Origin of the sequence: Methylobacterium brachiatum (genome assembly GCF_020523825.1) — a bacterium.
In the GTDB taxonomy this organism is placed as follows: Bacteria; Pseudomonadota; Alphaproteobacteria; order Rhizobiales; family Beijerinckiaceae; genus Methylobacterium; species Methylobacterium brachiatum.
Window position 1 is genome coordinate 332026 of record NZ_JAJALK010000005.1, and the last position, 108668, is coordinate 440693.

Genomic DNA, 108668 nt, shown 5'->3' on the forward strand with positions numbered 1-108668 from the left:
GCGACTGTGACGCGGGATCCCCCTCCCCGACGGCATCACGACGTGTCGCGCCCCGTCGCATCTGCGATGCCGGCAGCGCCGCGCTGGACCGTCGGCGGGATCGTGAGATCCGTCGATCTCGGACCTCGTCGGTCGAGATCGCAAGATCGCGCGGACTTCGAGACTTGCACGTCCCCAGCTGCGCTGCGCGCGGCGATGGACCTGGGAAGTCTTCCAACGGCCGCCGGCATGTCTTTCACGACGCGATAGGCGCGGTTGGCGTGCCGAAGCAAAATGATTCGGAGGCGGAGCGATGAACCCCGTAGGGTCTGTGACGTCCAATCCATCCACCGCGCTGACGCTGATGCAGGTCGACACGTCCCTGAGGCCCCGTTCCGGGCAGGAGGATGCGGAGACCGATCCGGCCACGCTGGCAGCCACGACAGCCCTTCAGGTGCTCGATCCGCGCTCCGCTCTGACCCTGTCGACTCAGGCCAGCGATGCGATCCTGTCGGTGCTGCACAAGATTCCGCATCATAAGAGCGTCGGTGGGCCCGCAGGGATCGATGAGAGCCCGATGCTGTCGGACGAAGTTTTCGCACAGACGCTGCAGAACACGCCCACCGCCGACGTCGAGAAGATGTTGGGCTTGGGAGCGTCCCGCTGGGTCTGGCGTCCGGAAGCTCATTTCATGGGCGAGGCTTTTGCCAAGGCTTTGGCAGCGGCCCTTCCGAACGATTACGACAAGATGGATTCCATGAGGCGAGCCATTTTCGATGACCGGTCGGCGCAAATCACGCTCGCCTCCGACGTTCCGGAGGCCAAGCTCGTCGCCGGATACTACGATATGTACGACAGCAAAAACAAATTTATTGGCACAATGAGAAAAACGTCTTGCGATCAAAACTATTTGGACAAGTACAGGACAGACAACCCCGGGATGCTGATCGCCCCGGTCTATTTCGGCAACGACGCCGTCCTCGTCATGTGGCCGAGCTCGTCCAGTCGCACCTGACCTCCTGGTGAAGCTGCGGCGATGACCATCACCTAACGCCTGATCGGCAACCGCGCCACCACGGCGCCGGTCGAGTCCCGCACCACGAGCGTCCAGGCGGTGCCGGGATCGTCGGCGCAGACCGCGTCGGCCATCTCCCGGATGACGCTGCGCGCCTCGGCCAGCGCCTCGGCCAGGTCGGCGGCCTCCACGCCGTCGCGGTCGCGGATCGTCTCCCGGCCGCTCTCGACATCGAAATAGAACCGGATGGGCACCGAGATCCCCCGTGATTGATGCCCTCGGAGGGCCGTCCGTTCCTGGCTGCGCGGCCCGGCTGCGCCCGACTGCAATCATCTGGAGACATAAAGTTTAACAAATATCAAAGCTGATTTCTCTGCACGCGTGGCAATAATGTCTGATTTTTGCTGGAATAGCACAATATAGGTATCGATCATTGCCCATTTGAACGGGGCAGCGCGGTGAAAGGCGGTAATGTACAGGTCCGGGTGACGGCGCGAGACCCGGGGCCGGCCATCCTCCGCAGTGAGAGGGCACGGCCGCCGCCCTACGCCCTTTGAGCGTCGTGCGCCGGGCCCGCTCCGCGGCATGCTCGGCCCGAACCGCCCGGGACGGGCTTTCCGGGGGCCGCGGGCAGGACAGCGATGGCGAATCAGATCGTGGCCGATGCGCGGATGGCCCCCGTGGACGTCTCGTTCCTCATGGCCGCCCACAACGCCGCCCCCTGGATCGAGGCGGCGATCCGCGCGGCCCTCGACCAGACCGGCGTCACGATCGAGATCCTGGTGGTGGACGACGGCTCGGTGGACGGGACCGCCTCCGTGCTGGCGCGGCTGGCGGCGGACGAGCCGCGCATCCGTCGGATCCCCCTCGACGGGGTGCGGGCCGGCGCGCCGCTCGGGCCGTCCGCCGCCCGGAACGCCGCCCTCGGGGCCGCCCGGGGCCGCTGGCTGGCGATCCTCGACGCGGACGACCTGATCGTCCCGGATCGGACCCGGACCCTGCTGGATCTGGCCGCCGCCACCGATGCCGCCGTGATCGCCGACAACCCGATCCCGTTCGCCGGCGGCTTCGACCCGGGCGGCGCCGGCATGCTGGAGCGCGGCCGGGAGCCCTACCTGTTCACGGTCGCGCTCGCGCAATACCTGTCCTGCAACCGGATGCTCACCCCCGGGGTGAAGCTCGGCTATCTCAAGCCGATGCTGCGGGCCGACCTCGTGCGCCGGCACGGCCTGCGCTACGCGGATGAGGTCCGGATCGGCGAGGATTTCCTGTTCTGCCTGGCCGCCCTCGCGGCGGACGCCCGCTTCGTCGTCAGTTCCTATGCCGGCTACGGCTATCGGCGGGGGCCGGCCTCGCTGTCCCATCGGCTGCGGCTCGCCGACATCCAGCGCCTCGACGCCGCCTTCGCGGCCTGGGCCGTGCAGGGCGCGCGCTCCGCCGAGATCCGGCAGGCCGCCCACGCCTATCGCGACAGCCTGGCCACCGCGCAGATCATCGCCCGGGTGATCGAGGCCGCCCAAGGCGGCCGGTGGCTCCGCGGCGCCGGGCTGGCGCTCGCCCGCCCCCGGGCTTGGCGGTTCCTCACCGGCTCGCTGATGGCGGCGGCCGGCAAGCGCCTCGGCAGACGCCTGCGTCCGACGTTGGCGGGCGCGCTTCCGGTCGGACAAGGGTGAGCCCCATGCGCCTGTGCCTCTGCATTTGCACCTGCGAGCGCCCGGCGGGCCTCGCGCAGCTCCTCACGGCGATCGACCGGCAGCGGCTCGGCGGCCGCGCCGACGCCGCGCTGCGGATCCTCGTGGTCGATAACGGCCGCAGCGACGCCGCCATCCCGGTGGTGGAGGCCTACCGGGCCGAGGGCCGCTTCCCGATCACCTACGTGCGGGAGCCGGTCCGGGGCCTGGCGGCGGTGCGCAACCGCAGCCTCGATGCGGCGGCCACGCTCGGCGCCGACTGGATCGCCCTGATCGACGACGACGAGGTTCCGGATCCGGACTGGCTGCGCAGCCTGCTCGACACCGCCCGGCGGACCGGGGTCGCGGCCTGCGTCGGCCCGGTCGTGCCGCTGTTCGAGCGGGTCCCCCCGGCCTGGGCGGTGGCCGGCGGCTTCTTCGCCAAGACCCTGCCGGTCCGCGACGGGCTGGTGACGGATGGCTACACGGCCAACGCCCTCCTCGACCTGCGGGTGGTGCGGGCGCTCGGCCTGTCCTTCGACATGCGCTTCAACACGATGGGCGGCGAGGATACGTTCTTCTTCCGCGCCCTGCTGCTGGCCGGGCACCGGATCGCCTGGGCGCCCGACGCGATCGTGTACGACAGCATCCCGGCGCACCGGATGCGGGTCCGCTGGCTGCTGGCGCGCTGGTACCGCAGCGGCAGCGTCGAGGCCTATCTCGGCCGCCTTCGGCCGGAGACGGTGAGCGGACGGCTCACCAACGCCGCCCGGGGCCTGGCCCGCCTCGGCGGCGGCCTGGCGCGCCTCGCGATCGCCGGGCTGTCGCTCCGGCCCGCCACCCTGATCGGCGGCTTCTACACCCTGTGCCGGGGCGCCGGGCTGCTCGCCGCGGTGCTCGGCCTGAGCTACCGGGAATACCACCCGTCCCGGCATCGGTAGGCGCGGGTCTCCGAAGAGCCCGGCCCTTGGCGGAGCCCCAAGGGCGCCGGCGCGCGCGCCTCCTCCGTCGTCAGTCGCCGCCCTCGTCGGGGATGTTCAGGAGGTTGCCGCAGGCCTTGCAGTGCACGGCGTCCGGCTCGTGGCGCATCAGCCCGCAGGCGTCGCAGGGAAACCGCACCTTGTAGGGGCGGAACACCACCTGGGCGAGGCGGAAGAACAGCGTCACGCCGCAGATCATCACGAAGACCGAGAGCAGGCGGCCCATCGGGCCCGGCAGGGTGATATCGCCGTAGCCCGTCGTCGTCAGCGATGTCACCGTGAAGTACAGGGCGTCGACCGGCGTCTGGATCGCCGGATTGCTGCCGTGCTGCGTGGCGTAGACGATGCCCGTCATCGTGAACACGAACACCACGAGGTTGGTGGCGGCCAGGATCGCGTCCTCGTTGCGACGAAACACGGCGCTGTCCTGGCGCAGCCGCTCGAGCAGGTGGTAGGTGCGCAGCAGGCGCAGCGTCCGCAGGATGCGCAGGAAGCCGACGCCCTCGACGATCACCGGCGCGAGGAACGAGGCGACGGCCACGACGTCCGCCCAGGTGCTCAGGTGCCGGAACTCCCGCAGCGGGGCCCGGCTGATGCCGAGGCGGGCGGCGAAATCGAGCAGGACGCAAACGCCCAGCGCCACGTCGCAGGCGATGATCCAAGAGGTCAGCGGCAGGAACGAGGTGACGATCACGAACGCGACCGTCGCCACGTCGAAGACGAGCAGCCCGTAGCGGAAGCGATGGGCCCGCCGCGTGTCCCCTTCGTACAATTCGCGAAGCGTCGTGGCCGCTCTCGTCATCGCTCGTCGGCTTGGGAGAAGGAAGGTCAGGCGTTCCGCATCGGCCCTTACCAGGCAACGAGACCTTCGGCATCGCCCATCAGCCAGGCCAGCAGCAGGAGGATCAGCATACCGAGGAGCAGCACGCCCGAGAGGGCCATCACGAGATCGGACAGGCGGCCCTCGATGGTGCCGGGACGACGCCTCGGGAATTGACGGCGCATCGTGTTTCACCTGGTTCAGGGGACGGAGACGGATCGGGCCTTCGGCGGCCCGGTCACGCGGCGGCAGCCGGTCTCGGCTCAGCGCTCGGCGCGGAGAGGTGGCGCGAGGCGGAGCACCAGCGCTCCGGCGGCCATGCAGGCGAGCGACCCGAGCAGCACGCCGATCTTGGTCTCGGCCTCCAGCTCCGGCTGCTGCGCGAAGGCGAGCAGGCCGATGAACAGGCTCATCGTGAAGCCGACCCCGCAGAGCAGGGCGATCCCGTAGACCTGCGCCCAGCTCGCATGGCCCGGGCGCTGCGCCCAGCCGAGCCGGACGGTCGCGAGCACGAAGCCGAACACGCCGAGCTGCTTGCCGACGAACAGGCCCAGCGCCACGCCCAGCGTCACCGGGTCGAGCAGCATCGCCGGCCTGACATTGGCGAAGGAGACCCCGGCATTGGCGAACCCGAATACCGGCAGGATCAGGAACGCCGTCCACGGGCTGATGGCGTGTTCGAGGCGGTGCAGCGGCGAGGTCGGATCATCCGGCTTGCCGGCGCTCAGCCGAAGCGGCACCGTCAGGGCGAGCAGGACGCCCGCGATGGTCGCGTGGATCCCCGACAGGAGCACGAACACCCAAAGCACCGCGCCGAGGGTGAGGTACGGCCACAGGCGGCCGATGCCGGCCTTGTTCAGCCCGTAGAGCGCAGCCAGGGTCAGAGCCGCGCCGCCGAGCATCGGCAGCGACAGGTCGGCGGTGTAGAACAGGGCGATGATGAGCACCGCGCCGAGGTCGTCGATGATCGCGAGCGCGGTGAGGAAGACCTTGAGCGACACTGGCACGCGCGAGCCGAGCAGGGCCAGCACGCCGAGGGCAAAGACGATGTCGGTGGCCGCCGGGATGGCCCAGCCCCGCAGGGTCTCGGGCGAATGCCAGTTGACGGCGGCATAGACGAGCGCCGGGACGACCATGCCGCCGAGCGCGGCCACACCCGGCAGGATGCGGTCCGGCCAGGTCCGCAGGCGCCCATCCAGCAGCTCGCGCTTGATCTCCAGGCCGACGAGCAGGAAGAACACGGCCATCAGGCCGTCGTTGACCCAGTGCAGGACCGAGAGCGGGCCGATATGGGCCTTGAGCACGGCGAAGTAGGTGTCGGCCAGAGGCGCGTTGGCAACGACGAGCGCCAGCGCGGCGCTCGCCATGAGCACGAGCCCGCCCCCCGCTCCGCTCGTGAGCAGGTTGCGCAGAGACGACAGCGGACGAAGGCGTGACGGCATGCGCACAGGTCTTCCACCGCTGGCGGCCCGACCAACGCAGAAACCTGCCGATCCGACCTCCGGATCGTACACCCGAGGCGGCCTATCGCATCGATGCGTGATTCCGGCAAGCGATGGCGGCGCGTCCCGCACCGGAGCGCGAAGGCCCGTGAACGACCCAACTCAGCCGCCGGAAGCGCTGTCGCGCGTTCCCCGGAAGCAGACGTTCGTCAATCGTCCGATAAGTTCAGTTCCGGGGGGCGGACGTAAGCGTTAGGCTGAGCAGACCCAGCCTCGGAACGTAAACCCCGCATAGAATAGGCTGACCCCGGTAAAACCGGCCTCACGTAGCAAGGCTTCGTCCTCCTCGGGCGAAAGGATCGGCAAGTGGTCCGCAATCCCGGTCTTGGCACTCTCGGCCTGCACGCGGTCGATACCGGAGGCGGTTGCGAAGGCTGCGTAGCGCGAGAGCCAGAGATCGCGCTCATCCTGCGGGATGCTAAAGTGTGCGACGATGAAGGGCGCACCGGGCCTTAAACGACGCCGGACCTCCTGGAGGGTGCGGGCGCGCTCAGCACGCTCGATGAAGTGGAGTGTCAAAATACAGACCGCTCCATCGAAGGGTCCCTCTGGGGCGTTGTCGATCAGCCCTTCGTGCAAGCGAGTTCGATCCGCGAGGTTGCCGAGGGTCTGGCGCGCGAGTTCGAGCATCGCGGCGGACGGATCGACACCATCGAACGACCATTCGGGTTGGCTCTCCGTGAACACTTTGAGTTCGAGGCCACCGCCTGCGCCGAGGACGAGAACTTTGGCGTTAGCAGGCACACGCTCTGCTAAAAGCAGCATCGCCATGCGCTGCATGTCGGCGTAACCGGGCACCATGCGCGGAGGGTTGTCTGCGTAGCGCGCTACGGCATCAGGGTCCGAGAATGCGTCCATACCCGATGGTATCACATCGAGATCGGGCGAGCCTCCGATAAGGTCGTGATCGGGCAGAGAGGCGATGTCTGCTTCCGTCGATGACTGCCCAAAAGCAGACCGGCGGAAGACCACCCCAAGCGGACGGCACGGCGCCTCCGATGCCCCCTCCCCCGCTACCGCGTCGCGAACTTGAGGCTGAGCGCCGCCTTGGCGACGAGGCCGGGGCTGGCGAGCGCGTCGAGATACTGCCGGTAGCGCTTGTCGAAGACGTTCTGGACGACGAACTCCGCCTTGACCCGGTCGTCGAGGTCGTAGGACGCGAAGAGATCCACCAGCCCGTAGGCCTTCGTGGCCCGGTCCTTCGCGCCCTTGGGCAGGTCGGTGCGCGCATCCACGAGGTTCAGCCGCGTGCCGAGTTCGAGGCGGTCGCCGAGAAAGCGGAAGCCCAGGGTCGTGCTGATCCGGTCCGGCGGCACCGAGAGCAGGCTCTCGCGGGTGGTCCGGTCGCGCCCGTCGGTGTGGGTGGCGGCGAGGGTCACGAAGCCGCCGCCCCAATCGTAGGTGCCCTCCAGCTCGACGCCGGACAGGTCGGCCCGGGCCAGATTGCGGTACTGGTACGAGCGGACCGGGATCACGCAGGGGAAGCGCCCGGGCCGGGCCGCGCAGATCGCGGCCGGGATGCCGGGGATCGCCGGCGCGTAGTAGGTCGGCCCGACGCCCCGCATGTCGATGAAGTTGTCGACCGCGTTGTCGAACACCGCGAGCTTGCCCCGCACCGCGTCCCCCGGGACCAGCATGGAATCGGTGCGCAGGTTGATGCCGCCCTCGACAGTGTGGGCCACCTCGGGCCGCAGCGCCGGGTTCGGCAGGATGCTGAAGGCCGGGAACGGGTGGATGCCCTGCACCAGGGTCTCGGTGATCGAGGGCGCCCGGTAGCCCTCGGCATAGGTGCCGTAGACCTCGAAGCCGGCGACCGGCGAGATCCCGAGGGTGATCTTCGGCGAGATCCGGTCGCCGCCGGCATGGTAGGCGCCGCCATCCAGGGCATAGGTGTCGTAGCGCAGGGCGCCGATCACCCGCAGCCAGGGGGCGTAGCGCATCTCGTCCTGCACGAAGGCCCCGGCCAGCTCGCGCCGCCCCGAGGGCGTGAGGGCCGCGCCGAACCCGCCGGCCCGGTCGCTGGTCCGGACGCGGTTCTCGACGAGGTCGCCGCCGAAGGTCACGGCGTGGAAAAGCGGGCCGGTCTCGAAGCGGGCGGTGTCGTGGGCGTCGAACCCGGAGGTGTCGATCGTGTAGGTCAGCCGGTCGCCCGCCTTCGTGCCGAGGCGGCCGTAGGTGCCCCGGGGCGAATCCGCCAGGAAGACCAGGGCGTTGCGCGTGGTCGTGGTGTAGCCGTTGAGGCTGAGGTCCACGAGCGGCACGTCCGGCCGGGCGAAGCGGTAGCCGAGGCTGTAGGTGTCGGCCTGCACCGCGTTGGCGAAGCGCGCCCCCGCGCCGCTGCTGCCGGCATTGGCGAAGTCGAAGCGCTGGAGCAGAGCCGTGCCACGGATCTCGTGGCCGTCCGCCGGCCGCACCGAGAGCTTGGCCAGCCCGGAGGTGAGCTCGTTGCCGGTGTCGCGCACCAGGGTGCCGAGGCCGTCGCGATAGGGATCGGTGGTCCGGTAGGTGAACTGGCCGAACAGGTCGGCGGCGCTGCCGATCCGGGCGCCCAGTGCCGAGGTGTTCAGGAATTTCTGGCCGTTGGTCCCGAAACCCTGCTTCTGCACGAAGCCGGCGGTCTCGTCGGGGGCGAGGATGTCGTCGATCGCGCGGGTCCGGAAGGCGACGACGCCGCCGATCGCGCCCGAGCCGTAGATCGTCGCGGTCGGGCCCCGGGTGATGTCGACGCCCCCGACCAGCTCGGGATCGAGGTAGAACACCCCGTTGGCGGAATGGCCCGAGGTCTGGAAATCCTGGCGGGCGCCGTCGATCAGCACGTTGACCCGGCCGAAATCCTGCAGTCCGCGGATGTTGATCGCCTGGGCCGGGTTGGTCTGGCTCTCCTGGGTGGTCACGCCGGGCACGTCGCGCAGGATGGTGGAGAGCCGGCTCGGCTGCAGCCGCTGGATCTGATCGTGGGTGACCACGCTGGTGCCGGAGAGGGCATCGATTGCGGCGCCGGCGGTCCTGGTGGCGGTCACCGACACGGTGTCGAGGGCGATCTCGGCCTCGGGCTGCGGGCGCCCGGCCGGCGGCGCGGCGGCCTGCTGCGCCTGGGCGACGGTGAGGCTCAGAAACGAGACGCCGAGCACGAAAAGCGCACGGCGGGAAGCATAGGACATGACGCGATCCGCGGAGGCACAGTCGAACGGGAGCGCTGGCTGGCGGATGGCTGGCTTGCGGCCTGCCCCTTGTGCGTATGCGACAGATCAACGCAAGCGTCTCTGCGACGGCTTGCTTTTCAATGCTTCGAAGCTGCTCCTGCTGAAGCTCACAACACTTCCAGACCGCGCGATCGCGGCTCAGTTTTGTTGCGCGCTGGCAACAGTCCGGTGCGGCAGGATGAACGGCTGATCGGGGCCGGGGATGTGTCCGACCGGCCAGCGCACCCCGAACACCCGGGCGATCAGGTCGTCCCGCAGCACGTCCGCGGGCCGCCCGCTGGCGACCAGCCGGCCGCCTTCGAGGACCAGCAGCGTGTCGGCATAGGCGGCCGCGAGGTTGAGATCGTGCAGGATCGCCACCACGGCGACGCCGGAGGCCGCCAGCGCCGCGGCGGCGTCGAGGAGCGCACCCTGGTGGCGCAGGTCCAGGCTCGCGGTCGGCTCGTCGAGGAACAGCACCTGCCGGTCGGACACCGTGCGGCCGGCCTCCATCTGGCAGAGAACCCGGGCGAACTGCACCCGGGCCTGCTCGCCGCCCGACAGGGTCGGGTAGGCCCGGGCCGCGAGATGGGCGATGTCGGCCCGGTCGAGGGCACGAGCCAGGATCGCGTCGCGGTCGCGGGGCTTGAGGCCCCGGCCGATCCCGTCGAGCCCGATCCGTGCCACGTCGGCGGCGGCGAACGGGAAGGCGAGGCGCGCGGCCTGCGGCAGCACCGCCCGCATCGCGGCAAGCCGCCAGGCCGGGATCGCACCCACCGCCTCGCCCCCGTAGGCGACCTGCCCGCGGGTGGGGCGCAGCTCGCCGCAGAGCAGGCGCAGCAGGGTCGACTTGCCGGCGCCGTTCGGGCCGACGATCACCTGCAGGGAACCGGCGGCCACGTCGAGGGACACGTCGCGCACGAGGTCGCGCCCGGCCACATTGACGGTGAGGTCGCGGGCGGAGAGCAGGGCCGGCTCAGGCATCGGCGGCGACCCGCGCCCGGCCGAGCAGCAACCACAGGAAGACCGGCGCGCCGACCAGCGCGGTGACGATCCCGATCGGCAGCTCGGCCGGCGCCGCGACCAGCCGGGCGACGACGTCGGCGAGCACGAGGAACGCGCCGCCGAGCAGCGCCGAGGCCGGCAGCAGCAGGCGATGCTCCGGGCCGATCGCCAAGCGCAGGGCGTGGGGCACGACCAGGCCGACGAAGCCGATCACCCCGGCACCGGCCACGCTCGCCCCCACGGCGACGGCGACCAGGAAGATGCAGGCGCGCTTCAGCCGCTCCACCGGGATCCCGAGATGGAACGCCTCCGCCTCTCCGAGCACCAGGGCGTTGAGGCCGCGCCCGAGGAACGGCACCGCGACCAGGACCGGGAGGATCAATGGCGCCGAGGCCGCGACCTTGCCCCAGGTGGCGCCGCTGAGGCTGCCCAGCGACCAGAAGGTGAGATCGCGCAATTGCCGGTCGTCGCTCGCATAGGTCAGCAGGCCGGTGAGCGCGCCGCTCAGCGCCCCCAGGGCGATGCCGGCGAGCAGCATCGTCGCCACCGCGGTCCGCCCGGACCGGGTCGCCAGAGCGTAGAGGATCAGGGTCGCGCTCAAGCCGCCCAGGAAGGCGCCGGCCGGCAGGGCGAGATAGGGCAGCGGCCCGGGCAGGCCGGCATAGGCCAGCAGCCGGTCGCCCAGCACGATGATGCAGGCGGCGGCAAAGCCCGCCCCCGACGAGACCCCGACGAGGGCCGGGTCGGCCAGGGGATTGCGGAACAGCCCCTGCATCAGCGCGCCCGAGACCGCGAGCCCGGCGCCGATCATCAGCCCCAGCAGGGTGCGGGGCAGCCGGATATTGAGCACCACCAGGGCGTCGCGCGCCAGCGCCGGATCGGCGCCGCCACCGGTCAGAACCGCCAGGACCCGCTCCGGCGGGATGCGGATCGCCCCGAGGCTGACCGAGAGCAGCGCGACGGCAAGCATCAGCAGGGTGAGCCCCGCCAGCACCCACGGGAGCGCGGCGCGGGGGTTCCGCAGACCCCGGGAATCTCCCGATCGCCCCCTCATCCTGAGGTGCTTTCGCGCAGCGGAAGCCTCGAAGGAGCCCTCCAGATGTCACCGCGATCGCTGGAGGACTCCTCCGAGGCCCAACGATCGTCGATCGCCGGGCACCTCACGACGGGGTCGAGATGGGGGCAACCGTCGTCAAAGAAAAGCTCACTCACCCGGCAGGCCCGGATAGACCGCACGCATCAGCTCGATCGCGGCCTGGGGCGTGCGCGGCCCGAAGCCCAGGAGGTAGAGGCCGTCCATGGCGATCAGGCGGCGCTGCGCGCCGGCCGGGGTCCGGCCCAGGGCGGTGTCGGGGGCGAAGATCGTCTCGGGCCTGGGCGGCTCCGGGCCGTTCTGCATCATCACCACCGCGTCGGGGGCGGCGGCCACGATGGCCTCGTCGGTCATCGGCTTGAACCCGGAGACGCCGGCGGCCGCGTTGGTGATGCCGGCGAGCGCCAGCATGCCGTCCGCGGTGGAGCCGGTGCCGCCCACCACCGTGCGCCCGCCCTGCAGGGACAGGACCACGATCGCCCGGGCCGGCCTCTCGATCCGGGCGCGGCGGGCCGCGACCTCGGCGAAGCGGGCGCGCACCTCGGCGGCGAGGGAATCGGCCTCCGTCTCGAGGCCGGCGAGGCGCCCGATCACGGCGATCTTGTCGAGGACGCCCTCCGGGCTCGGCGGCTCGGCGACGGTCTCGACCCGCAGGCCGGCCTCGCGCAGTTGCGCCAGCACGGCGGGCGGGCCGGCGCCGTCGGCGGCGATCACCAGATCGGGCCCGCAGGCGAGCAGGCCCTCGGCCGAGAGCGCCCGCAGGTAGCCGACATTCGGCTTCTCGCGCAGGGCCTCGGGCGGATAGAGGCTGGTGGTGTCCACCGCCACGATCCGCGGGCCGGCGCCGATCCGGTACAGGATCTCGGTGACGGCGCCCCCCAGGGCGGCGATCCGGGCGGCCTTCGCCGCGGCGGCGGCTCCGCGGGGGGCGAGCGCCACGGCGGCGGCGGCGGCCAGGAGGGAACGGCGCGACCAGGCGGGGGCGATCGTCATTTGGTCAGGATCAGCTTGTCGTTGGCGGTGATGCGGAGCCGGTACCGCTGGCCGGCATGCCGGATGACGATCTCGCGGCGGCCTCGCAGGAGGCTCGCCGACACGATCTCCTCGTCCCGCTCCGAAGCCAAGGCGCGGAGCGCCAGATGCGGATCCCCGCGACCGTCGGCGCGCGCAACCCGGTTCTCATCCCCGTCCAGACCGGACATCTTCAGGAAGCCTCAGATTCGTTCTTTGTAACACTTCGAAATACAAAGACACGTGGCAGAGGCCGAACCATAGGGGCGATCTGCGGCAAATACCAGAGCCGACCCCGTCGGGATAACCTTGCGCAGATCCAGTCTAGTCAGATTGATCTTCGCTGCGCTCCGTCGTCGCCGGGGCGGGGGAAGACTGCACCGCCGGGCATGACGGGCGACGCTGGTCGGTCGATCCGCCGGTCTCGGCCGCGAAAACCGGTCCGGTGTGCCGGGTCCGCGGCGGCCTCAGCCGAACAGGGGCAGGCCGGCGCCGATGATGACGAGCCCGAGCACGATCAGGCTGCCGCCCGCGCTCTCCAGGGCCGCCTGCTGGACCGACCGCTTCGGGGCGATGCCCGCCAGGGTCGCGCCGGTGACGAGGCAGAGGACGCTCAGGATGGTCATGACAGGCGCCTCCAGCGGCCGGACTTCGGACACGCGCAACGGTTTCGGTCCGGATAAGGATGCAGCGCCGGCCTTAACGAACGGTCCACGCGGATTTTGCGGCGCGGGACCGATGGCCCGGTCGTGCCGGCCTCGGGGCATCGGCTTTCGAGCGTAGGCGAAGATACGCGCCCGCGCGCTGCGCGTTTACATGCCATCGGCGCCGCCGATCTCGGCCGCCACCAAGCACAAGTCGGATTTTTCAACAAACCGATACTACAGATTGATGTGCTGGATTGGATTAATTCCAAACTTTTGGGAATCATTTGCGAACGTTGTTTTCAATTCCTAGGATGACGGGACCGTTCCTCCAAACAATCGGACCCATGACTTTGACCGCTCGGACCATCCGCTGCCCGCCCCGCCGGGACCGGGCATCTTGGATGCACCCGATGCGCGGCCTGCTCATGCCGGCGCTGGCGGCCGGATTGTCCGCCGTCGCGATCGGCCGGGCGTTGGCGCAGGACCCGGCCCGCGCGGCCCCGCAGGCCGTGACGCTCGACGAGCTCTCGGTGGAATCCCGCGACGGGGCCGCGCGGGATCCCGGCCTGCCACCGCCGACCGGCACGATCGGCCGGGCGCCGGCCCCGTTCGCCGGCGGCCAGGTCGCGAGCGGCGGGCGCCTCGGGTTCCTGGGCAACCGCAGCGTGTTCGATACGCCGTTCACCCAGTCGAACTACACCGAGGAACTGATCCGCAACCAGCAGGCCCAGACGCTGGCCGACGTCTTCGCGAACAACCCGTCCGTGCGCGACCAGCAGCCGCCCTTCGGCTCGCAACCGAGCAGCTTCATCCGCGGCTTCTTCGTGAACTCCCGGGACTACGCCTTCGACGGCCTCTACGGCATCACGAACACCTACCGGCCCGCGGTCGAGGGGATCGAGCGGGTCGAGATCCTGAGCGGCCCCGGGGCCTTCCTGTACGGCTTCCCGCCCTCCGGCAGCGCCGTGGGCGTGATCAACCTCGTCCCGAAGCGCGCCGCCGCGACACCGCTGACGCGGGTGAGCGCCCAGTATCTCTCCACCGGCCATGCCGGCGGGACCTTCGATGTCGGGCGGCGCTTCGGGGACGGCGACGCGGTCGGCGTCCGGATCAACGGCGCCTACCGGAACGGGGCGACGCCGATCGATCGCCAGAACCTGGGCCTCGGCTTCCTGTCGCTGGGCCTCGACGTCCGCGGCGAGGCCCTCAGGCTCAGCCTCGATGCCGGCTACCAGCACCTCGATCTCGACGCCGAGAGCAACGGCCTCACCGTTCTCCCGGGCGTCCGGATCCCCCGGGCCCCCAGGCTGACCCTGAACGTGCAGCAGCCTTGGGAGCGATCCGACATCGAGCACGGATTCGGGGTGCTGCGCGCGGAATACGACCTCGCCCCGGACGCGACGCTGTTCGGCGCCGTCGGCGGCTCGCTGGCGACCCGCGACTTCTTCCGGACGCAGTCGACGATCACGGACGCCGCCGGCAGGCTGCGGCAACAGATCCGGACCGTATCGGCCGACAACCGGCAATGGACGGGCGAGGTCGGCCTGCGGGCCCGGATCGACACCGGGCCGATCCGGCATTCGGTCGCCGTGGTGGCGACGCACTACGCGATGGACGAGCCGTTCGCCACCGCCCTCGGGCCGCAGCAAGTCCGCTCCGCCCTGTACGCGCCCATTCTCGTCGCCCGGCCATCCCGGCCCGTGCCGCGCCCGAATGTGACGACCCTGTCGGAGCTGGACGGCCTCGCCGTCACCGACACCGCCTCGATCCTCGACGGGCGCGTCGAGCTCATGGCCGGCGGCCGCTTCCAGGCCGTGACGCGCGACCTCGCCCTGCCCGGCGGCGGCTTCTCGTCCCGCTACGACAAGTCGGCCGCGACCCCGATGACGGCGCTGATCGTCAAGCCGTGGGACAGGCTGTCCCTCTATGCCAGCTACGCGGAAGGGTTCGGCTTCGGGCCAAACCCGCCCGGCAGCGCGGTCAATGCCGGCGCGACCTTCCCGCCGGTCCGAACCAGCCAGATCGAGACGGGCGCCAAGCTCGATCTCGACCCCGTCGGGGTGACCCTGGCGTTCTTCGAGATCGCGCAGCCGTCCGGGGTCCTCGATCCCCGAACCTTTGTCTTCAGCCTGAACGGCGAGCAGCACAACCAGGGCATCGACCTGGCCGTGTTCGGCGCGCCCGCGGAGGGCGTCCGGGTGCTGGCGGGCCTGACCCTCATCGACGGGCGGCTGAGCAAGACCGCGGGGCGGGCCTACGACGGCCATGTCGCCCCCGGCGTGCCCGGCCTGCAGGCCAATCTCGGCGGTGAAGTGGACCTTCCGGCCTGGATGCTGCCGGGTGTGACCCTGACGGGCCGGGTGATCTACACGGCGTCCCAGTATTACGATCAGGCCAACACCCAGACGATCCCGGACTGGACCCGCCTCGACCTCGGCATCCGCCACAGCTTCACGGTGAACGGCACGCCGCTGACGGCCCGGTTCAACGTCGAGAATGCGGCCGGGGCCCGCTATTGGGCGTCCACGGGCTACAATGCGCTGAGCTACGGCACGCCGCGGACCTTACTGGCCTCCCTGACGGCGGATTTCTGAAACCCAGCGCGCCCGGCCTAGCTCCGCGGGAAGCGCCGGAGGTCGATCTCGATGGCGATCCGGTCGGCGCCGATCGCGGAGAACCGGATCCCGGCGCTCTCGAAGGTCTGCCGCACCGCCTGCCGGATCCGCGGACGCGGGCTCTCGCCGAACTCCTCCATCCGGCGGACGCTGGAGCCCGAGACCCCCGAGGCCGCCGCGAGGTCCTGGATCGACCAGCCGATGACCGCCCGGGCGCCGCGGATCAGCGGCCCGAGCGCGGCATCCGGCACCGCGTCGCGCGCGTCCTCCGGGACCGCGAGCACGAGGCCGAACCATTCGCGCACGGATCCGTCGGGCTCGGTCTGCGCCGCGCCCCGGCTGCTGAACCGGCGATACGTCCCGTCCGCGCCGCGGATGCGATACTCCGCACGGTAGGGCGTGCCGGTGGTCCGGGCCGCCTGCCAGGCGGCCAGGGCGGACCGGCGGTCGTCGGGATGAAGCGCGTCGAGCCAGCCGAGCCCCGCCATCTCGGCGGCGCTCTGCCCGGTCAGCTGTTCCCAGCCGGCCGCCATCTCGATCTCCCCGGCGGGATGGGCCGACCAGGTCGCGCCGGTGACCGCCCGCAGGACGCCGGTCTGGCGGCCCTGCATCCAGGCCGTGATCTCCCGGGCCTCGCGCGGCGCCGTGGTGTCGAGCAGGACGCCGTCCGTGCGCGCGGGCCGCGCATCGGGTCCGAGCACGACGTCGGTCTTCAGGGCGACCCAGCGGACCGTGTGGTCGGGCCGGATGATCCGGAATTCCCGGTCGACCGCATGGCCGAGCTGGATCAGGTCCCAGAGGTCCGCTTGCCCGGCCTGGTCGTCGGGATGGATCAGCCGGCGGAACAGGCTGCGCAGATCGTCCGCGAGCGGAAGCCCGGTCACCCGATGGAAGCCCTGGGACCCCCAGAGGCGGCGGGTCGCGATATCGAACGACCAGAAGCCGACCCCGCCCCGCTCCTCGACCAGCTTCAGCATCTGATAAGACGAGAGAGGAATTCCCTCTACGATATTATCATTATCGAACGCTGAAATTTGATCATGCTGCATCTAAACGAACTCAAACTGAGCACATGACGATCGGAGCCGGCGCTATAAAGATCTATATCCAATCCGCACTGTTTTCCGTCGGACAGTATTCCATCCCCGGATCTTGTAACGCAGCGGCGGCCGCCTTCGCTAGGTCAAGCTGAGCAGTGCTTCGCTGCGGTGCCGACATGGCGCCGGGCGCCCCATCCGCCGCAGGCCGGGCACGCGGCTTGGCCGACGCCGCCCAGGCTCGCATGGCGCGCCGTCTACTTAAAGTTTTGGATCCCGTCCAGGCCGTCGCCAAGATCCCGAACCGGCCGTCCGGCAAAGTGAACCGATTCTGATCAAGTTCGGTCGATCCGGAAAATTTTACGCTCATGCTGAGCAGATTTCTCTCAGAAAAAAACTTGTGACGTGGCCGCGTTTGTATAAAGATTATGATCTCATTAGTCTATGTCTGTCATAGTATATTCATATGACGTAGTGATCCGCGGTTTTCTATAGCACATCATCTAAGCACATCCCTGACAGGATCGAAAACAAGCTTCTCGACCAACGGTTCATCTGAATACCAACACACCCGCCTCTCCCGAGCGGTGGGACATCCTCTGCACCCGACTGAAGGCGTCGACACATGGCTCTTGCGAAGAAATCCGCCATCCACACCATGCCGGCGGCGACCGCCCCGCGGGAGAGTGTTTCGGCCCCCATGGGCCGGTCGCACCTCGTCGCCGAGGCGGAGAAGCGCAAGGCCCGGACCTTCGCGCGCCAGCAGAAGGCCGCCGAGCGGATCGCCTCGGCCACCGCCGAGCTGTCCAGCGGGATCGCCGAGGCGGCGGCCGCGGCCGAGGAACTGCGCAAGGCCTCCGAGCAGATCGGCGTCGGCGCCGAGGAGGCGGCGGGCGCCGCGCAGGAGACCATGAAGGCGGTGAACCAGGGGGCGGTCCTGATCCAGGCCGCCAAGGAGAACGCCACCACGTCCCTGCGCAAGACCGAGGCCCTGTCCGATCTCGTCGTCCAGACCGCGGCGCAGATCGACACGTCTGTTGCGGCGATCACCAAGGCGTCCGCGCGCCAGGAGGCGTCGGTGAAGCTGGTCGAGGAGCTCGACCGGCAGGCCAGCGCCATCGGCGAGATCGTGAAGGCGGTCGCCCGCATCGCCGACCAGACCAACCTGCTGGCGCTCAACGCCGCCATCGAGGCGGCCCGGGCCGGCCAGCACGGCAAGGGCTTCGCGGTGGTCGCCGACGAGGTCCGCACCCTGGCCGAGACCAGCGAGAAATCCGCCCGCGACATCCAGGCGCTCGTGGCGCAGATCCAGGCCGACGTGAAGGTCGCGGCCGACGGGATCAGCCAGTCGGCGATCTCGGCCCGCTCCCAGGTCGAGACCGGCCGGGCGGTCACCACCCAGCTCGACCGGGTGCGCACCGACATGGCCGAGATCATCGCGGGCTGCGGCGACCTGGCCCGCGCGGCCGACGAATCGGCCACCGCCGCCACCGAGGCGCAGAAGGGCGCCGAGATCATCGCGGCCGCGGCCGAGGAGCAGAGCGCGGCCTGCCAGGAGGCCGGCAAGATGGTCGAGCAGCAGACCACGGCGCTGTCGCAGAGCGAGGACGCCGCCCAGGAGCTGTCCGGCCTCGCCGAGGAGCTGAAGAACAGCACCAATATCGGCAAGAGCGCCGAGGAGGTCGCCTCCGCGGCGGAGGAGCTGTCCAGCGCCGTCGAGGAGATCAACCGCGCCGCCGGCCAGGTCACGATCGCCCTCGACCAGATCACCAAGGGCGCGCAGCAGCAATCGGCCGCGACCCAGCAATCCTCGGCCGCGATCGCGCAGATCGAGCGGCGCGCCCAGGTGACCCAGGATCTGGCGGGCGCCGCCGTGGAGAAGGCGCAGGCGATCGCGGAGATGCTGAACGAGAACAAGGGGCTGGTCGACGCGATGATCGACGGCCTGGAGAAATCCGTCGAGGCGGGCCGCGTGAGCCGCGATCAGGTCGCCGCGCTCGAGCAGGTCAGCCGGCGCATCGACAAGATCGTCGACGCGATCACCACGGTCTCGATCCAGACCAACATGCTGGCGGTCAACGGCTCGGTCGAGGCGGCCCGCGCCGGCGAGTTCGGCAAGGGGTTCGCGGTGGTCTCGACCGATATCCGCAACCTCGCCCGGGATTCCGCCGAGAACGCCGAGCGGATCAAGGACACGGTCAAGACCATCCAGGACACGATCGTGTTCGTGCGCGGCGATATCCAGGAGATCGCCGACGGCGCCGCCAACGAGGTCGAGAAGAGCCTCGCCATCTCCCGGAACTTCGACGCCGTGATCAAGGACATGGACGAGGTGCTGGGCGGCAACCGGGAGATCCTGACCGGCGCCGGCGGCATCGTCCGCATGGTCCAGGAGGTCCAGACGGCCATCGAGCAGGTCGCCGCCGCGGCCCAGCAGGCGGCGCGGACCTCCGCCGAGGCCGGGACCGCCGCCGCCGAGCAGGGCAAGGGCGCCGAGCAGCTCGCCGCCGCGATCGAGGAGATCGCCTCGCTCGCCGACGAGCTCCAGGCCGCCTGAGCCGAACCGCCCGGAGAGCGAAAGACCGACCATGGCAGACGCAGCAGCTCAGGCGGTGCAGGCGCCGGATCCCGGGTTCACGCCCGATCCGGCGGAGGCCGCCGCACGGCTCGACCACGCGGACGACCGCAGCGAGGCCCGTCAGTTCGTGATCTTCCACGTCGAGACGGAGATGTTCGCCGTCGCGCTGGCCGACGTGCAGGAGATCATCCGGATCCCCGAGGTGGTGCGGGTGCCGTTCAGCCCCGCCTCGCTGCTGGGGCTCGCCAACCTGCGGGGCACGGTCCTGCCGGTGCTGAACCTGCGGGACGTGTTCGCCTTCCCGCCGGTGCTGAACGACGACGCCACCCGGGTCGTCGTGCTCGACCAGGGCAATCCGATCGGCCTCGTGGTCGACCGGATGGCCAATGTTGTCACCGTCGATCCCGACCGGATCGAGCCGACCTCGGCGATCGAGGGCAGCGTCGACACCGCGCTCCTGACCGGGATGATCAAGGGCGACGACGGCCGCTCGATGGTGATGATCCTGGACGCGGCCCAGCTGGTGAGCCGCGAGTTCAGCCAGATCGCCGCGAAGGTCCGCCGGGCCGCCGGCCAGGTCCAGGCCGCCGACGCGGATTCCTCCGCCCGGGCCGAGGTCGAGGCCGACGAGGACCAGCTCGTGAGCTTCGAGGTGGCGGGGCAGGAATACGCCTTCCCGATCGAGCGGGTGCAGGAGATCGTGCAGCTGCCCGAGCGCCTGACCCACGTCCCGAACGCGCCGCCCCACGTGCTCGGGGTCATCACCCTGCGCAACCGCCTGCTGCCGCTCGTATCGCTGCGCGAGATGTTCGGCCTCGAGGCCAAGGCATTCACCGAGACCAACAAGGTCGTGGTGGTGTCCCTCGGCGAGGGCGGGACCCTGTCGGTCGGCGTCGTGATGGACAGCGTCAAGGAGGTGCTGCGGGTCAGCCGCAGCCTCGTCGAGCCGATGCCGGCGCTGCTGTCGCAGGACGGCGGCATGGACGAGATCCAGGCGATCTGCCGGCTGCAGGAGGGGCGGCGCCTCGTCTCCGTCCTGTCGGTCGAAAAGATGTTCGACACCAGCGCGCTGCGCAAGCTGGCCGCCACGGAGGACGAGGGCATGCGGGCCGAGGGACGACAGGATGGGGACGAGCGCCAGGACGCCGCCGACGAGGAGCAGTTCGTCGTGTTCCGGCTGATGGGCGAGGAATACGGCGTGCCGATCGAGGCGGTGCAGGAGATCGTCCGCGTCCCGGACGAGCTGACCCGCATCCCCAAGGCGCCGTCCTTCGTGGAGGGGGTGATCAACCTGCGCGGCGTCGTCCTGCCGGTGGTCGACCAGCGCCGCCGCTTCAACCTCGCCGAGGCGGAGCGCAACGACCGGCAGCGGATCATGGTCTTCACCGTCCGCGGCGTCCGGACCGGCTTCATCGTCGACTCGGTCTCCGAGGTGATGCGGATCTCGGCCAAGGCGATCGGCGACGCGCCCAACCTCTCGGACGCGCAGCAGCGCCTGATCCGCCGGGTCGCCAACCTGGAGAGCCAGAAGCGCATGGTGCTGCTGCTCGACACGATGCAGCTCCTCGACACGCAGGAAGCCGCCGCCGTCCGGCTCACGACCCATTGAGCCTGCGCCCCGTCACCCCGTCACCCTGGCGAGACCCCGCATGATCCGCGCCCTCGTGGCCGACGATTCCGCCTTGATGCGCAGGCACCTCACGCAGCTCCTCGAAGCGGCGGGCGGCTTCACGGTCCAGACGGCCCGCAACGGCGTCGAGGTGCTGGAGGCGCTCCAGAGCTTCGATCCGCACGTGATCACCCTCGACGTCAACATGCCGGAGATGGACGGGATCACCTGCCTGTCGCGGATCATGAGCGAGGATCCGCGGCCGGTGGTGATGGTCTCGTCGCTGACCGAGGAGGGCGCCGAGACGACCCTGCAGGCGCTGAGCCTCGGGGCGGTCGATTTCGTCCAGAAGCCCGGCGGCACGATCTCCCTGTCGATCGACCGGATCCACCGCGAGCTGCTGCTGAAGGTCCGCAGCGCCGCGACCACCCGGGTCCGCCGCAGCACCGGCCTGCGCGGGCGCCTGGCCGCCCAGCGCCGCCGTCCCGCCCCGCCGCCGCCGTCGGCCCAGGTCTCCTTCACGGGCGGTCGCCCCGGGCTGGTGCTGGTCGGCGTGTCCACGGGCGGCCCCGGGGTGCTGGAGGACATCCTGCCGCGCCTGCCGGCGGACTTCCCCTGGCCAATCCTGGTCGCCCAGCACATGCCGAGCAGCTTCACCGGGGTCTTCGCCCGGCGGCTGAACGACCTCTGCGCGGTCTCGGTGGTGGAGGTCGCCCGGCAGATGCCGATCGAGCCCGGCACGGTCTACATCGCCAAGGGGGATGCCGACCTCGTCGTGACCCGCCGCGGCATCGGCTATTCCGCGACGCCGCTGCCGCAGAGCGACACGCATATCTGGCATCCGAGCGTCGCCCGCATGGTCGAGAGCGCGCTCGCCCTGCTCCCGGCCAACCGGCTGATCGCCGTGCAGCTCACCGGCATGGGCGACGACGGCGCCGAGGCCATGGCCCGGCTGCGCGCCGGCGGCGGCCTGACCATCGCGCAGGACGAGGAGACGAGCGTCGTCTTCGGGATGCCGCAGGAACTGATCAAGCGCGGCGGGGCCAGCGTGGTCCTGCCGAGCGACGCGATCGCAGAGCAGCTTATCGGGTGGCTCGGTGCCCCGGAGGCCGGGGCTCTGGCCGGGGGACGCCGCCGTGGGACTTAAGAAGCCGACCGCTCCGCCGAAGACCGAGGCCGAGGCGCCGCACGCGGATCTCGCCGGGCTCAAGGCCGCCCTCGCCGCCCCGGAGGCCGGCGAGCGCCGTCGGGCCGCCCGGGAACTCGGCGCGTTCCCGGAGGCCGGGCCGCTGCTCTGCGCGCATCTCGCGCGCGAGCCGGCCGCCAGCGTCCGGGCCGTCATCCTGACGACCCTGATCCGCCTCAAGTCGCCTGCCGTGGTGGAGGGCCTGCTGCCGCTGCTGCGCAGCGAGGACAGCGCCCTGCGCAACGCCGCGATCGAGGCGCTCCAGGAGATGCCCATGGAGGTCGAGCCGCATGTCGCCGACCTGCTGGCCGATCCCGACAGCGACGTCCGCATCCTGGCGGTGAACATGCTGAGCCTGCTGCCGCACCCGAAGGCGCCGGACTGGCTGGCCGAGGTCGTGGCGCGCGAGGCGCATATCAACGTCTGCGCCGCGGCGGTCGACGGCCTGGCCGAGATCGGCAACGAGCGCGCGATCGCGCCGCTCCAGGCCCTGGCCGCGCGCTTCCCCGAAGTGCCGTTCATCCGCTTCGCGGCCGCCGCGGCGATCCGCCGGATCGGAGGGTCGTGATGCAGCCGCCCCGTTCCCTCGGCCAGACCGCCCCGGCGATCCAGGTCACCGAGGAGGAGTACGAGAAGTTCTACGAATATTTCTACCGCCGCACGGGCATCTCGTTCAGCGGCAAGAAGGAGTATTTCGTCGAGAAGCGGCTTCTGGAGCGGATCGCCAAGACCGGGAGCGACAGCTTCAAGTCGTATTTCACCCTGTTGCGCTTCCAGGCCTCGGGCGAGGAGCTGCAGCATCTCGTCAACCTGATGACGGTCAACGAGACCTACTTCTTCCGCGAGGATTACCAGTTCGACGCCCTGGTGCGGGGCATCCTGCCGGAGATCACCCGGACGCGCCGGCCCGGCGGGACGCTGCGGATCTGGTCGATGCCGTGCTCGACCGGCGAGGAGCCGTACTCGATCGCGATCCAGATCCTCGAAAACTGGTCCCGGGCGGACGAGTTCGACATCGAGATCACCGGGTCGGACATCGATTCCCGGGTGCTCGCCGATGCCCGCAAGGGGATCTACGGCAACCGCTCCCTGCAGCGGCTGTCGCCGGAGCTGCGCAAGAAGTATTTCCGGTCGGTCGGCGAGGACCAGTTCGAGATCCACGAGGAGCTGCGCAGCTCCATCGATTTCTCGATCGCCAACCTGTCGGACCCGATCCACATGCATCGCTACCGGGCGATGGACGTGATCTTCTGCCGTAACCTGCTGATCTATTTCGATGATACGTCCCGACGCGCCGCGGTCGAAGCGCTCTACGAATGCCTGACCCCGGGCGGCTTCATCTGCCTGGGCCATTCCGAGAGCATGAGCCGCATGTCGTCGATGTTCCTGCCGCGCAAGTTCGGCGACACGATCGTCTACCAAAGACCGATCGATTAGGATTGAGGCGGGCATGTCCGGCAAACGAATACTCGTCGTCGAAGACGGCATCACGATGCGGATGTTCTATCAGGACGTGCTCGGCCGGGCCGGGTTCGTCGTCGAGGAGGCCGCCAACGGGGTCGAGGGCCTGGAGAAGGCGCTGCTCGGCGGCTTCGACCTGATGATCGTCGACATCAACATGCCCAAGATGGACGGCTACGAGCTGGTGACGCGCATCCGCCGCGAGCCGTCGCTCCAGGCGATCCCCGTGGTCACGATCAGCACCGAGGCCAAGGACGCGGATGCGAGCCGGGCCTACGCGGTCGGGGCCAACTTCTACATCGTCAAGCCGGCCGACCCCGTGCTGCTGGTCGAGACCGCGCGCCTGCTGACGGGTGCGCAGGCATGACCAACCCCCTGCTGGCCCGGTTCATCCCGGAGGCGCGCGAGTTGCTGCAGGTCTCCGCGAGCGGCCTGCTGAAGCTGGAGCGCAACCCGACGGACGAGACCGCGATCAACGAGGTGTTCCGGGCGGTCCACACGATCAAGGGCTCGTCCGGCCTGTTCGACGCGCTGGCCCTGACCCGGCTGGTCCACGCCGCCGAGGATCTCCTCGGGGAGGTCCGGTCCGACGCGCTCCAGATCGATTCCGCCCTGGTCGACATGCTGCTCGACAGCCTCGACCAGGTCGGCCAGTGGATCGACGAGCTGGAGCGGCGCGCGGTCCTGCCGACGGATGCGGACGCGGTCGCGCACCGGATGTCCACGCTCCTGCGCCAGCGGCTGGGCACGCCGGACGACGCCCCCGGCGGGGAGCCGGCCGACGCGCTGCCCGGCACGGATCCGGCGCCGGGTGACGCCGCCGCGACGCTCCCGCCGGCGCTCCTGGCCCGGCTGCCCGCCCCCGCCTGCCTGGACGCGTTCCGGCGCGCCTGCGGGGGCGAGACGGTCCACTTGGTGCTCTACGCGCCGGAGCCGGGCTGCTTCTTCAACGGTACCGATCCTCTGCAGGCGATCCAGCAGGTCCCCGGTGCGCTCGCCCTCGACATCGCGGCGGACCAGCCCTGGGGGCCGCTGGAGGATCTCGACCCCTACCAGTGCAACCTGCACTTCGCCCTGCTGAGCACCGCGCCCCGGCCCGAGATCGAGCAGGCGATGCGCTACGAGCTCGACCGGGTCACCATCGCCCCCGTGCGGGCCCGGGACCTCGTGCGCATCGAAGGCGCGGCCAGCGACGGGCCGATCTGGGACGATTTCCGCGCGGCGGCCTCGGCGTTCCTCGACGCCGGGCACCACGACGATCTGCGCAAGGCCGTGGCGGCCCTGCGCAGCGTCGCCGGGCCGACCCTCTGGCGCCGCCAGGCTCTGGACTGGCTGGAGGTCGCCCTCTCGGCGGGCGAGCCCGATCGGGATCTCGTGGCGGCTCTGGTGGCGGCCGCCGGGACCGGCCGGTTCGATCCGGCCCCGGCCGACCCGTGTCCCGCCGGCGAGGCCCCGGCGCAGCAGCCGGCTTCGCAGGCCGCCGACCCGCGGGAGGACCTCGCCCGCACCGTCCTCACCAGCCAGCAGCGGGCGCTGGAGCGCACGGGCTACGACGCGGAGCGCCTCGCCTCGGTCGGCACCGTGGTGGGCAACGTGCTTCTCAGCCTCGGCCGCGACGCCGAGCGGGGGGCGATCCGGGCGGCGCTCGACGAGGCCCGGGAGACCCGCTCGGTCGCACCGGTGCTGAGCGCCCTGTCCGCCGTGCTGGACGGCGCCCCGCTCCAGCGGGTGGAGGCCGCGCCGGCGCCGGCCGAGGCGCTGCCGCAGGGCTTCGCCGAGGACGCCGCGTCGGTTCCGGTCGCCGGCAAGGAGCCGGAGGGGCGCCTGGCCGCCAAGTCCCTGAAGGTCGATCAGGCGAAGATCGACCTGCTGATGAACCTGATCGGCGAGCTGGTCGTCTCGAAGAACGCCCTGCCGTTCCTCGCCAAGCGCGCGGAGGAGACCTACGCCTCGCGCGAGATGTCCCGCGAGATCAAGGAGCAATACGCGGTCATCGACCGGCTCGCCCAGGAGATGCAGGGCGCGATCATGCAGGTCCGCATGCTGCCGGTGGCCGAGATCTTCGACCGGTTCCCCAGGCTGGTGCGCGACCTCGCGCGCAAGCTCGGCAAGCGGATCGACCTCGTCCTCGAGGGTGAGGACACGGCCGCGGACAAGACCATCATTGAGGCCCTGGGCGACCCGCTGCTGCACATCGTCCGCAACTCCCTGGATCACGGGATCGAGGCGCCGGAGGAGCGCCGGGCGGCCGGCAAGCCCGCCACCGCGCGCCTCCTCCTGAAGGCCCGCCAGGAGGCCGACAGCGTCGTCATCGAGGTCCAGGACAACGGCCGCGGCATCGATCCGGCCCGGATCCGCGCGGCCGCGGTCGCCAAGGGCGTGGTCGGCCAGGAGGAGGCGGACCGCCTCTCCGACCAGGAGGCGATCAACCTGATCTACCGCCCGGGCTTCTCGACGGCGCTGGAAGTCTCGGACCTGTCCGGCCGCGGGGTCGGGATGGATGTGGTGCTGACCACCGTGGAGAAGCTCGGCGGCCAGGTCTCGGTGAGCTCCCGCCTCGGCGAGGGGACGACGACGCGCCTGGCCCTGCCGCTCAGCATGGCGGTCACCCGGATCATGATCGTGGAGACCGCCGGCAGCCTCTACGGCGTGCCGATGGACATGATCGTCGAGACCGTGCGGGTGCCCCGCGAGCGCATCCGCATGATCAAGAAGGCCGAGACCTTCGTGCTGCGCGAGACGATCATCCCGCTGCTGCGGCTGTCGCGGCTGCTGCACCTGCCCGAGCAGCCCCGGGGCGAGGCCGACGCCGCCGTGCTGGTCTGCCACGTCAACGGCCGGCGGGTCGGCCTGATCATCGACAACTTCCGGGAGGGGATGGACGTGATCCTCAAGCCCCTGGAGGGCGTGCTTGCGGGCATCGGCGGCTATGCCGGCACGACCCTCCTGGGGGACGGCCGGGTCCTCCTCGTGCTCGATCTCAGGGAGCTGCTGTGATGGCCATCCGGATCGCCCGAAAGACCATCCACCTCGAAGGGCATTGCACCGTCGAGGAGGCCCTGCCGCTTCTGGAGGCCCTGCGCAGGCCGGGCGCCCACAAGGTCGTGCTGACCAAGTGCCAGGGGCTGCACACCGCCATCCTGCAGGTCCTGGCCGCCGCGCGGCCGGCCACCCTCGCGCCGCCCGCCGACCCGGCGCTGGCCGGGCTCGTCATGCCGTTCCTCGAGGCGTCCCGGCAGGCCGCCCTGCAGCGCTCCGCCCCGCCGGCCTCCGGAGCGGCCGCTTGACCACGATCCTGGCCATCTCGAACCGGAAGGGCGGCAGCGGCAAGTCCACGACCTCGGTCAACCTGGCGGCCGAGTGCGGCGCCCGCGGCCGGCGCACGCTGCTGGTCGACCTGGACACCCAGGGGCATGCCGGCCTCGGCTTCGGCATCGTGCCGGAGCGCGACGCGCCGACCGCCCACCACATCTTCACGAGCCCGGATTTCGACCTGCAGGCGGCGATCCGGCCCACCGCCTTCGCGGGCGTCTCGGTCGCCCCCGCCGACCAGCTGTTCGACGGGATGACGGTCGTGGACCGCAGCGTCTCGGCTCTGCAGCGCTGCCTGCGCGGCCCGGAGATCGCGGCGCGGTTCGACCTCGTGATCGTCGACACGCCGCCCTCGCTGGACATGATCCTGGTCAATGCGCTGGCCGCTGCCGATGGCGTCCTGGTCCCGATGATCCCGCACGCCCTGTCGGCCGAGGGCGTGCGCCAGTTGGCCCGGCTGTTCTTCCGCATCGCCACCACGGTCAACAGCGACCTGACGGTGGTCGGCCTGCTTCCGGTGATGCTCAACGTGCATACCAACCACCACCGCGAGACGATGCAGGACGTCGCCCGGGAATTCGGGATCGAGCGCGTGCTCACCGGCATCCGGACCGACATCCGCCTCGCGGAGGCCTTCGCCGCCCGTAAACCCATCCGGGACTACGCGCCCTCCAGCCGCGGCGCCGCCGATTACGCCCTGCTGACCGACGAGCTCACCGCCGTCTGGCAGGCCGACACGGCCCCCGCATCCCACGCACCGTCCTAGGAGACCCTCTTGGCCACGACGATCATGATTGTCGACGATTCCCCGACCATGCTGATGAGCATCGAGGGCATCCTGAGCAAGGCCGGCCTCGGCGTCGTCAAGGCGGCGAGCGGCGAGGAAGCCGTCACGACGCTGCAGGGCGGCACCAAGCCCAACCTGCTGATCACCGACCTCAACATGGGGGCGATGAACGGCATCGAGCTGATCCGCCGGGTGCGCAAGCTCCCGGGCCTGCAGTTCATCCCGATCCTGATGCTGACCACCGAGTCCCAGCAGGACAAGCGCAACGAGGCGAAATCGGCGGGTGCCACGGGCTGGATCGTCAAGCCGGTGGACCCGGATGCCCTGCTCAAGGTGATCCGCCAGCTGGTCCCCGGAGCCTGATCGTGGCCTGGGCCCCTCCCCCCCTCGCGCTCCGATGGTCCGGACCGCTCTGCGCCGGGCTGTCGGCCCTGGTGCTCGCCGGCGCCGGCACGGTGGCGTTCGGGCCCGTGCCGGGCGTCGCCGCCCTGGCGGTCCTCGGCTTCGCGGCGAACTGGGGGGCGAGCTGGGTCTCGGCGGTGCTGAGCCGCCCGTCGCCGAGCCCGGAGGCGCCGGCGCACCGGGCGCCCGCGGAGGCGCCGCAAGCGGAATCGCGGCAGGACGATCCCGGCGCGCAAGAGGCGACCGGACCGGCGACGGGGCACGCAGCGGTCCCGGCCGAGATTCCGGCCGAGATCCAGGCCACCCTGGCCGACCATCTCGCGGTCTACGACCGCCTGTTCGAGCGCGCCGCCACCGACACGGCCTCGGTCACCACCGAGACCGAGGCCGCCGCCTACGACATCATGACCAGCCTGCGGGAGGTCGACGGCGCCATGAGCGAGCTGCTCGCCTTCCTGGATCTGTCCGGCTCCAACACCCGGGTGGTCGAGATCGTCGACCAGACCGACCAGCAGCTCACCGAGAATCGCCAGCTGATCGGCGACTTCCTGGTCCGCCGCGACGAGGACGTGGTGACCTGCCGGCAGCGCCTCGACGAGCTCGACGTCGCCACCGCCCAGCTCACCCGGGCGACCGACGGCGTGCAGGCCATCGCCCGCCAGACCAACCTGCTCGCCCTGAACGCGACGATCGAGGCGGCCCGGGCCGAGAAGGCCGGCGCGGGCTTCGCCGTGGTGGCGAGGGAGGTCAAGGAGCTCTCGAGCGCCTCCGCGGGGACCGCGACCCGCATCGCCCAGGATCTCGCCAGCCTGCGCGTCTCCATCCGCGAGAATTTCGCCAGCCTGGTGACCGACCGGGTCGAGAGCGAGCGCGGGGAGCTGATGAAGATCGCCTCGGCGATCGCCAGCCTGACGGAGAACATGGAGCGCCTGGTCGCCCACCAGCGGGACACGCTGGTGAAGGTCCAGGAAGAGAGCGCCCGCATCGCCCAGCCGATCGTCCGGCTCATCGGATCGATCCAGTTTCAGGACGTCACGCGCCAGCGCCTGCAGCATCTGGAAGGTATTTTTGCCGCCGCCCGCACGCATCTTCACGCACTGGATCTGTCGAATCCCTTGACGAAATCTTGGCCCGACGCTAGATCATTTGCAGAAATTGCACTTTCCGAGGGACCGTCACCCCCGAGAAGCGCGGCAAAACAAAATAATGATATCGAGTTGTTTTAGAGAATTTTGAAACATCGCATTCTACCAGATGCATCTGCCCTGAACGTCAGGCTTGTGATGCACACTTTCAGAATTCATGACAGGAGGATTGATCTATGGCATCGGTCCTCCTGACGGATGACGTGGCCGTCGTGCGGATGACGGTCCGGCGGTTTCTGGAGCGGGGCCGGCACAGGGTCGAGGAATGCGGGTCCGCCGCCGAGGCGGAGGCCCTGTTGGGCAGCCGCCCGTTCGACATCCTCGTCACCGACCTCTGGATGCCCGGGCGGGACGGGCTGACGCTGATCGGCTGGGTCAAGGCGCACAAGCCCGGCCTGCCGATCATCGCGATCACCGGGGGCGCCCCGCGGGCACCGCAGCTCTTCTCGATGGAGGAGGCCGCGCGCGTCGGGGCCGACCGCGTGCTGATGAAACCGGTCGGCATGCAGGAACTCCTGGCCGCCATCTCCGCCCTCGCCCCATCGGACGCCAAGGAGTGATCGAACATATGCACGGCGTCGGACAGATCCTCCAACAGAACCGGGCGGGCGTCCTCGACGCGTGGCTCGCCAAGCTGCGCGACACCGCGCCGGGGGCGCAGCCGGGCTCGCTCCAGCTGCTCAAGCTCGAGCTGGGCACCCTGGTCGAGAAGCTCACGGCCTATTTCCTCTTGGACGACGGCGACGGCGCCGGGCCCGCCTTCAAGGCCGTGGAGGAGCAGGCCGCCACGATCAGCGCCGCCTGCGTCCGCGACGGGCTGACGCCGATGGAGACCGCCACGCTGATCCTGTCGCTGAAGACGATCGCGGGCGAGATGCTGGATCGCGAGACCAGCGCCAAGGCGACCGAGCTCTACAGGATGCGCACCGCCCTCGACGCGGTGGTGGACCGGCTCGCCCTCATCACCTTCGCGGCCTTCGTCGAGACCCGCGAGGAGATCATCAAGCGCCAGGGCCGGGCGCTGCTGGACCTGGCGACCCCGGCCCTGCCGATCTGGCGCAACATCATCCTGATGCCGCTCGTCGGGATCATCGACACGCAGCGCGCCCGTCAGGTGATGGAGTGGCTGCTGGAGGCGCTCTCCCGGGAGGAGGCGCGGATCGCGATCCTCGACGTGACCGGCGTGCCGCTGATCGACAGCCGCGTCGCCCTGCACCTGACCAAGACCGTCGAGGCCGCGCGCCTGCTCGGCTCCCAGGTGATCGTGACCGGCATCAGCCCGGACGCGGCCCAGACCCTCGTGAAGCTCGACGTGGATCTGTCCAACATGATCACCCGGGGGACGCTGCGGGCGGGCCTGGCCGAGGCCTTCCGGCTTCTCGGCCCGCATGCCAAGGGCGCGCACGAGACGATGCTCTGATGCGCGTTCCCATCCTCCGGCTCGGCCGCGTCCTCCTCACCTCCCTGCCGGCCGACCTGACCGACCAGCAGGTGATGGACCTCCAGATCGACGCCCTGGCGCTGATCCAGGCCGGCAAGGCCGACGGTCTCGTGATCGACATCACGGCGGCCGACGTCGTGGATTCGTACATGGCCCGGATCCTCTCGGAGACGGCCAAGATGGTGAAGATCATGGGGGGCGTCGCGGTCCTGGCCGGCATGCAGCCGGCCGTGGCCCTGACGCTCGTGGAGATGGGCCGGGACATGATCGACATGGAGACCGCCTTCGATCTCGAAGGCGGGGTGGCCAAGGTCGGTCGGATGGTGGCTTCCCGCGGAGGTCGCCATGACGAAGTTCCGACCGCCTGATCGCTCCGAACCGGAGCCGCCGCCGGGCGACGAGACCCGGGCCGTCGTGGACATCCGGGCTCAGGACGACATCCTGCGGGCACGCCAGGCGAGCCGCGGCGCCGCCGCGGCGATCGGCTTCGGCACCGTCGATCAGACCCGCCTGGCCACCGTGGTCTCCGAACTCACCCGCAACGCCCTGATCTATGCCGGCGGCGGCGCGTGCCGGGTGCTGACCCGGCTGACGGCCCGGGAGCGGAGCATCGTGATCGAGGTCGAGGATAGCGGGCCGGGGATCGCCAACGTCGCCGGCGCGCTGACGCGCGGATACTCGACCGGGGGCGGCCTCGGCCTCGGCCTCGCCGCGGTGCACAAGTTGATGGACGACCTGACGATCGAGACCTGTCCGGGCCACACCCTGGTCCGGGCCGGCATGACGAGGCGGCGATGAGCCGGTCGCCGGGCTTCCCGGACCCGGCCGTCCTCGGGCCGGCCATCCCGGGGCCGGACGTCGTAGGGCCGGACGTCGTGGTGCTGCGGGTCACGAGCGAGATCGACGCCGCCGAGGTGCGCCAGGAGGCGCGCCGGCTCGCCCTGCGCCACGGCTTCAGCACCGTGCGGGCGCACGGCCTGGCCACGGCGGTCTCCGAACTCGCCATGAACCTCGTCCTCCACACCACGCGCGGCGGGCTGATCCGCCTGACCGCGCAGGATACGCCCGACGCGTCCGTGATCGAGCTCGTGGCCGAGGATGACGGCCCGGGGATCCCCGATCTCGCCCTCGCCATGGAGGACGGCTTCTCGACCCGCGGCGGCCTGGGCTGCGGCCTCCCGGGGACGCGCCGCCTGGTCGATAGCTTCACGATCACCACCCGGGTCGGGGAAGGGACCCGCATCGTCTGCCAGGTGCGGCGGCCGTGAGCCCGGATCCGGTGATCCCGATCCCCCGGATCGCCGCGGCCACACGGGTCTATCCCGGCGAGACCGCCTGCGGCGACCTGGTGGCCTGGTGGCAGGAGGGGGACGCGACCTTCGCCTGCATCGTCGACGGCCTCGGGCACGGGCCGGACGCCCATCACGCCGCCCGGAGCCTGCTCGCTTTGGTCGAGGGCCAGGTGGGACTCGAGCCGGCCCAGCGGCTCGCCACCGCCGACCGGGCCATGCGCCACACCCGCGGCGCCGCGGCGGCCCTGGTGCGCATCGATCCCGCCGCCAGGACCATCACCACGGCCGCCGTCGGCAACATCCAGGGCGCGCTGTTCGCCGCCCGGACTCTGCGGTTCGACGGCATGCCGGGGATCGTCGGGGCGGGCCTGCGCCCGCTCAAGCCCCTGGTCGTCCCGTTCACCGCCGCCGACATCCTGGTCCTGTGGACCGACGGGCTCCGGCCGGTGGACCTGGAGCCGGATGCGGCGCGCGCCGATCCCGAGCGGCTCGCCGCGGACCTGATGGCCAGCCACGGACGCCAGAGCGACGATTGCGGCGTCCTGTGCGTCGCCTTCCGGGCGTGAGGCCGCATGCGAAACCTCCTGCTGCGCTACACCGACGGCATGGCGCGCTACGTCGCCACCGCGGACGAGGCGCCGCTCCTCGACATCGAGGAACTCGGCCGCCTGGCGATCACCGACGACATCTCCCTCGACGAGATCGCCGGGCTGCATGAGGGTGCGGCGCTGGCCCTGTCGGACCAGGGCGTGCCGATCAACCGGCCGGAGATCATCCGGCGCATGTCGGCCTGCCTGAGCGCCCTGATGGTCTCGGCGGCGGTGGCCTACCGGACCAAGATCGACCTGCTCGAGCAGCATCGGCAGCAGGAGCGCGACCGGACCGAGCGGGACCGCCAGCGCCTGGAGACGCTGGGCCAGTTCGTCGGCTCGGTGGCGCACGAGCTCAACAACCTGCTCCAGCCCGTGCGCGGCATGACCGAGATCATGCTGGCCGATCTCGCCGAGGGACGGCTGCCCGAGCGGGCCGACCTCGAAACCGTGGAGGCCTGCGCGATCCAGGCGGTCGGCGTCATCCAGGGCATCCTGGGCTATGTCCGGCGCGAGACGATCGCGCCCCAGCGCCTGGCCTTCGGGGCCGCGGTCGCGACCGCCTGCACCTTCATCCGGCCGATGCTGCGCGAGCCGTTCGCGGTGGCAATCCGGGACCGGGACACCGAGGTCCTGGCCCTCCAGGGCGAGCTGACCCAGATCCTGCTGAACCTGCTCCAGAACGCCGTGCAGGCCGGGGCGACGCGGATGCGGGTGGAGGTCGACCGGATCGACGGCGATCGGGCGGCCGGCGGGGCGCAGCCGCGAATGCGGCTCCGGGTGATCGATGACGGCCAGGGCATGTCCGCCGCCGTCGCGGCCCGCGCCCTCGACCCGTATTTCACCACCAAGGCGACCGGCCAGGGCACCGGCCTGGGGCTCGCCATCGTCCGCAGCATCGTGGTCGGCTGGTCGGGCGACCTGCAGCTGGACTCGGAGCCCGGGCGCGGAACCACCGTCACCCTGCTGCTGCCGGTCCATGCCGGCTGACGCGATCCGGGCGGGCGCGGTAAGCCCGCGCCGGGATTGCGCTTTCGGGAATCGATCAACAGCCCTCCACCGGAATCCGGACCGGCGGCGCCGGATGGGTTGAACCGGGGCCGCTTCCGCGCTTTGTTCGCCATATGTTCTCACTGGAACGGAATGGCCATGCTCGCACATCCGCACGAACCGCCCCCGGAGATTCGGCTCACCGAGGCGGAGGCGATCGCGCTGGCCTATCACCGCGCCGCGCGGGGCGATGCCTGGAACGCCCTGGTGGCGGCGATCACCGATGCACTCACCGATCTCGACGCGGTGGAGCGGCGCGCGGCGCAGCAGAGCCGGCTGATCTCCCGCGGCTATGCCCGCTGCCGGACCGGGGCGACCTGACGGCGGCGGGCTCGGCTCAGGCCCTTGCGGCGGGTCACAACTTCTGGTAATAATTCCTTTCCTATGACAATAAACCAGACCTCGCCCGCGACGGGAGCCGGCCATGGGCGACATCAACGATGAACGGCGCCGCCTCTCCGCGACGTGGCTCAACACCATCGCGTCCGGCGTCGTCTCGGCCGGGTCCTGCGGCTCGCTGCTAGCCTACAGCTTCGGCCCGCGGCCCGGCATCAGCGGGCTCCAGGTCCTGGTGGTCACGACCTGCGCGCTCGGCCTCGGCGCGACCCTCCACCTCCTCGCCCGGTCGCTCCTGAACAACCGGTGAGGGGCGGACAAGGACCGCGGCCGGCCCGAATTGCGCCGCTGCGACGGCCGGGGGCGGGACAGAGCCGCCGGGAGGCTCTAAGACCGCGCCGAATCTGCCGATCCGGAACCCGCCATGACGCCGGCCGAGCGCGACCGCTTCGAGAAGTGCCTCGCCCTGGCGAATCGGGGCGCCACCGCGGGCGAGCGGGAAGCGGCGCGGGCCGCCGCCGAGCGCATCGCGGCCGGCGCCGGCCTGTCGCTGACGGAAGCCGCCGCGTCCCTGCGCAATCCGCGGTTCTCTGCGGCGGAACCGGAGCCGCCGCGCCGGCCGCCGCCCTCCCCGCGGCGGCCCTTCGCCTGGGCGCAGCCGAAGGAGCCGGTGAAGCCGATCACCGTCGAGGAGCTGCGGCGCCAGAAGGCCGAGACGGAGGCCTGGAAGAAGCGGGCCGCCGCCTCGGCCGAGCTCAAGCGGAAGCGGGAGCGGGCCGAGCAGGAGGCCTACGCCGCCGAGCAGCGCGCCGCCCAGGCCGAGCGCGACCGGGAATGGGCCGCCGCCCAGGCCCGCCGGAAGGTGCCCTGAGGGGCGCCGGTCAGGAGAGCTCGGGCCCGGCCGTGACGGTCTGGCCGGCCAGAGCCGGGGCGTCGTCGCCGTGCCGGCCGACCGCGATCGCGCGCTTGATCGTGGAGCGGGCGGCGTCGATGGCGATGGCCGCCGCCGACAGGGTCCGGCCCTCGGTCGGGCGCTCCAGGGCGTGCCGGGCGATGTCGCCGGCGAGGTCGTCGATCTCGCGGGCGAGCGTCACCAGGCGTGTGGGATCGGGGGAATCCTGCGCCTCCTGTCGGATCGCCAGGAGCCGGTCGGTCGCCTCCTCGATCCGCTCGCGCCGCAGGCGGGACAAGCGCTGCCCGACCCAGGCGAAGGCCGAGCCGATGCCGCCGCCCAGGAAGGCGACGAGGTAGATCCAGGTCTCGTAGCGCTCGACGAAGCTCTGCTGCTCGCGCTCGAAATAATCGACCGCGCCGGGATGGATCGGCAGCCGGGCGCTGGTGGCGCCGGACGTGCTCTCGTAGGCCGGGGCCTGGACGTAGTCGGCGGCGGCGGTGACGTTCGCCAGGCCGCTGCGCAGCTCGAACAGGTGCTGGGTCACGTCCGCCGCCACCGAGCGGGACAGGCTGGCGCGCGCCATCAGCCGGTAGGAGGCGCCCACCGTGTGCACGTCCTCCTCCGGCACCTTGGGGCTGCCCCCGAAGGTCTCGGCCGGCATGCTCACCATCTGGAGGCGCGGCATCCGGGCGACGATGGCGTCGGCATTCTCAACGTCGACGAAGGCGACCTTCCGGCTGCGGCTCGCCGCCTGCACGCTCTCGACGATGCGCTGCGCCGTCGGGGCGGTGGGCGCGATCACCGAGACCACGGCATCGACCTCCTTGCGGGTCAGCGCGGCGGTGAGGTCGGCCTCGGCGACCTCCACGAGGGCGACCTGCCGGGGCGGCAGCGGGCCGCCCTTGTCCTGGCTCGCGAGCGTCAGGCCGTAATGGGCCAGCATCGACCGGATCAGCGTCTCGTCGGCGTCCCGGTGGGCCAGGATGGCGAGGCGCTTGCGGTCGAGATCGGGGAAGCGGGTGATCTCCGAGGCCTCGGGCGAGGCGATGATCATGGCCTGGTCGCGCAGGATGGCGAGGGTCAGGCCGTTATCCGGCAGCGCCACGTCGGGGCGGACCACGGCCAGGTCGGCCCGGCCGTCGCGGAGTGCCTCGGCGCTGTCGCGCACGTCGTCGAAGGGCAGGATCTTGAGCCGGATCTCCTTGTGCCGCTTCGCCAGGGCGTCGGCATAGGCCTGGATCACCGCCGGCTCGGTGCCGTCGCGCGGGGCGACCGCCACCGTCAGGACCGTGGCGCGCGAGGCCCAGTAGGCCCCGGCGGCGGCGAGCCCGAGCCCGATGGCGAGGATCAGGAAGACGATCTCCGGACGCAGGAGAAGCTTGCCGAATCGCCTCATCGGCCCTCTCCCCCACCCGCGCCGGAACCCGCCCGGCCCCTCGCAGAGGCCGGGCGATCGTCGGGCGCCGGTACTAGCTTACCGCTGGATGGTTTCGGAAACCCGATATCCACGTCCCCGCGTCACGCGCGTGATCAGTGGCTGCGGCGGGTGAGCCAGCCGGCCGCGAAGGCCAGGGCGGCGATGCCGAGCAGGGTGCTGGTGCGGTTGGTGTCGGCGTAGCGGACCGCCTGACGGCCGTAGGTCTCGCCCCGGCGGCGGGCCTCGCGGGCGTAGCGGCGGCCGTCGTCGATCAGGTGGTCGGCGCGCTCGGAAGCGGCGTGAGCCAGGTGGCGGCCGTCCTCGGCGAGATCCTCTGCGCGGTCCCGGGCGCGCCCGTAGACGTATTGTGCGCCGCCGGCCACCTGGTTCACGGCGCCGCGGACCTGCCGGCCCGGATCGCCGGTGAGGCCGCCGAGGGTGGTCTGGGCCCGGCCCTTCACGTGGCGGGACGCGCCCCGGATCTGGTCGCGGTTCATGCTGCTCTCCTGGGTGTGGGGTTGGTCGGGGCGGGACCGGTCCTGCCGGCCCCGCCGAACGGAATCAGTTCCGGCCGGTGACCTTGTCGGCCAGGTTCTTGGCGCCGTCCTTGACGTCGCCCACGGTCTTCTGCGCCTCGCCCTTGAGCTCCTGCGCCTTGCCCTCGGCCACGAGCTTGTCGTTGCCGGTGACGTTGCCGGCGGCCTGCTTGACGTTGCCCACGGCCTCGTTGGCCAGGCCCTTGATCTTGTCGGTGGTGCTGCTCATCGAAACATCTCCTTCGGGGTGGCGGAATGGCCGGCTTGTGCCGGTCGAGAGGGGTCCCCGCCGGCGGGCGGGGACCGATCGGGATCAGGCGCGGCGGGTCTCGTAGGCGCCGAGCAGGGTGACGGGCTTGGGGGCGCCGAAGCGGCCGCCCAGGAAGGCGGCGAGCGCGCCGAGGACCAGCGCCAGGGCGGCGTAGAAGGCGCCCTGGGTCGCGGCCGACTTGGTGGCGACGGCGGCGGCCTCGGCCTTCTGCTTGGCGGTGGCGACCGCCTGGTCGTACTGCTTCTCGTAGTCCTGGACCTGCTGGCGAGCCTGCTCGACCGGGATGTTCTGCGCCTTGGCCAGCGCGTCCGCGGCGCGGCTCTCGGCCTGCTGCTTCTGGGCCGGGTCACCGGTGAACAGGGCCTTCACGGCCGCCACGGCGGCGTCGCGGGCGGCCTGCGGGTCCTGGCCGGCGGCCTGCTGGCGGACCGTGCTCTCGATCCCGTCGAGCGGGTTCGTGATCTTGGCGAGCGACGGCGCGGCGGCCTGGGCGGCCGTCTGCACGGTGCCGCCGACGAGCGATCCGGCCCCGCCCAGGGTGGCGGTCACGCCGCTGAAGGCGCCGCCGATGAGGCCGCCGACCGCGGAGGTCAGCAGGTAGAGCACCACCAGGGTGGTCACCGCCCAGGACACGAGGCCGTGCAGGCCGGCCGTCCCCGGCAGCGGCTTGCCGGACAGGCGCCCGGCGATGGCGCCGCCCACCAGCGAGGCGACGATGCCCGAAGCGACGAACCAGATCCCGGCGCCCATGGAGGCCGTCGAGGCGGCCGGGTTGTCGGCGGCATTGGGCCCGAAGGAGGCCAGGCCCACGCCGGCGCCGACCAGGTTCAGGATCACCTGGGTGACCAGGGCGGTGGCGGCACCGGCGAAGATCGCCCCCCAGGAAACCTGGTTGAGCAGGATCGCCCGCGTGTCGGCGGACGCGCCTGCGGCCAGGGGGGACGCGGTGGTTTGGATGGTGGTCACGCTCTTGCTCCGGGTCGTCGGTCGTCTGTGGAAGTGGAAGCCGGGATCAGTCGCGGTTCGCGCTGACCAGGAGGCCGAGGCCGAAGCCGACGAGGCCGGCAACGAGCAGGGAGGCGAGCGGGTACTCGGCGACCTGATGGCTCACCTCGCGGGTGCCCCGGCGCAGGTAATGGCCGCCGCGCTCATAGGCGTCCTCGGCGTAGTCGGCAGCCTCGTCGGCCGCGTGCCGGACCGTGTCCTTGGCCTGGCCGTAGAGGTTCTCGGCCTGCCCGCTGGCCTCGCGGAAGCGGCCCTCGACCGAGTCGCTCCGCGAGCCGGTGAGGTCGCCGACGGCGCCCTGCACCTTGCCGCCGAGGTCCTTGGCGGCGCCCGTGATCCTGTCGATGTCGACCATGTCGTTCTCCGTGGGGTGTGTGTTCGATGGGGATGGTGCCCGGACGGGCCGCCGGCTTGAGACCGGGGTCAGTCGGTGCGGGGTTTGGCCGGCTTGGGGGGCCGGGCCGCCTGTTTCTGCCGCCGGCCCTCGGCCTCGACCCGGGCGTCCCCGGTGAGCTTGCCGATGGCCTCCTTGACCGACGCCTTGAGGCGCTCGGCGGACGGTCTTTTCACGCGCTCGATCACGGGCACCTCGCCGTTCCTGAGAAGACCCTGGATCAGCCATCAGATGTGCGCCGCGCTCGCGCAATCAATGGTACGAAAGGACTATAATTGCCGGATGATTTATCCGATCACGACTGTGTGATCTGCGGCAGATCGGCCGGCAAGCCTCTCCGATATTTGTACGGTTCGGCACTGGACGCTGGCGCCGGACGGCCTGTTCTTTCGCGTTCGCCCCCTGGCGCTTGCACCGCCGCGTCGGCAGCGGGGCAAAAACGGGTTGCGCACAAGCCGGTTCCCTGACCTACGTTATTTTTACTGGTATGCCTGCACCATCGGGGCGGTTGTTATCGACCAGAAGTAGTCTTCGCCGTTTTGAAGCGGTGGTATCGGCGCCCGGGATCCGCCTTCGCCCGCGCGGGCGCAATCGTGGCGGCGGCCGATGGCGGGCGGGAATCACAGGGCCGGGCGGGCCTCGGCCGATGCGCGCGTTCGACAGCCAGCGACACGCAACAGTTTTGCGCCGGGCGGATATTTGCGCGTGCTGACCCGTTGCACGTATCCGCGGAGGGTCGGTCAGTCCCGCCACTGACGGGCAAGGATCAAACCCCATGACAATTCTGATGTCGGTCGCGCTGGCACTCGCGGTGCTCGGCGCGCTGGTGACGCATTCCGCCTACCGGTTCGCGCCGGTCACGAACAAGTTCGCCGGCTGGGACGTCGCCTTCGTGAGCGGCATCAGCGTCACCGCGCTCGGCAGCCTCGGCGCCCTGCTGCTGGTCTTCACCGCCTGAGCTTCGCCCCTCCGCACCGCCGAGCCGATGCATAAGGCCACAGGGGCGGACCTATCCGTCCGGCGGCCTGTTCCTCCCCCGAACCGGTCGCGTTGCGACCGGACCCGGCTCCAAGCCTTCGATTCCCCGCGCCTGCCGGTGCCGAACCGGCATCCCCGTCGGCGGCGAGCGTTCCAGACCCCGCAACGGCGGGTCAACGAGGTTCCAAGATGGCAGAACAACTCTCCGGTCAGGACGGCCGGCAGGGCAAGCGTGGCCGGCCGGCGCTCTACGTGCTGGTCGCCAGCGTCGGGCTCATGGTCGCCGCGCTCGCCGGGCTGATGATGTGGCAGGGCGCGAGCTCGCCCCCGGATTACGCCAGCCAGAGCCAGGCGGCCTCGCGCAAGCAGGTCACCGGCAGCGAGAGCGGCACGGGCGGCGCGACCTCGCCGTCCAACAGCAGCGCGGTCCCGGGGGGCAACCCGGCCTATCCGCAGCCGGCCGCCCGCAGCGCCAATCCGTGACCCGGCACGATCACCGCTGCGCGGCGGAGATCTGCCGCGAGCAGGGCTGGCAGGTCGGAACCTGCCTGGTCGGCGATGCCGGCTACGGCCCGACGGTGATCCAGATCACTGCGCTGGGCGACCGGGTCATGCTCGCCAAGATCCTCAGTCACGGCCGGGTGGCCGTGGCCTATAACGAGGCCCAGGCCTGGTCCCTCTCCCTCCGGGACTGGCGCTCGGTCGGCTGATCCGGCCCCGCCGTGGTACGGATCCGCCCGGGCGCGCTCGCCGGGCGATTCGGCTGGACCACCGGGCGTCGAAGCGCTCCGGGGCGCGTCTTATATCTCCGGGCGCACGGGTGCGGCGGCCTTGTCGGCCGGGCGCCAATCCACGAGGTACGCTATGACATCGCTGCTCGATCAACTCCGCACCATGACCGTGGTGGTTGCCGATACCGGTGACATCGGCGCCATCGAGAAGCTCAAGCCGGTCGATTGCACCACCAATCCCTCGCTGCTGCTGAAGGCGGCCGGCATGGAAGGGCTCGCCCCGATCGTCGACGAGGCCGTGGCCTGGGGCAAGAAGCAGGGCGGCGAGACCGAGGACATCGTCCAGGCGGTGGCCGACCGGCTCGCCGTATCGGTGGGCGCCGAGCTGACCAAGCTCGTGCCCGGCCGGGTCTCCACCGAGGTCGACGCCAACCTGTCGTTCAACACCGACCGGACGGTGGAGAAGGCCCGGGCGATCATCCGCGCCTACGACGAGCGCGGCATTTCGCGCGACCGGGTGCTGATCAAGATCGCCTCCACCTGGGAGGGCATCCAGGCGGCCCGCGTGCTGCAGCGCGAGGGCGTCGACTGCAACCTGACGCTGCTGTTCTCCCTGGTCCAGGCCATGGCCTGCGCGGATGCCGGCGTGTTCCTGATCTCGCCCTTCGTCGGGCGGATCACCGATTGGTACGCCAAGGCCGAGGGCAAGACCTACACGGGCGCCGAGGATCCGGGCGTCCAGTCGGTGCGGGCGATCTACGCCGCCTACAAGGCGCGCGGGATCAATACCGTCGTGATGGGCGCCTCGTTCCGCAACATCGGCCAGATCCAGGCGCTGGCCGGCTGCGACCGCCTGACCATCTCGCCCAAGCTCCTGGAGGAGCTCGCCGCGACGGAGGGCCACCTCCCCCGCGCCCTGTCGCCCGACTCCTACGGCGAGGCGCCCGAGGTGCCGGCCACCGACGAGTTCTCGTTCCGCTGGGAGATGAACGAGAGCGCGATGGCCACGGAGAAGCTCGCCGAGGGCATCCGGCAGTTCGGCAGCGACCTGTGCGCGCTCCACGCGCTCATCCGCGACCGCCTCGCCCGCGGGTGAGTCGCCCCCGGTACGCGGGTCCGGCCCGAAACGCGGGCCGGACCCGCGTGCGGCCGGTGGATCATTCCGGGCGAGCGCCGCGTTTCATCCCCGCCGCATCTGCCGCGGTTCGGAGTGAGCCGTGTACAATCCCTTCTTCTCGTCGATGATGCTGGCGATCGAGGCCCAGCGGGTGATCGAACTGCGCCTGGTCCGGCTCGCCTGGGGCGGCAGCGAGGGGCTGGCCGAGGCGCAATCCATGGTGACCGAGAAGATGCACGCCGCCGGCGAGGCCATGACCACGCTCATGCTGGGTGGCTCGCCCGAGACGGTGATCGCCCGCTACCGCGAGCACGTGGCGTTCAACACCAAGCGCCTGACCGCGGCCTGACGGTCCCGTGCCGTCCGGCGCCGGGTCGACCGGCCGGGGCGGCAAATCCTTGTCGGGATCCATTTTCTCTCGCCGACGCGGTATCGCGGTCGGCGGCGGCCGCCCTCAGCGCGGCCCAGGACGGAACTGAACGCCTACCATGATCGAGCCGAACCAAACCGCCTTCATCGTGAAGGTCGCGCGCCGGGACGAGGACGCCCCGGAGAACCTGCTGACGGTGTTCTACGCGGTCATCGCGGACGATCCCGACAGCGGGGTCCAGATCGTCAAGGAAGCCGTGAAGGACGGGGCCGAGGTCACGCTGACCGAGGTGCGGCTCTCTCAGGCCACCGCCCAGGCGATCGACCTGCGCCCCGGCTACGCGCGCGCGCTCTGACCGGAATTCGGCTTCCACGCCCATCCGTGTTGAGGGGCGAGATCGGATGGGCGTGGAAGGCCAGCGATCGGCTGGTCCGACCAGGCTAGGCCGGCAGGGTTAACGGTTCCTTACCGGCGCCCCGCTCAGGAATGCGGCGCGATCCAGCCCAGGATCGACGCGCAGCGCTCGGCCTGGTCGCGGGTCAGCCCGGAGGCGACCGCCGCGCCGTTGCGATAGACCACGAAGGTGCCGTCATCGGTCGCGCGGATCTTGATCGAGGCCATCAGGCGGCTCCCCCAACGAGCGCCTGAAGCTGGGTCAGCCCGGTGGCGGTGATCTGCCAGGTGGCGAAGCCGTCGCTGACCCCGACCCGCTCCAGATGGCCAATACTCTCGAGAGCCGTGAGTCTGCTGTGATCACCGGGCCAGGATGCGTCCGGATTCCGCTGAATGGAGATCCGATAGTTGTCGGACCCGGCGGCTTTATTGAGCAGGCGGCGCTCGTGATTGACCAGCATTGGCACTCCTAGGCAGTTCCAATCGGGACGCATTACTTACGTACAGGCTGGCCTATATGGTCAAGCTTGGCAACCCCACCGGCCCAAACGCCCCTGTATCGCGCCCGCCCGGCGCCCGGATCAGGACGCCAGCGCCAGGTCCGCGCCGGCGCAGCCCAGCCCGGCCAGGAACAGGCATCCGCCCATCCCTTCGAGGAGGGCCCGGTGCCGGGGCGCCCACAGGGAGGCGGCGGCTAGGCCGGCGCCGGCCACCACACAGAACACGCCCAATCCCATCATGACGGCCTCCGCGTCGCCCTGGCGACGCGGGGACGACGATCGCGACAGCCGGAAGGTTTCCGGGATTCCGGGTTGTCGACAGGCAAATCGGCCGCCGACAGCGGAAGGGCCGGCGTGGCGGCCGGCCCTTCGAAGAATCGGGACGCGTTCGCGGCCGGACCGCGCCGGCGTTACTGGAACATGTCGGGCTGCGTCGCGGCGATGTGGCTGTAGAGCGTCTGGAAGTGCAGCCAGCCGATGTAATCGCTGCCGACATGCTCGCGGCTGTAGCGGGCGGTCTTCTCCGACAGGAGCTGCGGCTTGATGCCGGTCGCCTCGACCAAGAGCTGCTGCTGGCAGGCCCGCTCCAGGGCGATGAACCAGAACGCCGCGTCGTCGATGCTGTGGCGGCTGCAGGTCAGCAGGCCGTGGTTCTGGTGCAGCACGCCGCGGTTGCGGCCGATCTGCTGGGCCACCGAGAGGCCGCTCGCCTTCTCGACCGCGACCGCCCCGGCCGAGGCGCCGATCACCGCGTGGCTGTCGTAGAAGGCGGCCGCGTCCTGGCTGATCATGTCGAGCGGCCGGCCGGTGGCGCACCAGGCGGTGCCGTAGGTCGTGTGCGCGTGGCACATCGCCATGACGTCGGGATACTCGTCGTGCACCGCCGCGTGCAGCACGAAGCCCGCGCGGTTGATCGCGTAGCGCCCCTCGACCACGTCGCCCTTGTGGTCGGCCAGGATCAGGTTCGACATCCGCACCTGCGAGAAGTGCACGCACATCGGGTTGGTCCAGTACAGCTCCGGACGCTCCGGATCGCGGATCGTGAGGTGCCCGGCGAAGCCGTAATCGAAGCCGTGGAGCGCGAAGGCCCGGCAGGCCGCCACGAGGTGCTGCTTGCGGTATTCCCGCGCCTCGGCGTGGCTGGCGAATTCCGGCATCTCCGGGAAGATCAGGCCCGCCTGCTCGGGCTGGTAGATCGAGGTGCGCCTGCGGCCGGCGCTGTCGTTGGGCAGGTCGATGGCGATGTCGCTGCCGTGGGCCTGGTCGTCGAGCATGACGGGTCCTCTCATCGGGCGGGGCGAAGGCCGTCCTCGGCCGTCTTCGCGGTCTGACAGGCACTATCGTGCCGGGCCCCGACATTGACAAACGACGAGTTTTCACCGTTTTCGTGAATTTCATTCACGGATCGCCCGATGCGCCGGATCCCGAGCTTCCCCGCCCTGCGGGCCTTCGAGGCGGCCGCGCGCCTCGGCAGCTTCGCCCGGGCGAGCGAGGAGCTGCACCTGACGCCCTCGGCGGTGAGCCATCAGATCCGTGCGCTGGAGCGCAACCTCGGGCGCGCCCTGTTCCGGCGCGCCAATCGGCAGGCGACGCTCACCGCCGACGGCGAGCGCCTCAGCGCGGGCCTCGCGCAGGCCTTCGACGCGATCGAGGCAGCCTGCGCCGAATTGAGCCCGCCGCCGCCCTCGGCGCTGGCCGTGCATTGCACCCCGAGCTTCGCCGCCAAGTGGCTCGGCCCCCGGCTGCATGATTTCGTGGAGGCGCATCCCGATATCGGCATCCGGCTGTCCAGCAACGCCGACCCGATCGACCTCGGCCGGCACGCGGAGATCGACATCCTCATCGCCTATGGCCGGCCGCCGCGCGGCCCGGGGCTGACGGTCGAGGCCCTGGGCCTGGAGGAGATCGCGGCCCTGTGCGCGCCGGAGCTGGCCCGCTCCCTCGGGCCGATCGAGCCCGCCACGGCCCAGCGCTTCCCCCGGCTGGATTCCTCGTTCAGCCCCGTGCGCTGGCCGGACTGGTTCGCCCGCAACGCGTTCTCCGCCCCGGCCGCGGCCTCCGGGCCGGCCTTCGATCGCGGCTCCCTGGTGATCGCGGCGGCGGTCCAGGGCCTCGGCGTCGCGCTGGAGAGCCTGCGGTTCGCGCAGGACGAACTCCGCACCGGCCAGCTCGTGCGGCTCGGCGACGGCCGGCTCGAGAGCCTGTACCGGGACCTGCACTTCATCTGCTACCGCGAACGCGACCGGGACCTGGAGAAGATCCGCGCCTTCCGCCGATGGCTTCTGGAGCGGGAGCAGGAGAGCCGCGCCGGGGGATAGGCGCCGCCCGTCCGGGGCCGCGCGCCTGCGCCCTCGCATGGGCGCGCACGGCAATGCATGATAATGCCAGGCTCGCACGAGGATGCAACGCGGCGGGTACGGGCCCGAAGGCTCGACCGACCGTGGGACACCGCCGGGAGAGCGCCATGTCGATGTTCGCCAAGCTGCAGCGCCGCGCCAGCGAGGGCCGCCCCGTCCGCGTCGGGCTGATCGGCGCCGGCAAGTTCGGCTCCATGTACCTGTCGCAGGCGCCCCGCACGCCGGGCATCCACCTCACCGCCCTGGCCGACCTCTCGCCCGACCGGGCCCGCCAGGCGCTGCGCCGGGTGGGCTGGGACGAGGCCCGCTTCGCGGCCCCGACCCCGGAGGAGGCCGCCCGGACCGGCGCGACCTGCGTCACCGACGATGCCGACGCCCTGATCGCCAGCCCGTTCGTGGACATCGTGATCGACGCCACCGGCAGCCCCGCCGCCGGCATCCACCACGCCCTCAAGGCCTGCGCGCACGCCAAGCACATCATCATGGTCAACGTCGAGGCCGACGTGCTGGCCGGCCCGCTCCTGGCCCGCCGCGCCGCGGAGGCCGGGGTGATCTACTCCATGGCCTCCGGCGACCAGCCGGCGCTCATCGCCGAGTTGGTCGACTGGGCGCGCACCATCGGCCTGGAGGTGGTCTGCGCCGGCAAGGGCACGAAGTACCTGCCGGCCTATCATGCCTCCACCCCCGACACGGTCTGGGGGCATTACGGCTTCAGCGCCGAGCAGGTCGCGGGCGGCGATTTCAACCCGCAGATGTTCAACTCCTTCCTGGACGGCACCAAGTCGGCCCTGGAGATGGCCGCGGTGGCCAATGCCTGCGACCTGACCCCGCCGCGCGACGGCCTGGCCTTCCCGGCCTGCGGCGTCGACGACCTGCCCACGCTCCTGCGGCCGGTGGCGGATGGCGGCATCCTCACCGAGCGCGGCACCGTCGAGGTGGTGTCCTCCCTGGAGCGGGACGGGCGCCCGGTGTTCCGCGACCTGCGCTGGGGCGTCTTCGCGGTGTTCGCGGCGCCGAGCCGCTACGTGCAGGACTGCTTCGCGCAATACGGGCTCAAGACCGACGCCAGCGGCCGCTACGCCGCCACCTACAAGCCCTACCACCTGATCGGCCTCGAGCTCGGGATCTCGGTCGCCTCCATCGCGGTCCGCGGCGAGGCCACGGGCGCCACCGGCGCCTGGCGCGGCGACGTGGCCGCCACCGCCAAGCGCCCCCTGAAGGCCGGCGAGCGCCTCGACGGCGAGGGCGGCTTCACGGTCTACGGCAAGCTGATGCCGACGACCGATTCCCTCGCGCAGGACGCCCTGCCGATCGGGCTCGCGCACAACCTGGTCCTGACCCACGATGTCCCCGCCGGGCGGGCGGTACGCTGGAGCGACGTGACCTACGATGCCAATCACCCGGCGATCCGCGTCCGCCGCGAGATGGAAGCCCTGTTCCGCGCCGAGCTCGGCCTGGGCTCAGCCGCGCAACGGGTCGCCTGAGCGGCGGATGCGCCCGGCCGTTCGCGTCCGGCCGGGCGTTTCAGAAGGACAGAGGCTCTCGGTGACGTCTCGGTCGGGCACCGTGCTCGATCCGAAGGTTGGCTGATCGCCGTCGGCGGGACAGGGCCATGCCCCGGCATCCACTGAGTTCCATGTGAGAATGGCGCGCCCGAAAGGACTCGAACCTCTGGCCCCCCAGATTCCATGTCGGGCGGGCGGCATGAGCCATCATCCTGCATTCCACTTAGTCGATGGCATGGAAGGATCGTTCGGCCCTTGGCTCTCCGGGCCAGCGTGCTCAACCGCATGGCCACGGCCTCAGATCCCATGGATCCAGAAGACATCTGGCTCACCAGCAAGGTGCTGTCAGCCATGGCTAAGCGCCTCGACGCGCACCGCCCGGAAGCGTTGTGCAAGGTCGGGAAGAGGGCCTGATGGCTGCCTCGACCCGCCACGCCGCGCTCGGCGCCATCCTCGGGGCCCCGCGCTGGCATCCGTGCCGGCCGTCGCCAGCGCTACGCACCGCCGAGCGTTCGACGGCCTCGCCCGAACCGGTCCGGCTGATCGCCAGGCACGATCGCATCGATGCCCTACGCCACGTCGCGTGCGACGCGGACGGCATGGGCTGCAACAGAGGCCTGGTCCAGGCCGCGGGGGCGATCCGCGCGCGCGTGGCGGGCACTACCGTTTCGCGGCTGCCGGACATCCTCCGCCAAGGCTGGATGCCGCGCGAGGCTCGACCCGCTCCCTGAGGCCGAGGAACAGGTGAGAGGGTCGATCAACGGCTACGCCGACCTCGACGATATGTCGGTGGCGCTCGCCATCGCGGTGATGAAGCTGGCGGAGGGCACGCTATGCGCCTGACGGTTGGCAATGCCGGTCGAAGTCGAGGAGTCGCCTATCCGACGAAGATGCGGATGAAGTCCGCGCAGGCGACGGCCAGCAGAAACAGCATTCCCCAGCCTAACTTGCGGATCTGGCGTTCCGCCTCGGAGGCCTTCGCTTCCAGCGCGAGGATACGCAGCCGCAGCCATTGGACCTCCTCGTCGGGGTTCATTCTGAGCTCCATGGCCGGGGTCGCAACTTCCGATGGTAGGCGGCGTGGGCCCGCTGTCCATCCATACCGGCTGTGCCAGTCCATCATCGGACGGTGCGAGCCGACTGCTCATAACGGTCTGGTTGCAGGTTCGAATTCCGCTCCCCCCGCGAGCGCATGCAGATGCCAGGAGGCGCCTGCAAGCACGCTACCGTGACAGGGTGGGGATCACTGGTTCGCGGCCCGTCACGCATCTTGTGCGGGCGGCAGCCGTCGCCAGGCGGTTTCGCTGTTACCCACAGCGTTACCCCGGTGCATTCGGCAGATTTTTAAGATGATCGCTGAGTGATGGCGCGCCCGAAAGGATTCGAACCTCTGACCCCCAGATTCGTAGTCTGGTGCTCTATCCAGCTGAGCTACGGGCGCCTGTCACGGCGGCGGGGGCTTGGCCCGCCGGTGTGAAGGGGCTTCTAGAGGGTCGGATCGGGCTTGGCAAGACCGATTGTGCCGCGCCCGAAACGACCGGCTTCACGGGGCCCGGGCGCTCGCCTGCACGCGCTCCTCGGCGGCGCGGATCGCGTCCGGGGTGCCGACATGGAGCCACTGGCCGTCGAGGCGCATGCCGGAGAGGCGCCCGGCCGCGATCGCCCGGTCGAACAGCAGGTTGAGCGAGAAGGCGCCCTCCGGCGTGTCGGCGAACAGGCCGGGCTGCAGGATCGCCACGCCCGCATAGATGAACGGGGCGACCTCGCGCTCGCCGCGGCGCTCCAGGCGGCCGTCCGCGTCCATCACGAAATCCCCCGCGCCGTCGTAGCCGAGGCTGGTGGCGGTGGGCGCCACCAGCAGCAGGGCGTCCATGCGCGCCGGGTCCCAGGCGTCGATCAGCCGGCGGAGATTGGGGGCCGGGCCTTCGAGCCAGAACGAATCCGAGTTCAGCACCACGAAGGGCGCGTCGCCGAGCAGCGGCAGCGCCTTGCGGATGCCGCCGCCGGTCTCGAGCAGCGCGGCGCGCTCGTCCGAGACCTGGATGGCGGGCCCGCCCGTCCGGCGGGCGAGATGCCCCTCGATCAGGTCGGGCAGGTAGTGGACGTTGACAATGGCGGTCTCGATCCCGGCCTCGGCGGCCCGGTCGAGGGCGTGGTCGAGGAGCGCCTTGCCGGCCACCTCCACCAAGGGTTTCGGCACCGTGGCGGTCACCGGCCGCATGCGCTTGCCCAGGCCCGCGGCCAGCACGAACGCATGGGTGACGGCGGGGGCGGGCTCGCTCATGCGGGGATCCGGATCAGGCGTTGATGATCATGGTTTCAAAAGGTCTGGGACCTTTTGCGGGTGCAGGGCGGAGCCCTGCGAACCTCGGGACGGCGTCCCGAACCCTGCCAAAGGGCCCCGGGCCCTTTGGGATCCCGCTTCTTTCGCGCGTGACTCGATGTCGATAGACATGAGTCCTAGGACTCTGAGTCGGAAGCGACGAGGCCCGGCAGATGCGCCGCGTGCCAGGCCCGCAGCTCGGCCAGCGCCGGATGGGCGAGGTTGCGGGCGAGATAGCCCTCGATCCGCGGCAGGTGGGCGAGATAGCCGGGCTTGCCGTCGCGCCGGTCGAGCCGGGCGAAGATCCCTAAGATCTTGGTGGCCCGCTGGGCGGCCAGCAGGGCGTAGGCGGTGGCGAAGGCGCCGACATCGAAGGCCGGGTCCCGGCTCCGGCGCTCGCGGGCGTAGAGGCCGAGCAGCCGCAGCTCGAACTCCGCGCTGGTATCGACCCGGGCATCCTGCAGCAGCGAGGCGACGTCGTAGGCCGGGTGGCCCATCACGGCGTCCTGGAAATCGATCAGCCCGACCCGCTCCAGCCCGTCGCGCTCGGGCAGCCAGATCAGGTTCGGCGAGTGGTAGTCACGCAGGGTCCAGGTGGCACGGTCGGGGATCGCGTTCTGCAGGGCCGCGCGCCACAGGGCCACGAACTCGGCCCGGGTGTCCGCCGACAGGGTGACGTTCCGGATCGCCGGCGCGTACCATTCGGGCATCAGCTCCGCCTCGAACAGCAGAGCCGCCTCATCGTAGGTCGGCAGGACGTGCTCGATGCCGTCCGCCACCGGCAGCACCGCCGGCAGAGGCGTGGCGTGGAGCTTGGCGAGGAGGCGCACCGCCTCGGTGTAGCGCTCGGGCCGGGGCGCGCCGCCCTCGACCACGGGCTCGCTGCCCAGATCCTCGAGGATCAGCAGGCCCTCGGGCAGGTCTTCGCCGTAGATCCTGGGGGCCGAGAAGCCCAGCGCCCGCAGGCCGCGGTCGAGGGCCACGAAGGCGTGGACGCTCTCGGCCAGGTGCACGATGGCGCTGTAGGGTTTTCCGTCGCGGACCGCCGGGCCGTCGGGCCGGGGCGGGGCGATCATCAGCACGGCGCTGGTGCCGTCGGGCTTGGTCAGGCGCTCGTAGGCGCGGGACGAGGCGTCGCCCTGCATCAGGATGCGCTCGGCGATGTCCCAGCCGCTGCGCTCGAGCAGGCGGCGCACCGCCCGGGCCCGGTCGAGCCGGGCGCGCATGCCGCCGGTGCCGTCGATCCGGGCGAGGCGCGCCTCGGCGCCGAACTCCGCCCGCAGGGACAGGTCGATCGTGAGTACCGGGCCGTCGCGGGGCGGCATCCGGTCCGGCCACTCAACCAAGGTGATCGCGTCCTCGGCCATCTCCTCGAAGCCGAGCTCCACCAATTCGTCGGGGTCGCGCAGGCGGTAGAGGTCGGCGTGGACGATCGCCCGGCCGTCGCGGGCCGTGTAGGGCTGGATCAGCGTGAAGGTCGGGCTTGGCACCTCGAGGCGCGGATCGCCGGCGAGCTCGCGGATCACCGCCCGCGCCAGGGTGGTCTTGCCGCCGCCGAGGCCGCCCGAGAGCGCCACGACGTCGCCCGGGAGCAGGAATTCGGACAGAAACAGGCCGAGATCCTCCGTGGCCGTCTCCTCCGGCAGCACGAATTCCCAGGGTGCCGGCGGCGCGGATGCGCCCGCCGTCTGTTCGTCCCGATCGTCCCCGTCCAAAGCCCGCCTCCGAGACCCGAGGGCGCATGGTCTTAAAACGGGCCGCGGATGCAAGCGTTTCCGGCCCCGGCGGCGCGCTTCCCGCCCCTCCGGTGCATCGAAACCACGCTTCGAAGCGTCAACCGCCGGTTGGCCGCGCTCGGCCATCCTCGGCCATCGCCGCGAGGAATTGGCTGGCGTATCCCTTGCTTCGGCGCGGATCCCGCGCGTTTCGGCCCAGCCGAGGCCGCAGGCCGCGTTCCGCCCGCGGCCCTTCCCCAACCCGCCTGATCCCCACACGGAGCCCCGCATGAAGCGCGCCGACCTGACCGAGAAGCTGCTCGACATCAAACGCGAGAAGGGCTGGAGCTGGGCCCATATCCACGAGGCGATCGGCGGCCTGTCGCCGTTCCTGATCACCGCGGCCTGCATGGGCCAGATGAAGCTGCCCAAGGCGCAGGCGCGGCGGGCGGCGGAGCTGTTCGGCTTGACGGTGGCCGAGGAGCGGATGCTCAACGAGGCGCCCTATCGCGGCTCGATCCCGGCGATGCCGCCCACCGACCCGCTGATCTACCGGTTCTACGAGCTGGTGATGGTCTACGGCACGACTTTCAAGGAGCTGATCCAGGAGGAATTCGGCGACGGCATCATGTCGGCGATCGACTTCAACATGGAGATGGCCCGGGAGGCCAACAACAAGGGCGACCGGGTGAAGCTGACCATGTCGGGCAAGTTCCTGCCGTACAAGTATTACGGCAACGACGACGACACGCCGGAATACGGCTTCAAGGAGGGGTAGGGGCGACGCCCCGGCGCCTCCCCGTCATCGCGGTCGCGGAGACGGGGAGGCGCCAGCCGACACGACGGACATTCCGAACGCTCTGCTCATCGCGAGGCGACGAAGCCCACGGAGGCCTCCAGGCAGCGCGCAGCCCGCTCGAGGGCCCCTTCGAGGCGCGCTCCGCCCCCGCCTCAGGATGAGGGCGCGGGTGGGACATCGCCCTCACGCCGCCGCCCGGCCCTCCGCCTCCAGATAATCCTGCACCGGCTGCGCGGGGCCGCTGCGCAGCAGGACGTAGAGGAACGGCACCAGCAGCAGGGTCGCCGGGGTGGCGAAGGCGATGCCGCCCATCACGGCGCGGGCCAGCGCGGCGTTCTGCTCGCCGCCCTCGCCGGTGCCCAGCGCCATCGGGATCAGGCCGAAGAACATCGCCGAGGCGGTCATCAGCACCGGCCGCAGGCGGGTCTCGCCGGCGGTGATCGCCGCCTCCAGGGCGCTGCAGCCGGTGGCCTCCCGGTGCTCCTTGGCGAAGGTGACGAGCAGGATCGAGTTCGCCGAGGCGATGCCCACAGACATGATCGCCCCGAAGATCGACGGAATCGAGAAGGCGGTCCCGGTGATGAACAGCGCGAAGGTGATGCCGCAGAACGCCATCGGAAGCGCGGCGATCACCACGAACGGGTCGCCCCAGCTCTGGTAGTTCACCGCCATCAGCAGGTAGACGGCGATCAGCGCGATCCCGAGCCCAATCTCCAGGCGGAAGAAGGCCGAGCGCATGTTCTCGATCTGGCCGCGCACCGTGATCTTGTCGGGCGCCTGCAGGTTCTTCTGCTCGTCCTGGACGATCGCGTCGATGTCGCGGGCGACCGAGCCGAGGTCTCGGTCCTGGACCGAGGCGAAGATGTCGAAGGTCGGCTGGATGTTGACGTGGTTGATCACCGTCTGGGTCGGCACCCGGCGCAGCTCGGCCAGGCTCGAGAGCAGGGTCAGCACGCCGGGGCCGGTACCGGCGGTGGCGGCCGCGCGCACGAACATCGGCGTGTTGCGCAGGTCGGTGAGCGAGGCGTTGCGGTATTCCGGCGTCTGCACCCAGAGCTGGTAGGGGATGCCGGTCTTGGGGTCGGGCCAGAAATTCGGCGTCACCTGGTAGCTGCCCGACAGCGAGATGTTCATGTTCTGCGCCACCTGCTGCTCGGTGAGCCCGAGCTCGGAGGCCAGGCGCCGGTCGACGTCGACGTAGAATTGCGGCGCGTTGACGATCTGCTGCAGGTGGACGTCGACCAGGCCCTTGGTGTGCTTGAGCCGCTGGACGATGCGCTGGGCGACCTCCAGGTCCTTCTCCTTGTGCCGGCCGGAGACCTGCACGTCGATCGGCGTGATGACGCCGAAATTCAGGATCTGGGTGATCATGTCGGCGGGCTGGAAATAGGCGATCAGGTCGGGGAAGCGCTTCATCAGCACCGCGCGCAGGCGCTTCTTGTAGAGCGCCACCGAGCCATGGCCCTCCTTGAGGCTGATCAGCATCTGGCCGTCGTTGTAGGAGACGAACGAGCCGTCCGAGAAGGCGAAGTTGTAGTTGGTCGAGGGCAGGCCGATATTGTCGAGGATCTGCTCGATCTCGCCCGGCGGGATCACCTCCCGGACGGTGTCCTCGACCTCGGCGAAGACCTGCTGGGTGGTCTCGATGCGCATGCCCGTGCGGGTGCGCAGGTGCAGGGTCATCTGGCTCGCCTCGATCTCGGGGAAGTAATCCTCCCCGACGAAGACGAACAGCACGCCGGTCATCCCGAAGACGCAGCCGACCACCGCCAGGGTGGCGATCCGGCGGGCCAGCACCGCGTGGAGCAGCCCGACATAGCCCCGGTGGAACCGGGTGAAGCCGCGCTCGAACGCCCCGTGGGCGCGCCCGGCGAGGCGGAACGCCGGCGCGGAGACGAGGCCGAACGCCCGGGCGATGCGGCCCTGGCGGGGCGGGGCGCGCTCGCCCCGGTCCTTGGCGTGCTTCTGGGCGTATTCCGGCGCCACGATCACGTCGATCATGAGCGGCACCAGGGTGCGCGACAGCAGGTAGGAGGTCAGCATCGCGAACACGACCGCGAGCGCCTGCGGGGTGAACAGGTATTTCGGCGTGTCGGTGAGCGCGAACACCGCCGTGAAGGCCGCGCAGATCGACAGGGTCGAGATCAGAGCCGGCTTGGCGATGCCGGCGGCGCCGTGGACCACGCTCTCGCGGAACTCCTCGCCCTCCTCGAACAACCGGTAGGTGTTCTCGATCGCCACCGTGGCGTCGTCCACCAGGATGCCGACCGCGAGCGCCAGGCCGCCCAGGGTCATGACGTTGATGGTCTCGCCCAGCGCGGCCAGCACGGCCAGGGAGGTCATCACGCAGAGCGGGATCGAGATCAGCACGATCAGGGTCGAGCGCCACGAGCCCAGGAACAGCAGGATCGCCAGCCCCGTGAGCGCCGCCGCGATGGCGGCCTCGTGCAGCACGCCCTCGATGGCGTTCGAGACGAAGACCGACTGGTCGAACAGCGGCTTGATCGTCAGCCCCTCGGGGGCGGCGGCCCGGATCGTCGGCATCGCCGCCTTGACGTTGTTGACGACGTTGAGGGTCGAGGCGGTGCCGTTCTTGATCACCTGCATCAGCACGGCCTGGCCGCCATCGGCCCGGACCACGTTGATCTGCGGCGGCCCGCCGTCGCGGACATAGGCGACGTCGCGCATCAGCACCGGCTGGCCGGCCACGACCTTGATCGGCGCGAGGTTGAGGGTCTCGATCGAGGGCGGCGTGGCGTTGAGCTGGATCGGGTATTGCTGCTCGCCGATCTTGGCGAGGCCCGACGGCACCGTGAGGTTCTGGGCCGTCATGGCGTTGGTGACGTCGAGCGGCGTCAGGCCGAGCGCCTGGAGGGCGTTGAGGTCGAGATCGACCATGATCTGGCGCGGCGCCCCGCCGAACGGCGACGGCAGGGTCGAGCCCGGCACCTGCGCGAGCGTCTGACGGATCCGGTACTGCGCGTAGTCGTAGACCTGGTTCAGCCCGTCCTTGGCCGAGGTCAGGGCCAGCTGGATCACCGGGACCGAGGAGGCCGAGTAGCGCACGATGATCGGCGGCTGGGTGCCGGCCGGCATCGCGGCCCGGATCGAGTTCGTCGAGGACACGACCTGCGCGATGGCCAGATCGATGCTGACCGCGGGATCGAAATAGACGCGCTGGACCGCCGTGCCCTGGAGCGTGGTCGATTCCATGCGGCGGATGTTGTTGACGTTGTTGGAGATGCCGTACTCGGCATAGGTCGTGATGCGCTGTTCCATCTCCGGCGTGGACAGGCCAGTATAGGTCCAGACCACGACCACCACCGGGATGTCGACGACCGGCAGCACGTCCTTGGGCATGACCACGATCGCGCCGACGCCGCCGAGCATCATCAGCACGGCGAGCACGTAGGTCGTGATCCGGAACTTGAGAGCGTAGAGGACGAGGCCCATGCGGTCTCCGCCGGCCGGCGCCAGGCCAGCCCCTTCGCGTCGCGTGCCGGCGCACCGGACGCCAAGCCTGTTTCGCTATCATGTCCGCTAGAGCAAGGGACGGGCCGCGACGCCGCAGGGCGGGCCTATCCGGGCGGATTGGTCGCGCAGATCGCCCGCAGCGCCGCCCAGGACGGGGCGTCGAGGAGCGGCGGCCGGTCGGCGGCCGGCGGGGCGGCGCGCGAGCGGATCGCGGCGGCCCGCTCCCGGGTGAACGGGTGGCTGCGCAGGAAGGCGAGGCTCTCGTCCCGGTCCGCGGCGATCCGCTCCAGGATGGTCGCGAGGGCGGCCGCGTCGCCCCCGGCGCGGGTGACCGCGGCGACCGCATAGGCGTCGGCCGCCCGCTCGGCCTCCCGGCTGTAGCCGGCGGAGAGCACGTTCTCCCCCAGCGCGACGATCACGGCCGAGCCGGCCACATCGCCGACGAGGTAGCCGAGCAGGTAGGCGATGCCGGAGCTCCGGATCAGGGACCGGGTCGGGTCCCGGGCCGCGACGTGGCCGAATTCATGCGCGAGCACGCCGGCGAACTCGTCCGGCGAGCGCGCCTCATCGAGCAGCTTCGAGAGGACCATGACCCGGCCGCCCGGCAGCGTCAGGGCATTGGCGTCGGTGCGGGAGCGGCGCACGCTCACGCGCAGGCCCGGCGGCAGGTCCCCGCGCAGCCGAGTCACCAGCCGGCCCAGGGCGGCCCGCCCCTCCGGCGCCGCGCAGGCGGGCGGGTTGCCGAGCAGAGACCCGATCTGGTCCTCGACCAGGGCGCCGATGCGCTCCTCCACCGCCGCGGGCACCAGCGGCGCGATTGCGTCGGCCAGGGCCGGCACGCCGAACGCCGCGAGGCCGAGGAGCGTGATCCCGGCCGCCATCGACCAGAGCGCCACCGTCAGGGTGCCCCCCTGCCCGGCCGGCCCGACATGCAGGTCCGGGCAGAGTGCCTCGAGGGCCGCGGCCAGGGCCTTGTCCGAGAACTCGACCCGCTCGGGCGTGTCCGCCGGCCCGACCCGCATCAGCGGCGGGCGCGCATCCTCGGCCCGCAGGTCGAGGCCGTTCCAGTCGCGCCGGAGGTCCGGGCCCGACACCGCCAGGCGTCCCGCTTCGAGGCGCAGGGAGACCGGCACGGGCCGCGCGGTGCGGCCGTCGAAGTAGCGGCCCGCGCCGGTGAGCGCCGCCATGCCCGGTCCCTCAAAGCCCGATATCGATGATGCCGTGCCCGTCGAGGGCATCGGCCATGCCCTCGCCCAGGCTGCTGCTGGCGCCGCGGGCAGCGGCGACGATCGCCCCCAGGGCGGCCGCATCCGAGATCCACGTGGTCTCGGCGACGGCGCGCCAGAGCCCGGCCTTCAGGACGCGCACGTACAGGACCACCGAGGCGGCCAGGTACCAGGCATAGATGGCCACGACGATCGCCATTCCGAAGATCGGGCCCTCCCCGTTCTGCGAGACCGCCTGGCCGAAGAACAGCGTGGCGAGCACCGCCAGGACGGCCGCCCCGAGGGTGATGACGACACCGAGCTTCAGGCACTGGACGATATAGGCCAGGTACGGCCGGTAGAGGTCCCACGCCGTCAGGTGCGAGACGAGGCGGACCTCGTCCAGCCGGATGGCGCTCAGGAAGGCCCGGGTCTCGCGGGCGCGGTAATAGGGATACAGCACCAGGACCATCGGGGCCGCCACAACGAGCAGAACCACGAACACGGCCGCGAGGACCTGGACGACGCTGTCGCAGCTGGTCGGCACCCAGTCGGGCAGCGCTTCGGCCCTCTCCTTCGGCAAAGTCAGGGGGGCATCCAGCATCGGCCCGCACCCATCCTCGGCCAGGCCAAGGGCCAGCAGAAGCACGACCGGCACTGCCACGAGGGCCCAGAGCAGCAGCCAGCTCCGCAGCACCGCCAGGCCGCGGGCATCCGATTCCATCCGGCTCGTGCCGACCAGGGTGTGGCGGATGCGGTAGCGCTCGAGGGCCGCGCGCATGAACGGGAAGGCGAGGCCGAGGGTCGCGAGAACCAGGAGCCACCCGGCCGTGGCCAGAGCCGCGTAGGCCAGGCCCGAACCGTCCTGGCCGAGCCGGATGCCGCGCCACAGGGTCCGGGTGGCCCGGTAACGCCGCCCGCGATAGAGCGCGAACTGCCCGAGCAGGAACAGCACGCCGAAGCCGAGGCCGGAGGCGACGAGGGGGGAATCGGGCAGGAGCAGCGACAGGGCGGACAGGCCGGTGGAGATCGGCGCCAGGAGCACGATCGCCACGAGGAAGCCCAGGAACAGGTCGCGGCCATGGCCCGTATAGGCGGCGGGCGAGCCGTCCACGAGGGTGCGGCTCCAGAAGAACCGCCGCAGGTTCGTCGCGTACCAGAACCGATAGATGCCGAAGGTGACCAGCGTCAGCAGGAACCCCTTCACGACGATCCCGGTCAGCCCGGCGAGCGACCTGTCGAAGGCGATCTCGCCGCCGCGCTCGGGCATGTCAGCCGAAACCGTGTTCCGAACGTCCATCCCGCGCCCCACGCGGGCCGCCGATTCGCGGCCGGCCGGAAGCGTTGCGCATCGCGCGGAGCGGTTCAAGCAACGCCCGGCCCGCGCCAAGCTGTCGCCCAGGCGCGCAAGGTCGATCCGCCGGAGGCCGCAGGTTGCGGCGGGTCAAACCCCGCCGGACGACCCGCCGCCGAAGCGGCTCACCGCAGCAGCGCCGACTTGTCGACCTGCAGCGCCGCGCCGATCTCATCGAGCGCCTTGTGCTCGACCTCGCTGATGCCGCCGAAATCGGCCACGTCGGCGCCGATCAGGAACACGTCCTGGCGCTGGTCGATCGGCCGCTCGACGATGGCGCCCACCAGGCGCAGGTTCTCCAGGCGGCCGGCGCGGGTCTTGGCCCGGGCGATGGCCTCGTAGAGCTCCTGCTCGACCCGCAGCGTGTCGTAGGATTTCTCGAGGATCGGGTTGGCGCGGATGCCGCTGATCGCCGATTCGATCTCCTCCTCGGCGACGTCGCCATCGGCCACGATGACGTTGGCCGCGGCCGAGACCGCGGCCTGGAGGAAGACGGCATCGCCCGCATACGACATGATCGTGCGGCCGAACCGAAGGATGGCGTCCTGGAAAATGCTCATGCCGACCTCCCGTGCGGTCGGAGATGGCGGATATTGTGGCGGCCGAGTCAAGATCCGGCCGCGCTTGCGCCGGGGACTGAAGGTCGGCGCTCGCGTTATGGTTTCGCAGGCCGGCGCAGTGCGGGCGCCGCATCCGGTTTCTGGTTGAGGGCGGCCGTCCCGCCTTCTCCGTCAGTGCGAGCGCAGCGAAGCAACCTAGGGACGCGCTACCTTCGGGGATCGCGCGCTGCCCTGGGTTGCTTCGCTGCGCTCGCACTGACGGTGCGAGACCACAGGCCTCGCACCGTTTGACGACGGCATCACGCCCGTCAGCAGCAGCGGAATCCCGAGGTGTTCCCCACGCCGAAGCGGGCGTTCTCGCGGTTACGGAAGAACTCCAGCTCCGACATCGGCGCCTGGTCGGGATGGGTCTGGCGGATATGGGCGGCATAGGCCGCGTAATCCCCCTGCCCCACCATCAGGCGGGCGCCGTCGCAGACGCATTTGGACAGCGTCTGGAGGCGGCGGCGCAGGCTCTGCTGTGGTTCCATGGCGCGCCCTACTCCGCCGCGGCCAGGCGCGGCTCGGTCTCGAGGGCGGTCCAGCGGTCGGCCCGCCACGCCTTCAGGCAGGCGGCGATGCCGAAGCCCGCGATGGCGACCACGAGGCCGATGAACAGGGCCGCCAGCACGGCGTCGATCCGGTCGTTGAGGATGATCTGGTCCATCTGGGCGGCGTTCTTGGCCGGGGCCAGGAGCTTGCCCTCGGCCGCAGCCGTCGCGTAGCGCTCGGCATGGGCCAGGAACCCGATCTTCGGGTCGGCGGAGAACAGCTTCTGCCAGCCGGCCGTGAGGGTGCACAGGCACAGCCACGCGGTCGGGATGATGGTCACGAACGCGTAGCGCTCGCGCTTCATCTTGAAGATCACCACCGTGCAGAGCGTCAGCGCCACCGCGGCCAGCATCTGGTTGGAGATGCCGAAGAGCGGCCACAGGGTGTTGATGCCGCCGAGCGGGTCGGTCACGCCCTGGTACAGGAAGTAGCCCCAGGCGCCGACCGCGATGGCGGTGGCCGCGATGCTCGGCCCCCAGGAGGTGGTGTTCTTGAACGAGGGCACCGCCAGGGCGACGAGATCCTGCACCATGAACCGGCAGGCGCGCGTGCCCGCATCCACGGCCGTGAGGATGAACAGGGCCTCGAACAGGATGGCGAAGTGGTACCAGAACGCCATCATCGCCTTGCCGCCGATGGCCGAGGAGATGATGTGGGCCATGCCCACCGCCAGGGTGGGGGCGCCGCCGGCGCGCGAGATGATCGTGTGCTCGCCGACATCCGCCGCCGTCTGGGTGATCACCTCGGGGGTGGTGGCGAAGCCGAGCTTGGTCACGGCCGCGGCGGCGGTCTCGGGGGTGGTGCCGAGCAGCGCCGCGGGCGAGTTCATGGTGAAGTAGACGCCCGGGTCGATCACGCAGGCCGAGACCAGCGCCATGATCGCCACGAAGGATTCCATCAGCATGCCGCCGTAGCCGATGAAGCGGGCATCCGCCTCGTTGGCGATGAGCTTCGGCGTGGTGCCGGACGAGATCAGGGCGTGGAAGCCCGAGACCGCGCCGCACGCGATGGTGATGAACAGGAACGGGAACAGGCCGCCCGCCCAGACCGGGCCGGTGCCGTCGACGAACTTCGTCATCGCGGGCATCTGCAGGTGCGGGGCGACGACGGCGATGCCCAGCGCCAGCCCGACGATGGTGCCGATCTTGAGGAAGGTCGAGAGGTAGTCCCGCGGCGCCAGCAGCAGCCAGACCGGCAGGATCGAGGCCACGAAGCCGTAGCCGATCAGCATCCAGCACAGCTGCGGGCCCGTGAAGGTGAAGGCCGGGCCCCAGACCGGGCTCGCGGCCACCGAGCCGCCGCCCACGATGGCCAGCATCAGCAGGACGAAGCCGAGGATCGAGACCTCGCCGATCCGGCCCGGGCGGATGTAGCGCGAGTAGACGCCCATCAGCATGGCGATCGGGATCGTCGACATCACCGTGAAGGTGCCCCACGGGCTCTCGGCCAGCGCCTTGACCACGATCAGCGCCAGCACGGCCAGCAGGATCACCATGATCAGGAAGGTGCCGAACAGCGCGATGATGCCCGGCACGGTGCCGAGCTCGGCCCGGATCAGCTCGCCGAGCGACCGGCCGTCCCGGCGCATCGACACGAACAGGACCATGAAGTCCTGGACCGCGCCGGCCAGCACCACGCCGGCCAGGATCCACAGCATGCCGGGCAGGTAGCCCATCTGCGCCGCCAGGACCGGGCCGACCAGCGGGCCCGCGCCCGCGATCGCCGCGAAATGGTGGCCGAACAGGACGCCGCGATTGGTGGGCACGTAGTCGAGCCCGTCATTGTGGCGCACCGCCGGCGTGAGGCGCTTCGGGTCGAGACGCATCACCTTCTCGGCGATGAACTTGGAATAGTAGCGGTAGGCGATCATGTAGACGCAGACCGCCGCGACCACGATCCAGAGGGCGTTGATCGTCTCGCCGCGCTGGCTGGCCACGATCGCCAAAGCCGCGGCGCCGAGCGCTCCCACGAGGGCCCATGGCCCGTGCCTGCCGATCGCCGTACCCATCTCGCGTTCCCTTCGATTGCCTCGCGCTCGGGGCCGCCCAAGGCCGCCGGCTGGGACTCGCGGGTCCCGGGCTACACCGGCGGTTTATCCTATTCGTCCGGCGTTGACGCAAGCGATCCGAGCTGTGATGCAGCTTCGCGGGCGGCATGACGCCCCAATCTGTCACATCGGGTCATCGGCACGGCCCCGACCGCCCTCACGGGCCGGCCTGTGGACCCCGTCGCCGCCCGGCGTGAGCGAAGGAAGGGCGCCGGCGCGGTCCGGCCCTCGGAGGAGCGGACAACCATGGCGAAGGTCGCATTCCTGGGTCTCGGCGTGATGGGCGGCCCGATGGCCGGGCACCTGGCCAAGAAGGGCCACGACGTCACCGTCTACAACCGGACCACGCCCAAGGCCGAGGCCTGGGTGAAGGCCCATGGCGGCGCCTTCGCGGCCACGCCCCGGGAGGCGGTCGCGGGCGCCGAGATCGTGTTCGCCTGCGTCGGCAACGACGACGACCTGCGCAGCGTCGTGCTGGGCGATGACGGCGCGCTCGCCGGCATGGCGGCCGGTTCGGTCTTCGTCGACCACACCACCGCGTCGGCCGAGGTCGCCCGGGAACTCGCCGAGGTGGCCAAGGCCAAGGGGCTCGGCTTCATCGACGCGCCGGTCTCCGGCGGCCAGGCCGGCGCCGAGAACGGCGTGCTCACCGTGATGTGCGGCGGCGAGCCGGAGACCTACGCCAAGGTCGAGGCGGCGATCGGCGCCTTCGCCCGCGCCTGCCGGCTGATGGGCCCGGTGGGCTCCGGCCAGCTCACCAAGATGGTCAACCAGATCTGCATCGCCGGCCTGGTCCAGGGCCTGTCCGAGGGCGTCCACTTCGCCAAGCGCGCCGGCCTCGACGTCGAGGCGGTGCTCGACGTGATCTCCAAGGGCGCCGCCGGCTCCTGGCAGATGGAGAATCGCGGCAAGACCATGAACCAGGGCAAGTTCGACTTCGGCTTCGCGGTCGACTGGATGCGCAAGGATCTCGGCATCCTACTGGACGAGGCCCGCCGCAACGGTGCCAAGCTCCCGGTCTCGGCGCTGGTCGACCAATTCTACGCCGAAGTGCAGGCGATGGGCGGCAACCGCTGGGACACGTCGAGCCTGGTGGCGCGGCTGGAGCGCTGAGGCTGGCACATCTCCCCTCGCCCCGCTTGCGGGGAGAGGGGAACCTACGCCCCGCCTGGAAAGCTGTGCGACGGCGGCTCCAGTTAAGACATCGCCCTCACAACCCAGTCGCCTCGTCCGGATCGAGCCAGCGCCAATCCGTGCCCATCTGGTGGCGGAACCACGTAAATTGCCGCTTGGCATAGGCCCTCGTATCGGCCTGACCGCGGGCGATCGCTTCTTCTAGATCCAGCGCCCCGTCGAGATGGGCGATCAGGCCCGGCACGCCGTGGGCGCGCATCACCGGCAGCATCGGGTCGAGACGCCGGGCGTGCAGGCGGGACACCTCGTCGAGGGCGCCCTCGGCGATCATCGTGCGGAAGCGGGCGTCGATGCGGGCGCGCAGCTCCGCCCGGTCGGGCGCCAGGAACAGTTTCTGGAGGTTCCGGCCGGCGAGCGGCCCGGGCACGGGGTCGCCATAAAAACTCGCGATCGGCCGGCCCGTGGCCAGGAAGATCTCCAGGGCGCGCATCACCCGCATGCGGTCGCTCGGGCGCAGGCGGGCGGCGCCGTCCGGGTCGTGCCGGGCGAGGTCGGCGTGCAGGGCCTCGGTCGGGCGACCCTCGGCCGCCTCCCGTACCTGCGCGCGCACCGCGTCGGGGACCGGCGGCAGCTCGGAAAATCCCTGCTCCAGGGCCCGGAAATACAGGCCGGTGCCGCCGACGAAGATCGGCAGCCGGCCGTCGAGCTCCGCTAGCAGCGCGGTCGCGTCCCGGGAGAAATGCCCGACGGAATAGTTCACCGCCCCGTCGACATGGCCGTAGAGCCGGTGGGGCACCCGCGCCTCTTCCTCGGGGTCGGGCCGGGCGGTGAGGCGGCGCAGGTCGCGATAGACCTGCATCGAATCGGTGTTGATCACCACGCCGCCGTGGCGCAGCGCCAGACGGGCGGCCAGCGCCGACTTGCCCGAGGCGGTGGGCCCTGCGATGAGGATCGCCGCCGGGCGCCCCCCGGTCTCCTCCCGGTCTGGCAAGGCGAAACTCCACGATGCTGGTCGCGGTCCTGATAGCAAACCCGGCTCGGCCGTCCATCACCGGTGCGGTGCTGGCCGAGGCGCGCGCCGTGCTCGGGACGGAGCACCCGCCGCGGATCCTGCACGGGGAGGTCGCCGCCGAAATCCTGGTGCCGGGCGATCCCGCTGACGCGGGTGCTCTGACGGAACGGCTGCGGACCGCGCTCTCCGGCGAGCCGATCGACCTCGCCGTGCTGCCGGCCGACGCGCATCGGCGCAAGCGGCTGTTCCTGGCCGACATGGATTCGACCATGATCGAGCAGGAATGCATCGACGAGCTCGCCGGGACGCTGGGTCTCAAGGACCATGTCGCGGCGATCACCGAGCGGGCGATGCGCGGCGAGATCGCGTTCGAGCCGGCTCTGCGCGAGCGCGTGGCGCTCCTCAAGGACATTCCCGTCACGGCGGTGGACGGGCTGATCGCCGATCAGCTCAGCCTCACCCCGGGCGGCCCGACGCTGGTGCGGACGATGCGGGCGCACGGCGCCCGGACCTGCCTGGTCTCCGGGGGCTTCACCCTGTTCACCGGCCCGATCGCCGGGATGATCGGCTTCGAGGAGCATCGGGCCAACGTGCTCGGCGTGGCGGACGGGCGGCTCACCGGCACCGTGGAAGACCCGATCGTCGGCAAGGCGGAGAAGCGCGCGACGCTGATCGCGCTGCGCGACGCCCTCGGGCTCGCCCCCGCCGAGACCCTGGCGGTCGGCGACGGCGCCAACGACCTCGACATGCTGGCGGAAGCCGGCCTCGGCGTCGCCTTCCGGGCCAAGCCCGCGGTGGCGGCCGCCGCCCGGGTCCGGATCGAGCACGGCGACCTCACCGCGCTCCTGTACCTGCAGGGCTACACCGCGGCCGAGTTCGTGGGGTGAGGGTTCAGTGAAAGGTGCGGGTGAGCGTGATCACCGCGCCGAGGACGGCCAAAGTCTGAAAGCCGATCGCGCCAACGAGCCAGCGCAAAGTTTCGACGTTCGCGGACGCGATATCGGCCTGAGTCGTGAGCCGCAGCGCTGCGATATCGCCGCGGGTCTGGATCTTCAGGGCTTCGATGTCCCCGCGGACGACCTGGATGTCCGCCAGCGCGTCGGCGAACCCTTCCGCCTGCTCGGGCGACAGCTTCGCCTTCTCGCGCAGGGCGCGGGCGAATTTCAGCGTGTCGAAGGCGACGGCGATCATGGCGTTCGACGGACTCCGAGCCGCACCGACTCGCCGGAGCGGTGTGCGGCACCGATCCGCCGCGTCAATGCAGCCGCTCCCATCCCCGAAAACGCGAAGGCCGCCGCATCCTCTCGGAGCGACGGCCCTCGGTGTCTCGATGCGGGATCGGCTTAGAGCACCTCACAAAACTCCCGGTTCCCGGGAGCTCTCCCTTCGCACGCGACGGTGCGGCGGGAGTTTTGTGAGAGGCTCTTATTCGAGCCCGAGCGCCACGAAGCGCACGTCGCCGGTGGCGCTCGCCACCAGCAGCAAGACCGACTTGCGCCCGTCCTTCTTGAGCGCCTCGACCCGCTTGGTCACGTCGGCGGGGGTGTTCACCGCCTCCTGGCCGACCTCGACGATCACCTCGCCGGGCTGGATCCGCTTGTCGGCCGCGGTCGAGTTCGGATCGACGCGGGTGACGACCACGCCCTTCACGGTATCCTTGATCCCGAACTTCTTGCGCAGCTCGTCGGTGATGCCGGAGAGGTTGAGGCCAAGCGCCTGACGGGTCGCGCTCTCGGGCTCGGGCTGGCGCAGGTTGGCGAGTTGCGGCTTGTCGGTATCCTCGAGCCGGCCGAGCGTGACCGGCTTGGTCAGCTCCTCGCCCTTGCGGACCACGACCACGTCGACCTTCTGGCCGACCGGGGTCGAAGCGACGATCCGGGGCAGGTCGCCCGAGGCCTTCACGGGGGCGCCGTTGAACTTCACGATGACGTCGCCGACATCGATCCCGGCGGTCTTGGCCGGGCCCTTCTCGTCGACGCCGGCCACCAGGGCGCCGCGGGCGCCGCCCTTGAGGTTGAGCGCCTCGGCGGTGGCGTCGTCGACGTTCTGGATGCGCACGCCGAGCCAGCCGCGCCGGACCTCACCGAAGTCGCGCAGCTGGTCGATCACGGGCTTGGCCGTGTCCGAGGGCACCGCGAAGCCGATGCCCACCGAGCCGCCGGTGGGCGACAGGATCGCCGTGTTGATGCCGATCACCTCGCCGTCCATGTTGAACAGCGGGCCGCCCGAATTGCCCTTGTTGATGGCCGCGTCGGTCTGGATGTAGTTGTCGTAGGGTCCGGACTCGATGTTCCGGCCGCGCGCCGAGACGATGCCGGCCGAGACCGAGCCGCCCAGCCCGAACGGGTTGCCGATGGCGATCACCCAGTCGCCGGGGCGCATCGTGTCGGACTTGCCGAACGGCACCGCCTTCAGCGGGCGCTCGGCGGTGGGCTTCACCCGCAGCACGGCCAGGTCGATCTTCGAATCCTTGCCGATGATCTCGGCCTTCAGCTTGGTGCCGTCGTGCAGGATCACCTGGATGTCGTTGGCGTCGCCGATGACGTGGTTGTTGGTGACCACGATCCCGGAGGCGTCGATGATGAAGCCGGAGCCCAGGGAGTTCGACTTGCGCTGCTGGCGCGGGGTGTCGTTGTCGCCGCGCTCGCCGCCCTTTCCGCCACCGCCGCCGCGGCGGTTGAAGAACTCCTCGAACAGGTCCTCGAAGGGCGTGCCCGGGGGCAGCTGCGGCATGGCGCGGCTGTTGCGCGCCTCGACCGTGGTGGAGGCGGAGATGTTGACCACCGCGTCGGTGACCTGATCGGCGAGGTCGGCCAGGGAGGCCGGGCCCTTGGCGAAGGCCGGGACCGGCAGGGACGCGGTCGCGAACGAGGCGCCGACCAGGATCGCCGCCATGAAGGAGCGGGCGCGGGAACGGGGCTGCGCCTGCGCGCGGCCGAAGGGCGCCCGGCGGGCGCTCGCGACGGGGTGCATGGTCGACCTCTTCAAGAACGCGTTTCCGGTTGCGCGGGCCGCCGACCGGGATCGGCCGCCCGCGGATTGTCTCGCATCGTAATCCGCTGGCGCCGGGGCGCCAGCGGTCAGCGCGTCGCGCCGGTCGAGGCGGTCGGGTCCGTGGGCCCGCGGGGCGTGCGCGGCGCCGAGGCCGTCGCCCGACCCTGCGGATCGCTGAAGTAGCGGAAGAAGTCCGAGCTGGGGCTGATGACCAGCCGCGTATCGGAGCCCTTCAGCCCGGTCTCGTAGGCCTGCATCGAGCGGTAGAAGCTGAAGAAGTCCGGGTCCTTGCTGAACGCCTCGGCGAGGATCCGGTTCTTCTCGGCGTCGCCCTGGCCGCGCAGCTGCTCGGATTTCTGGGTCGCCTCGGCGAGGATCACGGTGACCTCGCGGTCGGCCTTGGCCCGGATCGTGGCGGCGCTCTGGTCGCCGTTGGCGCGGATGTCGGCGGCCTCGCGCTCGCGCTCGGTCTTCATCCGCTTGTAGACGGCGGCGGAGTTCTGCGCCGGGAGATCAACCCGGGTCATCCGGAGGTCGACGATCTCGATGCCGAGCGCCTTGGCCTGCCGGTTCACGTCCTCCTGGATCTGGTGCATCAGCTGGCCGCGCTCGGTCTTGACGATGGCGTCGCGGGTCGAGCGGGCGAGCACGTTGCGCAGGCCGGAATTGGTGAAGCTGGCGAGCCGCTGGTTGGCGAGCCCGATATTGCCTACCGCCTGGTAGAAGCGCAGCGGATCGAGGATGCGGTAGCGCGCGAAGGCGTCCACCTCCAGGTTTTGCCGGTCGGCGGTGAGCACCGTCTGCACCGGCAGGTCGAGGTCGAGCACGCGCTTGTCGAAGATCACGACGTTCTCGACGAACGGCACCTTGAAGTAGAGGCCGGGCTTTTCCTCGCCGGTGGCGTTGAGCACCGCGCGGACGCGGCCGAATTGCAGGACGAGGGCCTGCTGCATCTGGCCGACGGTGAAGATCGAGGCGTAGAGCCCGATCGCGACGATCGCCGCGATGGCGATCAGGCCGGTGCGGAGAGCCTGTTTCATCGGGCGGCTCCCGTGGCGGCCGGGGACTGGGCGCGGGCGCCGAACTCAGTGAGCGGCAGAACCGGCAGGACGCCCGCCGCGGCGGTGCCCGAGCCCGGCTGCGCGCCGTTCTGGTCGATGATCACCTTGTTCACGGAGCCCAGGACCTTCTCCATCGTCTCCAGGAAGAGCCGCTCGCGGCTGATGGCCGGGGCGGCCTTGTAGGAGGCGTAGACCTCGCTGAAGCGCGCGGCCTGGCCGGTGGCGTCGGCGGTCGCCTTCGTCCGGTAGGCCTCGGCCTGCTGGAAGATTTGCGACGCCCGGCCTCTTGCCTGTGGCACCTCACGGCTGGCGTAGGTCTTGGCCTCGTTCTGCGCCGTGTCGGCGTCCTGCTGGGCGGCGTTCACGTCGATGAAGGCCGGCCGGACTTCCGGCGGCGGGTTCACCGAGACGAGCTGCACCACCTCGATGCGCACGCCGGCGCCGTACTCGTCCAGGGCCTTCTGGACCATCTCCTTGACCTCCTGGGCGATGCTCGACTGCTCGTTGGTCAGGATCGCCTGGATGTTACGGCGGCCGATCACCTCGCGCATCGCGCTCTCGGAGATCGCCTTGATGGTGCCCTCGGGATTCTGGAGGTTGAACACGAAGTCGGAGGCCTTGAGCGGGTTGATCCGCCACTGCACCTCGAAATCAAGATCGACGATGTTCTCGTCACCGGTGAGGATCAGGCTCTCGTCCGGGACGTCGCGGTTGCGGCCCTGGCCGCCGGGGCCGGCGCGGAAGCCGATCTGGATGGAGTTCTGGGAGCCGACATCCGGCTTGACCACGCCGCCGATCGGATAGGGGAAGTTGTAGCGCAGGCCCTCGCCCTTGGTGCCGACGTAGCGGCCGAAGATCGTCTCGATGCCGACCTGGCGCGGGTAGACGGTGTAGAAGCCGGTGGCGAGCCAGACCGCGACGGCCAGCGCCGCGATCACCGCGGCGCTGCGTCCGCCGCCGATGCCGCTCGGGCTGCCGCCGCCATAGCCGCCGCCGGTGTTGCCACCGCCCGGGATCAGACCGCGCAGGCGGTCCTGCCCGCGCCGGAGCAGGTCCTCAAGGTTGGGCGGGGTCTTGCCGCCGCCGCCGCCACCCCACGGGCCGCCGCCGTTGCCGCCGGGCCGACCCCACGGGCCGCCGCCGCCACCGCCGCTCTGATTGCTCCAAAGCATCCTAGCCGTCGTCTCCTGCCTGCCCGCGCCCGGTCCGCACGCTGAGCGTGCTCCCCGGGCTGCGTCTCCCTGCCTGAACGGCCACGCTCACCCGCCTAGTCCCGCCCACCGGCCCGCTCGCGGTGCGGGCGGGTTGGTTTGGCGGCTAAACGCCTGCGCGGGCGTCTCTTCTCGCGAGGCGCGGAGCCCCATGAGAACGCATGCCCGACAGGCACCTGCGGGTGTGCGCCCCATGCTGTCAAGGCTGGCAGGTGGGCACGCACAGGCCGGAAGACAACCGCGGCGGCGCGCCTCAGCGGATGCGCGCCCAATCGACGAACGCGAAGGCGTGCTCGTCGCGCGGACCGGCCGGGTGCGCCTCGCGGAACGTCTCCCGGAACGCGGCGCGATCGAAGACAGGAAAGCGCACATCGCCCTCCGGCTCCGCCTCGACCTCGGTGAGGTGGAGCCGGTCGGCATGCGGCAGGGCCAGAGCGTAGATTTCGGCCCCGCCCACCACCATCAGCTCCGGTGCGGCCGCGGCCGCGACGGCGGCGTCCCAGTCGTGGACGATCTCGGCGCCCTCGGCGTGGAAGCCGCGGTCGCGGGTGAGCACCAGGGTGCGGCGACCCGGAAGCGGGCGCCCGATCGAGGCCCAGGTCCGCCGGCCCATCAGCATCGGCTTGCCCATGGTGAGCGCCTTGAACCGCTTCAGGTCGCTGGACAGGTGCCAGGCGAGCCCGTTGTCGCGGCCGATCACGCCGTTGCGGGCGACCGCCACGACCAGCGCGATGGCGGGGCTCATACCGCCACCGGGGCCGAGATGGCCGGGTGCGGGTCGTAGCCCGCGATGGTGATGTCCTCGTACCGGAAGGCGAAAAGGTCGCGGACCTCCGGGTTGAGCTCGAGCCGCGGCAGCGGGCGCGGCGCCCGGTCCAGCAGGGTCCGGGTCTGTTCCAGGTGGTTCCGGTAGAGATGCGCGTCGCCGAACGTGTGCACGAAGTCGCCGACCCCGAGCCCCGTCACCTGGGCGATCATGTGGGTCAGGAGCGCGTAGCTCGCGATGTTGAACGGCACGCCCAGGAAGGCGTCGGCGGAGCGCTGGTAGAGCTGGCAGGAGAGGCGCCCGTCGCTCACGTAGAACTGGAACAGGCAGTGGCAGGGGGCGAGCGCCATCCGGTCGAGATCCGCCGGATTCCAGGCCGAGACGATCAGGCGACGGGAATCGGGGTTGCGCCGGATCTCGCCGAGCAGCCAGGCGATCTGGTCGACGCTGCCGCCGTCGGGCTTGGCCCAGGAGCGCCATTGCCGGCCGTAGACCGGGCCGAGATCGCCGTGCTCGTCCGCCCACTCGTCCCAGATCGTCACGCCGTTGGCCCGCAGGGCGGCGACGTTGGTGTCGCCCGCCAGGAACCAGAGCAGCTCGTGGATGATCGAGCGGAGATGCAGTCGCTTCGTGGTGACCAGCGGGAAGCCCGCGGACAGGTCGAAGCGCATCTGGTGGCCGAACACCGAGAGCGTCCCGGTTCCGGTCCGGTCGTCCTTGGCCACGCCCTCGTCGAGGATGCGCCGCAGCAGGCTGTGATAGGCGTCCATCGGATAGTCCTGCGCGTGAGAGGGGCCGCGGGCAAGCGCACGACCAGTCTATCCACGATCATCACCGGTGACGAAGGGGCCTGACCGTCGTCCCGCGCTCAGGTCGGCCAGAGCACGTAGGTCACCAGAGCGAGGTTCGACCAGCCATGCAGGGCGATGCCGGGCCAGAGCCGGCCGGTGCGCCAGCGCAGCCAGCCGAGCACCAGCGCCAAGGGCAGCAGAGAGACCGGCCGGGCGAGCCCCCAGGACGAGACATGGGCGGCGGCGAAGATCACGGCGGTGGCCAGGATCGCGCCGACCGGCCCGACCGCGTCGCGGGCACGGGCGAAGGCCTCGCCGCGCAGCAGCAGCTCCTCGGCCACGGGGGCCAGCACCGCGAGATAGAGCAGCCAGGCCACGACCGCGCTCTGGCTCATGAACGGCGACAGCGTCACCTTCCGGCCGAAGCTCGCGCCGAACAACTCGGCCGTGCCGGTGACCCAGGCGATGTGCAGCACCGGCCAAACCAGGAGGAGCGCCAGCAGCGCGACCGGGCGCATCCCGTTCGGGCGCTCGCGATCGAGCGCCAAGCGCCGACGCCAGCCGGCCCGGTCGCGCCACCACGCCCCGCCGAGCACCAGGGCGGCGAGGTAGACCTGGCGCAGGGCGTCGACCGCGAAGGCGCGGTGAGCGAGGTCCACCGCGCCGAGGAACGGGCGCCGCTCCGGCGGCAGGAACGGGTCGATCCCGGCCCAGAGGTCGAAGCCGACCCGGACGCTGGCGAGGGACAGCAGGCTCGCGGCGCCGAGATAGACCAGCACGAGGGCGACGAGCGCGCCGAGGCGCCAGGTCGCCCTCCAGATCCGGTCGAGCCGGCTCGACCCGTCGGGCGCGGAACCGCGCGACTGCGCATTTCCGGCAACAGCCGCATCAAGAGGTTCGCCCTGAGACAGTGGCGCGACACGATCGGGCTTCAAAACCGGACCGATCCCCTCTATATCTTGGGAGCCGGTCGCGAGGCCGGCTATGGCGATAAACGGTCTTCGAAATAAACCTATCGGACCCGGGGGCGGTACCCGGCGCCTCCACCTGAGCCCAGGACCGATGGCCGCAAGGCCGACGGAGCTGGACTGGTCTCAGGCGGGGGCGAAGCTAGGATCGACGAAGGCGTAAAGGTAGATCTTTCGCTCGGCATGGTTCCGCCGTTATCGGGCCGCTGCAAGAGTTGCCAACGACAACTTTGCTCCGGTGGCGGTGGCCGCGTAAGCGGTCTCCAAGATCGGTCTCAAGTCCTCGCGGTTAGCATCGCGTAGGCGGGGCAGGAAGGCGCCCGGCACCAGAAGCCTTCACTCATTTCCTCGGTCCGGCCATCCGCGGCGGGGCGCCGGGCGCAGACCGGGCTAGAGCGCGACCGCAGATGGCAGACGACCTGATTCGCTACGATCTCCTGGTGCAGGACGCCCTTCGCGGGGTGGTCCGCAAGGTGCTGACCGACGCCGCCCGGGACGGCTTGATGGGGGACCATCACTTCTACGTCTCGTTCCGGACGGAGGCGCCCGGCGTGCGGATGTCGCAGGCCCTGCGCGAGAAATACCCGCAGGACATGACCATCGTCCTGCAGCATCAGTTCTGGGATCTCAGCGTCAACGAGCACACGTTCGAGGTCGGCCTGTCCTTCTCGGGCGTGCCGGAGCGGCTGCTGGTGCCGTTCGACGCCCTGTCGGGCTTCTTCGACCCCTCCGTGCAGTTCGGCCTGAAGTTCGACCTCACCGAGGCGGGCGAGGTGCCCGAGGAGGCCAACGCCGCCCCGGCCAAGACCGGCCCGCGCGGGGCCGGCTCCGAGCCGAGCGAGGTCCGGCCGAAGGGCTCCGGGCTCGCCACGATCGGATCGGCCGCCCCGAAGGTCCTGCCGGCGCCGGCCGCCCAGGGCGACAAGCCCGGCGCCAAGCCGGACGAGAAGGCCCCCCGCCCCGCCGCCAAGAAGGACGGCGAGGAGGGCAGCGCCGAGGTCGTGAGCCTGGACGCGTTCCGGAAGAAGAGCTGAACGCACCGGGCCGAAACGTCGGCCCGGGGATTCATCGGTAGACGAGACCGTCGCGCCGCCGTCATGTCGACGGCGGAGCGCGCGCATCGCGCGAAACGCTTCAGTGAAGATGTGAAGCTCGCCGCGACGTTCTTCGACGCCACGGCCATGCTCGCGATCGGAACAGCCTTCAGCATCCCGCGGATGTGTTCACCAACGACGGCCGGGCTTTCCCGCTCGCGTCCCTCATCCGACATCGGATCGGGCAGATCGCGATTCGGTTGTTCCTGGGCGCAGAGGCGCTTCGATCGCCCTCCGAAAGATCACCTCAATATCGCGGAGCGCCTGCGCCTAATCCGTCGTCGGCGCGGCTTCATGCGCCCGAGCCGGCGTTTCGAGCTAGAGGACGGCGCTCACCAGCGCCTCGACGATCCCTGTCGCCCATCGCCTCGAAGGGCGGTCGTCACGGGCCGAGCAGTTTGACGAAAGCCGCACCGGCCCCGAAGAACGCGGCCGCGGCGGCCATGCCGGCGAAGCCGATGGAGCGCGGGGCGAGCAGGCGATCCCGACCGATCTTCAGGGCCTCGGCCTGAAGCTTCGACTGCTCCGCGATCAGCTTACGCTGCTCCGCCACGAACATTTCCGTCTCGGCGCAATCCAGCGTGGCGGGCGCAGCGGTATCGGACATCGGGGAGGCTCCGCCCGGTCCACAAGGCGCGAGCCGGCAGGGACCGCGTCAACCCGCTCGGGCCCGCAGCTCCGCCTCCATGCGCAAGCCGTGCTCCGGCCGGAGCGTCACCCGGTGGAGCGGCGTGACCGGCGGGTGATCCGCCGGCAGATGGAAGCGCACCGCCCGGACCACGTGGGCCAGCACGATCACCGCCTCCTGGATGGAAAAGCTCTGGCCGATGCAGACCCGCGGGCCGGCGCCGAAGGGCAGGTAGGCGAAGCGCGGGATCGCGTCCCGGCTCTCCGGCAGGAAGCGTTCCGGCATGAACGCCTCCGGGTCCTGCCACAACGTCCGATGGCGGTGGAGCACCCAGGGCGCCACCATCACCAGGGAGCCGCGCGGCACCTTGATCCGGCCGAGCCGGTCGTCCCGGGTCGCCTGCCGGCTCAGGAACGGCACCGGCGGGAACAGGCGCATCGCCTCCTCGATCACCGCCCGCGTGTAGGGCAGCCGCTCGACGGCGAAATCGCCCTCGCCGGCCGCGTCCACCTCGGCCTCGACCCGGGCCTGCGCGACGGGATCCTGCGACAGGCAGTAGAGCGCCCAAGTCAGGGAATTGGCCGTGGTCTCGTGCCCGGCCGCGATGAAGGTCACGATGTTGGCCTTGACCGCGAGGTCCGAGAGGCCGTTGCCGGTCTCGGGATCCTGGGCGGCGAGCAGCAGGGTCAGCAGGTCGCGGGGCGCCTCGCCGCGCGCCATCGCCGCCTTGCGCCGGGCGATGAGCTCGTCGACCACCTCGGCGAAGAACCGGCCGGCCGGCCGCGCCCGCAGGCGGCCGATGCGGGGCACGAAATCGGGCACCCCGAACACGTCGAGGGGGTCGATCGGCCCCACGGCCTCCAGGAACCGGGTGATCGCGCGCCCCAAAGCGTCCGGATCGCCCGGTAGCCCCTGGGTAAAAATCGTCCGCTCCAGCACGTCGAGGGTGACGCGGGTCATCTCCAGGGCGACGTCGACGGGCTTGCCGCCCCGGCGGGCGAGGCGGCGCCCCAGCTTGGCCCCGGCCGCGTTCATCGCGTCGGAGAAGCCCTGGACCGTGCGGGCGTTGAAGATCGGCGCGAGGGTCCGGCGCTGGAGCCGCCACTCGTCGCCCTCGGCGCTGAGCAGGCCGTTGCCCAGGCCCGGTGCCAGAACCCGGCGCTGGAGGTCGTCCTTGCGGTAGCCCTCGACATTCTCGACCAGGAGGTAGCGAATCAGCGCCGGGTCGCTGACCACGGTGATCCGGCCCATGGCGCCCTCGGCGGCCACCACCGGCTCCTTGAAGTGGACGTCCATCCAGGTGGTGATCGGGTTCTTGCGGGCGGCCCGGAGGAAGTCGAACAGGCCCAGCGGCTCGTGCAGCGGACGGGGCACGGGCGGGCGGAACCGGGCGGCGGGCACCCCCTCGGCCAGATCGCGGTCGGTTCGGTCGATCGTCGCGCTCATCGGCTCCTTGTCCGGCGGGAACAGAGCCCCGCTCTTGTCCGGCGCCGGGGAAAACCGGCATCGCGATTCACCCGCGCCTCATTTAAGTAGGCACCGCACTGCACCAAACGTAGAGGCCACGATGTCGCCCACCGAGACCGGAACCGCCACCCGCACCGAGTCCGACACCTTCGGGCCGATCGAGGTCCCGGCCCACCGGTACTGGGGGGCGCAGACCCAGCGCTCGATCCAGAACTTCAAGATCGGCACCGAGCGCATGCCGGCGCCGCTGGTCCACGCGCTGGGCCTGGTGAAGCAGGCCGCCGCCCTGGTGAACAAGGATCTGGGCGCGCTGGAGCCCAAGCTCGCCGACGCCATCGCGGCCGCGGCCGCCGAGGTCGTGGCCGGCAAGTACGACGAGGAATTCCCGCTCGTGGTCTGGCAGACCGGCTCGGGCACCCAGTCGAACATGAACGCCAACGAGGTGATCGCGAGCCTCGCCAACGAGGCGCGCGGCGGGAAGCGCGGCGGCAAGACGCCGATCCACCCGAACGACCACGTCAACCGCGGCCAGTCCTCGAACGACACCTTCCCGACCGCCATGCACATCGCCGTGGCAAGGGAGATCAGCGGCCGGCTGATGCCGGCGCTGACCCATCTGCACACGGCGCTCGACGCCAAGGCCAAGGCGTTCGAATCGATCGTCAAGATCGGCCGGACCCACCTGCAGGACGCGACCCCGGTCTCCCTCGGCCAGGAATTCTCCGGCTACGCCGCCCAGGTGGCGCTCGGCGGCTCGCGCGTCGCCGCGACGCTGCCCGGCGTGCTGGCGCTCGCCCAGGGCGGCACCGCGGTCGGCACCGGCCTCAACGCGCATCCCGAATTCGCCGACAAGTTCGCCGCCAAGGTCGCGGCGCTGACCGGCCTGGAATTCACCAGCGCCGCCAACAAGTTCGAGGCGCTCGCGACCCACGACGCGCTGGTGTTCACGCAGGGCGCGCTCTCGGCGCTGGCCGCCGGCCTGTTCAAGATCGCCCAGGACATTCGCCTGCTCGGCTCCGGCCCGCGCTCGGGCCTCGGCGAGCTGTCGCTGCCGGAGAACGAGCCCGGCTCCTCGATCATGCCCGGCAAGGTCAACCCGACCCAGTGCGAGGCGCTGACCATGGTGTGCTGCCAGGTGGTCGGCAACGCGACCACGGTGAGCTTCGCCGGCTCCCAGGGCAATTTCGAGCTGAACGTGTTCAAGCCGGTGATCGCCAACGCGGTGCTGCAATCGATCCGGCTGCTCGCCGACGCGGCGGTGAGCTTCACCGACAATTGTGTGGTCGGCATCAAGGCCAACGAGGACAAGATCGCCGACCTGATGAGCCGCTCGCTCATGCTGGTGACCGCGCTCGCCCCCTCGATCGGCTACGACAAGGCTGCTGAGATCGCCAAGACCGCGCACAAGAACGGCACCACCCTCAAGGAGGAGGCGCTGCGCCTCGGCTACGTCACCGAAGAGGAGTTCGAGCGCGTGGTCCGGCCGGAGACGATGCTGGCCCCCAGCGCCGACTGACCTTTTTGAGTGCGGCCGGCGCGGGTCACGCTGCGTCGGCCTCCGGAACCGGGAGGCGATCCGTGGCCGAGATCATCAACCTGCGCCAGGTCCGCAAGGCCAAGACCCGCGCGGCCGAGGATGCCAAGGCCGAGGAGAACCGGATCGCCTTCGGGCGTCCGAAGAAGGCCAAGACCCTGCAGCAGCGGCGCAAGGCCCTGGAGATCGAGCGCCACGAGGGCCACCGGCTCGAGCGCGGCGAGCCGGAGCCCGATTCGTCCCCATGACGCGCGCATCGTGAGCGCCGGGCTCAGCAAGCGCTCGGTGGTGATCGCGGGCCATCGTACCAGCGTGTCCCTGGAGGACCCGTTCTGGGCGGCGCTCCGGGAGGTCGCGGAGGCGCGCGGCCAGTCGGTCCAGGCGCTGATCGGCGCGATCGATGCCGGCCGGGGCGGCCAGAACCTGTCCTCGGCGATCCGGGTGTTCGTGCTGGACGCGGTGCGGGCCGGGCCAATCGGCAAATCGTGAGCACGATCCGGCCGGGTCGGCCTTCCGATCCGGCGCCGCGTATGGAATCTGCGCGACACAACCACGCAGGACGCTCGAGTCATGACCAACCGCGAACCGCTGCTCAAGCCGATCCCGATCACCGAGCTGCGCCCGACCCAGATGACGGTGGGCTACCGGGAGGTCGCCGAGAAGCGTCGGCGGTGGCGCAGCTACGACGGCGAGAAGAAGAAGGCGTTCCTCGGGGCGCACATGATCCCGACCGTGCTCGGGCCGAAGAAGAACCACTACGTGGTCGACCATCACCACCTCGCCCGGGCGCTGCACGAAGAGGGCGTGGAGAGCGTGCTGGTCACGGTGCTGGCCGACCTGCACCATCTGGAGAAGGACGCGTTCTGGACGGTCTGCGACCACAAATCCTGGGTCTATCCCTACGATGCCGAGGGCGTGCGGCGGGACTTCAAGGACATCCCCAAGGCGATCGACGACCTGGCCGACGACCCGTTCCGGAGTCTCGCCGGCGAGCTGCGCCGGGCCGGCGGCTTCGCGAAGGACACGACGCCGTTCAGCGAGTTCCTCTGGGCGGACTTCCTACGCCGCAACATCAAGGAGAAGCGCGTCGAGAACGATTTCTCGGAGGCGCTGGAGAAGGCGATGGCGCTCGCCAAGTCCAAGGAGGCCGGCTACCTGCCCGGCTGGTGCGGCCCTTCGGAGGGTTGAACCGCCGCCGGCTCAGATCCCCCAATAGGGCGCGGCGTCGTAATACCGGTGGATCTGCTCCTCCCAGGCGCCGTCCGCGGCCGGGTCGGTGCCCTCGGGGGTGCGGGCGGGGGCGGCGCGCAGCTGCTCCTCGGTGATGTCGAGCACGTAGGCGTCCTGCTCGGGCTCGAAGTGCAGCACCGACCAGGGCAGCGTGTAGAACTCCTCGCCGAGGCCCAGGAAGCCGCCGAAGCTCATCACCGCGTAGGCGACGCGGCCGGAGATCTTGTCGAGCATCAGCCGCTCGATCCGGCCGACCTTGCTGCCGTCCGGCCGGCGCACATCCGTGCCGATGACCCGATCGCTGGCGATCAGGCTGCGCGGCTGCCGCGCCGCGGGTTGAGGATTGGCCGCCATGCTCGCCTCCCGGGTCGTGATCGGCGTTTCGATCTCTGCCCGAAAAACGCCCCGGCCGTGGGCGACGTTCCGGTCCGGGCCTGCGCCCGCCCCCTCAGCCGGACGAACAGCTCCCCGCATGCCGATCCCGCGTCTCACCCCGAATCCCCGCGCGCGCCTCGCGCTCGCCGCCCTGATCCTGTCCGCCGCGGGGGCGCACGCCCAGGACCGCGGCAGCGTCAACCCGAAGCCGCTGCCGCCGCTCGAGCATCCGGATGCGCCCTCGACCCCGGCCAAGGCCCTGTTCGGACGCGTCACCCGGGCCTCCAGCGGGCCGGCCCATATCTACGGCTTCTACGCCAAGGGCTGCTTTTCCGGCGGGCAGGCGCTGCCCCTCGACGGGCCGAACTGGCAGGTCATGCGCCCGTCCCGCAACCGGATGTGGGGCACGCCCTACCTGATCGATTTCGTCGAGCGCCTGTCGCAGAAGGCCGCCCGGGTCGGCTGGCCGGGCCTGCTGGTCGGCGACATGGCCCAGCCCCGCGGCGGCCCGATGATCACCGGCCACGCCTCGCACCAGATCGGCATCGACGCCGACATCTGGCTGACCCCGATGCCGGACCACCGCATGAGCCGGGCGGAGCGCGAGGAGACCTCGGCCACCGACATGGTCCGCCCCGACCGCCTCGACATCGACCCGGAGGTCTGGACGCCGACCCATCTGCAATTGATCAAGGTCACCGCCGAGCAGCCGGAGGTGGAGCGCATCTTCGTCAACGCGGCGATCAAGAAGGCCTTGTGCCGGGAGGCCTCGGGCCGGAGCTGGATGTCCAAGGTGCGCCCGATGTACGGGCATAATTACCATTACCATATCCGGCTCGCCTGCCCGGCCGGCCAGGACGATTGCCAGCCCCAGGGCGCACCCGCCGCCGGGGATGGCTGCGACGACCTCGGCTACTGGTTCTCGGACGCGGTGCTGCACCCGAAGCCGCCCAAGGTGCCGCCGAAGCCGAAGCCCGCTATGACCATGTCGGCCCTGCCCGCCGCCTGCCGCGCCGTGCTGAAGGCGCCGTAGCCCGATGGAGTGTCACCGAATGCGGATCCGCAGCCTCCTGCCGATGGCGCTCGTCCTAACCCTCGCCGGGGGGCAGGCGTTCGGCGAGACGCCGGCGGAGCCGCCGGCCAATGCCCTCAAGGCGGCCAAGCTCGCCGGGCTGGCCGGCTTCGTGAACACCCATTGCGAGACCCTGCGGACCGACGGCGACCGCTTCAAGAGCGTCGTCCAGGCCATGGGCGTCGATCCCGCGGATCTCGAGCGCGATGCCCTGCTGCTGCAGGCCCGGTCCTACCTGGCCGTGTACGAGAAGGACGTGCCGGCGAGCTGCACCCGCGCCGACGCGATGTTCGGCCGGACGGGCACGGTGGTCCCGGGCGTGTTCGTCCCGCGCTGAGGCGTTCCGACACGCGGCGCGCGGATCGTTCGCCGAACCGGGCGCGACGTGCTAACGCCACCGGATGCCCCGCTGGCTTTTCCTCATCCTCGTCACCGCCCTCGCCCTCTCGGTCGTGGGCGGCGTGCTCATCGTCCTGCGCAGCCCGAGGAGCAGCACGCCGCAGCCCGACCCGGCCGCGGTCACCGCGCCCGCGGCGCCGGCACCGCGGGCGCGGTGACCCGTAAGGGTCAGGCGGCGATCCCGGTCCCGACCGGGCAGCTCACCCCGGTGCCGCCGAGCCCGCAATAGCCCGCCGGGTTCTTGGCGAGGTATTGCTGGTGGTAGGCCTCCGCGAAGTAGAAGGTCTCCAGCGGCACGATCTCGGTGGTGATGTCGGGGAAGTCGCGCGCCCGCAGCGCCCCGGCATAGGCCGCGCGCACGGCCTTGGCGGTGGCCTCCTGCTCCGGGCCGTTGGTGTAGATGCCCGAGCGGTACTGCGTGCCGACATCGTTGCCCTGGCGCATGCCCTGGGTCGGGTTGTGGCTCTCGAAGAAGGTCCGCAGCAGCGCGTCGAGCGGCAGCACCGCGGGGTCGAAGGCCACCAACACGACCTCGTTATGGCCGGTCTGGCCGGTGCAGACCTCCTCGTAGGTCGGGTTCGGCGTGTAGCCCCCGGCATAGCCGACCGCGGTGACGAACACGCCCTTCGGCAATTGCCAGAACCGGCGCTCGGCGCCCCAGAAGCAGCCGAGCCCGAGCACGATCGTCTCGGTCCCCGGGGGATAGGGCCCCTTGAGCGGGTTGCCGTTGACGAAATGGGTCTCGGCGGTCGGGATCGGGTTCGGGCGGCCCGGCAGGGCGTCGGCGGGGCTCGGCATCTCGGGGCGCTTGCGGAACGGGAACATCGTCTCTGGCCTTCCGGGTCTTCAGGGCGTGGTCCGAATATGGGCACGCCCGGCCCGGCGAGAAAGCTTCGGGCTTCCGTCCCGACCGTACAGACCGCGCGAAAACCCGCCGCGCCGTTCAAATCGCAGCCGGAGCACTGGACCGGAGCCGCAATTTCCGGCTTGTAAGCGCGCGAGGCCTCGACCCGCAGGTTGAGGCGTGAAGGGCTGAGCCGGATGGACGCGGGCTGGACCGCTACGAGCCACGTGCTGGACAACCTCCGGGCGGAGTCGAACCGGGGCGACCCGTTCGCCGCGGCCGTGCGGGCAACCCGGATGCCAACGATCGTCACCGATCCGCGGCAATACGACAACCCGATCGTCTTCGCGAACGACGCCTTCCTCAACCTCACCGGCTATACGCGGCTGGAGGTGACCGGGCGCAATTGCCGCTTCCTGCAGGGGCCCGGGACCGAGGCGGCCGCGGTGGACCGCCTGCGCGCCGCGATCCGGCAGGGAGTCGACATCAAGATCGACCTGCTCAACTACCGCAAGGACGGCTCGGTCTTCCAGAACGCGCTCTATGTCGGGCCGGTGCGGGACGCGACCGGGACGGTCGTCTACTACTTCGCGTCCCAGATCGACGTGAGCGAACACTACGCCCTCACCGCCGAGATCGCGCGGCTGAAGGCCGAACTCGCCGAGGCCCGCGCCCAGCTCGCGGCGCGGTAGGGCCGCGCCCTCAGGGCTTCGTCAGGAACCCGATCGGCTCCCGGCCCGGCTGGCCGAGCCAGAGCAGGACCGCGCCGAGCCCCAGCCCGATCAGCGAGGCCGGGGCGAGGGTCAGCGGCAGGCCCAGCAGGTGCCAGAGCCAGGGCGCCGCCCCTTCGAGGCTGCCCTGCAGGGTGCCGGACTTGTCCTTGGACAGGGTGGCGATCACGTCCGAGAGCGGCGTCACCCGCAGGCCATTGTTGGCGATCGAGCGGGCGCCGTCATAGACCAGCGCGACGAAGCCGCCGGCCATCAGCAGGAAGCCCAGGACGCGGGCCAGGAAGCGGAACATCGCGGGGTCTTCTAAGCCATGCCTGCGCGCCCGGGCGGGCGCCCGCCCCGGGAGTATGGGGCCGGGCCGCCCGGTGCAAGCCGCGGCACGCATGGACTCGCCTGCGGCGCGCTTGGAGTCGCCTGCGGCACGCACAAGGTGCGCTGCGGCATAGGCGCGGTTGCCGCCCCACGGGGGCCATGCCACAGGGACGCCCGGCGGCGCGGGGCCGTCGAGGACCATCGACCTTGGACGCGCACGCCCAGAAGCCCGGCCTGGTGATCTTCGATTGCGACGGCGTCCTGGTCGACAGCGAGCCGCTGAGCCTCGCCTGCCTGACCGCCGGCCTCAACCGGATCGGCGTCGCCATCGAGTTCGAGACCGTGCGGGCGCGCTTCACCGGCACCTCCATGGTGTCGATCATGGAGCACATCGCGCGCGATTACGGCGTCACCGCACCCCCGGGCTTCGTCGAGGCGGTCAAGGCGGAGACGCTCGCCCTGTTCGATGCCGAGCTGCGGGCGATGCGCGGCGTCGCGGAAGCGGTCGCGGCCCTGGGCCTGCCGTCCTGCGTCGCGTCGAGCAGCGACCCGGTGCGGCTGCGCCATTCCCTGGGCCTGACCGGGCTGCTGCCGCTGTTCGGCGAGAACGTCTTCTCCTCGGCGCAGGTCGCCCGGGGCAAGCCCTTCCCCGACCTGTTCCTGTTCGCCGCCGCGCGCATGGGCGCGGCGCCGGAAACCTGCCTGGTGATCGAGGACAGCGTGCCCGGCGTCACCGCGGCGAGGAGCGCCGGCATGCGGGTCGCGGGCTTCACCGGCGGCGGCCATTGGGGCCACGACCCGGCGGGGGCCGACCTGGTGCGGGCCGGTGCCGGCCGGGTCTTCTCGGATTTCGCGGACCTCGCCGCGGTGATCGCCGGGGCCTGAACCATCGCGTCTCCCGGGCGGCCGGGCGGGACCGGTTTCCTGCCAAGCCGGCGCCGAAAATCGGAAGCGCGTTCCGTTGACGGGCCGGCGCCCCGGGCCCATCTTTGCCCTCGCCGAACGGGGCGGACGTCCTGGCCCGCCCCCTCGGCCGCGGTGATTTGAGAAGCGTAGCTTGCGCCGCGTCATCAAACGCTAAAGCACTGCGACGGCGCACGCGCCGCGCGGTCCTTCAGTCTGGAGGACATTGGATGTCGATCCGAACCGGCTCCTTTCGCCACCCGCTCCGTGATGCGCACGGTGCCCCGGCCTGCTGGCGGCGCTGTCGACTCCGAGCGGATGACGCGCCCATGGCCCTCGGTTTCGCGTCGAAACCGGGCCTGCGCGCCAAAGCCTGAACGGGCCGCGATCCGGCCCGCCACGGCAGGTCCGCCGGGCGCACGCGCTGCCCGATCGGCGATAGCGCGTTCGTCACATCAAGGGGCTAGAGACCCGCACGATCGACGTGATCGGCGAGACCTGAGCCGCACCGAACCTTCGCAGCACTTCCCGCATTCCGGCACGGCCCTGGCGCCGGCCAAGGCAGGATTCCGTCCCATGCACAGTCTCGATGTCGGGCTTCCGCCGACAAACCGTCCCGACCCCTTCACCGACGACCTCGCCCCCGAAGACGTCACGCTCTCCGACCGGACGGCGGCGGATCGGGCCGAGCCGCCGCGGGTGATCGAGATCGGCGAGGTCACCGCCGGCATCGCCGTGCCCGAGGGGCGCGGCGTGCGGTTCTTCTCGTCGTCACGGGATTTCGACGGCCTCGACGGCGCCGTGTTCCGCAACGCCGAGCAGGCGGCCCGCGCCGCCCGCGAGCGGGCTGCGGCCCGGGCTCGTGCGAACGCCCGCGGCGGCCAGGCGGCGGAGATCCGGCGCCGCCGGGCCTGACCCGGCCGTTACTTGGCGCACTCGTCCCGGGTGCGCTTCATCGCCTCCGCGAACCCGGCGAGCGCGTATTCGTCGCTCGTCGGGTTGCCGCGCAGCGAGGTGGTCTTGATCACGAGCTTCGGGTTGCGCGCGCTCATCTCGGAGACCACCCGGGCCTCCTCGGCCGGGTTCTGCAGCCAGGCATTGCCGTCCTTCACGACGAGGCCGTAGCGTCCGGTGCCGAGGTTGAGGGTTGGGTCGGTCGGCGCGGCCGCCGAGCCCGGCTTGATCTGGGAGGCCGCGGGCTTCGACGGGAAGCCCAGCATCACCGCGACCTCGTTCTGGACGTTCTCGCCCTTGCGCACGCTCACGAACAGGTAGGCGGTGTCGCGCTTGAGGGTCTTGGGCGAGCGCGCCTGCGGCTGGGCGATGGCGTAGCAGAGCTTGGCGCGGCCATCGCCGTTCACGAACACGTTCCAGTCGCCGAAGATCGCCACCGGGGTGGCCTGCTGCATCCCGGGGGGCGTCGCGGCCTTCCTCTCGGCCCGCGGGGCGCGTTCGCGACGCGACCGGCGCCCGCGCTTCGCCGGCTCAGCATCCGAGAAGCCGTCCGGCTCCGCCTGCTGAGCCTGAACCGCCGTCGCCGATAAGGCCGCTGCGCCGACCGTGGCCCCGACGAGGCCCGTGACGAGACCGGAGGCGAGCAGGGCGAGGGCTCCGACCGGGAGCAGGCGGGGGACGCGGACCATCTTCACTTCCTGACGACGGGCGGCCCCATAGAGGGCCGAACCGGGGATCTGGATGAGTGAAGCCCGCGCAAAAAGTCGGCAAGATGGCAGCCAAGCTCGCTTGCGGCCAAGATGGGGCGGCGGTTCAGACCGCCCGCACCTCTGCGGCCAAAGCGGCGATCACCGCCGGCGGGACCGAGACGGGTTCGGGCGGGGCCACGCTGGACGCGACCGCGTTCGGCTGGGCCGGCGGCAGCGGGCGCTTGCGAGGCGGGTCGTTATAGGGGGTGTTGTAGCCTTTGCGGACGGCCGACCAGTAGGTTTCGCGGGTCAGGCCGGAACCGGTCAGGGCAGCATCGATCATGGCGGTCGCCCGTGCCGCGAGTTCGGGCACGTCTTCCGGCTTCAGCCAACTCTCGACAGGCATCATGCGATCTCCGATCCACACAGCCGAGCTTCTAACGGGCCGGACTTAGCCAGACGGTGAACGCGCAGGCCCCCGGATGGTTGCGATGCACAAATTCGTGCCGGGCCTGTGGGTTGGTGTGGGTAGCTGAGCCTGTGTCGAAGCCTGGCCGGCCCCGCTGCCCCGGTCGGATGCACCTGCCTTGTAACGCACCGCCCCCGTGTAAGGCTGCGCATAGATCAGCGCACGAGTTTCGCGATGCCTGCGAGCACGGCCATGACGATTCGGGTTTCGCCCGAAATCAAGTCGACGCTCGAACGCATCGCGATCGACACCCGGCGCAGTACATCGTTTCTCGCTGCTGAGGCCGTGTCCGCCTGCGTCGAGCGCGAACTGCAAAGTCTCGATGGCATCAAGCGCGGCCTGGCGGATGCCAGACTCGGCCACGTCGTGCCGCACGACGATGCGATGGCCGAAATCCACGCCGTCATCGATGCGGCGGAGGCCGCCCGTGATGCCGACATGTGAGGCGGCCGGTTTTCTGGTCTCGCTCGGCGCTGGACGACATCAAGGAACAGATCGCCTTCATCGCCCGGGATAGTCCAGCGGTCGCGACAGGTCGCAGAGCGCAATCGGGACGCCGGCGCGGCTCTCGGTGAGACGGCAACGGGTCGACCGGACCCGGCACCTTCGAGAAGTCCCTTGTCCGGTTGCCTTACATCGTCGCGTACGCGCTGGAGCCGGTTACGGGCCGGGACAGCGTCCTGACCTTGCGCGTGATCCACACGGCGCGGCGCTGGCAGGCCGGCGCATGGCCGACCTGACCGTTCCGGTTCGGCTGGCCCCCGAGTCTCCGAGGCGCGCTACGGGCGATGAACGATCACCCGAAATCCCTCCTCCGGGCTCGGCGCCACGAAGTACTGGGTGAACAGGTCGAATTGCGCATCCGTGACCGTGAAATCGTGCGTTCCAGACGCATTCCGCGCCCGTAGGCGGGCCCTGCACACGTCATCGGCGACGTCGAGGTAGTGGAGCCGATGGGCGACGCCCGCTTCCTCGAACAGCGTGCGCATCCAGGCCCGGCTGGCGACGGTATTGGCGGGGAAATCCAGCACCACCGAGAGCCCGGCGCGGAGCAGGTCCACCACGTGCGGCCCCATCACGCTCCGCAGGCGGGTCGAATGCCGCACGTAGTCGGCCAGGTCGGCCTGCTCGTCGGGATAGAGCCGAGCGAGCCAGCGATCTTCGGCCACCACGATGGTGCCGGGCGTCGCGCCGAGGCTGGCGGTCAGCGTCGATTTTCCGGCGGCGATCTTACCGCAGACGAGATGCAGCGTCGGTTCCTGGGCAGGCATGGGGTTCGACCTTGGGGACGGCGCATCGGGCGCCGAGACGGTCACGGGCGGGCAGACCCGGCCTGACGGATCAGGCCGGGTCGGGAATTCGGCTGCGGATCGCAGCGCTCGCGCGGTGAATCGACAAGGTCATGGACGATTGATGCCAGGTCTCGGAATCGGTGACCAGGGGGCCGATGACGGCCTGAGAACGCGCTGCGGCAACCGATCGAGGCCGCCCGCGCATCGAGACGAGAGGCGCCGATGTCGACATCAGCGGAATGCGCAGCCGGTGGAGAAGCTTTCCGAAACATCGGGGGTCAGCGTCCACGATCGGATCCACAAACCAAGAGTTGAATTTGCCAAGGCCGCAAGCACAACCTATGTATTTCTTGTCGGCATCGCCCGAATCCGTCGGCGAACGACAGTTCCGCGCGGCAGGTGGCCATGGTTGGATCCGTGAACCGGGTGGCGGCACCAGAAGGGCCTCAGCGCCCGGTCGCACACAAGGTGACGATCCCGGGCGTCGCGGCCGACGCCCGCGGGACAGCGGGCGGAAGCGCGCAGGAGGGCGGGGCCGACGCACAGCCGGATGAAGAGGCGGTGCTGCCGCCTCCGGAGCGGCTGGGCTACGCCAAACTGTCCCAGATCAGCAGCGTGCTGACCACCCTGGCCTCGGCCCGGACCAGCCAGCGGGACCGCGCCGCCTTCGCTCTCCAGGAAGCCGAGCGGAAGCTCCGGCGCCTGAAGGCCGAAGCCCTGGCGGCGGAGGCTTCCGGGGACAGGAAGGCGGCGGCCCGGATCGTCCAGGATCTGGCCCAGGTCGCCCATGAGATCGCTGACGCCGCCCGGGACTATGCCGCCGCCGGCGGTGAGCCGGGCCTCATGGAAGCCAGCCTCACCGAGGTTGCGGCGGGGATCGATCCCGGCGCGGCACTCGAGTCGGATGCGTCGAGCTCCGAGCGGCCGGAAACCGCTGCCGGCGCGCGCGCGGACGAGCCGGGCATGGCCGAAGCCCCCAACGATGCGGCGGATGATCTGAGCGCGGCATCCCCCGATCCGACAACCGACGAGTTCGACCCGTCCCGCACCCTGCCGGAGGATGAAGCCTATCCCGGCGCGCTGCTGCGGCACGAGCCGGACGACCACGGCGACGATTCGGTCGAGGCCCACGCACACGAACTGCTGGACGAGGCCGTGACGCTGAAACAGGCGATGGCGCGGGTGCTGCGCAGCCCACCGGCCGATGCGGAGACGACCGTTCCGACGATCCCGCCCAACCCGCCCGTCGAGACCGGCCCGGCCCGCCGGACCGGACTGGGAGCCCTGGTCACCCGGCTTGGCGCGCGGGCCTGAAGGCCGGTCGGGCGGTCGCCGCGCTCAGCCGAGCCGCTCGATCCACCCTTGCGCCTGCGCCCGGACATTGTCCGGCGCGGTGCCGCCATAGCTGGTGCGGCTGGCCACCGAGTTCTCGACCCCGAGCACGGCGTAGACCGCGTCGGTGATGCGCGGCTCGGCCTCCTGCATCTCGGGCAAGGACAGCGCCTCCAGCCCGACGCCCTTGGCCGAGGCGGCGCCGACCAGGCGCCCGGTGACGTGGTGGGCCTGGCGGAACGGCAGGCCGAGCTCGCGCACCAGCCAGTCGGCGAGATCGGTGGCGGTGGCGTAGCCGGAGCCGGCGGCCTGGCTGAGCACCTCGGCGTTGGGCTCGAGGTCCTTCACCATGCCGGTCATGGCGGCCAGGCACAGGGACAGGGCCTGGAGGGCGTCGAACGTGCCCTCCTTGTCCTCCTGCATGTCCTTGGAATAGGCGAGGGGCAGCCCCTTCATCACCACCAGCAGTCCGGTGAGCGCGCCGATGATCCGGCCGGACTTGGCCCGCACCAGCTCGGCCGCGTCGGGGTTGCGCTTCTGCGGCATGATCGACGAGCCGGTGGTGTAGCCGTCCGACAGCTTGACGAAGTTGAACTGCGCCGAGGTCCAGACCACCAGCTCCTCGGCGAAGCGCGAGAGATGCACGGCGCAGATCGAGGCGGCGGCGAGCGATTCCAGGGCGAAGTCGCGGTCGGCAACCGAGTCCAGGGAGTTCGCGGTCGGCCGGTCGAAGCCGAGCGCCGCCGCGGTGGCGTGGCGGTCGATCGGGAAGGAGGTGCCGGCCAAGGCCGCGGCGCCGAGCGGGCACTCGTTGAGCCGGGCCCGGGCGTCGCGGAACCGGCCGCGGTCCCGGGCCAGCATCTCGACATAGGCGAGGCAATGGTGCCCGAAGGTGACCGGCTGGGCCGACTGGAGATGGGTGAAGCCGGGCATCACCGTGCCGGCATGCTTGAGCGCGGTCTCGGCCAGGGCCCGCTGCAGGTCGGCGGCCTGCTGGTCGAGGGAATCGAGGGTGTCGCGCACCCAGAGCTTCATGTCGGTGGCGACCTGGTCGTTGCGCGAGCGCGCCGTGTGCAGGCGCCCGGCGGCCGGCCCGACGATTTCCGTGAGCCGGCTCTCCACCGACATGTGGATGTCCTCGAGCTCGCGCTTGAAGACGAAGCGGCCGGCCTCGATCTCGTCGCGCACGGACTTGAGCCCGGCCTCGATCGCGGCCACATCCTCTGCCGGAAGGATGCCGGCCGCGCCGAGCATCGCCACATGCGCCAGCGAGCCGCGGATATCCTGGGGCGCGAGGCGCTTGTCGAATCCGATGGAGGCGTTGATCTCCTCCATGATCTCCGCCGGGCCGCTGGCAAAGCGGCCGCCCCACATCCGGTTGCTCATGTCGATCCTTCCGCGCCCTGAACGTCCCGGCAGGCAAACCTGATGCCCGGCCGGACCACTCTGATGGCCGGCGCGGGCCTCGCCGCGCTCGCCGTCCTCGGGACCGCCCTATACGGGAGCGGTCTCCTGCCCGGCAACACGGGCGGGGCGCTCCAGCCCTGCGCGGGCGCGACGCCCGCACTCGCCCGGGTCGACGCCGCCGCCAAGGGCGAGGTCGCGGGCATGCAGGCGCTGAAACAGGCGCGGCCCGCGCCGGAGATCCGGTTCAAGGGGCCGGACGGCGCCGAGACCGGGCTCTCCGACCTCAAGGGCCGGCTGCTGCTGGTCAATCTCTGGGCGACCTGGTGCGCCCCCTGCAAGGCCGAGATGCCGGCGCTCGACCGCCTCCAGACGGAACTCGGCGGGCCGGATTTCGCCGTCGTGGCGATCAACGTCGACACCCGCAACCTCGACAAGCCGCCGGAATGGCTCAAGCAGGCGGGCATCCACGCCCTGCCGTTCTATGCCGATCCGGGTGGGCGCGTGCTGCCCGCGATCCAGCGCGACACCCAATCCCCCGGCCTGCCGACCACGATGCTGATCGACGCGCAGGGCTGCACGATCGGCGTGATGAAGGGCCCGGCCGCCTGGTCGAGCCCGGACGGGCTGGGGTTGATCCGCGCGGTTTTGGGGCGGGAATCTCGAGGGTCTCAGTCGCGCTCGTAGGCGAGAAACCGTCCCTCCGGCGCCAATTGCTGGATGAGATCGAAATCCTCGCGATTGGCCGTCAGGACCGGAAGGCCGGCCCGTGCTGCGGTGAGAAAGATCAGCGCATCGGCAAGGCAGGCCGTGCGCTGATGACTCTGATAGCCTTGGAGGCGCGCAAGAGTTCCAGCGACGAGACCCGCATCCGCGAAGGTCTGCGCGTCGGGCGTCAGTAGGCGCGTGTCCGGTATCTGGGCGAAGAGTTCAGCATAGTGATCGCGCAACGCTGCCCAGTTCGGTCTGCGCGGATCGGCGGCGGCGATCCCGACCGACAATTCTGCAAGAGCGACCACGCAGTGGAACAGCAAGGCGCGCTCGATGAGCTGCTGCAGCGCCTTGGGCATCCTGCCGGCCGCACTGTGGATATAGACGCCCGTGTCGAGGACGAGGGCCACGGGCGCCGACTCGCCGTAGGCCGCCCAATCCGCCAGTTCATGGCGTGGACGGGGAACGAGGCGGGCGCTTCGCTTGTCCGGCTTGCGCCGCCGAAGCGCGCCGCGCAGATCCACGCTCAACGCGAGCCGGTATCGAGATCGTGGTCCGGTCCGAGCCGCCCCGCCGTGCGGCCGAGGAAATCAGCGACCGGATCGGATTGCGCCAGGAGCGCCAGGGCGACCATGCCGAGCTCGGCTGTCGACGTGATACCCGCCTCGCGCTTGGCGGCATCCACCAGGGCGGGCGGCACGCGGAAGCTCACGTGCTCCGACTTTTCGCCATCGAGCAGCCCGGCTCGCCGAGCCTCCTCGAGTACGGCGGCATGCACGCGCGCAGACGGCCGGGGCGCCCGCTTCCGCTGCAAGGATGTGGTTTTCGGTACAGCCATTCCTGCACCTCTCGCTCTCGAACGTCGGCAGGTTAGCGCAAGGTTGGATACAGGGACAGCTAGCTCCCAGCCCCTTGCCCCCGCCCCCAAACCAAGCCAAGCCTGCCGGCGATGAAGCCGCCTCCGATTCCCGGCCGCGCCCCGCAGGATCGGGGCCGGCGCCCGCTCTCGGCCATCCGCACGATGCTGGCGAGCGAGGCGGCGGGCGGGTTGATCCTGATGGCCGCGGCGGCGCTGGCCCTCGTGGTCGCCAACGGACCGTTCGCCGAGACCTACGCGCACGGGCTCCACGCCGCGCTCGGGCCGATGAGCGTGCAGCACTGGATCAACGATGGCCTGATGGCCGGCTTCTTCCTGCTGGTGGGGCTGGAGATCAAGCGCGAGGCGCTCGACGGGCGGCTGCGCACCTGGCCGGACCGGGTGCTGCCCGGGATCGCGGCCTTGGGCGGCATGGCGGTGCCGGCCCTGGTCTACGCGGCGGCCAATCTCGGCGCCGGGACCCTGCGCGGCTGGGCGATCCCGGCGGCCACCGACATCGCTTTCGCGCTCGGCGTCCTGGCGCTGCTCGGCAAGCGGGTGCCAGTCTCGCTGAAGATCTTCCTGAGCGCCGTGGCCATCGTCGACGATCTCGGCGCCGTGGTGGTGATCGCGCTGTTCTACGGCTCCGGCCTCGAGGCCGCGATGCTGGGCCTGGCCGCACTGGTGCTGGCCGTCCTCTACGGCCTCAACCGGGCGGGCGTGACCTGGCTGTCGGCCTATCTGCTGCTCGGCCTCGTCCTGTGGGTGCTGGTGCTGCGCTCCGGGATCCACGCCACGGTGGCGGGAGTGCTCCTGGCCTTCACCATCCCGATCCGGGTGAGTCCCGGCCGACCGGAGGCCGCCGATTCGCCGCTCCACCGGCTGGAGCACGGTCTGGCGCCCTGGATCGCCTACCTCGTGGTTCCCGTCTTCGGCTTCGCCAATGCCGGCGTCGACCTGACCGGGCTGACGCGTGACGCCTTCCTGGAGCCCGTGACGCTCGGCATCGCCGCGGGGCTGTTCCTGGGCAAGCAGGCCGGGGTGTTCGCCAGCGTGCGGCTCGCCGTCGCGCTCGGGCTGGCGCAGCGCCCGGCCGGGGCCGGCTGGGGGCAGGTCTACGGCGTCGCGGTCCTGTGCGGGATCGGCTTCACCATGAGCCTGTTCATCGGCGGCCTCGCCTTCGCAGACCCGCAGCATGAGACCGCCGTGAAGCTCGGCGTGCTGGCCGGCTCGGCCCTGTCGGGGCTCGCGGGGGCGGTGATCCTCCTGCTGGTGCGGCGCCCCGCGGCCACCCGGTAGGCGCCGCCCCGGGCTCCGTTGCGCGCGAAAATGCGCTACCCGCCTCTCCATGCGGTTCTATCTCGGCCTCGCCACCACCTTCCACGATCCGGCGCTCGCCCTCGTCGGGCCCGACGGCACGGTGCTGTTCGCCGAGGCCACGGAGCGGTTCCTCCAGTACAAGCGCGCCCCGAACTGCGAGCCCGACATCCCGGCCCGGGTGATCGCCCTGGTGCAGGAATACGTGCCGGCCGGCTCGGAGATCGTGGTCGCCTCCTCCTGGGGGGCGCAATTCACCGACTTCCTGCGCGGGCAGGCCGGAACCGGCGCCTTCGACCTGATGGCGCTCGCCGCCCACAGCACGGCGCTCAACCGCTCCTTCGTTCCCGAGCAGGCCGAGCGGGTGTTCATCGCCGACCTCCACGGCGCGCAGGAGCGCGTCGGTCACGGCACCCTGCTGGCCCTCAACCAGGGGGCGCGGGCCACCGGGACGCCCCGCGCGACGATCGCCGGGCAGCGGCGCTACCCGCACCATTTCTGCCACGCCGCCTACGGGCTCTGGGGCAGCCCGTTCGACGCGGCCACCGCCCTGGTGGTCGACGGCATGGGCGAGACCGGCGCGGCCGCGATCTACCGGTTGCAGGACGGTCGGATCACGGAGCTGCGCCGCCATCGCGGGCGCGGGTCGCTCGGCTTCCTGTACGGGCTGATCACCGATCTCGCCGGCTTCGACCAGGTGAAGGGCGAGGAATGGAAGATCATGGGGCTCGCCCCCTACGGACGCCCCGATCCGGAGCTCGCCGCCCTCCTGGCGCAGCTCTGCACCATCGAGGGCGGGCGCCTGCGCTACGCCGAGGCCGCGACGATCCAGGCGGTCGCCGCGGAGATCCGGGCGCGCCGCCCGGCGGACGCCCTGGAGACCGGCTGGGCCGACCTCGCCCGCTGCGGCCAGGATCTGTTTGCGACCTTGATGGATGTGCTGGTGGCCGAGGCGGCCACCCTCGCCCCCGCCGACAACCTCGTGATCGCCGGCGGCTGCGGGCTCAACTCTTCCTATAACGGCCGGGTGCTCGACCGCTCCGGCTTCACCCGGCTGCACGTCCCCTCGGCTCCGGCCGATGACGGCAACGCCGTGGGCGCCGCCTGGCTCGCCTACGCGGAGGACCATCCGGACTGGGCCGGGCCGCCCCCCGGGCAGCGCCCGCTGACGCCCTATCTCGGCGCCCGGGTCTCCACCACCGCGATGGAGCGGCTGGCCGAGCAGGAGCCGCGCGCCAGGCGCGTCGGCCACGACGCGGCGACGCGCGCGGCCGCAGAGATCCTGGCTGCGGGTGGTCTCGTCGGCTGGGTGCAGGGCCGGGCCGAGTTCGGGCCCCGGGCGCTCGGGAACCGCTCGATCCTGGCCGATCCCCGGCCGGAGGGCGCCAAGGACGCGCTCAACGCCAAGGTGAAGTACCGCGAGGCGTTCCGGCCCTTCGCGCCCTCGATCCTGGCCGAGGCCGGGCCGGACTGGTTCGAGGCCTATGCCGACAGCCCGTACATGGAGCGCACCCTCGTCTGGCGTGAACACGTCCGCGCCCGGGTGCCGGCGGTGGTCCACCAGGACGGGACCGGCCGGCTCCAGAGCGTTACTCCTGAGCGCAACCCGGCCTACGCGGCCCTGATCCGCGCCTTCGCGGACATCACCGGGGTGCCGATCCTGCTCAACACCAGCTTCAACGTGATGGGCAAGCCGATCCTCGACAGCGCGGAGGACGCGATCCTGATGTTCTACACGACCGGCCTCGACGCCCTCGTGGTCGAGGATTGGCTGGTGGTGAAATGACGAACGCCGCGCCCCGGAGGGACGCGGCGCCGACGGGACGACCCGAACAGATTACTCGCAGACTTCGACGCGGCGGTAGGTGAACTCGCCGTCGCCCAGCCACTCCTTGCGGCGCTCGTAGTGGCAGATCGGGCCGCGGCGCTCGCGGACCACGACGGTCTCGGGCTCCTCGACCAGGACGCGGCGCGGGCGGTATTCCGGCGGCGGGGGCGGCGGCTGGTTGGCGCCGTTCACCAGGGCGCCACCGACCACGCCGCCGACCACGCCGGCCGCGAGGCCGCCGATGATCGCGCCGGTCTGGTCGCGGGCGGTGGCCGGGGCGACGGCCCCGAGCACCAGGGTCGCCGCGAGGGCTGCGGCCCCGGCGCGGATCGTCGTGAAGGAACCGTTCGTGGCCACGCGCAACTTCTCCCGTTCGTGTTGAGGATGATCCAACACCGGGACGATTAAAAATCTCCGAAGCGGCGCACGCCGATGCGCGGGTTCAGAGCAGTCCGTCGAGGGACCCGATCACGCTTGTGGGAGCGAGGTCCGCGTACTCATCCGGCAGCCCCCGGCGGTTCACCCAGGCGGTCCGGAACCCGAACGCGTGGGCGCCCGCCACGTCCCAGCGGTTGGAGGAGCAGAACAGCACGTCCGCCTCCCCGACCGCGAGCCGGAGCAGCGCGATCCGGTAGGCGTCGGGATGGGTCTTGAACACCTGCGCGTCGTCCACCGAGAGCACGGCGTCGAGATGGTCGGCGAGCCCCGCCGAGGCCACGGCCCGGTCGACCATCGCGGCGTTGCCGTTGGTCAGCACCGCCGTGCGCAGGCCGCGCTTGCGCAGGGACGCCAGCACCTCCGGCACCTCCGGATAGGCATCGAGGTCGCGATAGGCGTCGAGCAGCCGCTCGCGCAGGGCCGGGTCCACGCCCGGATGGACCGCCAGGGCATAATCGAGGGCGCGCACGGTGAGGTCCCAGAAGGCGGCGTAGCGGCCCATCAGAGACAGGGTCCAGCTGTATTCCAGCTGCTTGTTGCGCCAGACCTCGGAGAGATGGTCGGCATCCGGCCCGACCGCGTCGGCGTAGCGCTGGACCGCGGCGTTCACGTCGAACAGCGTGCCGTAGGCGTCGAAGACAACGGCCCTCACGCCCGCGAGCAGATCCTTGGCGTCGGTCATGGCGTTCCTCATTGGCCTTCACGAGCGATCTGGGACTCGAAGGCGCGGCGGCGAGCCCGGCTCGATGGGACGGTGTTTGTCAGGCCCGGCGCAGGCGCAGGCCGAACAGGTGCAGCAGGCCGGCCAGGAGCCCGCCATAGATCGCGGCCCCGGCGAGGCCCAGAACCGCCAGGACGGCGATCTCGCGCCCGTGCGACAGGGCCGGGACCAGCGCCTCGGCGAGCCCCTGGCCGTAGACGGCCACGCCCGCCAGCGCGAGGCAGGCGAGCCCGACGCCGAGGACCGTGAGGCCGAGGGTGCGGCCCGGCGCCGTCCAGCCGCGGCGCTTGGCCAGGACGACGAGGATCAGCAGGTTCACCCACTGGCTGACCGCCGTCGCCAGCGCCAGGCCGGTGACGCCGTAGGGCCCGGTGAGCCAGAGCTTCAGCGCGACGTTGACGCCGATCGCGGTGAGCGACGCCCAGAGCGGGGTCTTGGTGTCCTGCCGGGCGTAGAAGCTCGCCACCGCGCTGCGCACCAGCACCACGGCCGGGAGGGCGAGCCCGTAGGCGGCCAGCACCGAGGCGGCCCGGGACGCGTCCTCGGCGCTGAAGGCGCCGCGCTGGAACAGGGCCGCCATGATCAGGCCCGGGATGGTCAGGAACGCCACCGTGAACGGCGCCGACAGGGCGAGGGAGAACCCCGCCGCCCGGTTCTGCGCCGCATGCGCGCCGGCCACGTCGCCGGAGGCGATCCGCCGGCTCATCTCCGGCAGGAGCACGGTGCCGGCCGCGATGGCGATCACCCCGAAGGGCAGCTGGTAGAGCCGGTCGGCATAGTACAGGGCTGAGACCGCGCCGGTGGGCAGCCAGCTCGCGATGATCGTGTCGGCGAAGGTGGCGATCTGGAACCCGGCCGCCCCGATCACCGCGGGCCCGAGCACCACGAAGAACCGCTTCAGCGCCGGATCGGCGCGCGGCACGGCGAGGTCGGGCATCACCCGGGCCCGGCGGCAGCCCCACCACAGCAGGCCGAATTGCAGCACGCCCGAGACCGCGACGCCCCAGGCGGCCGCGTAGGCGGCGTTGGGGAACAGGAAGCTCAGCGACAGGGCCGCCAGCATGGCGAGGTTGAGCAGCACCGGCGCCCCGGCCGCCACGGCGAAGTGCCGGTGGGCGTTGAGGATGCCCGACAGCAGCGTCACCAGCGTCATGAACAGCAGGTACGGGAAGGTGATCCGGGTGAGCGCCACCGCGAGCTGGAAGCGCTCGCCATCCGCGGCGAAGCCCGGCGCCAGGGCGTGCACCACCCAGGGCATCGCCGGCAGGGCGAGGTTCAGTAGCACGAGCTGCACGATCAGCATCAGGGTGAAGACGCGATCGGCGAAGTGGTGCGCCTCGCCGGAGCTGCCCGTCTCGGCGAGCCCGGCATAGGCCGGCACGAAGGCGGTGTTGAACGCGCCCTCGCCGAAGATCGCGCGGAAATGGTTCGGCAGCCGGAACGCGACCACGAAGGCGTCGGCCATGGGCCCCGCGCCCATCACGGCGGCCATCACCACGTCCCGGGCGAAGCCGGTGACGCGGGAGACCAGGGTCCAGCCGCCCACCGAGAGGATGGAGCGGATCATGGATCCGCCCGCTGCGGGATCATGGGGTCGGGAAACGAGGAAAGAATGGCGGCCTGCCCTGCTGAGCCCGGGGGCCGCATCAAGAGCCGCTTTTGCCCGGCATCTCAAGGGCGCCGCGGACACGATCGGCCCGCAGCGCCCCTCATGACCGGATCAGGCGGTCGCTTCGCCGTACATCTTCTCGACGTGCTCCCAGTTCACCAGGTTCTCGATGAACGCCTTGAGGTAGTCGGGGCGGCGGTTGCGGTAATCGATGTAGTAGGAGTGCTCCCACACGTCGACGCCCAGGATCGGCTTGGCGCCGTGGACCAGCGGGTTCTCGCCGTTGGGGGTCTTCAGGATCGCGAGCTTGCCGTCCTTGACGGCGAGCCAGGCCCAGCCGGAGCCGAACTGGCTGACGCCCGCCTGGATGAAGTCCGCCTTGAACTTCTCGGCGCCGCCGAGGTCCTCGTCGATCTTCTTGGCGAGCGCGCCGGGGATGGCGCCGCCGCCATTGGGCTTCATCCACTGCCAGAAATGGATGTGGTTGTAGTGCTGGCCGGCATTGTTGAAGAGCGGCTGATTCGTGTTGTAGGCCGCCTTGACGATCTCCTCGACGCTCTTGCCCTGGAGATCCGTGCCCTCGAGCAGCTTGTTACCGGTATCGACATAGGCCTTGTGGTGCTTGTCGTGGTGAAACTCGAGGGTTTCCTTCGACATGTACGGCCCGAGCGCGTCGTAGGCGTAGGGCAGTTCCGGCAGGGTGAAGGTCATTGGCTCTGTCTCCGCTTTGAGCACGATGCGGACAAGCCGGATCCGGCTTTCCGGGATCATCATGCGATAACAAGGGGCTGGAGCAGGCCGTGTTTCACGGGAAACAGCGGCGCGCTTCAGCCTTGGGCGGCCTCGTCCCCGGCGGGGGCGTCCGGGTCACGACCCGCTAGGTAAGTCGGTGCCCGCGCGACGGCAACGCCGTTCCGGCCAGGCTTGGTGCAAACTTCCGGGGACGGCCCGCAGCCGGGCGAGGAAGCCCCGGGCGCCCGGCCCGACAACCTGCAAGAACCGGTATCCCGGGCAATCTCACCGCCGGGTTTTGCAATATGACGGCAAGGCCTTACTGTGCGCCACGCCTTAAGCGCCGGCGGTTAGCCGGCCCGTGTCTCGAGAGTAACATGATCGCTGCGCTGTTCGCGCTCGCTGCCGCCATGGCCATCGGGGGCTGCGCCGCCGTGATCCAGGGCTTCCCCTATGTGCGTCTGGAGAGCGGCCTCGCGATGGTGATCGCGGGTTCGGTCGCGGCCTCGTCGGGCGCCGTGCTGTTCGGGATCAGCGTCCTCGCCCTCGTGTTCCGCCGGCTGGAGCGGGTGATCGGCCAGCGCCCGGCGCTGGCCCCGGCCGAGGCCGGCCCCGTTACCGAGAGCGCACCGCGGCTGCCGCCGGTGCTGCCGGCCGCCCCCGCCTTCATCGTGCCGCCGATCGTCGAGCCGCCCTTCGACCCCGAGCGGCCGCGGATCGAACCCAATCTGCGCCTGCTCGACGACACCCCGTCCACCCCGGTCGAGCCCCCCAGGGCGGCCGAGCCGCAGAGGCCGACCCCGGTCGAATCGGACTTCCCGATCCAGGCCTTTCCCGCCGCCCCGATCGTGGAGCCGGAGCCGCCCCATCGGCCTGCTCCGGAGGCAGCCCCGGCCCCCGCGGCCGAGCGCAGCCCGGAGGACGACCTGTTCGCCGCCCCCGAAGCGCCCCCGCAGCCGGCCCCGCCCTCGGAGCCTCCCGCCCTGCGCCCGAGTCTCGACGCGGCGCCGGAACCCGAGCCCGAACCGAAGCCCGACACCCGCACCGTGGTCGGGCGCTACGCCTCCGGCGGCAACACCTACGTGATGTTCGAGGACGGCTCGATCGAGGCGGAGACCCCGCAGGGCCGGTTCACCTTCGCGTCGCTGGACGAGCTGAAGGCGTTCGTCGACGGCGGCGGCGAATCCGGGACGCGCGGCGCCGCCTGACGGGGCGCCCCCTCAGGCCAGCGGGTTGAGGCTGTCGTTGCGCGGCGGGATCGGCGCCCGCATGGTCAGCGAGAACCCCTCGGGGTCGTAATCGGTCTCGACCTCGGCCTGGACCTGGGTGATGAGCACCCGCTGCAGCAGGCGCGAGCCGAAGCCCTGGCGGCTCGGGGGCCTGACCGGCGGGCCGCCCGATTCGCGCCAGTGGAAGCGCAGGATCCCGGCCGCGCCCCCGGCCTCCAGGGACCAGGTCACCGCGACCCGCCCGGTGCGGTTCGAGAGCGCCCCGTATTTCGCCGCGTTGGTGGTGAGTTCGTGGATCGCCATGCCGATCGGCACCGCGATCTCGGAGGGCAGGTCGATCGGCGGCCCTTCGAGGCTGATCCGCCCTTCGGCGCCGCCCTCGACCGAGACCTCCGCGTAGGGCTTCAGCTCGCTGAGCAGAAGGTTGGCCAGCGAGGCGGTCTGCCAGGTATCCTCGGTGAGCACCGCATGGGTGTGGGCGAGGGATTTGATCCGCCCGACGAAGGCCTCGTAGAAATCCTCGATGCTGGAGGCCGTGCGGGCCGTGGAGCCCACGATCGCCTGCACGGTGGCCAGCGTGTTCTTCACCCGGTGGTGCAGCTCGCGGATCAGCAGGCTCTGCCGCTCCTCGGCGATCCGCCGGTCGGTCACGTCGGCGACCACGCCGATCAGGCGGCGCGGCAGGCGGCTGGGGGCGTCCCGCTCGAACCGGCCGGCCATGTCGATGGTGCGCCAGGCCCCGTCGGATTTCCGCCGGATCCGGCCGCCGATCTGCAGGATCCCGTCCTCGCGCAGCGCCTTCGAGATCGCGTGGCGGACCGCGGCGCGGTCGTCCGGGTGGAGGATGTCGTTGAGGAACTCGTTCTTGCCGATGGTGCCGTCCTCGGGGGCGTGCCCGAAGATCTCGTACATGTGCTCGTTTTCCCAGATCGCCTGGTCCTCGAGCATGTGCCACTCGAAGATGCCGAGCTTGGCGATGGTGGTCGCCACCCGCAGGCGCTGATCCCGCGACAGGATCTCGTCCCGCGCCTCGACCCGGGTGGTGATGTCCTGGACGACGCCGACCATGCTGGCGGGCTCGCCGTCGCGGCCGGGCACGGCCTGGCCCCGCACCCGCAGGATCACGGTGCGCCCGGCGACGGTCACCGGCGTATCGAAATGGTAGGACTGGCCGGCCCGGCACGCCTCGGTGACGGTCGCGGCCAGGCGGGCGAGCTCGGGATCGGACAGGCCGCTCTTGAGCTCGTCCCACGGCACGGAGCGCCCGGGCTGGCGCCCCAGGATCCGGGCGGCCCGGCGCGACAGGGTCAGGAGGCCGGTCGCCCGGTCCCAGCGCCACTCGCCGAGGCCGGCGGTCTCCAGGGCCTCGCGGTTGGCCTCGGAATGGGCGGCCGCGTCCGCATCCACGGCCTCGACCACCAGGGTCCGGCCGGAGCGCCGCACGCGCACGTCCAGCACGGTGCCGTCCGCCCGGCGCCAGGCCTGGATGCCGTCGCCGAGCCCCTCGGGCCGGTCGGCCAGGAGATCCGCGGTCGCGCGTCCGGCCAGCAGGCCCGGCGCCCAACCGAGCAGGTCGTGCAGGACCCGGTTGGCGGCCACGATCGCCGCCTCGTCCGCCGACAGCACGACGAGGCCGATCGCGGCATCGTCGAAGCCCGCGCGATACGGGTCGTCCGCCGCCGGGTCTTGACCCACGCTCTCGTCCACTCGGAAAAACCCTCGAACGCGCCGCGGCGCGCTCCCGCACGAGATGCCCCCCTGCCGCGGTCCGGACCGCGAAGGCAACTCAGGATGGCGCCCGAGCGTGACCGTTGCAAGGCGTCCCGCTCCGATGCGGCGACCCGTCCGTGCGAAACCGAACGGGATGCGGGCGCGCTCGGACCGCGCGGGTGCCCCGGCGCTGGCCGCTCAGCGCGGACGGCGCACGAATTCCAGATATGTCGGGCGCCGGCCCGCTGCCAGCGCCTTCGCCTCGTAGCGGGTTCCGGGCCAGCCCGGGAAGGGCTGGGTCCAGTCGCCGGCCTGCCGCGCCGTCCAGATCAGGACCGGGCAGCGGGCGGCCCGGACCAGGGTCCAGCCGGCATAATCGTCGATGTCGCTGGCGAAGCGGAACAGGCCGCCATCCTTGAGGACCCGGCCGATCTCGGCGAGCGAGGCATCCGAGACGAAGCGGCGCTTGCGCTGCCGGCGCTTCGGCCAGGGATCGGGATAGAGCAGGTAGACCCGGTCCAGGCAGGCATCCGGCAGGCGCGCCAGTAGGGCGGTCACGTCCTCGTCGCGGATGCGGACGTTGCGCAGGCCCCGCGCCTCGATCGCGGCCAGCAGCTTGACCACGCCGTTGACGAACGGCTCGGCCCCGATGATCCCGATCCCGGGATGGGCCTCGGCCTGGGCGGCGAGGTGCTCGCCGCCGCCGAACCCGATCTCCAGCCAAACCGCCTCCGGCGCGCCGCCGAGCGCCGGGAACAGCGTGTTCGGATCGAGCGGCCGGTCGTCCGGCGGGAGATCGACGCGGAGCGCCGGGAGCAATTCGGTGAGGCGCCGCTCCTGCAGGCCGCGCAGGCGCTTGCCCTTGCGCCGCCCGAAGAAGGCGCGCTCCGGCTCCTCGGCCTCGCGACCGGGTCGTCCGTTCAGGTCAGACATCGGCTACCAACGCGTCGTCCGCACACGGGCAAGGACGGGTTTCCAGAGGGCTCGCGGCCCCGAGGCAGGGCTCTGCCCCGCTCCCGCAAAAGGTCCAAGACCTTTTGAAACCGGGACTCAAAAAAACGCCAGCGCGCCGTCCCGAATCGGGGACGGCGCGCTGGCGGGTCGTTCGGCGCTGGAGCGCGGGCCGCCTTACGACAGGGCCGACTTCAGCTTCTGGGCGAGGTCGGTCCGCTCCCAGGAGAAGCCGCCATCGGCCTCCGGCGCGCGGCCGAAATGGCCGTAGGCGGCGGTGCGCGCGTAGATCGGCTTGTTCAGGCCGAGCGCCGTGCGGATGCCGCGGGGCGACAGGTCCATGGCGTCCATCAGGACGGCCTCGAGCTTGGCCTCGTCGACCTGGCCGGTGCCGTGCAGGTCCACATAGATCGAGAGCGGCTTCGAGACGCCGATCGCGTAGGCGAGCTGGATCGTGGCGCGGTGGGCCAGGCCGGCCGCGACGACGTTCTTGGCGAGGTAGCGGGCGGCATAGGCCGCCGAGCGGTCGACCTTCGTCGGATCCTTGCCCGAGAAGGCGCCGCCGCCATGGGGGGCCGCGCCGCCGTAGGTGTCGACGATGATCTTGCGGCCGGTCAGGCCGCAATCGCCGTCGGGGCCGCCGATCACGAACTTGCCGGTCGGGTTGACGTGCCAGACGGTGCCCTCGTTGATCCAGCCCTGCGGCAGGGCCGCCCGGATGTAGGGCTCGACGATGGCGCGCACGTCGGCCGAGTCCAGGGACTCGTCGAGGTGCTGGGTGGAGAGCACGATCTGGGTCGCCTCGACCGGGCGGCCGTTCTCGTAGCGGACCGTGACCTGGCTCTTGGCGTCGGGGCCGAGCTTGCCGGCATCGCCCTCACCCTTCTTGCGGGCGTCGGCGAGGTCCTTGAGGATCTTGTGCGCGTAGAACAGCGGCGCCGGCATCAGCTCCGGGGTCTCGTCGGCGGCGTAGCCGAACATGATGCCCTGGTCGCCCGCGCCCTCGTCCTTGTTGCCGGCCGCGTCCACGCCCTGCGCGATGTCGGCGGACTGGGCGTGCAGGTAGATCGCGACCTCGTTGTTCTTCCAGTGGAAGCCGTCCTGCTCGTAGCCGATCTCCTTCACGGCCTGGCGGGTCAGCTCCTCGAGATCCTTGAAGGTCACGGAATCCGGACCGCGCACCTCGCCCGCGATCACGACGCGGTTCGTGGTAGTGAGGGTCTCGACCCCGAGCCGCGCCTCCGGCATCGCCGCGATATAGGCATCCACCACCGTATCCGAGATCCGGTCGCTGACCTTGTCGGGATGGCCTTCGGACACCGACTCGCTGGTGAACAGGTAGTTGGAACGCGGCATGTGGACGGATCCCGAGCACGGGTACGCCGTCGCGATCGCGGCGTTCGACCCTCTATGGGGTCGGGGTTCTCGCACCGGGCCGGATGACGGTCAACCCGGATCGCCGAACGGATCCGCTATAACGTACGAAACGGGTGAAAAAACGCCCGTCCTCGGCACAACTCAGCATTCAGCCGTTGAGCTTGTGGTCCAGGGCCCGGATCGCGGCGGCGACGTCCCGGCGGGCTTCCTCGGAGAAATGCTCGGTGATGTGGCGGCCCACGACCTCGGCCAGGCCCTGAAGCCCGTCCTCCGCCGACAGGGGCGTCTGATCCGGCTCGGAGAAGCCCGGCGCGGTGAAGTCGTCGTTCCGCGGCATGCCCTTGAAGAAGTAATCCATCGGCACCCCGGTCATCCGGGAGAAGATGTCGAGATGGACGGCACTGATCCGGTTGGTGCCCTTCTCGTACTTCTGCAGCTGCGCCGCCGACATCCCGAAGCTCTGCGCGACGCGACGCTGCGTCAGCGATGCCTTGCGGCGCTGCTCGGCGATGCGTTGACCGACATACACGTCACGCTGATCGGTTTTCTGACCCGCCATGTAGAACTTGCCCACTCCTGCCGCGATTTTCGGGCGGCGAAGCTTAACCGCATAGCGAGGCCGTGTCACCGGCGGGTGACCATCGCGGTAAATGTTTTGCCGCGGCGCCGATTCCCGTCGACGGACTGAGTTCTGGTGTCCCCGGCAGGGCTCGAACCTGCGACCCCAGGTTTCATACCACTTCGGCTTTCGCCGCCGCCGCCCCTGCGGGCCGCGTTCGTGGCCTGGACTATCCCTTCACCATGGGCCCGGCTTGCGCCCGGCCGTTAGGTGCCGCCCGTCTAGTCTCTACACCTTCCCGCTGGCGCCGAGGCGTCGGGCGGGCTTGGCTCGGGATCGGCAGGACGCCGGCATGCCGGCGCCGGGAGCTTTCCCCGACTTTGAGCGGATCCGCCGCGCAGTTTCCCGACGCGACGCCCAATTGTGACCGTTTAGGAAACCTGTGCTCTGTCCAGCTGAGCTACGGAGACGACCAGAATCCCCATAGCATCAACCCCCGGACAGGCCAACCGCGCGGTGTGCGCGCGCGCGATCCGGGGCATGATCGGCCGGGGGGTTCGATGATCCGGACAGGCGACGGGCCGGCGGGCGGGCGACGGGGCCGGGCGGCCCGCGCGATGGCGGTGCCGATCCTCGCGGCCGCGGGCTTTGCCGCGCCGTGTCTCGCCGCGCCGGCGGAGTGTCGGCCGGGACCGGCGCGAACCGAGATCCTCGACGGGATCGGGCCGCGCGGCGAGATCCGTCTCGCCTCGGGCGGCCGCGCCGTGCTCGAATCCCTGCACTGGCCGGACACCCCGGAGATCGCCGAGGCCGCGCGCGCCTGGCTCGATACGCGGCGCGGCGACAGCCTGGTCGTGGTGCCGCGCGGGCAGCCCGACCGCTGGGGCCGGGAGCGGGCCGACATCCAGGTGGCCGACACCGACATCGACCTTGCGGGCGGCCTGATCGCGGCCGGGCTGGCCTTCGCGGATGCCGGTGAGCGCGATTCGCTCTGCCGCCCGGCCCTGCGCGCCGTGGAGGCGTCCGCCCGCGACAGGCGGCTCGGCCTGTGGCGCGATCCGGTGCCCCAGGCCGCCGACGGGCCGGCGCTCCGGGCGCGGGAGGGGCGCTTCGCCGTCGTGGAGGGCCGCATCCGCCATGTCGGCGAGCGCAGCGCGCGCACCTATCTCGACTTCGTGGTCCACGGCGAGGACGGGCTCACGGTCACGGTATCGAAACGCACTTGGCGAATGATGCTCGCCCGTGGTTTGAGTGCGCCTTCGCTCGAAGGCCGGCGCGTGCGGGTCCGCGGCATCCTGGAAGTCTGGCGCGGCCCGACCCTGGAGGCCAACGCCGACGCGGTCGAGATCCTGGGTGAGCCGGATCGGCGCGAGGCCGAGCCGGCGGAGGAACAAGGGCTGCGGCGCTGATCGCGATGGGCGGGATCACGGAGCGAATGCGAGTGGTGAGGCGGCGCTTGCGCGGCCTGGCGTCGGCCTGTTCCGGGGCGACGCTTCTGGCTGTCGGTCTGGGCGCCTGCGTGGCCGACCAGGCGACCGGTCCGGTGACGCCGGCCGTGGTCCAGGTGCCGGCCGAGGCGCCGCGCACCACCGGCCGCGAGCGCGCCGCCGATGCCGACCACCTCAAGCTCGTGGCCTCGTTCGGGGGCGAGGCCCGCGCGCCCAACGTGATGCGGATGCTCACGGAGGTCACCGACCGGCTGGTGAAGGCCAGCGAGCGGCCGGACCAGGCCTACGCGGTGACGCTGCTCGATTCGCCCGTGGTCAACGCCTTCGCGCTGCCCAACGGGCGGCTCTACGTCACCCGCGGGCTGGTGGCGCTGGCGAGCGACACCTCCGAGGTCGCGGCCGTACTCGCCCACGAGATGGCGCACGTCACCCTCAACCACGCCACCGCCCGGAGCGAGCTGGAACTGCGCTCGGCCCTGGTCAGCCGGGTCGTGGCCGACGTGCTGAACGATCCCGATACGGGCGCGCAGCTGCAGCATCAGTCGCGCTTCGCGCTGGCCCGGTTCTCCCGGGAGCAGGAGCTGGAGGCGGACGCCACCGGGGTCCGCACCCTCGCCAAGGCCGGCTACGACCCGTTCGCCGCCGGCCGCTTCCTCACCGCGCTCAACCGCTCGACCAACCTGAAGGCCGGCAGCGGCACCGCGGGCGAGCCCGACATGCTTGCGACCCATCCGGGCACCGCCGAGCGTGTCACCCAGGTGACCCGGGCGGCGCGCCGGATCGGGGCGCCGGGCATCGGGGCCGATGACCGGGCGCATTACCTCGCGGCGGTGGACGGGCTCCCGTATGGCGACAACCCGCGCGACGGCGCGGTGCGCGGCCACCGCTTCGTCCATCCCGGGCTCGGCATCGCCTTCGACGTGCCGGACGGGTTCGTCCTGGAGAACACACGCTCGGCGGTGCTCGGCACCACCCCGGACGGCAACCGGCGGCTGCTGTTCGACCAGATCGAGGCCAAGGAGGGCCAGCCCCTCGACGTCGCGCTCAGGGGCAGCTGGAACGACGCCCTCGACCCGGCCGGGTTCGAGACCCGCGAGGTCGGCGGCCACCCGGCGGCCTTCGCGCTGTCGCGCGGCAAGGACTGGACCTTCCGGCTCGGGGCGATCCGGATCGGCGACACGGCCTTCCGGATGATCATGGCGGCCAAGGGCGCCACCGACCCCGACCCGGCCTTCCGCCCCTGGGTCGCGAGTCTGCGGGCGATTACCCCCGAGGAGGCGGTGCTGCGGCCCCTGCGGCTGCAGGTGGTGCAGGCCGGATCGACCAGCGCCGAGGAGCTGGCCCGCCGCATGGCGGTGCCGGACCGAGCGCTCGACCGGTTTCTGGTCCTCAACGGGCTGGAGCGCGGCGCCGCGCTGGTGCCGGGCCGCAGCTACAAGATCGTGGTGGAATAGCCGCCCCGCTCTGCCGCGTCTTGCGCGCGCCCGCGCCCCGGACGACCGTCCGGCAGCGCTCGACCGTCGTCCCGGGTCAGGTCTCCGAGGTGCCGCGCGAAGCGCTTGATGGACATCACCTTTTTCCGCGAGCCGGTCGCCCCGCGCGGGGCGATGCGTCAGGGAGAGCGCCGTGATTCGATTCTTCTACAATCTCAGCCCCAACCCGATGAAGGTCGCCCTCTGCCTGGAGGAGATGGGCCTGCCCTACGAGCCGGTTCCGGTGGATCCGCGCAAGGGCGAGCAATTCGACCCGGCCTACACGGCCCTCAACCCGAACGCGAAGGTGCCGACCATCGTGGACGGCGACGTGACGGCGTTCGATTCGAACGCGATCCTGCTCTACCTCGCCGGCAAGACCGGCCGGTTCCTGCCGGAGGGCGAGCCGGTGCGGGGCGAGATGCTGTCCTGGCTGATGTTCGTGGCCACCGGCATCGGGCCTTTCTCCGGCCAATGCGTCCATTTCCGCCACTTCGCCCCCAACGGCGGCGCCTACGCCACCGAGCGCTACGCCTTCGAGGCGCGCCGCCACTGGGACATCCTGAACACGCGCCTCGCGGAGCGCGCCTACGTGCTGGGCGAGACCTACACGATCGTTGACATGGCCGTGTGGGGCTGGGCCCGGATGGTGCCGTTCGTGCTGGGCGAGGACGCCTTCGCGACCCTGCCCCACGTCAAGCGCCACCTCGACGCGATCAACGCCCGCCCGGCCGCGCAGGCCGCCGAGGCGCTGAAGGGGCGCCACACCTTCAAGTCGGAGATGGACGACGAGGCGCGCACCTTCATGTTCCGCGCACCTCAGAGCGCCGCGTAACGGGGCCCGGTTCAGGGCCCGGTGAGCGTCACGGAGAGCATCGGCAGGGTGACGGCGAACCCGTCGCCCGATGCCGGCGGCGTGCCGAGCGTGAAGCAGGCGCCCAGGCCGAGACAGAAAGCGAGACCGAGCAGCGAGGTCTCGAAGCCGCGATAGACCGATTCCATGGGAGGTCTCCTTCGCAAGAGACCCGCAGGATGCGCCCGACCGGTAAACGGATCGGTGCGCTGGCGCTCATCCATGGTGAGTAGGCGGTGGCAGGCGCCGAATACCCGTCTCGGTCAAACCGGCCGATGCCACCTTCTCTGTCATCCGGGGCTCGCCTGCGATGACCGCGAATGACGCCGCGGTTTGCACGACAGCCAAGCAGCCAGAAGGCCCACAGCACTCTCGTGCTGCGGGCCTTCCGATGGGACTCGCGGAGGTTAAAAAAGCAGCCGATGTTTCACGGGAAACATCGGCCGCCCGTCACAGCAGCTTGTCGATCGTGATCGGCAGGTCGCGGACGCGCTTGCCGGTGGCGTGGAACACCGCGTTGGTGATCGCCGCCGCGGTGCCGACGATGCCGATCTCGCCGAGGCCCTTCACGCCCAGCGGATTGGCCTTGTCCTCCTCGTCCACGAAGATCACGTCGATGTCGTAGATGTCGGCATGGACCGGCACGTGATACTCGCCGAGATTGTGGTTCATGAACCGGCCGAAGCGGTGGTCGAGCATCGACTCCTCTTCCAGCGCCGAGCCGATCCCCATCACGACGCCGCCGAGAATCTGGCTGCGCGCGGTCTTCGGGTTGAGGATCTTGCCGGCCGCGATCGCCGAGACCACCCGGGTGAGCCGCACCTGGCCCAACTCCTCGTCGACTTTCACCTCCACGAAGATCGCCCCGTGGGTGTAGGCCTGGTAGGTCTCGTTGAAGTCCTTGTCGGGACCGGCCTGCTCCACCGCCTCGACCTTGTCGACGCCGGCCGCGCGCATCACCTCGACCAGCGAGACGCTGCGGCTGGGATCGCCCGCCACCGAGATGCGTCCGTCCGCGAAGACGGCGCGGTCGACATCGACATTGGCGAGCGGCGAGTTCTCCAGGCCGCGGGCCAGCTTGAACACCTGCTCGCCGACATTGCGGCAGGCCTTCATCACGGCGGTGCCGGATGAGGCCGCGGTCCAGGACCCACCGGCGACCGGTGCCTCGGGCAGGCGCGTGTCGCCGAGCTTGGTCGTGACCGATTCCATGGGCAGGCCCAAAGTGTCGGCGGCGATCTGGGTCAGGATCGTGTAGGTACCGGTGCCGATATCGCCGGTGGAGTTGCCGACCATCAGCCGGCCATCCGCGGTCAGCGTCGCGATGGCGCTCGACTGCATCATCATCGATTCCCAGACGCCCGTGGCGACGCCCCAGCCCACGAGTTCGCGGCCCTCGCGCATCGAGCGCGGCTCGGGGCTGCGCTTGGACCAGCCGAAGCGCTCGGCGCCCTGGGTGAAGCAGGCCTTCAGCTCCTTGGAGCCGAACGGCTTGCCCTCGGCGGTGGCGTCCGAGTCCGCGTAGTTCTTCAGCCGCAGCGCGATCGGGTCCATCCCGGTCGCGTAGGCGAGCTCGTCCATCGCGGTCTCGATGGCGAAGACGCCGGTGACGGCCCCAGGGGCGCGCATGTCGCCCGGGGTGGCGGTGTCGAGCTTGGCGATCCGGTAGGTCAGGGCGACGTTATCGCAGCGGTAGAGCACCCCCGACCAGTTGACGATGACCTCCTGGTAATCCTCGAACTGGGAGGTGCCCTGCACCGCATCGTGCCGGAGCGCCGTCAGGGTGCCATCCGCCTCGGCCCCGAGGGAGACCGTCTGCAGTGCCTCGCCCCGATAGGTGAAGGACCACATCTGGTCGCGGGTCAGGGTCACCCGGACCGAGCGCTTCAGCTCCTGCGCGGCCAGCATCGCCAGGAAGGCCTGGTATTGCGGGCGCAGGCCCGAGCCGAAGCCGCCGCCGAGATAGGGGTTGAGCACCCGCACTTGGTCGGGCTTCAGCCCGAACACGTTGGCGAGATACTGGTGGCTGTTCGAGACGCCCTGGATCTTGTCGTAGACCGTGTAGGTCCCGTCCTCCTCGACCACCACCGTGGTGGCGTGCGGCTCCATCGGGTTGTGGTGCTCGTTGGCCAGCGTGTAGGCGCCCTGCACGCGGATCGGCGCGCTGCCAAAGGCCTGGTCGGCGTCGCCCCACGGCGCCGGCGGCGGCTTGATGCCCTCGCGCTTGTAGGGCGGATCGTAGGCGTCGCCGCGCACGGCGTGGAGGTCGGTCTCGGGCTCCTGGGCCTCGTACCGGACCTGGATCAGCGAGGCGGCGTAGCGCGCGGTCTCGAAATCCTCGGCCACCACCAGGGCGACCGGCTGGCCGCTGAACACGATCAGGTCGTCATAGAGGGCGCGGAACGGCGAGCCGGGGGGTGCCACCGCGTCCTGGAAGTTCTTGTCGCGCCAGGCGGTGCGGGGGCGGTTCTCGTGGGTGATCACCTTGAGGACGCCCGGCACCGCCTCGGCGGCGGCGGAGTCGATCCCCGCGATCCGGCCCTTGGCGATGGCGCTGGACACGACGTAGCCGTAGGCGAGATCCGGGGCGGCGAACTCGCCGGCGTATTTGGCGAGGCCGGTGACCTTGGCGGGTCCGTCGATGCGGCTGCGTGGGCTGCCGACGAAGGTGTCGTGGCCGGTGGAGCTGAAGGTCTGGGTCATCGGGATGCCTACTGGATGCGCTTGTCGCTGAGCGACTGGGGCGTGCCGGCAGCGGCCTGTTCGAGGCCGCGCACGATGGCCCGCCGGGCGAGGTCGATCTTGAAGCCGTTGGCCGATTGCGGCTTGGCCTCGGAGACGATGAGGCCGGCCGCCTGCTGGAAGCTCTCGCGGGTGGCGGGCTTGCCCTCCAGCAGCGCCTCGGCCTCACGGTTGCGCCAGGGCTTGTGGGCGACGCCGCCGAGCGCCAGCCGGGCGGTCTTGATCGTGTCGCCGTCGAGCTCGACGCCCGCCGCCACCGAGACCAGCGCGAAGGCGTAAGACAGCCGGTCGCGCAGCTTCAGATAGGTGTAGTGCTGCGGGAACTTGCTCTCTGGCAGGTCCACCGACACGATGATCTCGCCGGGGGCGAGGTTGGTGTCGATCTCAGGGCTATCGCCCGGCAGCCGGTGGAAATCCGCGAAGGGAATCGTCCGCTCGCCCTGCGGCCCGCTCACCCGGACCGTCGCCTCGAGCGCCGCCAGGGCGATGCACATGTCGGACGGGTGGGTGGCGATGCAGGAGTCGCTCGCCCCGAAGATCGCGTGGATGCGGTTGACGCCGCCGATCGCCGAGCAGCCGGTGCCGGGCTCGCGCTTGTTGCAGGGCGTGGCCGTGTCGTAAAAATAGTAGCAGCGGGTCCGCTGCAGCAGGTTGCCGCCCGTGGAGGCGGCGTTGCGCAGCTGCGCCGAGGCGCCGGCCAGGATGGCGTTGCGCAGCAGCGGGTATTGCGCGGCGACCCGGTCGTCGTAGGCGACCTTGGCGTTGGTCGCGAGCGCCCCGAGCCGCAGGCCGCCCTCATGCGCCTCGATGCCGTCGAGGGGCAGCCGGGTGATGTCGATCAGCCGGCCGGGCTTCTCGACATCGTACTTCATCAGGTCGATCAGGTTGGTGCCGCCCGCAATGAAGCGCGCGCCCGCCCCGTAGGCCTGGACCGCCTCCGCCACCGTGCCGGCGCGGACATAATCGAAGCGGTTCATCGGGCGGCTCCCTGCATCACGTCCTCGATCGCGTCGACGATGTTGGTGTAGGCACCGCAGCGGCAGAGGTTGCCGCTCATCGCCTCGCGGATCTCCTCTCGGCTATGGGCGTGGCCCTCGTTCATCAGGCCGACCGAGGAGCAGAGCTGGCCCGGCGTGCAGTAGCCGCACTGGAAGGCGTCGTGCTCGA

General features: G+C 70.8%; 119 protein-coding genes, 1 tRNA gene and 1 other RNA gene (1 of these 121 running past the window's edge). 58 read left to right on the top strand and 63 right to left on the bottom strand.

Annotated features, from left to right (window positions below; all coding sequences use genetic code 11):
* Positions 1-292: 292 nt before the first annotated feature.
* Positions 293-994 carry a hypothetical protein gene (locus LGR69_RS14410; RefSeq protein WP_230366431.1) on the top strand — a complete coding sequence of 234 codons (702 nt, stop codon included), beginning with the start codon at positions 293-295 and terminating at the stop codon, positions 992-994.
* A gap of 32 nt (positions 995-1026) precedes the next feature.
* Here the strand turns inward: LGR69_RS14410 and LGR69_RS14415 are convergent, their stop codons facing one another.
* Positions 1027-1248, bottom strand: a complete 222-nt coding sequence (locus tag LGR69_RS14415; protein ID WP_230366432.1) for a DUF6894 family protein — start codon at positions 1246-1248, stop codon at positions 1027-1029.
* A 387-nt stretch (positions 1249-1635) separates the two neighbouring features.
* Between LGR69_RS14415 and LGR69_RS14420 the strand changes: the two genes are divergently transcribed.
* Positions 1636-2667 (top strand): glycosyltransferase family 2 protein, encoded by a 1032-nt coding sequence (locus LGR69_RS14420; protein ID WP_230366433.1) that lies wholly within the window; start codon positions 1636-1638, stop codon positions 2665-2667.
* Positions 2668-2672: 5 nt separating this feature from the next.
* Positions 2673-3605 (top strand): glycosyltransferase family 2 protein, encoded by a 933-nt coding sequence (locus tag LGR69_RS14425; protein WP_230366523.1) that lies wholly within the window; start codon positions 2673-2675, stop codon positions 3603-3605.
* Between the two features lie 70 nt (positions 3606-3675).
* On the opposite strand, the gene LGR69_RS14430 is transcribed toward LGR69_RS14425, so the two are convergent.
* From LGR69_RS14430 to LGR69_RS14475, 10 genes are all read right to left on the bottom strand, one after another.
* Complete coding sequence (locus tag LGR69_RS14430) at positions 3676-4446, bottom strand: potassium channel family protein (protein ID WP_050731989.1); 771 nt, start codon at positions 4444-4446, stop codon at positions 3676-3678.
* Between the two features lie 47 nt (positions 4447-4493).
* A complete protein-coding gene (locus LGR69_RS14435; RefSeq protein WP_230366434.1) occupies positions 4494-4649 on the bottom strand; it encodes a hypothetical protein in 156 nt (51 codons plus the stop codon).
* Positions 4650-4727: 78 nt separating this feature from the next.
* Complete coding sequence (gene nhaA, locus LGR69_RS14440) at positions 4728-5906, bottom strand: Na+/H+ antiporter NhaA (protein WP_230366435.1); 1179 nt, start codon at positions 5904-5906, stop codon at positions 4728-4730.
* A gap of 252 nt (positions 5907-6158) precedes the next feature.
* Positions 6159-6824 carry a class I SAM-dependent methyltransferase gene (locus LGR69_RS14445; RefSeq protein ID WP_122161617.1) on the bottom strand — a complete coding sequence of 222 codons (666 nt, stop codon included), beginning with the start codon at positions 6822-6824 and terminating at the stop codon, positions 6159-6161.
* Between the two features lie 155 nt (positions 6825-6979).
* Positions 6980-9127, bottom strand: coding sequence for a TonB-dependent hemoglobin/transferrin/lactoferrin family receptor (locus tag LGR69_RS14450; protein WP_230366436.1), 2148 nt, complete (start codon positions 9125-9127; stop codon positions 6980-6982).
* Positions 9128-9307: 180 nt separating this feature from the next.
* A complete protein-coding gene (locus tag LGR69_RS14455) occupies positions 9308-10132 on the bottom strand; it encodes a heme ABC transporter ATP-binding protein (protein ID WP_230366437.1) in 825 nt (274 codons plus the stop codon).
* Positions 10125-11207 (bottom strand): FecCD family ABC transporter permease, encoded by a 1083-nt coding sequence (locus tag LGR69_RS14460; protein ID WP_007567463.1) that lies wholly within the window; start codon positions 11205-11207, stop codon positions 10125-10127. The genes LGR69_RS14455 and LGR69_RS14460 overlap by 8 nt, the downstream gene beginning before the upstream one ends.
* Positions 11208-11357: 150 nt before the next feature.
* Complete coding sequence (locus LGR69_RS14465; RefSeq protein ID WP_230366438.1) at positions 11358-12239, bottom strand: heme/hemin ABC transporter substrate-binding protein; 882 nt, start codon at positions 12237-12239, stop codon at positions 11358-11360.
* Positions 12236-12448: a hemin uptake protein HemP gene (gene hemP / locus LGR69_RS14470; protein ID WP_007567467.1), complete on the bottom strand. Its 213-nt coding sequence runs from the start codon at positions 12446-12448 to the stop codon at positions 12236-12238. The genes LGR69_RS14465 and hemP overlap by 4 nt, the downstream gene beginning before the upstream one ends.
* Before the next feature lie 276 nt (positions 12449-12724).
* On the bottom strand, positions 12725-12883 hold the full coding sequence (locus LGR69_RS14475) for a hypothetical protein (RefSeq protein ID WP_163006137.1): 159 nt from the start codon (positions 12881-12883) through the stop codon (positions 12725-12727).
* A 431-nt stretch (positions 12884-13314) separates the two neighbouring features.
* Here LGR69_RS14475 and LGR69_RS14480 point away from each other — a divergent pair, with 431 nt between their 5' ends.
* Positions 13315-15498 (top strand): TonB-dependent receptor, encoded by a 2184-nt coding sequence (locus tag LGR69_RS14480; protein WP_230366439.1) that lies wholly within the window; start codon positions 13315-13317, stop codon positions 15496-15498.
* Positions 15499-15515: 17 nt separating this feature from the next.
* Here the strand turns inward: LGR69_RS14480 and LGR69_RS14485 are convergent, their stop codons facing one another.
* Complete coding sequence (locus tag LGR69_RS14485; RefSeq protein ID WP_230366440.1) at positions 15516-16496, bottom strand: PAS domain-containing protein; 981 nt, start codon at positions 16494-16496, stop codon at positions 15516-15518.
* 685 nt (positions 16497-17181) lie between these two features.
* On the opposite strand from LGR69_RS14485, the gene LGR69_RS14490 reads away from it, so the two are divergent.
* The 21 genes from LGR69_RS14490 (at position 17182) to LGR69_RS14590 (ending at position 34616) form a co-directional block, all read left to right on the top strand.
* Entirely contained in the window at positions 17182-19113 is a 1932-nt protein-coding gene (locus LGR69_RS14490; RefSeq protein ID WP_230366441.1) for a methyl-accepting chemotaxis protein, read from the top strand.
* Positions 19114-19144: 31 nt separating this feature from the next.
* Positions 19145-20743 (top strand): chemotaxis protein CheW, encoded by a 1599-nt coding sequence (locus LGR69_RS14495; protein ID WP_230366442.1) that lies wholly within the window; start codon positions 19145-19147, stop codon positions 20741-20743.
* A 40-nt stretch (positions 20744-20783) separates the two neighbouring features.
* Positions 20784-21890: a chemotaxis-specific protein-glutamate methyltransferase CheB gene (gene cheB, locus LGR69_RS14500; protein WP_230366443.1), complete on the top strand. Its 1107-nt coding sequence runs from the start codon at positions 20784-20786 to the stop codon at positions 21888-21890.
* A complete protein-coding gene (locus tag LGR69_RS32040; RefSeq protein ID WP_091861351.1) occupies positions 21880-22497 on the top strand; it encodes a HEAT repeat domain-containing protein in 618 nt (205 codons plus the stop codon). Before cheB ends, LGR69_RS32040 begins: the two co-directional genes overlap by 11 nt.
* Positions 22497-23366: a CheR family methyltransferase gene (locus LGR69_RS14510; protein WP_230366444.1), complete on the top strand. Its 870-nt coding sequence runs from the start codon at positions 22497-22499 to the stop codon at positions 23364-23366. The genes LGR69_RS32040 and LGR69_RS14510 overlap by 1 nt, the downstream gene beginning before the upstream one ends.
* Before the next feature lie 13 nt (positions 23367-23379).
* Positions 23380-23757: a response regulator gene (locus tag LGR69_RS14515; protein ID WP_007567482.1), complete on the top strand. Its 378-nt coding sequence runs from the start codon at positions 23380-23382 to the stop codon at positions 23755-23757.
* Positions 23754-26387 carry a chemotaxis protein CheA gene (locus tag LGR69_RS14520; protein ID WP_230366445.1) on the top strand — a complete coding sequence of 878 codons (2634 nt, stop codon included), beginning with the start codon at positions 23754-23756 and terminating at the stop codon, positions 26385-26387. Before LGR69_RS14515 ends, LGR69_RS14520 begins: the two co-directional genes overlap by 4 nt.
* A complete protein-coding gene (locus LGR69_RS14525) occupies positions 26387-26677 on the top strand; it encodes a hypothetical protein (RefSeq protein WP_230366446.1) in 291 nt (96 codons plus the stop codon). Before LGR69_RS14520 ends, LGR69_RS14525 begins: the two co-directional genes overlap by 1 nt.
* A complete protein-coding gene (locus LGR69_RS14530) occupies positions 26674-27468 on the top strand; it encodes a ParA family protein (RefSeq protein WP_091861063.1) in 795 nt (264 codons plus the stop codon). The genes LGR69_RS14525 and LGR69_RS14530 overlap by 4 nt, the downstream gene beginning before the upstream one ends.
* A gap of 9 nt (positions 27469-27477) precedes the next feature.
* Positions 27478-27852, top strand: a complete 375-nt coding sequence (locus LGR69_RS14535; protein ID WP_007567488.1) for a response regulator — start codon at positions 27478-27480, stop codon at positions 27850-27852.
* Between the two features lie 2 nt (positions 27853-27854).
* Positions 27855-29117, top strand: a complete 1263-nt coding sequence (locus tag LGR69_RS32045; RefSeq protein ID WP_230366447.1) for a methyl-accepting chemotaxis protein — start codon at positions 27855-27857, stop codon at positions 29115-29117.
* Positions 29118-29212: 95 nt separating this feature from the next.
* A complete protein-coding gene (locus LGR69_RS14545; protein ID WP_007567491.1) occupies positions 29213-29596 on the top strand; it encodes a response regulator in 384 nt (127 codons plus the stop codon).
* An 8-nt stretch (positions 29597-29604) separates the two neighbouring features.
* Positions 29605-30456: an STAS domain-containing protein gene (locus LGR69_RS14550; protein ID WP_007567493.1), complete on the top strand. Its 852-nt coding sequence runs from the start codon at positions 29605-29607 to the stop codon at positions 30454-30456.
* On the top strand, positions 30456-30845 hold the full coding sequence (locus tag LGR69_RS14555; RefSeq protein WP_007567495.1) for an STAS domain-containing protein: 390 nt from the start codon (positions 30456-30458) through the stop codon (positions 30843-30845). Before LGR69_RS14550 ends, LGR69_RS14555 begins: the two co-directional genes overlap by 1 nt.
* Positions 30823-31275, top strand: coding sequence for an ATP-binding protein (locus LGR69_RS14560; protein WP_230366448.1), 453 nt, complete (start codon positions 30823-30825; stop codon positions 31273-31275). Before LGR69_RS14555 ends, LGR69_RS14560 begins: the two co-directional genes overlap by 23 nt.
* Complete coding sequence (locus tag LGR69_RS14565; protein WP_230366449.1) at positions 31272-31745, top strand: anti-sigma regulatory factor; 474 nt, start codon at positions 31272-31274, stop codon at positions 31743-31745. The genes LGR69_RS14560 and LGR69_RS14565 overlap by 4 nt, the downstream gene beginning before the upstream one ends.
* Positions 31742-32335 (top strand): SpoIIE family protein phosphatase, encoded by a 594-nt coding sequence (locus LGR69_RS14570; protein WP_007567500.1) that lies wholly within the window; start codon positions 31742-31744, stop codon positions 32333-32335. Before LGR69_RS14565 ends, LGR69_RS14570 begins: the two co-directional genes overlap by 4 nt.
* Positions 32336-32341: 6 nt before the next feature.
* Positions 32342-33349, top strand: coding sequence for a sensor histidine kinase (locus tag LGR69_RS14575; protein ID WP_230366450.1), 1008 nt, complete (start codon positions 32342-32344; stop codon positions 33347-33349).
* A 153-nt stretch (positions 33350-33502) separates the two neighbouring features.
* The gene (locus LGR69_RS14580; protein WP_370881363.1) at positions 33503-33730 is read left to right on the top strand and encodes a hypothetical protein; all 228 of its coding nucleotides are present in this window, start codon (positions 33503-33505) and stop codon (positions 33728-33730) included.
* A gap of 103 nt (positions 33731-33833) precedes the next feature.
* Positions 33834-34055, top strand: coding sequence for a hypothetical protein (locus tag LGR69_RS14585; RefSeq protein WP_007567504.1), 222 nt, complete (start codon positions 33834-33836; stop codon positions 34053-34055).
* Between the two features lie 114 nt (positions 34056-34169).
* Complete coding sequence (locus tag LGR69_RS14590; RefSeq protein WP_230366452.1) at positions 34170-34616, top strand: hypothetical protein; 447 nt, start codon at positions 34170-34172, stop codon at positions 34614-34616.
* A 10-nt stretch (positions 34617-34626) separates the two neighbouring features.
* Here LGR69_RS14590 and LGR69_RS14595 read toward each other — a convergent pair whose 3' ends face one another.
* From LGR69_RS14595 to LGR69_RS14620, 6 genes are all read right to left on the bottom strand, one after another.
* Positions 34627-36036, bottom strand: a complete 1410-nt coding sequence (locus tag LGR69_RS14595) for a TAXI family TRAP transporter solute-binding subunit (protein ID WP_007567507.1) — start codon at positions 36034-36036, stop codon at positions 34627-34629.
* A 134-nt stretch (positions 36037-36170) separates the two neighbouring features.
* The gene (locus LGR69_RS14600; protein ID WP_007567510.1) at positions 36171-36554 is read right to left on the bottom strand and encodes a CsbD family protein; all 384 of its coding nucleotides are present in this window, start codon (positions 36552-36554) and stop codon (positions 36171-36173) included.
* Between the two features lie 64 nt (positions 36555-36618).
* The gene (locus LGR69_RS14605; protein ID WP_007567512.1) at positions 36619-36822 is read right to left on the bottom strand and encodes a CsbD family protein; all 204 of its coding nucleotides are present in this window, start codon (positions 36820-36822) and stop codon (positions 36619-36621) included.
* 84 nt (positions 36823-36906) lie between these two features.
* On the bottom strand, positions 36907-37830 hold the full coding sequence (locus LGR69_RS14610; RefSeq protein ID WP_091861078.1) for a PhnA-like protein: 924 nt from the start codon (positions 37828-37830) through the stop codon (positions 36907-36909).
* 46 nt (positions 37831-37876) lie between these two features.
* Entirely contained in the window at positions 37877-38224 is a 348-nt protein-coding gene (locus LGR69_RS14615; RefSeq protein ID WP_007567528.1) for a CsbD family protein, read from the bottom strand.
* 68 nt (positions 38225-38292) lie between these two features.
* Entirely contained in the window at positions 38293-38439 is a 147-nt protein-coding gene (locus tag LGR69_RS14620) for a CsbD family protein (protein WP_230366453.1), read from the bottom strand.
* Between the two features lie 599 nt (positions 38440-39038).
* Between LGR69_RS14620 and LGR69_RS14625 the strand changes: the two genes are divergently transcribed.
* The 6 genes from LGR69_RS14625 (at position 39039) to LGR69_RS14650 (ending at position 41814) form a co-directional block, all read left to right on the top strand.
* Positions 39039-39221 (top strand): hypothetical protein, encoded by a 183-nt coding sequence (locus LGR69_RS14625; protein WP_007567537.1) that lies wholly within the window; start codon positions 39039-39041, stop codon positions 39219-39221.
* A gap of 209 nt (positions 39222-39430) precedes the next feature.
* Entirely contained in the window at positions 39431-39724 is a 294-nt protein-coding gene (locus LGR69_RS14630; protein ID WP_007567539.1) for a lipase chaperone, read from the top strand.
* Positions 39721-39951 carry a DUF7241 domain-containing protein gene (locus LGR69_RS14635; RefSeq protein WP_007567542.1) on the top strand — a complete coding sequence of 77 codons (231 nt, stop codon included), beginning with the start codon at positions 39721-39723 and terminating at the stop codon, positions 39949-39951. Before LGR69_RS14630 ends, LGR69_RS14635 begins: the two co-directional genes overlap by 4 nt.
* Before the next feature lie 154 nt (positions 39952-40105).
* Positions 40106-41068: a transaldolase gene (gene tal / locus LGR69_RS14640; protein ID WP_230366454.1), complete on the top strand. Its 963-nt coding sequence runs from the start codon at positions 40106-40108 to the stop codon at positions 41066-41068.
* Positions 41069-41189: 121 nt separating this feature from the next.
* Positions 41190-41438 (top strand): hypothetical protein, encoded by a 249-nt coding sequence (locus tag LGR69_RS14645; protein WP_007567544.1) that lies wholly within the window; start codon positions 41190-41192, stop codon positions 41436-41438.
* A gap of 139 nt (positions 41439-41577) precedes the next feature.
* The gene (locus tag LGR69_RS14650) at positions 41578-41814 is read left to right on the top strand and encodes a hypothetical protein (RefSeq protein ID WP_007567545.1); all 237 of its coding nucleotides are present in this window, start codon (positions 41578-41580) and stop codon (positions 41812-41814) included.
* Between the two features lie 125 nt (positions 41815-41939).
* Here the strand turns inward: LGR69_RS14650 and LGR69_RS14655 are convergent, their stop codons facing one another.
* From LGR69_RS14655 to LGR69_RS14670, 4 genes are all read right to left on the bottom strand, one after another.
* A complete protein-coding gene (locus LGR69_RS14655) occupies positions 41940-42080 on the bottom strand; it encodes a hypothetical protein (protein WP_007567546.1) in 141 nt (46 codons plus the stop codon).
* The gene (locus tag LGR69_RS14660) at positions 42080-42313 is read right to left on the bottom strand and encodes a hypothetical protein (RefSeq protein ID WP_230366455.1); all 234 of its coding nucleotides are present in this window, start codon (positions 42311-42313) and stop codon (positions 42080-42082) included. Before LGR69_RS14660 ends, LGR69_RS14655 begins: the two co-directional genes overlap by 1 nt.
* A 120-nt stretch (positions 42314-42433) precedes the next feature.
* Positions 42434-42592, bottom strand: a complete 159-nt coding sequence (locus LGR69_RS14665) for a hypothetical protein (protein WP_007567548.1) — start codon at positions 42590-42592, stop codon at positions 42434-42436.
* 170 nt (positions 42593-42762) lie between these two features.
* Positions 42763-43626, bottom strand: a complete 864-nt coding sequence (locus tag LGR69_RS14670) for a class II aldolase/adducin family protein (RefSeq protein WP_007567549.1) — start codon at positions 43624-43626, stop codon at positions 42763-42765.
* 138 nt (positions 43627-43764) lie between these two features.
* On the opposite strand from LGR69_RS14670, the gene LGR69_RS14675 reads away from it, so the two are divergent.
* The 3 genes from LGR69_RS14675 (at position 43765) to LGR69_RS14685 (ending at position 46945) form a co-directional block, all read left to right on the top strand.
* On the top strand, positions 43765-44670 hold the full coding sequence (locus tag LGR69_RS14675; protein WP_230366456.1) for a LysR substrate-binding domain-containing protein: 906 nt from the start codon (positions 43765-43767) through the stop codon (positions 44668-44670).
* Positions 44671-44816: 146 nt separating this feature from the next.
* Entirely contained in the window at positions 44817-46193 is a 1377-nt protein-coding gene (locus tag LGR69_RS14680) for an NAD(P)H-dependent oxidoreductase (RefSeq protein WP_230366457.1), read from the top strand.
* 434 nt (positions 46194-46627) lie between these two features.
* Positions 46628-46945, top strand: a complete 318-nt coding sequence (locus LGR69_RS14685; RefSeq protein WP_230366458.1) for a hypothetical protein — start codon at positions 46628-46630, stop codon at positions 46943-46945.
* Between the two features lie 146 nt (positions 46946-47091).
* On the opposite strand, the gene LGR69_RS14690 is transcribed toward LGR69_RS14685, so the two are convergent.
* The 4 genes from LGR69_RS14690 to LGR69_RS14705 form a co-directional block, all read right to left on the bottom strand.
* Positions 47092-47250 carry a hypothetical protein gene (locus LGR69_RS14690; RefSeq protein ID WP_163006140.1) on the bottom strand — a complete coding sequence of 53 codons (159 nt, stop codon included), beginning with the start codon at positions 47248-47250 and terminating at the stop codon, positions 47092-47094.
* A gap of 328 nt (positions 47251-47578) precedes the next feature.
* A tRNA-Arg gene (locus LGR69_RS14695) sits at positions 47579-47655 on the bottom strand.
* A 102-nt stretch (positions 47656-47757) separates the two neighbouring features.
* On the bottom strand, positions 47758-48498 hold the full coding sequence (locus LGR69_RS14700) for a nucleotidyltransferase family protein (protein WP_230366459.1): 741 nt from the start codon (positions 48496-48498) through the stop codon (positions 47758-47760).
* A gap of 176 nt (positions 48499-48674) precedes the next feature.
* Positions 48675-50252, bottom strand: coding sequence for a bifunctional tRNA (adenosine(37)-N6)-threonylcarbamoyltransferase complex ATPase subunit type 1 TsaE/phosphotransferase (locus LGR69_RS14705; RefSeq protein ID WP_007567580.1), 1578 nt, complete (start codon positions 50250-50252; stop codon positions 48675-48677).
* 289 nt (positions 50253-50541) lie between these two features.
* Between LGR69_RS14705 and cynS the strand changes: the two genes are divergently transcribed.
* A complete protein-coding gene (cynS, locus tag LGR69_RS14710; RefSeq protein WP_007567581.1) occupies positions 50542-51030 on the top strand; it encodes a cyanase in 489 nt (162 codons plus the stop codon).
* A gap of 204 nt (positions 51031-51234) precedes the next feature.
* Here cynS and LGR69_RS14715 read toward each other — a convergent pair whose 3' ends face one another.
* The 6 genes from LGR69_RS14715 to LGR69_RS14740 all read right to left on the bottom strand — a co-directional run bounded on the left by LGR69_RS14715 (position 51235) and on the right by LGR69_RS14740 (position 60243).
* Complete coding sequence (locus LGR69_RS14715) at positions 51235-54504, bottom strand: efflux RND transporter permease subunit (RefSeq protein ID WP_230366460.1); 3270 nt, start codon at positions 54502-54504, stop codon at positions 51235-51237.
* A 125-nt stretch (positions 54505-54629) separates the two neighbouring features.
* Positions 54630-55712: a M48 family metallopeptidase gene (locus LGR69_RS14720; RefSeq protein ID WP_230366461.1), complete on the bottom strand. Its 1083-nt coding sequence runs from the start codon at positions 55710-55712 to the stop codon at positions 54630-54632.
* Positions 55713-55722: 10 nt separating this feature from the next.
* Complete coding sequence (locus LGR69_RS14725) at positions 55723-57000, bottom strand: DUF898 domain-containing protein (protein ID WP_230366462.1); 1278 nt, start codon at positions 56998-57000, stop codon at positions 55723-55725.
* Positions 57001-57209: 209 nt separating this feature from the next.
* Entirely contained in the window at positions 57210-57644 is a 435-nt protein-coding gene (locus tag LGR69_RS14730) for a tellurite resistance TerB family protein (RefSeq protein WP_007567585.1), read from the bottom strand.
* A gap of 308 nt (positions 57645-57952) precedes the next feature.
* Positions 57953-58174: a YbdD/YjiX family protein gene (locus tag LGR69_RS14735; protein WP_007567586.1), complete on the bottom strand. Its 222-nt coding sequence runs from the start codon at positions 58172-58174 to the stop codon at positions 57953-57955.
* 8 nt (positions 58175-58182) lie between these two features.
* Positions 58183-60243 carry a carbon starvation CstA family protein gene (locus tag LGR69_RS14740; RefSeq protein ID WP_007567587.1) on the bottom strand — a complete coding sequence of 687 codons (2061 nt, stop codon included), beginning with the start codon at positions 60241-60243 and terminating at the stop codon, positions 58183-58185.
* Positions 60244-60528: 285 nt separating this feature from the next.
* Between LGR69_RS14740 and LGR69_RS14745 the strand changes: the two genes are divergently transcribed.
* On the top strand, positions 60529-61395 hold the full coding sequence (locus LGR69_RS14745) for an NAD(P)-dependent oxidoreductase (RefSeq protein ID WP_091861105.1): 867 nt from the start codon (positions 60529-60531) through the stop codon (positions 61393-61395).
* Positions 61396-61492: 97 nt separating this feature from the next.
* Here the strand turns inward: LGR69_RS14745 and miaA are convergent, their stop codons facing one another.
* Positions 61493-62407, bottom strand: a complete 915-nt coding sequence (gene miaA / locus LGR69_RS14750) for a tRNA (adenosine(37)-N6)-dimethylallyltransferase MiaA (protein WP_230366463.1) — start codon at positions 62405-62407, stop codon at positions 61493-61495.
* A gap of 14 nt (positions 62408-62421) precedes the next feature.
* On the opposite strand from miaA, the gene serB reads away from it, so the two are divergent.
* Entirely contained in the window at positions 62422-63315 is an 894-nt protein-coding gene (serB, locus tag LGR69_RS14755) for a phosphoserine phosphatase SerB (RefSeq protein ID WP_230366464.1), read from the top strand.
* Between the two features lie 4 nt (positions 63316-63319).
* Here serB and LGR69_RS14760 read toward each other — a convergent pair whose 3' ends face one another.
* From LGR69_RS14760 to LGR69_RS14790, 7 genes are all read right to left on the bottom strand, one after another.
* Complete coding sequence (locus LGR69_RS14760; RefSeq protein ID WP_230366465.1) at positions 63320-63619, bottom strand: hypothetical protein; 300 nt, start codon at positions 63617-63619, stop codon at positions 63320-63322.
* Positions 63620-63853: 234 nt separating this feature from the next.
* Complete coding sequence (locus tag LGR69_RS14765) at positions 63854-65401, bottom strand: Do family serine endopeptidase (protein ID WP_091861117.1); 1548 nt, start codon at positions 65399-65401, stop codon at positions 63854-63856.
* A gap of 107 nt (positions 65402-65508) precedes the next feature.
* Positions 65509-66462 (bottom strand): protease modulator HflC, encoded by a 954-nt coding sequence (gene hflC / locus LGR69_RS14770; protein ID WP_007567593.1) that lies wholly within the window; start codon positions 66460-66462, stop codon positions 65509-65511.
* Positions 66459-67655 (bottom strand): FtsH protease activity modulator HflK, encoded by a 1197-nt coding sequence (gene hflK, locus LGR69_RS14775; RefSeq protein WP_007567594.1) that lies wholly within the window; start codon positions 67653-67655, stop codon positions 66459-66461. The genes hflC and hflK overlap by 4 nt, the downstream gene beginning before the upstream one ends.
* Positions 67656-67947: 292 nt before the next feature.
* Positions 67948-68439 (bottom strand): dihydrofolate reductase, encoded by a 492-nt coding sequence (locus tag LGR69_RS14780; protein WP_230366466.1) that lies wholly within the window; start codon positions 68437-68439, stop codon positions 67948-67950.
* Complete coding sequence (locus LGR69_RS14785) at positions 68436-69230, bottom strand: thymidylate synthase (protein ID WP_230366467.1); 795 nt, start codon at positions 69228-69230, stop codon at positions 68436-68438. The genes LGR69_RS14780 and LGR69_RS14785 overlap by 4 nt, the downstream gene beginning before the upstream one ends.
* Positions 69231-69328: 98 nt before the next feature.
* Positions 69329-70186 (bottom strand): CPBP family intramembrane glutamic endopeptidase, encoded by an 858-nt coding sequence (locus tag LGR69_RS14790; protein ID WP_230366468.1) that lies wholly within the window; start codon positions 70184-70186, stop codon positions 69329-69331.
* On the opposite strand from LGR69_RS14790, the gene ssrA reads away from it, so the two are divergent.
* Both ssrA and LGR69_RS14800 read left to right on the top strand, forming a co-directional pair.
* Positions 70178-70560, top strand: a transfer-messenger RNA (tmRNA) gene (gene ssrA, locus LGR69_RS14795). The genes LGR69_RS14790 and ssrA overlap by 9 nt on opposite strands.
* A gap of 66 nt (positions 70561-70626) precedes the next feature.
* Complete coding sequence (locus LGR69_RS14800) at positions 70627-71253, top strand: SspB family protein (protein ID WP_007567598.1); 627 nt, start codon at positions 70627-70629, stop codon at positions 71251-71253.
* 442 nt (positions 71254-71695) lie between these two features.
* On the opposite strand, the gene LGR69_RS14805 is transcribed toward LGR69_RS14800, so the two are convergent.
* Together LGR69_RS14805 and LGR69_RS14810 are read right to left on the bottom strand one after the other, a co-directional pair.
* Positions 71696-71920, bottom strand: coding sequence for a hypothetical protein (locus LGR69_RS14805; RefSeq protein WP_230366469.1), 225 nt, complete (start codon positions 71918-71920; stop codon positions 71696-71698).
* Positions 71921-71968: 48 nt separating this feature from the next.
* The gene (locus LGR69_RS14810; RefSeq protein ID WP_230366470.1) at positions 71969-73387 is read right to left on the bottom strand and encodes a cytochrome P450; all 1419 of its coding nucleotides are present in this window, start codon (positions 73385-73387) and stop codon (positions 71969-71971) included.
* Positions 73388-73508: 121 nt separating this feature from the next.
* On the opposite strand from LGR69_RS14810, the gene fumC reads away from it, so the two are divergent.
* The 4 genes from fumC (at position 73509) to LGR69_RS14830 (ending at position 76130) form a co-directional block, all read left to right on the top strand.
* The gene (fumC, locus tag LGR69_RS14815) at positions 73509-74924 is read left to right on the top strand and encodes a class II fumarate hydratase (RefSeq protein WP_230366471.1); all 1416 of its coding nucleotides are present in this window, start codon (positions 73509-73511) and stop codon (positions 74922-74924) included.
* 62 nt (positions 74925-74986) lie between these two features.
* Complete coding sequence (locus LGR69_RS14820; RefSeq protein ID WP_007567605.1) at positions 74987-75190, top strand: DUF4169 family protein; 204 nt, start codon at positions 74987-74989, stop codon at positions 75188-75190.
* 10 nt (positions 75191-75200) lie between these two features.
* Positions 75201-75431 (top strand): ribbon-helix-helix domain-containing protein, encoded by a 231-nt coding sequence (locus LGR69_RS14825; RefSeq protein WP_091861137.1) that lies wholly within the window; start codon positions 75201-75203, stop codon positions 75429-75431.
* A gap of 81 nt (positions 75432-75512) precedes the next feature.
* Positions 75513-76130: a ParB-like protein gene (locus LGR69_RS14830; protein ID WP_007567608.1), complete on the top strand. Its 618-nt coding sequence runs from the start codon at positions 75513-75515 to the stop codon at positions 76128-76130.
* A gap of 12 nt (positions 76131-76142) precedes the next feature.
* Here LGR69_RS14830 and LGR69_RS14835 read toward each other — a convergent pair whose 3' ends face one another.
* Positions 76143-76526 (bottom strand): PRC-barrel domain-containing protein, encoded by a 384-nt coding sequence (locus tag LGR69_RS14835; RefSeq protein WP_091861140.1) that lies wholly within the window; start codon positions 76524-76526, stop codon positions 76143-76145.
* 118 nt (positions 76527-76644) lie between these two features.
* Between LGR69_RS14835 and mepA the strand changes: the two genes are divergently transcribed.
* From mepA to LGR69_RS14850, 3 genes are all read left to right on the top strand, one after another.
* Positions 76645-77580 (top strand): penicillin-insensitive murein endopeptidase, encoded by a 936-nt coding sequence (gene mepA / locus LGR69_RS14840; protein ID WP_091861143.1) that lies wholly within the window; start codon positions 76645-76647, stop codon positions 77578-77580.
* Positions 77581-77599: 19 nt separating this feature from the next.
* Positions 77600-77956: a hypothetical protein gene (locus LGR69_RS14845; RefSeq protein ID WP_122161651.1), complete on the top strand. Its 357-nt coding sequence runs from the start codon at positions 77600-77602 to the stop codon at positions 77954-77956.
* 64 nt (positions 77957-78020) lie between these two features.
* Positions 78021-78176 (top strand): hypothetical protein, encoded by a 156-nt coding sequence (locus LGR69_RS14850; protein WP_230366472.1) that lies wholly within the window; start codon positions 78021-78023, stop codon positions 78174-78176.
* 10 nt (positions 78177-78186) lie between these two features.
* Here the strand turns inward: LGR69_RS14850 and msrA are convergent, their stop codons facing one another.
* Complete coding sequence (msrA, locus tag LGR69_RS14855) at positions 78187-78843, bottom strand: peptide-methionine (S)-S-oxide reductase MsrA (protein WP_230366473.1); 657 nt, start codon at positions 78841-78843, stop codon at positions 78187-78189.
* A gap of 246 nt (positions 78844-79089) precedes the next feature.
* Here msrA and LGR69_RS14860 point away from each other — a divergent pair, with 246 nt between their 5' ends.
* Complete coding sequence (locus LGR69_RS14860; protein ID WP_280137096.1) at positions 79090-79554, top strand: PAS domain-containing protein; 465 nt, start codon at positions 79090-79092, stop codon at positions 79552-79554.
* A 10-nt stretch (positions 79555-79564) separates the two neighbouring features.
* Here the strand turns inward: LGR69_RS14860 and LGR69_RS14865 are convergent, their stop codons facing one another.
* Positions 79565-79885, bottom strand: coding sequence for a hypothetical protein (locus LGR69_RS14865; RefSeq protein WP_007567618.1), 321 nt, complete (start codon positions 79883-79885; stop codon positions 79565-79567).
* A gap of 227 nt (positions 79886-80112) precedes the next feature.
* Here LGR69_RS14865 and LGR69_RS14870 point away from each other — a divergent pair, with 227 nt between their 5' ends.
* Both LGR69_RS14870 and LGR69_RS14875 read left to right on the top strand, forming a co-directional pair.
* Entirely contained in the window at positions 80113-80790 is a 678-nt protein-coding gene (locus LGR69_RS14870) for an HAD family hydrolase (RefSeq protein ID WP_230366474.1), read from the top strand.
* Positions 80791-81384: 594 nt separating this feature from the next.
* Entirely contained in the window at positions 81385-81723 is a 339-nt protein-coding gene (locus LGR69_RS14875) for a hypothetical protein (RefSeq protein WP_007567623.1), read from the top strand.
* 8 nt (positions 81724-81731) lie between these two features.
* Here LGR69_RS14875 and LGR69_RS14880 read toward each other — a convergent pair whose 3' ends face one another.
* Positions 81732-82451 carry a hypothetical protein gene (locus tag LGR69_RS14880; RefSeq protein ID WP_007567625.1) on the bottom strand — a complete coding sequence of 240 codons (720 nt, stop codon included), beginning with the start codon at positions 82449-82451 and terminating at the stop codon, positions 81732-81734.
* Positions 82452-82575: 124 nt separating this feature from the next.
* Positions 82576-82857, bottom strand: coding sequence for a hypothetical protein (locus LGR69_RS14885; protein ID WP_230366475.1), 282 nt, complete (start codon positions 82855-82857; stop codon positions 82576-82578).
* Positions 82858-83094: 237 nt separating this feature from the next.
* Here LGR69_RS14885 and LGR69_RS14890 point away from each other — a divergent pair, with 237 nt between their 5' ends.
* Positions 83095-83364, top strand: coding sequence for a CopG family ribbon-helix-helix protein (locus tag LGR69_RS14890; RefSeq protein WP_007567628.1), 270 nt, complete (start codon positions 83095-83097; stop codon positions 83362-83364).
* 335 nt (positions 83365-83699) lie between these two features.
* On the opposite strand, the gene LGR69_RS14895 is transcribed toward LGR69_RS14890, so the two are convergent.
* Entirely contained in the window at positions 83700-84191 is a 492-nt protein-coding gene (locus LGR69_RS14895; protein WP_007567630.1) for a P-loop nucleotide/nucleoside kinase family protein, read from the bottom strand.
* A 426-nt stretch (positions 84192-84617) separates the two neighbouring features.
* On the opposite strand from LGR69_RS14895, the gene LGR69_RS14900 reads away from it, so the two are divergent.
* A complete protein-coding gene (locus tag LGR69_RS14900) occupies positions 84618-85526 on the top strand; it encodes a hypothetical protein (RefSeq protein ID WP_007567632.1) in 909 nt (302 codons plus the stop codon).
* Between the two features lie 24 nt (positions 85527-85550).
* Here LGR69_RS14900 and argH read toward each other — a convergent pair whose 3' ends face one another.
* On the bottom strand, positions 85551-86930 hold the full coding sequence (argH, locus tag LGR69_RS14905) for an argininosuccinate lyase (protein WP_007567633.1): 1380 nt from the start codon (positions 86928-86930) through the stop codon (positions 85551-85553).
* 42 nt (positions 86931-86972) lie between these two features.
* On the opposite strand from argH, the gene tlpA reads away from it, so the two are divergent.
* Positions 86973-87635, top strand: coding sequence for a thiol:disulfide interchange protein TlpA (gene tlpA / locus LGR69_RS14910; protein WP_230366476.1), 663 nt, complete (start codon positions 86973-86975; stop codon positions 87633-87635).
* Here tlpA and LGR69_RS14915 read toward each other — a convergent pair.
* Together LGR69_RS14915 and LGR69_RS14920 are read right to left on the bottom strand one after the other, a co-directional pair.
* The gene (locus LGR69_RS14915) at positions 87620-88183 is read right to left on the bottom strand and encodes a type II toxin-antitoxin system VapC family toxin (protein ID WP_230366525.1); all 564 of its coding nucleotides are present in this window, start codon (positions 88181-88183) and stop codon (positions 87620-87622) included. The genes tlpA and LGR69_RS14915 overlap by 16 nt on opposite strands.
* Positions 88184-88185: 2 nt before the next feature.
* On the bottom strand, positions 88186-88371 hold the full coding sequence (locus LGR69_RS14920) for a hypothetical protein (RefSeq protein ID WP_128755083.1): 186 nt from the start codon (positions 88369-88371) through the stop codon (positions 88186-88188).
* A 237-nt stretch (positions 88372-88608) separates the two neighbouring features.
* Between LGR69_RS14920 and nhaA (LGR69_RS14925) the strand changes: the two genes are divergently transcribed.
* A complete protein-coding gene (gene nhaA, locus LGR69_RS14925; RefSeq protein ID WP_230366477.1) occupies positions 88609-89814 on the top strand; it encodes a Na+/H+ antiporter NhaA in 1206 nt (401 codons plus the stop codon).
* Between the two features lie 49 nt (positions 89815-89863).
* Positions 89864-91618, top strand: coding sequence for a carbamoyltransferase family protein (locus tag LGR69_RS14930; protein ID WP_230366478.1), 1755 nt, complete (start codon positions 89864-89866; stop codon positions 91616-91618).
* Between the two features lie 51 nt (positions 91619-91669).
* Here LGR69_RS14930 and LGR69_RS14935 read toward each other — a convergent pair whose 3' ends face one another.
* The 4 genes from LGR69_RS14935 to LGR69_RS14950 all read right to left on the bottom strand — a co-directional run bounded on the left by LGR69_RS14935 (position 91670) and on the right by LGR69_RS14950 (position 95139).
* A complete protein-coding gene (locus LGR69_RS14935; protein ID WP_007567643.1) occupies positions 91670-92017 on the bottom strand; it encodes a hypothetical protein in 348 nt (115 codons plus the stop codon).
* Positions 92018-92102: 85 nt separating this feature from the next.
* Positions 92103-92780, bottom strand: coding sequence for a haloacid dehalogenase type II (locus LGR69_RS14940; RefSeq protein WP_007567644.1), 678 nt, complete (start codon positions 92778-92780; stop codon positions 92103-92105).
* Between the two features lie 79 nt (positions 92781-92859).
* On the bottom strand, positions 92860-94386 hold the full coding sequence (gene murJ / locus LGR69_RS14945) for a murein biosynthesis integral membrane protein MurJ (protein ID WP_230366479.1): 1527 nt from the start codon (positions 94384-94386) through the stop codon (positions 92860-92862).
* 153 nt (positions 94387-94539) lie between these two features.
* Positions 94540-95139 (bottom strand): superoxide dismutase, encoded by a 600-nt coding sequence (locus LGR69_RS14950; protein ID WP_050732139.1) that lies wholly within the window; start codon positions 95137-95139, stop codon positions 94540-94542.
* Positions 95140-95537: 398 nt separating this feature from the next.
* On the opposite strand from LGR69_RS14950, the gene LGR69_RS14955 reads away from it, so the two are divergent.
* Complete coding sequence (locus LGR69_RS14955; protein ID WP_230366480.1) at positions 95538-96368, top strand: hypothetical protein; 831 nt, start codon at positions 95538-95540, stop codon at positions 96366-96368.
* Positions 96369-96380: 12 nt separating this feature from the next.
* On the opposite strand, the gene LGR69_RS14960 is transcribed toward LGR69_RS14955, so the two are convergent.
* From LGR69_RS14960 to LGR69_RS14975, 4 genes are all read right to left on the bottom strand, one after another.
* A complete protein-coding gene (locus LGR69_RS14960) occupies positions 96381-98096 on the bottom strand; it encodes a sensor histidine kinase (protein ID WP_230366481.1) in 1716 nt (571 codons plus the stop codon).
* A gap of 201 nt (positions 98097-98297) precedes the next feature.
* Positions 98298-99032, bottom strand: coding sequence for a tRNA (guanine(46)-N(7))-methyltransferase TrmB (gene trmB, locus LGR69_RS14965; protein WP_230366482.1), 735 nt, complete (start codon positions 99030-99032; stop codon positions 98298-98300).
* 195 nt (positions 99033-99227) lie between these two features.
* The gene (gene metK / locus LGR69_RS14970) at positions 99228-100406 is read right to left on the bottom strand and encodes a methionine adenosyltransferase (RefSeq protein WP_007567650.1); all 1179 of its coding nucleotides are present in this window, start codon (positions 100404-100406) and stop codon (positions 99228-99230) included.
* 169 nt (positions 100407-100575) lie between these two features.
* On the bottom strand, positions 100576-100986 hold the full coding sequence (locus tag LGR69_RS14975) for a helix-turn-helix domain-containing protein (RefSeq protein ID WP_007567652.1): 411 nt from the start codon (positions 100984-100986) through the stop codon (positions 100576-100578).
* Between the two features lie 560 nt (positions 100987-101546).
* Between LGR69_RS14975 and LGR69_RS14980 the strand changes: the two genes are divergently transcribed.
* From LGR69_RS14980 to LGR69_RS14990, 3 genes are all read left to right on the top strand, one after another.
* A complete protein-coding gene (locus tag LGR69_RS14980) occupies positions 101547-102395 on the top strand; it encodes a thermonuclease family protein (protein WP_230366483.1) in 849 nt (282 codons plus the stop codon).
* A 5-nt stretch (positions 102396-102400) separates the two neighbouring features.
* Positions 102401-103888 carry a M48 family metalloprotease gene (locus tag LGR69_RS14985; RefSeq protein WP_370881364.1) on the top strand — a complete coding sequence of 496 codons (1488 nt, stop codon included), beginning with the start codon at positions 102401-102403 and terminating at the stop codon, positions 103886-103888.
* Positions 103889-104060: 172 nt separating this feature from the next.
* Positions 104061-104741: a glutathione S-transferase family protein gene (locus LGR69_RS14990; RefSeq protein ID WP_230366485.1), complete on the top strand. Its 681-nt coding sequence runs from the start codon at positions 104061-104063 to the stop codon at positions 104739-104741.
* 11 nt (positions 104742-104752) lie between these two features.
* On the opposite strand, the gene LGR69_RS14995 is transcribed toward LGR69_RS14990, so the two are convergent.
* The 4 genes from LGR69_RS14995 to LGR69_RS15010 form a co-directional block, all read right to left on the bottom strand.
* The gene (locus LGR69_RS14995) at positions 104753-104908 is read right to left on the bottom strand and encodes a hypothetical protein (protein WP_230366486.1); all 156 of its coding nucleotides are present in this window, start codon (positions 104906-104908) and stop codon (positions 104753-104755) included.
* Positions 104909-105209: 301 nt separating this feature from the next.
* The gene (locus LGR69_RS15000) at positions 105210-107462 is read right to left on the bottom strand and encodes a xanthine dehydrogenase family protein molybdopterin-binding subunit (RefSeq protein WP_230366487.1); all 2253 of its coding nucleotides are present in this window, start codon (positions 107460-107462) and stop codon (positions 105210-105212) included.
* A gap of 8 nt (positions 107463-107470) precedes the next feature.
* Positions 107471-108478: an FAD binding domain-containing protein gene (locus LGR69_RS15005; RefSeq protein WP_230366488.1), complete on the bottom strand. Its 1008-nt coding sequence runs from the start codon at positions 108476-108478 to the stop codon at positions 107471-107473.
* Positions 108475-108668, bottom strand: partial view of a (2Fe-2S)-binding protein gene (locus LGR69_RS15010; RefSeq protein ID WP_091861208.1) — the 3' end only. 331 nt of this gene lie beyond the right edge of the window; 194 of the gene's 525 nt are visible here — the last part of the coding sequence; its start codon lies beyond the right edge, outside the window; the stop codon is at positions 108475-108477. Before LGR69_RS15010 ends, LGR69_RS15005 begins: the two co-directional genes overlap by 4 nt.

Excerpts from the sequence above, each read along its gene's own strand:
- LGR69_RS14410 (WP_230366431.1), top strand. The coding sequence starts at position 293 with ATGAACCCCGTAGGGTCTGTGACGTCCAATCCATCCACCGCGCTGACG.
- LGR69_RS14420 (WP_230366433.1), top strand. The coding sequence starts at position 1,636 with ATGGCGAATCAGATCGTGGCCGATGCGCGGATGGCCCCCGTGGACGTC.
- LGR69_RS14425 (WP_230366523.1), top strand. The coding sequence starts at position 2,673 with ATGCGCCTGTGCCTCTGCATTTGCACCTGCGAGCGCCCGGCGGGCCTC.
- LGR69_RS14430 (WP_050731989.1), bottom strand. The coding sequence starts at position 4,446 with ATGACGAGAGCGGCCACGACGCTTCGCGAATTGTACGAAGGGGACACG.
- LGR69_RS14435 (WP_230366434.1), bottom strand. The coding sequence starts at position 4,649 with ATGCGCCGTCAATTCCCGAGGCGTCGTCCCGGCACCATCGAGGGCCGC.
- nhaA (WP_230366435.1), bottom strand. The coding sequence starts at position 5,906 with ATGCCGTCACGCCTTCGTCCGCTGTCGTCTCTGCGCAACCTGCTCACG.
- LGR69_RS14445 (WP_122161617.1), bottom strand. The coding sequence starts at position 6,824 with ATGGACGCATTCTCGGACCCTGATGCCGTAGCGCGCTACGCAGACAAC.
- LGR69_RS14450 (WP_230366436.1), bottom strand. The coding sequence starts at position 9,127 with ATGTCCTATGCTTCCCGCCGTGCGCTTTTCGTGCTCGGCGTCTCGTTT.
- LGR69_RS14455 (WP_230366437.1), bottom strand. The coding sequence starts at position 10,132 with ATGCCTGAGCCGGCCCTGCTCTCCGCCCGCGACCTCACCGTCAATGTG.
- LGR69_RS14460 (WP_007567463.1), bottom strand. The coding sequence starts at position 11,207 with ATGAGGGGGCGATCGGGAGATTCCCGGGGTCTGCGGAACCCCCGCGCC.
- LGR69_RS14465 (WP_230366438.1), bottom strand. The coding sequence starts at position 12,239 with ATGACGATCGCCCCCGCCTGGTCGCGCCGTTCCCTCCTGGCCGCCGCC.
- hemP (WP_007567467.1), bottom strand. The coding sequence starts at position 12,448 with ATGTCCGGTCTGGACGGGGATGAGAACCGGGTTGCGCGCGCCGACGGT.
- LGR69_RS14475 (WP_163006137.1), bottom strand. The coding sequence starts at position 12,883 with ATGACCATCCTGAGCGTCCTCTGCCTCGTCACCGGCGCGACCCTGGCG.
- LGR69_RS14480 (WP_230366439.1), top strand. The coding sequence starts at position 13,315 with ATGCGCGGCCTGCTCATGCCGGCGCTGGCGGCCGGATTGTCCGCCGTC.
- LGR69_RS14485 (WP_230366440.1), bottom strand. The coding sequence starts at position 16,496 with ATGCTGAAGCTGGTCGAGGAGCGGGGCGGGGTCGGCTTCTGGTCGTTC.
- LGR69_RS14490 (WP_230366441.1), top strand. The coding sequence starts at position 17,182 with ATGGCTCTTGCGAAGAAATCCGCCATCCACACCATGCCGGCGGCGACC.
- LGR69_RS14495 (WP_230366442.1), top strand. The coding sequence starts at position 19,145 with ATGGCAGACGCAGCAGCTCAGGCGGTGCAGGCGCCGGATCCCGGGTTC.
- cheB (WP_230366443.1), top strand. The coding sequence starts at position 20,784 with ATGATCCGCGCCCTCGTGGCCGACGATTCCGCCTTGATGCGCAGGCAC.
- LGR69_RS14510 (WP_230366444.1), top strand. The coding sequence starts at position 22,497 with ATGCAGCCGCCCCGTTCCCTCGGCCAGACCGCCCCGGCGATCCAGGTC.
- LGR69_RS14515 (WP_007567482.1), top strand. The coding sequence starts at position 23,380 with ATGTCCGGCAAACGAATACTCGTCGTCGAAGACGGCATCACGATGCGG.
- LGR69_RS14520 (WP_230366445.1), top strand. The coding sequence starts at position 23,754 with ATGACCAACCCCCTGCTGGCCCGGTTCATCCCGGAGGCGCGCGAGTTG.
- LGR69_RS14525 (WP_230366446.1), top strand. The coding sequence starts at position 26,387 with ATGGCCATCCGGATCGCCCGAAAGACCATCCACCTCGAAGGGCATTGC.
- LGR69_RS14545 (WP_007567491.1), top strand. The coding sequence starts at position 29,213 with ATGGCATCGGTCCTCCTGACGGATGACGTGGCCGTCGTGCGGATGACG.
- LGR69_RS14550 (WP_007567493.1), top strand. The coding sequence starts at position 29,605 with ATGCACGGCGTCGGACAGATCCTCCAACAGAACCGGGCGGGCGTCCTC.
- LGR69_RS14555 (WP_007567495.1), top strand. The coding sequence starts at position 30,456 with ATGCGCGTTCCCATCCTCCGGCTCGGCCGCGTCCTCCTCACCTCCCTG.
- LGR69_RS14560 (WP_230366448.1), top strand. The coding sequence starts at position 30,823 with ATGACGAAGTTCCGACCGCCTGATCGCTCCGAACCGGAGCCGCCGCCG.
- LGR69_RS14565 (WP_230366449.1), top strand. The coding sequence starts at position 31,272 with ATGAGCCGGTCGCCGGGCTTCCCGGACCCGGCCGTCCTCGGGCCGGCC.
- LGR69_RS14575 (WP_230366450.1), top strand. The coding sequence starts at position 32,342 with ATGCGAAACCTCCTGCTGCGCTACACCGACGGCATGGCGCGCTACGTC.
- LGR69_RS14580 (WP_370881363.1), top strand. The coding sequence starts at position 33,503 with ATGGCCATGCTCGCACATCCGCACGAACCGCCCCCGGAGATTCGGCTC.
- LGR69_RS14585 (WP_007567504.1), top strand. The coding sequence starts at position 33,834 with ATGGGCGACATCAACGATGAACGGCGCCGCCTCTCCGCGACGTGGCTC.
- LGR69_RS14590 (WP_230366452.1), top strand. The coding sequence starts at position 34,170 with ATGACGCCGGCCGAGCGCGACCGCTTCGAGAAGTGCCTCGCCCTGGCG.
- LGR69_RS14595 (WP_007567507.1), bottom strand. The coding sequence starts at position 36,036 with ATGAGGCGATTCGGCAAGCTTCTCCTGCGTCCGGAGATCGTCTTCCTG.
- LGR69_RS14600 (WP_007567510.1), bottom strand. The coding sequence starts at position 36,554 with ATGAACCGCGACCAGATCCGGGGCGCGTCCCGCCACGTGAAGGGCCGG.
- LGR69_RS14605 (WP_007567512.1), bottom strand. The coding sequence starts at position 36,822 with ATGAGCAGCACCACCGACAAGATCAAGGGCCTGGCCAACGAGGCCGTG.
- LGR69_RS14615 (WP_007567528.1), bottom strand. The coding sequence starts at position 38,224 with ATGGTCGACATCGACAGGATCACGGGCGCCGCCAAGGACCTCGGCGGC.
- LGR69_RS14625 (WP_007567537.1), top strand. The coding sequence starts at position 39,039 with ATGACAATTCTGATGTCGGTCGCGCTGGCACTCGCGGTGCTCGGCGCG.
- LGR69_RS14630 (WP_007567539.1), top strand. The coding sequence starts at position 39,431 with ATGGCAGAACAACTCTCCGGTCAGGACGGCCGGCAGGGCAAGCGTGGC.
- tal (WP_230366454.1), top strand. The coding sequence starts at position 40,106 with ATGACATCGCTGCTCGATCAACTCCGCACCATGACCGTGGTGGTTGCC.
- LGR69_RS14650 (WP_007567545.1), top strand. The coding sequence starts at position 41,578 with ATGATCGAGCCGAACCAAACCGCCTTCATCGTGAAGGTCGCGCGCCGG.
- LGR69_RS14655 (WP_007567546.1), bottom strand. The coding sequence starts at position 42,080 with ATGGCCTCGATCAAGATCCGCGCGACCGATGACGGCACCTTCGTGGTC.
- LGR69_RS14660 (WP_230366455.1), bottom strand. The coding sequence starts at position 42,313 with ATGCTGGTCAATCACGAGCGCCGCCTGCTCAATAAAGCCGCCGGGTCC.
- LGR69_RS14665 (WP_007567548.1), bottom strand. The coding sequence starts at position 42,592 with ATGATGGGATTGGGCGTGTTCTGTGTGGTGGCCGGCGCCGGCCTAGCC.
- LGR69_RS14670 (WP_007567549.1), bottom strand. The coding sequence starts at position 43,626 with ATGCTCGACGACCAGGCCCACGGCAGCGACATCGCCATCGACCTGCCC.
- LGR69_RS14675 (WP_230366456.1), top strand. The coding sequence starts at position 43,765 with ATGCGCCGGATCCCGAGCTTCCCCGCCCTGCGGGCCTTCGAGGCGGCC.
- LGR69_RS14680 (WP_230366457.1), top strand. The coding sequence starts at position 44,817 with ATGTCGATGTTCGCCAAGCTGCAGCGCCGCGCCAGCGAGGGCCGCCCC.
- LGR69_RS14685 (WP_230366458.1), top strand. The coding sequence starts at position 46,628 with ATGGCTGCCTCGACCCGCCACGCCGCGCTCGGCGCCATCCTCGGGGCC.
- LGR69_RS14690 (WP_163006140.1), bottom strand. The coding sequence starts at position 47,250 with ATGAACCCCGACGAGGAGGTCCAATGGCTGCGGCTGCGTATCCTCGCG.
- LGR69_RS14700 (WP_230366459.1), bottom strand. The coding sequence starts at position 48,498 with ATGAGCGAGCCCGCCCCCGCCGTCACCCATGCGTTCGTGCTGGCCGCG.
- cynS (WP_007567581.1), top strand. The coding sequence starts at position 50,542 with ATGAAGCGCGCCGACCTGACCGAGAAGCTGCTCGACATCAAACGCGAG.
- LGR69_RS14715 (WP_230366460.1), bottom strand. The coding sequence starts at position 54,504 with ATGGGCCTCGTCCTCTACGCTCTCAAGTTCCGGATCACGACCTACGTG.
- LGR69_RS14720 (WP_230366461.1), bottom strand. The coding sequence starts at position 55,712 with ATGGCGGCGCTCACCGGCGCGGGCCGCTACTTCGACGGCCGCACCGCG.
- LGR69_RS14725 (WP_230366462.1), bottom strand. The coding sequence starts at position 57,000 with ATGCCCGAGCGCGGCGGCGAGATCGCCTTCGACAGGTCGCTCGCCGGG.
- LGR69_RS14730 (WP_007567585.1), bottom strand. The coding sequence starts at position 57,644 with ATGAGCATTTTCCAGGACGCCATCCTTCGGTTCGGCCGCACGATCATG.
- LGR69_RS14735 (WP_007567586.1), bottom strand. The coding sequence starts at position 58,174 with ATGGAACCACAGCAGAGCCTGCGCCGCCGCCTCCAGACGCTGTCCAAA.
- LGR69_RS14740 (WP_007567587.1), bottom strand. The coding sequence starts at position 60,243 with ATGGGTACGGCGATCGGCAGGCACGGGCCATGGGCCCTCGTGGGAGCG.
- LGR69_RS14745 (WP_091861105.1), top strand. The coding sequence starts at position 60,529 with ATGGCGAAGGTCGCATTCCTGGGTCTCGGCGTGATGGGCGGCCCGATG.
- serB (WP_230366464.1), top strand. The coding sequence starts at position 62,422 with ATGCTGGTCGCGGTCCTGATAGCAAACCCGGCTCGGCCGTCCATCACC.
- LGR69_RS14760 (WP_230366465.1), bottom strand. The coding sequence starts at position 63,619 with ATGATCGCCGTCGCCTTCGACACGCTGAAATTCGCCCGCGCCCTGCGC.
- LGR69_RS14765 (WP_091861117.1), bottom strand. The coding sequence starts at position 65,401 with ATGCACCCCGTCGCGAGCGCCCGCCGGGCGCCCTTCGGCCGCGCGCAG.
- hflC (WP_007567593.1), bottom strand. The coding sequence starts at position 66,462 with ATGAAACAGGCTCTCCGCACCGGCCTGATCGCCATCGCGGCGATCGTC.
- hflK (WP_007567594.1), bottom strand. The coding sequence starts at position 67,655 with ATGCTTTGGAGCAATCAGAGCGGCGGTGGCGGCGGCGGCCCGTGGGGT.
- LGR69_RS14780 (WP_230366466.1), bottom strand. The coding sequence starts at position 68,439 with ATGAGCCCCGCCATCGCGCTGGTCGTGGCGGTCGCCCGCAACGGCGTG.
- LGR69_RS14785 (WP_230366467.1), bottom strand. The coding sequence starts at position 69,230 with ATGGACGCCTATCACAGCCTGCTGCGGCGCATCCTCGACGAGGGCGTG.
- LGR69_RS14800 (WP_007567598.1), top strand. The coding sequence starts at position 70,627 with ATGGCAGACGACCTGATTCGCTACGATCTCCTGGTGCAGGACGCCCTT.
- LGR69_RS14805 (WP_230366469.1), bottom strand. The coding sequence starts at position 71,920 with ATGTCCGATACCGCTGCGCCCGCCACGCTGGATTGCGCCGAGACGGAA.
- LGR69_RS14810 (WP_230366470.1), bottom strand. The coding sequence starts at position 73,387 with ATGAGCGCGACGATCGACCGAACCGACCGCGATCTGGCCGAGGGGGTG.
- fumC (WP_230366471.1), top strand. The coding sequence starts at position 73,509 with ATGTCGCCCACCGAGACCGGAACCGCCACCCGCACCGAGTCCGACACC.
- LGR69_RS14830 (WP_007567608.1), top strand. The coding sequence starts at position 75,513 with ATGACCAACCGCGAACCGCTGCTCAAGCCGATCCCGATCACCGAGCTG.
- LGR69_RS14835 (WP_091861140.1), bottom strand. The coding sequence starts at position 76,526 with ATGGCGGCCAATCCTCAACCCGCGGCGCGGCAGCCGCGCAGCCTGATC.
- mepA (WP_091861143.1), top strand. The coding sequence starts at position 76,645 with ATGCCGATCCCGCGTCTCACCCCGAATCCCCGCGCGCGCCTCGCGCTC.
- LGR69_RS14845 (WP_122161651.1), top strand. The coding sequence starts at position 77,600 with ATGCGGATCCGCAGCCTCCTGCCGATGGCGCTCGTCCTAACCCTCGCC.
- LGR69_RS14850 (WP_230366472.1), top strand. The coding sequence starts at position 78,021 with ATGCCCCGCTGGCTTTTCCTCATCCTCGTCACCGCCCTCGCCCTCTCG.
- msrA (WP_230366473.1), bottom strand. The coding sequence starts at position 78,843 with ATGTTCCCGTTCCGCAAGCGCCCCGAGATGCCGAGCCCCGCCGACGCC.
- LGR69_RS14865 (WP_007567618.1), bottom strand. The coding sequence starts at position 79,885 with ATGTTCCGCTTCCTGGCCCGCGTCCTGGGCTTCCTGCTGATGGCCGGC.
- LGR69_RS14875 (WP_007567623.1), top strand. The coding sequence starts at position 81,385 with ATGCACAGTCTCGATGTCGGGCTTCCGCCGACAAACCGTCCCGACCCC.
- LGR69_RS14880 (WP_007567625.1), bottom strand. The coding sequence starts at position 82,451 with ATGGTCCGCGTCCCCCGCCTGCTCCCGGTCGGAGCCCTCGCCCTGCTC.
- LGR69_RS14885 (WP_230366475.1), bottom strand. The coding sequence starts at position 82,857 with ATGCCTGTCGAGAGTTGGCTGAAGCCGGAAGACGTGCCCGAACTCGCG.
- LGR69_RS14890 (WP_007567628.1), top strand. The coding sequence starts at position 83,095 with ATGCCTGCGAGCACGGCCATGACGATTCGGGTTTCGCCCGAAATCAAG.
- LGR69_RS14895 (WP_007567630.1), bottom strand. The coding sequence starts at position 84,191 with ATGCCTGCCCAGGAACCGACGCTGCATCTCGTCTGCGGTAAGATCGCC.
- LGR69_RS14900 (WP_007567632.1), top strand. The coding sequence starts at position 84,618 with ATGGTTGGATCCGTGAACCGGGTGGCGGCACCAGAAGGGCCTCAGCGC.
- argH (WP_007567633.1), bottom strand. The coding sequence starts at position 86,930 with ATGAGCAACCGGATGTGGGGCGGCCGCTTTGCCAGCGGCCCGGCGGAG.
- tlpA (WP_230366476.1), top strand. The coding sequence starts at position 86,973 with ATGCCCGGCCGGACCACTCTGATGGCCGGCGCGGGCCTCGCCGCGCTC.
- nhaA (WP_230366477.1), top strand. The coding sequence starts at position 88,609 with ATGAAGCCGCCTCCGATTCCCGGCCGCGCCCCGCAGGATCGGGGCCGG.
- LGR69_RS14930 (WP_230366478.1), top strand. The coding sequence starts at position 89,864 with ATGCGGTTCTATCTCGGCCTCGCCACCACCTTCCACGATCCGGCGCTC.
- LGR69_RS14940 (WP_007567644.1), bottom strand. The coding sequence starts at position 92,780 with ATGACCGACGCCAAGGATCTGCTCGCGGGCGTGAGGGCCGTTGTCTTC.
- murJ (WP_230366479.1), bottom strand. The coding sequence starts at position 94,386 with ATGATCCGCTCCATCCTCTCGGTGGGCGGCTGGACCCTGGTCTCCCGC.
- LGR69_RS14950 (WP_050732139.1), bottom strand. The coding sequence starts at position 95,139 with ATGACCTTCACCCTGCCGGAACTGCCCTACGCCTACGACGCGCTCGGG.
- LGR69_RS14955 (WP_230366480.1), top strand. The coding sequence starts at position 95,538 with ATGATCGCTGCGCTGTTCGCGCTCGCTGCCGCCATGGCCATCGGGGGC.
- trmB (WP_230366482.1), bottom strand. The coding sequence starts at position 99,032 with ATGTCTGACCTGAACGGACGACCCGGTCGCGAGGCCGAGGAGCCGGAG.
- metK (WP_007567650.1), bottom strand. The coding sequence starts at position 100,406 with ATGCCGCGTTCCAACTACCTGTTCACCAGCGAGTCGGTGTCCGAAGGC.
- LGR69_RS14975 (WP_007567652.1), bottom strand. The coding sequence starts at position 100,986 with ATGGCGGGTCAGAAAACCGATCAGCGTGACGTGTATGTCGGTCAACGC.
- LGR69_RS14980 (WP_230366483.1), top strand. The coding sequence starts at position 101,547 with ATGATCCGGACAGGCGACGGGCCGGCGGGCGGGCGACGGGGCCGGGCG.
- LGR69_RS14985 (WP_370881364.1), top strand. The coding sequence starts at position 102,401 with ATGGGCGGGATCACGGAGCGAATGCGAGTGGTGAGGCGGCGCTTGCGC.
- LGR69_RS14995 (WP_230366486.1), bottom strand. The coding sequence starts at position 104,908 with ATGGAATCGGTCTATCGCGGCTTCGAGACCTCGCTGCTCGGTCTCGCT.
- LGR69_RS15000 (WP_230366487.1), bottom strand. The coding sequence starts at position 107,462 with ATGACCCAGACCTTCAGCTCCACCGGCCACGACACCTTCGTCGGCAGC.
- LGR69_RS15005 (WP_230366488.1), bottom strand. The coding sequence starts at position 108,478 with ATGAACCGCTTCGATTATGTCCGCGCCGGCACGGTGGCGGAGGCGGTC.